The sequence below is a fragment of the Streptomyces sp. NPDC012825 genome (assembly GCF_042900925.1).
Lineage (GTDB): Bacteria > Actinomycetota > Actinomycetes > Streptomycetales > Streptomycetaceae > Streptomyces.
This window is the reverse complement of record NZ_JBIBBZ010000012.1, coordinates 54,800-169,040: the sequence shown is the minus strand read 5'-3', so window position 1 is coordinate 169,040 and position 114,241 is coordinate 54,800. Positions and strand designations below refer to the sequence as shown.

99 protein-coding genes, 2 pseudogenes and 1 riboswitch (2 of these 102 cut by a window edge) are annotated in these 114,241 nt (G+C 73.9%); of the genes and pseudogenes, 62 read left to right on the top strand and 39 right to left on the bottom strand.

All coding sequences use genetic code 11. From position 1 onward, the window contains the following. From ACFY7E_RS23780 to ACFY7E_RS23750, 7 genes are all read left to right on the top strand, one after another. On the top strand, nt 1-43 hold the end of the coding sequence (locus ACFY7E_RS23780; protein ID WP_015032176.1) for a small basic family protein. Its footprint begins 290 nt before the window's first position; the window shows 43 of its 333 coding nt (coding positions 291-333); the start codon falls outside the window, past its left edge; its stop codon occupies nt 41-43. 386 nt (nt 44-429) lie between these two features. Next, nucleotides 430-1,203 carry a DUF881 domain-containing protein gene (locus tag ACFY7E_RS23775; protein WP_389487914.1) on the top strand — a complete coding sequence of 258 codons (774 nt, stop codon included), beginning with the start codon at nt 430-432 and terminating at the stop codon, nt 1,201-1,203. A gap of 82 nt (nt 1,204-1,285) precedes the next feature. Further along, the gene (locus tag ACFY7E_RS23770) at nt 1,286-2,221 is read left to right on the top strand and encodes an FHA domain-containing protein (RefSeq protein WP_389487912.1); all 936 of its coding nucleotides are present in this window, start codon (nt 1,286-1,288) and stop codon (nt 2,219-2,221) included. Between the two features lie 31 nt (nt 2,222-2,252). Next, the gene (locus ACFY7E_RS23765; RefSeq protein ID WP_389487896.1) at nt 2,253-2,996 is read left to right on the top strand and encodes a MerR family transcriptional regulator; all 744 of its coding nucleotides are present in this window, start codon (nt 2,253-2,255) and stop codon (nt 2,994-2,996) included. A gap of 53 nt (nt 2,997-3,049) precedes the next feature. Further along, complete coding sequence (locus tag ACFY7E_RS23760; protein ID WP_017238433.1) at nt 3,050-3,523, top strand: bifunctional nuclease family protein; 474 nt, start codon at nt 3,050-3,052, stop codon at nt 3,521-3,523. Nucleotides 3,524-3,715: 192 nt separating this feature from the next. Then, the gene (locus ACFY7E_RS23755; RefSeq protein WP_389487893.1) at nt 3,716-4,333 is read left to right on the top strand and encodes a MerR family transcriptional regulator; all 618 of its coding nucleotides are present in this window, start codon (nt 3,716-3,718) and stop codon (nt 4,331-4,333) included. 106 nt (nt 4,334-4,439) lie between these two features. Beyond that, nucleotides 4,440-5,921 carry a DNA polymerase IV gene (locus ACFY7E_RS23750; protein ID WP_389487891.1) on the top strand — a complete coding sequence of 494 codons (1,482 nt, stop codon included), beginning with the start codon at nt 4,440-4,442 and terminating at the stop codon, nt 5,919-5,921. Nucleotides 5,922-6,103: 182 nt separating this feature from the next. Here the strand turns inward: ACFY7E_RS23750 and ACFY7E_RS23745 are convergent, their stop codons facing one another. Beyond that, nucleotides 6,104-6,478: a PRC-barrel domain-containing protein gene (locus tag ACFY7E_RS23745; protein WP_383448134.1), complete on the bottom strand. Its 375-nt coding sequence runs from the start codon at nt 6,476-6,478 to the stop codon at nt 6,104-6,106. Between the two features lie 112 nt (nt 6,479-6,590). Continuing rightward, nucleotides 6,591-6,690: riboswitch (glycine riboswitch) on the top strand. 178 nt (nt 6,691-6,868) lie between these two features. Here ACFY7E_RS23745 and gcvP point away from each other — a divergent pair. Continuing rightward, nucleotides 6,869-9,754 (top strand): aminomethyl-transferring glycine dehydrogenase, encoded by a 2,886-nt coding sequence (gene gcvP, locus ACFY7E_RS23740; protein ID WP_389487889.1) that lies wholly within the window; start codon nt 6,869-6,871, stop codon nt 9,752-9,754. Between the two features lie 77 nt (nt 9,755-9,831). Here the strand turns inward: gcvP and ACFY7E_RS23735 are convergent, their stop codons facing one another. Both ACFY7E_RS23735 and ACFY7E_RS23730 read right to left on the bottom strand, forming a co-directional pair. Continuing rightward, nucleotides 9,832-10,038, bottom strand: coding sequence for a DUF5999 family protein (locus ACFY7E_RS23735; RefSeq protein ID WP_053648929.1), 207 nt, complete (start codon nt 10,036-10,038; stop codon nt 9,832-9,834). A gap of 332 nt (nt 10,039-10,370) precedes the next feature. Then, nucleotides 10,371-10,961 carry a hypothetical protein gene (locus ACFY7E_RS23730; RefSeq protein WP_389487887.1) on the bottom strand — a complete coding sequence of 197 codons (591 nt, stop codon included), beginning with the start codon at nt 10,959-10,961 and terminating at the stop codon, nt 10,371-10,373. A 480-nt stretch (nt 10,962-11,441) separates the two neighbouring features. On the opposite strand from ACFY7E_RS23730, the gene ACFY7E_RS23725 reads away from it, so the two are divergent. Together ACFY7E_RS23725 and ACFY7E_RS23720 are read left to right on the top strand one after the other, a co-directional pair. Continuing rightward, nucleotides 11,442-12,941, top strand: a complete 1,500-nt coding sequence (locus tag ACFY7E_RS23725) for a glutamate--cysteine ligase (RefSeq protein WP_383444357.1) — start codon at nt 11,442-11,444, stop codon at nt 12,939-12,941. Between the two features lie 106 nt (nt 12,942-13,047). After that, the gene (locus ACFY7E_RS23720) at nt 13,048-13,830 is read left to right on the top strand and encodes a CPBP family intramembrane glutamic endopeptidase (RefSeq protein ID WP_389487885.1); all 783 of its coding nucleotides are present in this window, start codon (nt 13,048-13,050) and stop codon (nt 13,828-13,830) included. A gap of 110 nt (nt 13,831-13,940) precedes the next feature. On the opposite strand, the gene ACFY7E_RS23715 is transcribed toward ACFY7E_RS23720, so the two are convergent. The 3 genes from ACFY7E_RS23715 to ACFY7E_RS23705 all read right to left on the bottom strand — a co-directional run bounded on the left by ACFY7E_RS23715 (nt 13,941) and on the right by ACFY7E_RS23705 (nt 17,187). Then, on the bottom strand, nt 13,941-14,750 hold the full coding sequence (locus ACFY7E_RS23715; protein WP_389487883.1) for a PhzF family phenazine biosynthesis protein: 810 nt from the start codon (nt 14,748-14,750) through the stop codon (nt 13,941-13,943). A gap of 695 nt (nt 14,751-15,445) precedes the next feature. Further along, complete coding sequence (locus ACFY7E_RS23710; protein ID WP_389487881.1) at nt 15,446-16,513, bottom strand: HEAT repeat domain-containing protein; 1,068 nt, start codon at nt 16,511-16,513, stop codon at nt 15,446-15,448. Nucleotides 16,514-16,518: 5 nt separating this feature from the next. Next, on the bottom strand, nt 16,519-17,187 hold the full coding sequence (locus ACFY7E_RS23705) for a HEAT repeat domain-containing protein (protein ID WP_389487879.1): 669 nt from the start codon (nt 17,185-17,187) through the stop codon (nt 16,519-16,521). Between the two features lie 95 nt (nt 17,188-17,282). Here ACFY7E_RS23705 and ACFY7E_RS23700 point away from each other — a divergent pair, with 95 nt between their 5' ends. Next, nucleotides 17,283-17,717, top strand: a complete 435-nt coding sequence (locus tag ACFY7E_RS23700) for a VOC family protein (RefSeq protein ID WP_383444375.1) — start codon at nt 17,283-17,285, stop codon at nt 17,715-17,717. A gap of 178 nt (nt 17,718-17,895) precedes the next feature. Then, the gene (locus ACFY7E_RS23695; protein ID WP_389487876.1) at nt 17,896-18,519 is read left to right on the top strand and encodes a PadR family transcriptional regulator; all 624 of its coding nucleotides are present in this window, start codon (nt 17,896-17,898) and stop codon (nt 18,517-18,519) included. Nucleotides 18,520-18,587: 68 nt separating this feature from the next. On the opposite strand, the gene ACFY7E_RS23690 is transcribed toward ACFY7E_RS23695, so the two are convergent. Next, on the bottom strand, nt 18,588-18,812 hold the full coding sequence (locus ACFY7E_RS23690; protein ID WP_383439611.1) for a hypothetical protein: 225 nt from the start codon (nt 18,810-18,812) through the stop codon (nt 18,588-18,590). A 197-nt stretch (nt 18,813-19,009) separates the two neighbouring features. Here ACFY7E_RS23690 and ACFY7E_RS23685 point away from each other — a divergent pair, with 197 nt between their 5' ends. The 3 genes from ACFY7E_RS23685 (at nt 19,010) to ACFY7E_RS23675 (ending at nt 21,880) form a co-directional block, all read left to right on the top strand. After that, nucleotides 19,010-19,654, top strand: coding sequence for a Clp protease N-terminal domain-containing protein (locus ACFY7E_RS23685; RefSeq protein WP_389487874.1), 645 nt, complete (start codon nt 19,010-19,012; stop codon nt 19,652-19,654). 41 nt (nt 19,655-19,695) lie between these two features. Next, nucleotides 19,696-20,742, top strand: a complete 1,047-nt coding sequence (locus tag ACFY7E_RS23680; protein WP_389487872.1) for a DMT family transporter — start codon at nt 19,696-19,698, stop codon at nt 20,740-20,742. 175 nt (nt 20,743-20,917) lie between these two features. Next, complete coding sequence (locus ACFY7E_RS23675; RefSeq protein ID WP_389487870.1) at nt 20,918-21,880, top strand: DMT family transporter; 963 nt, start codon at nt 20,918-20,920, stop codon at nt 21,878-21,880. 25 nt (nt 21,881-21,905) lie between these two features. Here the strand turns inward: ACFY7E_RS23675 and ACFY7E_RS23670 are convergent. Together ACFY7E_RS23670 and ACFY7E_RS23665 are read right to left on the bottom strand one after the other, a co-directional pair. Further along, a pseudogene (locus ACFY7E_RS23670) lies at nt 21,906-22,549 on the bottom strand (FMN-binding negative transcriptional regulator). 25 nt (nt 22,550-22,574) lie between these two features. Further along, nucleotides 22,575-23,333, bottom strand: coding sequence for a pyridoxamine 5'-phosphate oxidase family protein (locus tag ACFY7E_RS23665; RefSeq protein WP_389487868.1), 759 nt, complete (start codon nt 23,331-23,333; stop codon nt 22,575-22,577). Between the two features lie 35 nt (nt 23,334-23,368). Between ACFY7E_RS23665 and ACFY7E_RS23660 the strand changes: the two genes are divergently transcribed. Continuing rightward, nucleotides 23,369-24,703, top strand: a complete 1,335-nt coding sequence (locus tag ACFY7E_RS23660) for an aminotransferase class I/II-fold pyridoxal phosphate-dependent enzyme (RefSeq protein WP_389487866.1) — start codon at nt 23,369-23,371, stop codon at nt 24,701-24,703. Nucleotides 24,704-24,765: 62 nt separating this feature from the next. On the opposite strand, the gene ACFY7E_RS23655 is transcribed toward ACFY7E_RS23660, so the two are convergent. Next, nucleotides 24,766-25,872: a DMT family transporter gene (locus ACFY7E_RS23655; protein WP_389487864.1), complete on the bottom strand. Its 1,107-nt coding sequence runs from the start codon at nt 25,870-25,872 to the stop codon at nt 24,766-24,768. A gap of 75 nt (nt 25,873-25,947) precedes the next feature. Here ACFY7E_RS23655 and ACFY7E_RS23650 point away from each other — a divergent pair, with 75 nt between their 5' ends. From ACFY7E_RS23650 to lepB, 3 genes are all read left to right on the top strand, one after another. Continuing rightward, nucleotides 25,948-26,850 (top strand): LysR family transcriptional regulator, encoded by a 903-nt coding sequence (locus ACFY7E_RS23650; RefSeq protein WP_356544896.1) that lies wholly within the window; start codon nt 25,948-25,950, stop codon nt 26,848-26,850. A gap of 175 nt (nt 26,851-27,025) precedes the next feature. Further along, nucleotides 27,026-28,117 carry an AraC family transcriptional regulator gene (locus ACFY7E_RS23645; RefSeq protein ID WP_389487861.1) on the top strand — a complete coding sequence of 364 codons (1,092 nt, stop codon included), beginning with the start codon at nt 27,026-27,028 and terminating at the stop codon, nt 28,115-28,117. 156 nt (nt 28,118-28,273) lie between these two features. After that, nucleotides 28,274-28,882: a signal peptidase I gene (lepB, locus tag ACFY7E_RS23640; protein ID WP_389487859.1), complete on the top strand. Its 609-nt coding sequence runs from the start codon at nt 28,274-28,276 to the stop codon at nt 28,880-28,882. 5 nt (nt 28,883-28,887) lie between these two features. Here lepB and ACFY7E_RS23635 read toward each other — a convergent pair whose 3' ends face one another. Then, on the bottom strand, nt 28,888-29,502 hold the full coding sequence (locus tag ACFY7E_RS23635; protein ID WP_389487857.1) for a TetR family transcriptional regulator: 615 nt from the start codon (nt 29,500-29,502) through the stop codon (nt 28,888-28,890). Between the two features lie 187 nt (nt 29,503-29,689). Between ACFY7E_RS23635 and ACFY7E_RS23630 the strand changes: the two genes are divergently transcribed. The 6 genes from ACFY7E_RS23630 (at nt 29,690) to ACFY7E_RS23605 (ending at nt 33,572) form a co-directional block, all read left to right on the top strand. Beyond that, complete coding sequence (locus tag ACFY7E_RS23630) at nt 29,690-30,370, top strand: cholesterol esterase (RefSeq protein ID WP_389487855.1); 681 nt, start codon at nt 29,690-29,692, stop codon at nt 30,368-30,370. Between the two features lie 149 nt (nt 30,371-30,519). After that, entirely contained in the window at nt 30,520-31,086 is a 567-nt protein-coding gene (locus tag ACFY7E_RS23625; protein ID WP_389487853.1) for a DUF6114 domain-containing protein, read from the top strand. Then, nucleotides 31,083-31,868 carry a DUF6230 family protein gene (locus tag ACFY7E_RS23620; RefSeq protein WP_389487851.1) on the top strand — a complete coding sequence of 262 codons (786 nt, stop codon included), beginning with the start codon at nt 31,083-31,085 and terminating at the stop codon, nt 31,866-31,868. Before ACFY7E_RS23625 ends, ACFY7E_RS23620 begins: the two co-directional genes overlap by 4 nt. Continuing rightward, nucleotides 31,862-32,248: a DUF6114 domain-containing protein gene (locus tag ACFY7E_RS23615; protein ID WP_389487849.1), complete on the top strand. Its 387-nt coding sequence runs from the start codon at nt 31,862-31,864 to the stop codon at nt 32,246-32,248. Before ACFY7E_RS23620 ends, ACFY7E_RS23615 begins: the two co-directional genes overlap by 7 nt. Continuing rightward, nucleotides 32,245-32,868, top strand: a complete 624-nt coding sequence (locus ACFY7E_RS23610; protein WP_389487847.1) for a hypothetical protein — start codon at nt 32,245-32,247, stop codon at nt 32,866-32,868. The genes ACFY7E_RS23615 and ACFY7E_RS23610 overlap by 4 nt, the downstream gene beginning before the upstream one ends. Beyond that, nucleotides 32,865-33,572 (top strand): DUF6230 family protein, encoded by a 708-nt coding sequence (locus tag ACFY7E_RS23605; RefSeq protein WP_389487845.1) that lies wholly within the window; start codon nt 32,865-32,867, stop codon nt 33,570-33,572. Before ACFY7E_RS23610 ends, ACFY7E_RS23605 begins: the two co-directional genes overlap by 4 nt. Nucleotides 33,573-33,691: 119 nt before the next feature. Here ACFY7E_RS23605 and ACFY7E_RS23600 read toward each other — a convergent pair whose 3' ends face one another. From ACFY7E_RS23600 to ACFY7E_RS23585, 4 genes are all read right to left on the bottom strand, one after another. Continuing rightward, nucleotides 33,692-34,453, bottom strand: a complete 762-nt coding sequence (locus tag ACFY7E_RS23600; RefSeq protein WP_389487843.1) for an anti-sigma factor domain-containing protein — start codon at nt 34,451-34,453, stop codon at nt 33,692-33,694. Beyond that, nucleotides 34,450-35,040 carry a sigma-70 family RNA polymerase sigma factor gene (locus ACFY7E_RS23595; protein WP_383439578.1) on the bottom strand — a complete coding sequence of 197 codons (591 nt, stop codon included), beginning with the start codon at nt 35,038-35,040 and terminating at the stop codon, nt 34,450-34,452. The genes ACFY7E_RS23600 and ACFY7E_RS23595 overlap by 4 nt, the downstream gene beginning before the upstream one ends. A gap of 83 nt (nt 35,041-35,123) precedes the next feature. Continuing rightward, entirely contained in the window at nt 35,124-37,280 is a 2,157-nt protein-coding gene (locus ACFY7E_RS23590) for an MMPL family transporter (protein WP_389487910.1), read from the bottom strand. A gap of 244 nt (nt 37,281-37,524) precedes the next feature. Beyond that, nucleotides 37,525-38,016 (bottom strand): MarR family winged helix-turn-helix transcriptional regulator, encoded by a 492-nt coding sequence (locus tag ACFY7E_RS23585; RefSeq protein WP_389487841.1) that lies wholly within the window; start codon nt 38,014-38,016, stop codon nt 37,525-37,527. Nucleotides 38,017-38,155: 139 nt separating this feature from the next. Between ACFY7E_RS23585 and ACFY7E_RS23580 the strand changes: the two genes are divergently transcribed. From ACFY7E_RS23580 to ACFY7E_RS23565, 4 genes are all read left to right on the top strand, one after another. Beyond that, complete coding sequence (locus ACFY7E_RS23580) at nt 38,156-39,895, top strand: SDR family oxidoreductase (protein WP_389487839.1); 1,740 nt, start codon at nt 38,156-38,158, stop codon at nt 39,893-39,895. Between the two features lie 385 nt (nt 39,896-40,280). Further along, nucleotides 40,281-41,654 (top strand): cryptochrome/photolyase family protein, encoded by a 1,374-nt coding sequence (locus ACFY7E_RS23575; RefSeq protein ID WP_389487837.1) that lies wholly within the window; start codon nt 40,281-40,283, stop codon nt 41,652-41,654. Nucleotides 41,655-41,976: 322 nt separating this feature from the next. Continuing rightward, nucleotides 41,977-42,651, top strand: a complete 675-nt coding sequence (locus tag ACFY7E_RS23570; protein ID WP_389487835.1) for a sigma-70 family RNA polymerase sigma factor — start codon at nt 41,977-41,979, stop codon at nt 42,649-42,651. Nucleotides 42,652-42,999: 348 nt separating this feature from the next. Continuing rightward, a complete protein-coding gene (locus ACFY7E_RS23565; RefSeq protein ID WP_383439613.1) occupies nt 43,000-43,647 on the top strand; it encodes an alpha/beta fold hydrolase in 648 nt (215 codons plus the stop codon). A gap of 24 nt (nt 43,648-43,671) precedes the next feature. Here the strand turns inward: ACFY7E_RS23565 and ACFY7E_RS23560 are convergent, their stop codons facing one another. Beyond that, complete coding sequence (locus tag ACFY7E_RS23560) at nt 43,672-44,832, bottom strand: MerR family transcriptional regulator (RefSeq protein WP_389487832.1); 1,161 nt, start codon at nt 44,830-44,832, stop codon at nt 43,672-43,674. Nucleotides 44,833-44,870: 38 nt separating this feature from the next. Continuing rightward, complete coding sequence (locus tag ACFY7E_RS23555) at nt 44,871-45,617, bottom strand: adenosylcobinamide amidohydrolase (protein WP_389487830.1); 747 nt, start codon at nt 45,615-45,617, stop codon at nt 44,871-44,873. A gap of 227 nt (nt 45,618-45,844) precedes the next feature. Here ACFY7E_RS23555 and ACFY7E_RS23550 point away from each other — a divergent pair, with 227 nt between their 5' ends. Continuing rightward, nucleotides 45,845-46,498 (top strand): fasciclin domain-containing protein, encoded by a 654-nt coding sequence (locus tag ACFY7E_RS23550; protein WP_389487828.1) that lies wholly within the window; start codon nt 45,845-45,847, stop codon nt 46,496-46,498. 292 nt (nt 46,499-46,790) lie between these two features. Continuing rightward, complete coding sequence (locus tag ACFY7E_RS23545) at nt 46,791-48,953, top strand: hypothetical protein (protein ID WP_389487826.1); 2,163 nt, start codon at nt 46,791-46,793, stop codon at nt 48,951-48,953. Nucleotides 48,954-48,973: 20 nt separating this feature from the next. Here the strand turns inward: ACFY7E_RS23545 and ACFY7E_RS23540 are convergent, their stop codons facing one another. Further along, nucleotides 48,974-49,564, bottom strand: a complete 591-nt coding sequence (locus ACFY7E_RS23540) for a helix-turn-helix domain-containing protein (RefSeq protein WP_389487824.1) — start codon at nt 49,562-49,564, stop codon at nt 48,974-48,976. Nucleotides 49,565-49,777: 213 nt separating this feature from the next. On the opposite strand from ACFY7E_RS23540, the gene ACFY7E_RS23535 reads away from it, so the two are divergent. From ACFY7E_RS23535 to ACFY7E_RS23490, 10 genes are all read left to right on the top strand, one after another. Next, nucleotides 49,778-50,902, top strand: a complete 1,125-nt coding sequence (locus ACFY7E_RS23535) for an aryl-sulfate sulfotransferase (RefSeq protein ID WP_389487822.1) — start codon at nt 49,778-49,780, stop codon at nt 50,900-50,902. After that, entirely contained in the window at nt 50,899-52,302 is a 1,404-nt protein-coding gene (locus tag ACFY7E_RS23530; protein WP_389487820.1) for a uracil-xanthine permease family protein, read from the top strand. Before ACFY7E_RS23535 ends, ACFY7E_RS23530 begins: the two co-directional genes overlap by 4 nt. Nucleotides 52,303-52,392: 90 nt before the next feature. Next, a complete protein-coding gene (locus ACFY7E_RS23525; protein WP_389487818.1) occupies nt 52,393-53,403 on the top strand; it encodes a LacI family DNA-binding transcriptional regulator in 1,011 nt (336 codons plus the stop codon). A gap of 378 nt (nt 53,404-53,781) precedes the next feature. Next, complete coding sequence (locus ACFY7E_RS23520) at nt 53,782-57,156, top strand: CARDB domain-containing protein (protein WP_389487816.1); 3,375 nt, start codon at nt 53,782-53,784, stop codon at nt 57,154-57,156. 328 nt (nt 57,157-57,484) lie between these two features. After that, nucleotides 57,485-61,744 (top strand): discoidin domain-containing protein, encoded by a 4,260-nt coding sequence (locus ACFY7E_RS23515; RefSeq protein WP_389487814.1) that lies wholly within the window; start codon nt 57,485-57,487, stop codon nt 61,742-61,744. Between the two features lie 317 nt (nt 61,745-62,061). Further along, nucleotides 62,062-63,480, top strand: a complete 1,419-nt coding sequence (locus tag ACFY7E_RS23510) for an extracellular solute-binding protein (RefSeq protein WP_389487812.1) — start codon at nt 62,062-62,064, stop codon at nt 63,478-63,480. A gap of 122 nt (nt 63,481-63,602) precedes the next feature. Next, nucleotides 63,603-64,562, top strand: coding sequence for a carbohydrate ABC transporter permease (locus tag ACFY7E_RS23505; RefSeq protein WP_389487810.1), 960 nt, complete (start codon nt 63,603-63,605; stop codon nt 64,560-64,562). Nucleotides 64,563-64,577: 15 nt separating this feature from the next. Next, the gene (locus ACFY7E_RS23500) at nt 64,578-65,453 is read left to right on the top strand and encodes a carbohydrate ABC transporter permease (RefSeq protein WP_389487808.1); all 876 of its coding nucleotides are present in this window, start codon (nt 64,578-64,580) and stop codon (nt 65,451-65,453) included. A 120-nt stretch (nt 65,454-65,573) separates the two neighbouring features. Further along, the gene (locus tag ACFY7E_RS23495; RefSeq protein WP_389487805.1) at nt 65,574-67,178 is read left to right on the top strand and encodes a glycoside hydrolase family 13 protein; all 1,605 of its coding nucleotides are present in this window, start codon (nt 65,574-65,576) and stop codon (nt 67,176-67,178) included. A gap of 132 nt (nt 67,179-67,310) precedes the next feature. Beyond that, on the top strand, nt 67,311-69,350 hold the full coding sequence (locus tag ACFY7E_RS23490; RefSeq protein ID WP_389487803.1) for a glycosyl hydrolase family 28-related protein: 2,040 nt from the start codon (nt 67,311-67,313) through the stop codon (nt 69,348-69,350). Nucleotides 69,351-69,431: 81 nt separating this feature from the next. Here ACFY7E_RS23490 and ACFY7E_RS23485 read toward each other — a convergent pair whose 3' ends face one another. Then, nucleotides 69,432-70,823: a sulfatase gene (locus tag ACFY7E_RS23485; RefSeq protein WP_389487801.1), complete on the bottom strand. Its 1,392-nt coding sequence runs from the start codon at nt 70,821-70,823 to the stop codon at nt 69,432-69,434. Between the two features lie 378 nt (nt 70,824-71,201). Here ACFY7E_RS23485 and ACFY7E_RS23480 point away from each other — a divergent pair, with 378 nt between their 5' ends. The 7 genes from ACFY7E_RS23480 to ACFY7E_RS23450 all read left to right on the top strand — a co-directional run bounded on the left by ACFY7E_RS23480 (nt 71,202) and on the right by ACFY7E_RS23450 (nt 77,228). Continuing rightward, entirely contained in the window at nt 71,202-72,071 is an 870-nt protein-coding gene (locus ACFY7E_RS23480) for a HipA family kinase (protein ID WP_389487799.1), read from the top strand. Next, a complete protein-coding gene (locus ACFY7E_RS23475) occupies nt 72,068-72,451 on the top strand; it encodes a DUF3037 domain-containing protein (protein WP_389487797.1) in 384 nt (127 codons plus the stop codon). Before ACFY7E_RS23480 ends, ACFY7E_RS23475 begins: the two co-directional genes overlap by 4 nt. Before the next feature lie 178 nt (nt 72,452-72,629). Beyond that, a complete protein-coding gene (fabG, locus tag ACFY7E_RS23470; protein WP_389487795.1) occupies nt 72,630-73,391 on the top strand; it encodes a 3-oxoacyl-ACP reductase FabG in 762 nt (253 codons plus the stop codon). A 24-nt stretch (nt 73,392-73,415) separates the two neighbouring features. Then, the gene (locus ACFY7E_RS23465; protein WP_389487793.1) at nt 73,416-74,183 is read left to right on the top strand and encodes an SDR family oxidoreductase; all 768 of its coding nucleotides are present in this window, start codon (nt 73,416-73,418) and stop codon (nt 74,181-74,183) included. Between the two features lie 148 nt (nt 74,184-74,331). After that, nucleotides 74,332-75,912: an ABC transporter substrate-binding protein gene (locus ACFY7E_RS23460; protein WP_389487791.1), complete on the top strand. Its 1,581-nt coding sequence runs from the start codon at nt 74,332-74,334 to the stop codon at nt 75,910-75,912. 89 nt (nt 75,913-76,001) lie between these two features. After that, on the top strand, nt 76,002-76,685 hold the full coding sequence (gene ung, locus ACFY7E_RS23455) for a uracil-DNA glycosylase (protein ID WP_125660780.1): 684 nt from the start codon (nt 76,002-76,004) through the stop codon (nt 76,683-76,685). 69 nt (nt 76,686-76,754) lie between these two features. Continuing rightward, nucleotides 76,755-77,228, top strand: a complete 474-nt coding sequence (locus ACFY7E_RS23450) for a hypothetical protein (RefSeq protein WP_389487789.1) — start codon at nt 76,755-76,757, stop codon at nt 77,226-77,228. Between the two features lie 49 nt (nt 77,229-77,277). Here ACFY7E_RS23450 and ACFY7E_RS23445 read toward each other — a convergent pair whose 3' ends face one another. The 3 genes from ACFY7E_RS23445 to ACFY7E_RS23435 form a co-directional block, all read right to left on the bottom strand. Continuing rightward, nucleotides 77,278-77,610: a hypothetical protein gene (locus ACFY7E_RS23445; protein ID WP_389487787.1), complete on the bottom strand. Its 333-nt coding sequence runs from the start codon at nt 77,608-77,610 to the stop codon at nt 77,278-77,280. A 193-nt stretch (nt 77,611-77,803) separates the two neighbouring features. Beyond that, complete coding sequence (locus ACFY7E_RS23440; RefSeq protein WP_389487785.1) at nt 77,804-78,340, bottom strand: DinB family protein; 537 nt, start codon at nt 78,338-78,340, stop codon at nt 77,804-77,806. A gap of 34 nt (nt 78,341-78,374) precedes the next feature. Next, entirely contained in the window at nt 78,375-78,989 is a 615-nt protein-coding gene (locus tag ACFY7E_RS23435) for a TetR/AcrR family transcriptional regulator (protein ID WP_389487783.1), read from the bottom strand. 118 nt (nt 78,990-79,107) lie between these two features. On the opposite strand from ACFY7E_RS23435, the gene ACFY7E_RS23430 reads away from it, so the two are divergent. Together ACFY7E_RS23430 and ACFY7E_RS23425 are read left to right on the top strand one after the other, a co-directional pair. Next, nucleotides 79,108-80,397, top strand: a complete 1,290-nt coding sequence (locus ACFY7E_RS23430) for an FAD-dependent monooxygenase (protein ID WP_389487781.1) — start codon at nt 79,108-79,110, stop codon at nt 80,395-80,397. Nucleotides 80,398-80,456: 59 nt separating this feature from the next. Next, nucleotides 80,457-81,362, top strand: coding sequence for a Gfo/Idh/MocA family protein (locus tag ACFY7E_RS23425; RefSeq protein ID WP_389487779.1), 906 nt, complete (start codon nt 80,457-80,459; stop codon nt 81,360-81,362). 43 nt (nt 81,363-81,405) lie between these two features. Here ACFY7E_RS23425 and ACFY7E_RS23420 read toward each other — a convergent pair whose 3' ends face one another. The 3 genes from ACFY7E_RS23420 to ACFY7E_RS23410 all read right to left on the bottom strand — a co-directional run bounded on the left by ACFY7E_RS23420 (nt 81,406) and on the right by ACFY7E_RS23410 (nt 83,465). Beyond that, nucleotides 81,406-81,579: a hypothetical protein gene (locus ACFY7E_RS23420; protein WP_389487777.1), complete on the bottom strand. Its 174-nt coding sequence runs from the start codon at nt 81,577-81,579 to the stop codon at nt 81,406-81,408. 118 nt (nt 81,580-81,697) lie between these two features. Beyond that, entirely contained in the window at nt 81,698-82,570 is an 873-nt protein-coding gene (locus ACFY7E_RS23415; protein WP_389487775.1) for an undecaprenyl-diphosphate phosphatase, read from the bottom strand. Between the two features lie 139 nt (nt 82,571-82,709). Then, entirely contained in the window at nt 82,710-83,465 is a 756-nt protein-coding gene (locus ACFY7E_RS23410) for a TVP38/TMEM64 family protein (protein ID WP_389487773.1), read from the bottom strand. A 199-nt stretch (nt 83,466-83,664) separates the two neighbouring features. On the opposite strand from ACFY7E_RS23410, the gene ACFY7E_RS23405 reads away from it, so the two are divergent. Continuing rightward, the gene (locus tag ACFY7E_RS23405; RefSeq protein ID WP_389487771.1) at nt 83,665-84,510 is read left to right on the top strand and encodes a spermidine synthase; all 846 of its coding nucleotides are present in this window, start codon (nt 83,665-83,667) and stop codon (nt 84,508-84,510) included. On the opposite strand, the gene ACFY7E_RS23400 is transcribed toward ACFY7E_RS23405, so the two are convergent. Beyond that, complete coding sequence (locus tag ACFY7E_RS23400; protein ID WP_389487769.1) at nt 84,472-85,806, bottom strand: MFS transporter; 1,335 nt, start codon at nt 85,804-85,806, stop codon at nt 84,472-84,474. The two genes, ACFY7E_RS23405 and ACFY7E_RS23400, sit on opposite strands and share 39 nt — an antisense overlap. 184 nt (nt 85,807-85,990) lie before the next feature. Further along, the gene (locus ACFY7E_RS23395) at nt 85,991-87,118 is read right to left on the bottom strand and encodes a hypothetical protein (RefSeq protein WP_389487767.1); all 1,128 of its coding nucleotides are present in this window, start codon (nt 87,116-87,118) and stop codon (nt 85,991-85,993) included. 122 nt (nt 87,119-87,240) lie between these two features. Here ACFY7E_RS23395 and ACFY7E_RS23390 point away from each other — a divergent pair, with 122 nt between their 5' ends. Together ACFY7E_RS23390 and ACFY7E_RS23385 are read left to right on the top strand one after the other, a co-directional pair. Continuing rightward, entirely contained in the window at nt 87,241-87,678 is a 438-nt protein-coding gene (locus ACFY7E_RS23390) for a DUF4442 domain-containing protein (RefSeq protein WP_030214413.1), read from the top strand. A 210-nt stretch (nt 87,679-87,888) separates the two neighbouring features. Next, the gene (locus tag ACFY7E_RS23385) at nt 87,889-88,548 is read left to right on the top strand and encodes a DedA family protein (protein ID WP_389487765.1); all 660 of its coding nucleotides are present in this window, start codon (nt 87,889-87,891) and stop codon (nt 88,546-88,548) included. 78 nt (nt 88,549-88,626) lie between these two features. Here the strand turns inward: ACFY7E_RS23385 and ACFY7E_RS23380 are convergent, their stop codons facing one another. Further along, the gene (locus ACFY7E_RS23380; RefSeq protein ID WP_389487763.1) at nt 88,627-89,154 is read right to left on the bottom strand and encodes a gamma carbonic anhydrase family protein; all 528 of its coding nucleotides are present in this window, start codon (nt 89,152-89,154) and stop codon (nt 88,627-88,629) included. 135 nt (nt 89,155-89,289) lie between these two features. On the opposite strand from ACFY7E_RS23380, the gene ACFY7E_RS23375 reads away from it, so the two are divergent. Next, entirely contained in the window at nt 89,290-90,048 is a 759-nt protein-coding gene (locus tag ACFY7E_RS23375) for an acyltransferase (RefSeq protein WP_383440111.1), read from the top strand. Nucleotides 90,049-90,169: 121 nt separating this feature from the next. Beyond that, entirely contained in the window at nt 90,170-90,733 is a 564-nt protein-coding gene (locus ACFY7E_RS23370; RefSeq protein ID WP_389487761.1) for a YbaK/EbsC family protein, read from the top strand. 10 nt (nt 90,734-90,743) lie between these two features. Here the strand turns inward: ACFY7E_RS23370 and ACFY7E_RS23365 are convergent, their stop codons facing one another. Next, nucleotides 90,744-91,184: a CoA-binding protein gene (locus ACFY7E_RS23365; protein WP_389487759.1), complete on the bottom strand. Its 441-nt coding sequence runs from the start codon at nt 91,182-91,184 to the stop codon at nt 90,744-90,746. 122 nt (nt 91,185-91,306) lie between these two features. On the opposite strand from ACFY7E_RS23365, the gene ACFY7E_RS23360 reads away from it, so the two are divergent. The 3 genes from ACFY7E_RS23360 to ACFY7E_RS23350 all read left to right on the top strand — a co-directional run bounded on the left by ACFY7E_RS23360 (nt 91,307) and on the right by ACFY7E_RS23350 (nt 96,291). Beyond that, entirely contained in the window at nt 91,307-91,933 is a 627-nt protein-coding gene (locus ACFY7E_RS23360; RefSeq protein ID WP_389487757.1) for a YigZ family protein, read from the top strand. A 138-nt stretch (nt 91,934-92,071) separates the two neighbouring features. Further along, nucleotides 92,072-93,250, top strand: coding sequence for an exonuclease SbcCD subunit D (locus ACFY7E_RS23355; RefSeq protein WP_389487755.1), 1,179 nt, complete (start codon nt 92,072-92,074; stop codon nt 93,248-93,250). Continuing rightward, on the top strand, nt 93,247-96,291 hold the full coding sequence (locus ACFY7E_RS23350; protein WP_389487753.1) for an AAA family ATPase: 3,045 nt from the start codon (nt 93,247-93,249) through the stop codon (nt 96,289-96,291). Before ACFY7E_RS23355 ends, ACFY7E_RS23350 begins: the two co-directional genes overlap by 4 nt. Here the strand turns inward: ACFY7E_RS23350 and ACFY7E_RS23345 are convergent. The 3 genes from ACFY7E_RS23345 to ACFY7E_RS23335 form a co-directional block, all read right to left on the bottom strand. Beyond that, nucleotides 96,281-96,730, bottom strand: coding sequence for an Lrp/AsnC family transcriptional regulator (locus ACFY7E_RS23345; protein ID WP_383440074.1), 450 nt, complete (start codon nt 96,728-96,730; stop codon nt 96,281-96,283). The two genes, ACFY7E_RS23350 and ACFY7E_RS23345, sit on opposite strands and share 11 nt — an antisense overlap. 151 nt (nt 96,731-96,881) lie before the next feature. Further along, nucleotides 96,882-98,585: a DUF885 domain-containing protein gene (locus tag ACFY7E_RS23340; protein WP_389487751.1), complete on the bottom strand. Its 1,704-nt coding sequence runs from the start codon at nt 98,583-98,585 to the stop codon at nt 96,882-96,884. A 49-nt stretch (nt 98,586-98,634) separates the two neighbouring features. Then, entirely contained in the window at nt 98,635-99,132 is a 498-nt protein-coding gene (locus tag ACFY7E_RS23335) for an Lrp/AsnC family transcriptional regulator (RefSeq protein ID WP_125666854.1), read from the bottom strand. A gap of 59 nt (nt 99,133-99,191) precedes the next feature. Here ACFY7E_RS23335 and ACFY7E_RS23330 point away from each other — a divergent pair, with 59 nt between their 5' ends. Next, entirely contained in the window at nt 99,192-100,406 is a 1,215-nt protein-coding gene (locus ACFY7E_RS23330) for a trans-sulfuration enzyme family protein (RefSeq protein ID WP_389487749.1), read from the top strand. Here ACFY7E_RS23330 and ACFY7E_RS23325 read toward each other — a convergent pair. The 5 genes from ACFY7E_RS23325 to ACFY7E_RS23305 all read right to left on the bottom strand — a co-directional run bounded on the left by ACFY7E_RS23325 (nt 100,330) and on the right by ACFY7E_RS23305 (nt 109,521). Then, nucleotides 100,330-101,772, bottom strand: coding sequence for a GNAT family N-acetyltransferase (locus ACFY7E_RS23325; protein ID WP_389487747.1), 1,443 nt, complete (start codon nt 101,770-101,772; stop codon nt 100,330-100,332). The genes ACFY7E_RS23330 and ACFY7E_RS23325 overlap by 77 nt on opposite strands. Nucleotides 101,773-101,860: 88 nt before the next feature. Next, nucleotides 101,861-104,566 carry a DUF6493 family protein gene (locus ACFY7E_RS23320; RefSeq protein WP_389487745.1) on the bottom strand — a complete coding sequence of 902 codons (2,706 nt, stop codon included), beginning with the start codon at nt 104,564-104,566 and terminating at the stop codon, nt 101,861-101,863. 98 nt (nt 104,567-104,664) lie between these two features. Further along, nucleotides 104,665-106,038: an SWIM zinc finger family protein gene (locus ACFY7E_RS23315; RefSeq protein WP_389487743.1), complete on the bottom strand. Its 1,374-nt coding sequence runs from the start codon at nt 106,036-106,038 to the stop codon at nt 104,665-104,667. Between the two features lie 149 nt (nt 106,039-106,187). Continuing rightward, entirely contained in the window at nt 106,188-107,831 is a 1,644-nt protein-coding gene (locus tag ACFY7E_RS23310) for an alkaline phosphatase D family protein (RefSeq protein WP_389487741.1), read from the bottom strand. A gap of 100 nt (nt 107,832-107,931) precedes the next feature. Then, nucleotides 107,932-109,521, bottom strand: coding sequence for a PLP-dependent aminotransferase family protein (locus ACFY7E_RS23305; RefSeq protein WP_389487739.1), 1,590 nt, complete (start codon nt 109,519-109,521; stop codon nt 107,932-107,934). 177 nt (nt 109,522-109,698) lie between these two features. Here ACFY7E_RS23305 and rpmF point away from each other — a divergent pair, with 177 nt between their 5' ends. Together rpmF and ACFY7E_RS23295 are read left to right on the top strand one after the other, a co-directional pair. Next, entirely contained in the window at nt 109,699-109,869 is a 171-nt protein-coding gene (rpmF, locus tag ACFY7E_RS23300; RefSeq protein WP_389487737.1) for a 50S ribosomal protein L32, read from the top strand. Nucleotides 109,870-109,874: 5 nt separating this feature from the next. Next, nucleotides 109,875-111,043 (top strand): annotated as a pseudogene (locus ACFY7E_RS23295) (CobW family GTP-binding protein). Between the two features lie 179 nt (nt 111,044-111,222). On the opposite strand, the gene ACFY7E_RS23290 reads toward ACFY7E_RS23295, so the two are convergent. Then, nucleotides 111,223-113,199, bottom strand: a complete 1,977-nt coding sequence (locus ACFY7E_RS23290; protein ID WP_389487735.1) for a heavy metal translocating P-type ATPase — start codon at nt 113,197-113,199, stop codon at nt 111,223-111,225. A gap of 93 nt (nt 113,200-113,292) precedes the next feature. Here ACFY7E_RS23290 and ACFY7E_RS23285 point away from each other — a divergent pair, with 93 nt between their 5' ends. Continuing rightward, on the top strand, nt 113,293-113,664 hold the full coding sequence (locus tag ACFY7E_RS23285; RefSeq protein WP_383443283.1) for an ArsR/SmtB family transcription factor: 372 nt from the start codon (nt 113,293-113,295) through the stop codon (nt 113,662-113,664). A gap of 12 nt (nt 113,665-113,676) precedes the next feature. Here the strand turns inward: ACFY7E_RS23285 and ACFY7E_RS23280 are convergent, their stop codons facing one another. Beyond that, nucleotides 113,677-114,241, bottom strand: partial view of an ABC transporter ATP-binding protein gene (locus ACFY7E_RS23280; protein WP_389487733.1) — the final stretch only. 1,226 nt of this gene lie beyond the right edge of the window; only the last 565 of its 1,791 coding nucleotides appear in the window; its start codon lies beyond the right edge, outside the window; the stop codon is at nt 113,677-113,679.

Sequence of the window (114,241 nt, the reverse complement as noted above, 5' to 3'; positions counted from 1 at the left end):
CTCCAACGCGGCCGCCATCCGGCGCCACGTGTTCCGGGCGTGAGGCCGATGAGCGAGAACCCGCAGAACCCCCAGAACCCTCAGAACCCGGAGGCTCCCCGGGGCCCTGAGGAGGCTCAGGCGCCTCAGTCACCTCAGGTCCCTCAAGCTCCCCAGGACCCGCGGATTCCCCGGGACTCCGAGATCCCTCGGGACCGGCAGAGTTCCGGGAAGCCCGAGGTTCCCGAAGGAACCGGGGCCCCCGAGAGGGCCGGGGTGTCCGACGTGCCCGAGGACGAGAACACCCGGGTCCTCCGGAAGGTGGAGGAGCGCCCGTCCGCCGCCCACCCGCACCAGCACCGGAAGCCGCCGGGCGCGCCCGTGCCCGGCGCGGTCCCCGGTGGTCCGTCGGCGCGGGAGGGCACGGACCGGGGCGTACGGCAGCCCGAAGTGCCGCCGGCCGCCGCCGAAACGCCGGTCGCCGACGCGTCCGTACGGGACGAACAGGGCGGACGGCGCAGGCTGATCTCCGCGCTGTGGCCGCCGAGGGTGACCAGGGCCCAACTCGTCGTCGCCCTGCTGCTGTTCGGCCTCGGGCTCGGCCTGGCCATCCAGGTCTCCTCGACCAGCGACAACAGCGCCCTCCGGGGCGCCCGCCAGGAGGACCTGGTGCGGATCCTCGACGAGCTCGACGACCGCACCCAGCGCCTGGAGGACGAGAAGACCCGCCTGGAGAAGCAGCGTTCCGAGCTGGAGTCCAGTTCGGACCAGGCCGAGGAGGCGCGCAAGCAGACCCAGGAGAAGGAGCGGCAGCTCGGCATCCTGGCCGGCACGGTCGCCGCCGAGGGCCCCGGCATCACCCTGTCCGTCGGGGACCCCACCGGATCCGTCGAGTCGGACATGCTGCTCGACGCCATCCAGGAGCTGCGCGCGGCGGGCGCCGAGGCGATCCAGGTCAACGGTGTGCGCGTGGTGGCGGACAGTTATTTCACCGGTAGCGGTGACGACATGCGGATCGATGGAACGAAGGTGGCCGCTCCGTACGTCTTCAAGGTCATCGGCAAGCCGGAGGATCTCGAGCCCGCGCTCAACATCCCCGGCGGTGTCGTGCAGACCCTCGAGAAGGAGCAGGCCACGGCCACGGTGGAGCGGGCGGCGAAGATCGTCGTCGACGCCTTGCGACCTGCGAAGCGGCCTGACTACGCTCAGTCGTCCTCGCAGTGAGGAGGCGTGAGAAGGGGGTCCCGCGACAAGGGCAGGGCCTTGCGGGGGGTCGGCGCATCACAACGGTGGTGCGTGGTGGAAACTGTCCGGAGGATACGGACGTTGTGAAGGTGTCCGGGTCGGCAGGTGTGATGGATCACGGTTCGTCCTGCCCCACGGGCGGGTCTGTTTCGGTCAAGGGGAATCGCCCGTGAAGTTGTTTGCGAAGTTGTTCGGCAAGAGCGCACGCGAGGACGGCGGCAACGCCCGGCACCGCGCGCCGCGCCACGCCCAGAGCGAGGAGCAGGGCGGCGAGCGCCCGCTCTTCCGTGACGAGGTCGGAGGCCGGGGCGGTGACATTCCCGGCGCACCGGGCGCGTCTTCTGTTGACCCCGCCGGGGCCGCCCGCATAGGTTTCGGAGAACCATCAAGTACGGGTGGAGGGTTTTCCTCCGACCCGTACGCGACACAGACCTCGGCGGGGCAGCCGCGGCAGGAGGATGCGTCCATGCCGGTGTGTACGAGGTGCGGCCACCGCAACGCGGCCGACAGCCGCTTCTGCTCCCACTGCGGCACGCCGCTGCGGGGCGGGATCGCCCCCGAGCGCGCGTCGGAGACGACGTCGACGATCTCCATCTCGGGTCTCGAGGCCTATGACGCGGAGGTCACCGGCCAGACCGTGCTGCCCTCGCTCTCCCCGGAGGCGCTGGCGGCCGTGGAGGCGCTGCCGCTGGGGTCCGCGCTCCTCGTGGTGCGCCGGGGGCCGAACTCCGGCAGCCGGTTCCTCCTCGACGGGGAGCTGACGACGGCCGGCCGTCACCCGCAGAGCGACATCTTCCTGGACGACGTCACGGTCTCCCGTCGCCACGTCGAGTTCCGGCGGGCGCAGGACGGCAGCTTCACCGTCTCCGACGTCGGCAGCCTCAACGGCACGTACGTCAACCGCGAGCCGATCGACTCCGTCGTTCTGTCCAACGGTGACGAGGTGCAGATCGGCAAGTACCGGCTGGTCTTCCATTCGAGCCAGCGGGGCGTGTGACGCCCCGGGGAATCCCCTTCAGGGAAGGTCCATGCTGCGAACACCGACGGGCGGTGCCGGATCCGGCACCGCCACCGCGGGCGACAGGCTGGTCAGCATCGGCACGGTGCTGAACCAGCTGCGCGACGAGTTTCCCGAAGTGACCATCTCCAAGATCCGGTTCCTGGAGGCCGAGGGGCTCGTCGAGCCCCGGCGGACGGCCTCCGGATACCGGAAGTTCAGCCCGCAGGACGTGGAGCGGCTCGCCCGGATCCTGCGGATGCAGCGGGACCACTACCTTCCGCTGAAGGTCATCCGCGAGCACCTCGACGCCCTCGCCCGGGGGGAGCGGGTCGAGCTCCCGGCCCCCGGGCGCCGGAAGGACCTCCTGGAAGGGCCCTGGGAGCAGGACCCGGAGCCGCCGGCCGCCGCGCGGCTCGGACGGGCCGAGCTGCTCGCCGCCGCCGAGGTCACCGAGACCGAGCTCGTCGAGTGGGAGGCGTACGGTCTGATCGCCGAGGCGGAGGGCGGGGGCTACGACGCCGAGACCGTCACCGCCGCCCGGCTCGTGGCGGATCTGGGGAGATTCGGTCTGGAGCCCCGTCATCTGCGGTCCGTGAAGGCGGCCGCCGACCGGGAGGCCGCGCTGATCGAACAGGTGGTCGCGCCACTGCGCCGGCACCGCAATCCGCAGACCAGAGCCCATGCGGAGGCCACCGCCCAGGAGCTGGCCGCGCAGTCGGTGCGGCTGCACGCGGCCCTGGTACAGATCGCCCTGGGCACCCGCTCGCAGTGACCGGGGAGGGGCCCGACTATCCAAACCGGTCGGGCACGTCCTAGGGTTGCTGTGTGAACGAGCTCGACGTTGTGGGTGTCCGAGTGGAAATGCCCTCCAATCAGCCGATCGTGCTCCTCCGTGAAGTGGGGGGCGATCGTTACCTCCCCATCTGGATCGGACCGGGGGAGGCGACCGCCATCGCCTTCGCGCAGCAGGGAATGGCCCCTCCGCGACCGCTGACGCACGACCTTTTCAAGGACGTGCTGGAGGCCGTGGGGCAGGAACTCACCGAAGTCCGCATCACGGATCTGCGTGACGGGGTCTTCTACGCCGAACTGGTCTTCGCCAGCGGCGTCGAGGTGAGCGCCCGGCCGTCCGACGCGATAGCGCTGGCCCTCCGGACCGGGACGCCGATCTTCGGCAGTGACGGCGTCCTGGACGACGCCGGCATCGCGATCCCGGACGAGCAGGAGGACGAGGTGGAGAAGTTCCGCGAATTCCTCGACCAGATCTCACCGGAGGATTTCGGGACCAACAGTCAGTGAGACCGGGCGGTGCGGCCACGGGCCGTTCGCGGGGTGCTGTCAGAGCATTCGAGTAGCCTTTCCCCGAAGAGAGACACGGGAAACCACTCTCAGGGTGATTATCACTCGGCGTGCCGAGTGTGGCGATCGTTGACGCACCCCGAGCGACTGCCTACCTTCGTGTGGGCAGGTCAAGGACGGAGGGTCGGCGTGATGAGCAGCGCGGACGGTACGGCGGGCAGCTCCCTCGGACGCGTGTCCGGGGAGAACGGTCCGTATCCGCTTCACGGCAGTGTGGGCGACTTCGCTACGGGCGCCGGTACGGGCGCGGCGGACGAGGTGATCGGCTACCGCGGCCCCACGGCGTGCGCGGCCGCCGGCATCACCTATCGCCAGTTGGACTACTGGGCACGCACCGGTCTCGTGGAACCGAGTGTGCGGCCCGCGTACGGGTCGGGGACGCAGCGGCTCTACAGCTTCCGCGACGTCGTCGTCCTGAAGATCGTCAAACGTTTCCTCGACACCGGGGTGGCCCTCCAGAACATCCGGGCCGCGGTGCAGCACCTGAGGGCCCGGGGCTTCCGGGACCTGGAGCGGATGACGCTCATGAGCGACGGGGCCACGGTCTACGAGTGCTCCTCGCCCGACGAGGTCGTCGACCTGCTCCAGGGCGGGCAAGGCGTCTTCGGCATCGCCGTCGGCGTGGTCTGGCGGGACGTGGAGGCCGCGCTCTCGCAGCTGCACGGGGAGCGGGTGGACACCGGCGAGACGCTCGTGGGGCACAACCCCGGCGACGAGCTGGCCCGCAGACGGCGGGACCGGGCGGTCTGAGCCGGCTTCCGGGACGGCTCCCGAGGCGTTTCCAGGGGCTGCTCCGTGGTGGGGCGGGCCGTGGGGCGATCGGGCGTTGTCAGTGGCGTGGGGGAGCATCGGGGTCGTGAGAGCCGCGCCGACGATCCTGCATCTCGACATGGACGCCTTCTTCGCCGCCGCCGAGCAGGCGTCGAAGCCCAGCCTGCGCGGAAAACCCGTGATCGTGGGCGGGCTCGGGCCACGGGGAGTGGTCGCCACCGCCTCGTACGAGGCGCGCCGCTTCGGGGTCCACTCGGCGATGCCGATGGGCCAGGCGCGGCGGCTCGCGCCGAACGCGGCCTACCTCGTGCCGCGCTTCGCCTTCTACCGGTCGATCAGCGAGCAGGTCATGCGGCTGCTCGGGAGCCTGTCCCCGCTGGTGGAGCCCCTCAGCCTCGACGAGGCCTTCGTGGACCTGGAGGCCGGGGGAGTCGCCGACGACACGGCGAGCGCGCGGGCCGCGGGGGAGCGGCTGCGGGCCGACATCCTCGCCATGACGGGCCTCAGCGGGTCGGTGGGGCTCGCGGGCTCCAAGATGCTCGCGAAGATCGCCTCCGAGCAGGCGAAGCCGGACGGGCTCGCACTCATACCGCCGGGCACCGAACGGGAGCTCCTGGGGCCGAAGTCCGTGCGGATCCTGCCCGGGGTCGGTCCGGCGACCGGGGAGCACCTGCGGCGGGCCGGGATGACGACCGTGTCCGACCTCGCGGAAGCGGGCGAGGACGAGCTCGTACGGCTCCTGGGGCGGGCGCACGGGGCCTCGCTGTACCGGATGGCCCTGGGGCACGACGACCGGCCCGTGGTGGCCGAGCGGGACGCCAAGTCCGTCTCGGTCGAGGACACCTTCGCGGTGGACCTGCACGACCGGGTGCGGATCCGGGCCGAGGTCGAGCGGCTCGCGGAGCGGTGCGTGGGGCGGCTGCGGGCGTCGGGGCACTCGGGGCGGACGATCGTCCTGAAGGTGCGGAGGTTCGACTTCTCGACGCTGACCCGGTCCGAGACGCTGCGGGGGCCCACGGACGCGCTGGGAGTGGTCCGGGAGGCCGCGGGGCGGCTGCTCGACTCGGTGGACACCACGGGGGGTGTGCGGCTGCTCGGGGTGGGGGTGAGCGGGCTCGCGGACTACACGCAGGAGGACTTGTTCGCCCAGTCCGCCCAGGCGGAGCCTGCGGGTGGGCGGAGCGGGGGCGGTACGGGTGCCGGTGCCGCTCCGGTGGTGGCCGAGGCCGTCGTGGCCGAGCCGGCCGGGCCCGCCGAGCGGTACTGGGCGCCCGGGCACGACGTGCGGCACGCGGTGCACGGGGCCGGGTGGGTGCAGGGGAGCGGGCTCGGGCGGGTCACGGTGCGGTTCGAGGAACCGGGGTCGGCACCGGGGCGGGTGCGGACGTTCGCCGTGGACGATCCGGAGCTGGAGGCGGGGGAGGCGTTGCCGCTGGTGCGGGATTCCGTGCCGGGGCGGGATCGGGGGCCGAGGTCGGTGCCGGCGCCTGTGCCGCCGACGGCTGCGGGTCGTGGGGGTGCGCCCGGCCTGCCGGCCGGGCCGGATTCCCACCCGCACCACCCGTGACGGTGGGTGGGCGGAGGTGCGGGTCTTCCCGTGGGGCGTACCGCGTCGTCGGCGGCTGCGGGTCGCGGGGTACCTTCGGCCGGGCCGAGGGCTCGTCCGGCCGTCGCCCGTGGGCCGGGGACCGCTTGCCCGTCGTCCCCGGCGACGGGCGGGTTTCTCGGTGGGCGGGGGCGGCTCCGGGTTCAGGCGCCCTCTTGGCCCGCCAGGCGGCCGAAGTCCTTGTCCGGGGTGTCCGTGGGGGGTGGGGGGAGGGTGAGGCTGTAGTGGCGGTAGAGCTGGAGTTCCTGTTCCGGGGAGAGGTGGCGGCCCACCCCGAAGTCCGGGGCGTCCTTGATGAGGGCGCGTTCGAACGGGACGTGGAGGCCGTCGTCGAGCAGGTCGCTCGGCTCCAGCGGGACGAACGCGTCTCTGCTGAACAGGCCGGTGCGGACCGCGGCCCATTCCGGGACGCCCGTCGCGTCGTCGAGGTACACCTCGTCGACGGTTCCGATCTTGTGTCCGTTCCGGTCGTACGCCTTGCGGCCGATCAGGCTGCGCGGATCGATGTCGGTCTGCACGGTCCCTCCAACTGGTCGCAACTCCTCTACCCCCTACCAAAGGGCACATCCGGGATGTCGGCCACTTGAGCGAAAGGAGCCGCAACCGCGCTGGTAGGCTGGGTGTGGCTGTCGACCCCGTGCGGGAGAGTCCCCCGGAGAAACCTTCCGGAGGACGCCGAAGGAGCAAATCCTCCCCGGAATCTCTCAGGCCCCCGTACCGCACGGACGAGGTCACTCTGGAAAGCAGAGCGGATGTCCGACGGCATGCGCTCTCACCGACGGTGAAAGCCGGCGTGCCGCGAGGCGTGCCGGTGAAGCTCTCAGGTTGAGATGACAGAGGGGGAGGCCGTCCGGGCACCCGCGCCGTGGTGCCCCTCGCAGGTCGTGACGACCAGGAGGCCTCCGTACATGACCGCCAACCGCATTCCGCTCTCCGAGCTCGAGCAGGGCATCCCGTTCGAGCAGCGGCACATCGGGCCCGACGCCGAGGCCCGGGCCAAGATGCTCGCCCAGGTCGGTTACGGCTCGCTCGACGAGCTCACGGCCGCCGCGGTGCCGGACGTGATCAAGAACGCCGAGGCGCTGGGCCTGCCGGCCGCGCGCACCGAGGCCGAGGTGCTCGCCGAGCTGCGCTCGCTCGCCGACCGCAACCAGGTCCTCGCCCCGATGATCGGCCTCGGCTACTACGGCACCTTCACCCCGCCGGTGATCCTCCGGAACGTGATGGAGAACCCCGCCTGGTACACGGCCTACACGCCGTACCAGCCGGAGATCTCCCAGGGCCGCCTGGAGGCCCTGCTGAACTTCCAGACGATGGTCGCCGACCTGACCGGCCTGCCCACCTCCGGCGCCTCCCTGCTCGACGAGGGCACCGCCGCCGCCGAGGCCATGGCGCTGTCCCGCCGCGTCGGCAAGGTCAAGAAGGGCGTCTTCCTCATCGACGCCGACGCCCTGCCGCAGACGATCGCCGTCATCGAGACCCGCGCCGAGCCGACCGGCGTCGAGGTCGTCGTCGCCGACCTGGCCGAGGGCATCCCCGCCGAGGTCGCCGAGCGCGGCGTCTTCGGCGTGCTGATCCAGTACCCCGGTGCCTCCGGTGCCGTACGCGACATCAAGCCGCTGATCGACGCGGCCCACGAGCTCGGTGCGATCGTCACCGTCGCGGCCGACCTGCTCGCCCTCACCCTGCTCACCTCGCCCGGCGAGCTCGGCGCCGACATCGCCGTCGGCACCACGCAGCGGTTCGGCGTCCCGATGGGCTTCGGCGGCCCGCACGCCGGTTACATGGCCGTCCAGGACAAGCACGCCCGCTCCCTGCCCGGCCGGCTCGTGGGCGTGTCCGTCGACGCCGACGGCAACCGCGCGTACCGCCTGGCCCTCCAGACCCGCGAGCAGCACATCCGTCGCGAGAAGGCCACCAGCAACATCTGTACGGCCCAGGTGCTGCTCGCGGTCATGGCCGGCATGTACGCCGTCTACCACGGCCCCGACGGCCTCAAGGGCATCGCGCTCCGCACCCACCGGTACGCCGCGATCCTCGCCGCGGGGCTGCGCGCCGGAGGCGTCGAGCTGACCGGGGACGTCTTCTTCGACACCCTCACCGCCCGCGTCCCCGGCAAGGCCGACAGGATCGCCGCCGCCGCCCGCGAGGCCGGTGTGAACCTGTACCGCGTCGACGCCGACCGCGTGTCGGTCTCCTGCGACGAGACCACCACGCGCGAGCAGCTCGCCGCCGTCTGGGACGCCTTCGGCGTCACCGCCGACGTCGAGGCCCTGGACGCCGCCACCGAGGACGCGCTGCCCGCCGGTCTGCTGCGCTCCGACGCGTACCTGACCCACCCGGTCTTCCACGCGCACCGCTCCGAGACCTCGATGCTGCGCTACCTGCGCCGCCTCGCGGACCGCGACTACGCGCTCGACCGCGGCATGATCCCGCTCGGTTCCTGCACGATGAAGCTGAACGCGACCACCGAGATGGAGCCGGTGACCTGGCCCGAGTTCGGCCAGATGCACCCCTTCGCCCCGGTCGGGCAGGCCGAGGGCTACGTCACGCTCATCACCGAGCTGGAGGAGCGCCTCGCCGAGGTCACCGGCTACGACAAGGTGTCGATCCAGCCCAACGCCGGTTCGCAGGGCGAGCTGGCCGGTCTCCTCGCCGTCCGCGCGTACCACCGGGCCAACGGCGACGAGCAGCGCACCGTCTGCCTCATCCCGTCCTCCGCGCACGGCACCAACGCCGCCTCCGCGGTGATGGCCGGCATGAAGGTCGTCGTCGTCAAGACCGCCGACGACGGCGAGGTCGACGTCGCGGACCTGCGGGCCAAGATCGCCCAGTACCGCGACGAGCTGTCCGTCCTCATGATCACCTACCCGTCCACGCACGGCGTGTTCGAGGAGCACGTCGCGGACATCTGCGCCGAGGTCCACGAGGCCGGTGGCCAGGTGTACGTCGACGGCGCCAACCTCAACGCCCTGGTCGGCCTGGCCAAGCCGGGTCACTTCGGCGGCGACGTCTCGCACCTGAACCTGCACAAGACCTTCTGCATCCCGCACGGCGGCGGCGGCCCCGGCGTCGGCCCGGTCGGCGTCCGCGCCCACCTCGCCCCGTACCTGCCGAACCACCCGCTCCAGCCCACCGCGGGCCCGGAGACCGGCGTCGGCCCCATCTCGGCCGCCCCGTGGGGCTCCGCCGGCATCCTGCCGATCTCCTGGTCGTACGTGCGCCTGATGGGCGGCGAGGGCCTCAAGCGCGCCACCCAGGTCGCGGTGCTCGCGGCGAACTACATCGCCAAGCGCCTGGAGCCGCACTTCCCGGTGCTCTACACCGGCCCGGCCGGTCTGGTCGCCCACGAGTGCATCGTGGACCTGCGCCCGCTGTCCAAGGCGACCGGCGTCACCGTCGACGACATCGCCAAGCGCCTGATCGACTACGGCTTCCACGCGCCGACCATGTCCTTCCCGGTGGCCGGCACGCTGATGATCGAGCCGACCGAGTCCGAGGACCTGACCGAGCTCGACCGCTTCTGCGACACGATGATCGCGATCCGGGCCGAGATCGAGAAGGTCGCCGCGGGCGAGTGGCCGGCGGAGGACAACCCGCTGCGCAACGCCCCGCACACCGCGGCCGCGCTCGGCGGCGAGTGGAACCACCCGTACACGCGGGACGAGGCGGTCTTCCCGGCCGGGGTCTCGGCCGCCGACAAGTACTGGCCGCCGGTGCGCCGCATCGACGGCGCCTTCGGCGACCGGAACCTGGTCTGCTCCTGCCCGCCGCTGGACGAGTACGACCACTGAGGGCGCGGGCCCCGACGACCCGAGGGCCGGTCCGGAGAGTTCTTCTCCGGACCGGCCCTCGGGCTTCGTGCGCCCCGTCAGGCGGCGGTCGTCACCCGGCCCGCCGTGAGCGGCCGGTGCGGGGCGATGATCTGCCCGTCCGGCAGGAGTTCACCGGTGTCCTCGAAGAGCAGGACGCCGTTGCACAGCAGGCTCCAGCCCTGCTCCGGGTGGTGTGCCGTCAGTCGGGCCGCCTCGCGGTCGGCGGAGTCGGCGGTGGGACAGGCGGGCTGGTGCTGGCACATGGGTGGATTCTTTCGCTGGGTCGTGGTGGATGTCCTGCGGCTCTGCGCGCTCATGGCCGCCCCCGTCGGTCGGTTCGGTTCCGGTCCAAGTCTTGCCCCCGGGACGGACTTCCGCAGGGATTTCGCGGCAGCTCGTCCTCTCCTGGGAGGACGCGTCACCCGCAGGGGCGGTTCGGCTCAACCACCCCGTCCCTTCGGATGGTTCGGGGTGGTCCGAGCGGGCTAGTCCGTAAGGGAGGGGTGTTCGAGAGGCGCGTTCGGGCGCGCGTTTCGGACAGCAGTGCGCCCCGTGACCCGGCCGGGTCACGGGGCGTGGACACGCGTGGGACGGATCAGGCGGGCGCCGCCGAGCCCAGGAGGGGCGGCGGCGCGAGGCGCGTACTGAGGACGGGCAGGAGGTCCGCGATCGGGAACGGGCGGTGGGACGCGATCCCCGGAGGCGCGGGGGCCAGCGGCACCAGCAGGTCGGTGGCGCCCGGGGTGACGGTGGTGCCGTCCGTCTCCGGGTCGGTGTGCAGCCAGAGGGTCATCATGTAGAGCTCCGGTACGGAGAGCAGCCGGGGCTGGTACACGTCCGGCAGGCCTTCGGCCTGGTGCAGGGCCCGTTCCGTGGCGGAGACGTACGGTCCCTCGAAGAAGTGCGAGAAGGACCAGCCGTCCGGGGTGAGCATGCTGTCCGCGGCGGCGATCGTCCGGTCCCCGTTCCGGATCAGGAAGCGCCATCCGGCGAGCCGGATGCGGGGCGGGTGCCCCGGTGCTCCGGTGACACCCAACACATGGACGGGCAGGTGGAGTTCGGGACTCAGTGGTCCCTGCGCCGCCCGCAGGGCGGGGGTGCGCGCCTCACGGACGGCGGTCGGTGAGCCGAGCGCCGCGAGGACGCTGCGGAGGGCCGGCGCAGGGGCCGGAGAGGGTCGGAGCATGATGGGTCGCCTCTCGCTCAGGAGACACGGTGACGCGTGGGCAGGTACGACGGCGCTGTCGGCGGCGGGGCCAGAGAGGGGCCATGGGGCCATGGCCGGGCGCCAACACTCTGCCTCGTCCGCGGAGTTTATACGACATGTGTTCACACAGTGTTTCCGCTAGACGTCGCCGATATTCCTGACAAGGCGTCATCAAGTCGTCATCGAGGGGCGTTGAAGCGGAATCAGGAGGACGATACCGCTCTCACCTGCGCACACCGCGAGGAGCCGGTCGGCTGAATTCCGACCCCGAATCCCGGGACAATATGACATTGGTATATGTCGTCCGTTGCGTGCCCGTGGAATGTGCCGTTGGAGTGCTGCATCCAGCCTATCCTCCGACAGGCCCGTCCCGCAGGCGTTGTGGATCAGAGAGGTGGGCATCATGGTCCGTGACGCGCGGCCGCCCTGACGGCCGCCCACCCGGGGAAGGACGCTTCGATGGGCGAGAAGGTCGTGGCCGACGGGTTCGGCCCGTCCGACCGGCAGCAGTACCGGAGGAAACTCCAGCAATGTCTGGCGGGGCTCGCGAGGCTCCTGGCGGAGAAGAGGTTCGACCGGCCGCGCAATCTCATGGGCGTGGAGATCGAGCTCAATCTGACCGGCGCCGACGGCCTGCCCCGCATGCTGAACGGGCCGGTTCTCGAAAAGATCGCGAGCCCCGATTTCCAGACGGAACTCGGAATGTTCAATCTCGAAGTGAACATCGCCCCCCACCAGTTGGAGGGGCGCGTATTCGACCGGCTGGCGGAGGAGATCGGAGCCGGAATCGGGTACGCCGACCGCAAGGCCGCGGAGCTCGACGCGGGCGTCGTCATGATCGGCGTGCTGCCCACCCTCGAACAGCACGACCTGGTCCCCGAGAACCTGTCGGACAACGACCGCTACGCCCTCCTCAACGACCAGATACTGGCCGCGCGGGGCGAGGACTTCATCCTCGACATCCACGGCGTCGAACACCTCCGGTGCACCTCGGAGTCGATCGTCCCCGAGGCCGCCTGCACCTCGGTCCAGCTCCACCTCCAGGTGACCCCGGCCCGGTTCGCCGCCGTCTGGAACGCGGCGCAGGCCGTCTCCGGGGTGCAGATCGCGCTCGGCGCCAACGCCCCCTTCGTCTTCGGCCGCGAACTGTGGCGGGAGTCCCGCCCGCCGCTCTTCCAGCAGGCCACCGACACCCGGCCGCCCGAGCTGCAGTCCCAGGGGGTGCGGCCGCGCACCTGGTTCGGGGAGCGCTGGATCGACTCGGCGTACGACCTCTTCGAGGAGAACCTGCGCTACTTCCCCGCCCTCCTCCCCCTCCAGGACGAGGAGGACCCGCTGCTCGTCCTCGACCGGGGCGGGGTGCCGCGTCTCCAGGAGCTAGTCCTGCACAACGGCACGGTCTACCGCTGGAACCGGCCGGTGTACGGCCTGGTCGACGGCGTCCCGCACCTGCGCGTCGAGAACCGGGTCCTGCCGGCGGGACCGACCGTGACGGACGTGATCGCGAACGCCGCCTTCTACTACGGCCTCGTGCGCGCGCTCGCCGACGAGACCCGGCCCGTGTGGAAGCGGATGACCTTCGAGGACGCCGAGGCCAACTTCGACGCGGCCTGCCGCCACGGCATCGAGGCGGAGCTGCGCTGGCCCCGGCCGGGGCGCGCGGGCGGCGTCGCCACCCTGCCGGCCGTACGGCTCGTCCTCGACGAACTGCTGCCGCTCGCCGCGGCCGGGCTCGACGCCTGGCACATCGAACCCGCCGACCGGGACTTCTACCTCGGGGTGATCGAGCAGCGCTGCCTGCGCCGGGTGAACGGCGCCTCCTGGCAGGTCGACACCTTCCACCGGGCCGTGGAGTCGGGCCTCGACCGGAAGACGGCGCTCGCGGCCACGACGCGCCGCTACCGGACGCTCATGCGGGAGGGGGAGCCGGTCCACACCTGGCCGGTGGGGATCCACTGACACGCCTCCCGGCCCCCGTCCCCTCCCCGGGCGGTTCATGGGCGATCATGTCCGGACGGTTCGGATCGTCGGGGAAGCGGGGTCGGGTGTGGTGTCGGAGCAGCGAGTGAGAGACGCCTCCCCGCCTTCCGGGGGCCTGCCGCGCGCGGTCCTGCGCTCCGAGACGCTCATCGTGCTCGCCCTCTCGCTCGGGGCGAGCGGGGTGTCGGCCCTCATCAGCTTCGTCGGCTCGCTGACCCGGTCCGGGGCGCTGAAGGAGCAGGCGGCGACGCTCAACGGCTCGTACGCCCCCGGGCGGCCCTGGCTCGACCTGACCTGGCAGCTCTTCGGCATCGCCACGGCGCTCGTGCCGGTCGTCCTCGTCGCCCACCTCCTGCTGCGCGAGGGCTCCGGACTGCGCGCCCTCGGCTTCGACCGCACCCGCCCGTGGCCCGACCTCGGGCGCGGGGCGCTGGTCGCGGCGGGCATCGGGAGCACCGGGCTCGCCTTCTACCTGGCGGCGCGGGCGTCCGGGTTCAACCTGACGGTGGTGCCCGAGTCGCTGCCGGACGTGTGGTGGAAGTACCCGGTCCTCATCCTGTCGGCGATCCAGAACTCCGTCCTGGAGGAGGTGATCGTCGTCGGCTACCTGCTGCGCAGACTGGGGCAGCTGGGGTGGTCGCCGACGGCCGCCCTGGTGGCGAGCTCGGTGCTGCGCGGCTCGTACCACCTCTACCAGGGCATCGGCGGCTTCATCGGCAACGTGGTCATGGGCGTGGTCTTCGTCCTGCTGTACCGCCGCTGGGGCCGGGTCGGGCCGCTGGTCGTGGCGCACGCGCTGCTCGACATCGTGGCCTTCGTCGGGTACGGGCTGCTCGCGGGGAAGGTGGGGTGGCTGCCGACCGCGTGACGGCCGGTCGCGGTGAGGGGGGCGGGTCGCGGTGAGAGGGGCGTACGGGATCCTTCGTACGCCCCTTCTCGCCGTCCTTCCGGCCGGTCCTTCGCCGTCTTTCCGACCGGTCAGGCGTGCAGGTCGCCCTCGATGACCGTGACCGCACGGCCGCCGAGGAGGGTCCGGTCGCCGCGCAGGCGGGTGCGGACGAGGCCGGTGCGGGCGCCGCCCTGGAGGCCGGTGAGGTCGTCGCGGCCGAACCGGGCCGACCAGTGGGGGGCGAGCGCGGTGTGGGCGCTGCCGGTCACCGGGTCCTCGTCGATGCCGACCGCCGGGAAGAAGCCGCGCGAGACGAAGTCGTAGCCCCTGTCCGGGTGTTCGGCGGCGGCGGTCACGATGGTCCCGCGCGAGGACATGGTCCTCAGGGTGGCGAGGTCGGGCGTGAGGGAGCGGACGGCGGCCTCGTCGCGCAGCTCGACGACGAGGTCTCCGATGTGGACCCCGGTGTCGTGGACGGCGACGATCTCGGCGCCGAGCGCCTTCTCCAGGCCGTCCGGGGCGGGGACGGGGGTGAGGGGGGAGGTCGGGAAGTCCATGGTGATCGTGCCGTCGGCCTCGGCGGTGGCGCCGAGGACGCCGCAGCGGGCCGCGAAGCGCACGGTGCCGGTCGCGGCGCCGGTGGTGTGCAGTACGTGGGCGGTGGCCAGGGTGGCGTGGCCGCACATGTCGACCTCGGTGGTCGGCGTGAACCAGCGCAGGGCCCAGTCCGCCTCGCCGCCGGCGGGCAGCGGGTGGGCGAAGGCCGTCTCGGAGAGGTTGACCTCCGCGGCGACCTTCCGGAGCCAGTCGTCCTCGGGGAAGGAGTCGAGGAGGAGGACCCCCGCCGGGTTGCCGGAGAAGGGCCGGTCGGTGAAGGCGTCGACGATTCGGATGCGCATGGCGCCGACGGTACCGGGGGCGGATTTCCGGCGGCCAAGGCCAATCGCGGAGAACTGGACCGGTCGTCCCGCGCGCCGTCGGAGACGGATGCGGCGGCGTCACGGTGCTGCCCCGGCTCCTCGGGTACGGAGTCACCCGCCCGGTCCGGGCCGTGCGGGCACGCCGGGGCGGGGGTGCTTCGGCGGGGTGGGCGCGGAACGGCGCTCCGGGCTCGGCGGCAGAGCTTCGCGACGATGTCGTCGAAGTCGGGGAACTCCCGGGCGGCCTGCTCGATCACGGTGGCCGCCGGGGCCCGGAGGCCGGGTGCGTACCGTTCCGCGACGGCGGTCGGTTCGGGGCGGGGACGCGGGGGCGGGACGGGGCCGTAGGGGTCGGTCGCCTCCCGGGGGCCGATGCCGTCGGCCGGGAGCCCACAGGAAGGAGCCCCGGTCGCGGGCGACGACGCCGGTCCCGCCCTCGGAGCCGAGGAAGACGACGGGCCGGCCTTCCAGTGCCGGGTCCGGGCGGACCCGCCGGAACGCGGCGTGTCCGCCGGTGCCGTCCTGCCGACCACGCGGAAGTCCTCTCGGGACTCCAGGACCGCGTGGGTCCAGTCCTCCGCCGCGGTCGGGCGGGACGCGAAGTCCGCCGGGTCGTTGAGCGGTGCGTACGGGTATTCGGCGATCACGGCCCCGGTGTCCGGGGCCGGCGCGCGTCAACGCCCGTCGCGCAGCCCGAGGACGTACGCCGCGGTGAGGGCGACGGCACGGTCCTCGTCGTGGGAGAGGCACGTGAGGGCGCGTGCGGCCGTGGGGCCCGGGACGTCCGCGAGGGCCTGGGTCAGCCGGCGGCGTGCGGGCGGGCCGGTGGCGGCGCGGGCGAGGCGGTCGGCGAGGCCGGTGGCGATCCGGTCCGCCAGGGCGGGGTCGTCCGCCAGGGCGCTCAGCGCGTCGGCCGCGTCGACGTCGTTCGTCCCCTTCATGTCCTTCCTCCCCCTGGTCTCCTTCGTCTCCTCTGATCTTCCCGTTCCCTCCGTCTCCCCGGCGACCATGTCGACGAGTACCGGGATCGCGTCGGCCACGCCCCGTGCCCCGAGCGCCACGGCCGCGTGTCCGCGGACCCCGGTGTCGGGGTGGGCGAGGGCGTCCCGCAGGAGCGCGGTCGCCTCCTGGCCCGGGAGCTCGGCGAGGGACCGGACGGCGCGTTCCCGTACCTCGGCGGCCGGGGAGCCGAGGCCCTCCGCCAGGAGCGCCGGACCGTTCCCGCCCGCTCGCGCCAGGGCCCAGCGCAGGGCTCCGGCGACGTTCGGGTCCGGCTCGTTCAGTACGGCCTCGACCAGGGCCTCCACCGGCAGGGGGGCCTCCTCGGACGCGGACAGGGCCGCGCGCTGGCGCGTGTCCGCGCTCTTCGCCCCCAGTGCCTGGAGGAGCGCGACGGTCCGGAGGACGTCCTCCCAGCCGGCGGGCTCCGCCGCGCCGATCCGGCGGAGCCGCGTGAGCAGCTCCGTCTCCGCCGCGATGCGTTCCCGCGTCCGGCGTACGAGGTCGTCGACGAGCTCCGCGGGCGCGAAACCGGGATCGCCGAGGGCGCGCCCGACCTCGCGCAGCGAGAGTCCCAGCGACCGCAGGCTCTCGATGTGGAGGATCCGCCGGACGTCCTCGTCGGAGTACTCCCGGTAGCCGGAGCCGGTGCGGCCCGTCGGGCGCACCAGGCCGAGCGTCTCGTAGTGCCTGAACATGCGGGCGCTGACCCCGGACCGCCGGGCCACGTCACCGATCAACACGCCCGTCACCCCTCCCGACCCGCCCCGCCGAGGGCCACGACGCGCTTCGCCTCCTCGACCGCGGACTCGAAACCGGCCTCCGGGTCGAGCCACAGCCGCTCCGTGGCGATGGCGTGCGCGCGCACCTCGGGGTCGGGGTCCGCCGCAGCGGCGGCGAGCACCGGCGGCGTCGCCTCCCCGAGCGCGATCAGCGCCCGGCTGAGGCTCAGCCGCGTCTCGCGGCCGCCGCGCCCGAGCTGCGTCGCCAACCCTACGGCCAGCCCGCGCTCCTCACCCCCGGGCACCAGGACGACCGCCGCCCGCCAGGCGCTCCGGGCCACCTCGTCGTCGGCGTCCGCCAGCAGCGCCGGGGTGATCACCGGCCACGCCCGCCGGTCCCCGATCTTCGACAGGGTGTGCAGCGCCTGGCTCCGGGCCCGCGCGCGCCCCGAGCGGACCTCGCGCAGGAGCTTCGGGACAGTCGCCGACGGCGGATGACGAGTGAGTGCCCAGGTGAGCATCTCGCGTACGGAGAAGTCGGGTTCGACCGCGCACCGTTCGACGAGCGCGTCCACGGACTCCCGGTCCGGGGCCGTGCCGACCGCCAGCGCCGCCCGCAGCCGTACCGACGGGTCGTCGCTCCCCAGCGCGCGGAGAGCCCGTACCGCCCCGTCCTCTTCCTTCGGCATGGTCATCGGGACCACCTCCTCGGCGCCAGTGAAGGCCTTGTCACGGTGTCAAGGTCAAATATGGGTTTCTCGTCGGTGGTGCGCGCCCCTAGGGTGTGCCGATGTCAAAGATCAGGAAGCTCCAGCTCACCTTCGACTGCGCGGATCCCGAGCGCCTCGCCCGGTTCTGGTGCGAGGTGCTGGGTTACGTCGTGCCGCCGGTGCCCGAGGGGTTCGACACCTGGGACGACTACCACCGCTCGCTGCCGCCCGGGCACGAAGTGGACTGGTTCGCCTGCGTGGATCCCTCGGGCGAGGGCCCGCGGCTGTTCTTCCAGCGCGTTCCGGAGGGCAAGGTCGCCAAGAACCGGGTGCACCTCGACGTACGGGCCGGCACCGGGCTCGTGGGCGAGGAGCGTCTGACCACGCTCCAGGCGGAGTGCGCACGGCTGGTCGAACTCGGCGCGGTGCACCTGTACACGCTGTTCGCCGACGAGGAGAACGAGTCCTGCATCACGATGCAGGACATCGAGGGCAACGAGTTCTGTCTGGACTGAGGTCCACGAGGCGCCCTCCCCGGCCGGGGAGGGCGCCTTTTTGTCTCCTCCTCACTTCGAACTGGCGTTCGCTCTCGGTGGGGCGCCTCTCGGGGCTGTTGCTTGTCGAACGCTTCCGATATATCGTTGAAGCATCGCGATGGTTCGTAGAAGAAATCCCGATGGAAGGAGCGTTGCGATGCGTTCACATGGACACGAGTACGGAAACGGACACGGAGCCGGGCGTGGAGGCCGTGGCCCCGGAGGCCGGGGAGACTTCGAGGAGCGGCGTGCCGCCTTCGGTCCCTTCGGGCCCGGGTTCGGCGGCGGACCGTTCGGCGGAGGCCCCTTCGGGGGGCGGGGCCGCGGCGGCGGCCGGGGACGGGCGCGGCGCGGTGACGTGCGGGCCTCGATACTGGCGCTCCTGAAGGACCGCCCGATGCACGGCTACGAGATGATCCGCGAGATCGGCGAGCGCAGCGACGGGGCCTGGAAGCCCAGTCCCGGCTCCGTCTACCCCACCCTCCAGCTCCTGGAGGACGAGGGGCTGATCATCAGCGCGAGCGAGGGCGGCAAGAAGCTGTTCACGCTCACCGACTCCGGGCGCGCCGAGGCCGAGAACGGGCCCGAGGCTCCCTGGGAGGAGGCCGGGCGCGGGGTCGACTGGGACGCCGTGAACGAGATCCGGCAGGCCGGCTTCGGTCTGATGGAGGCGTTCGGGCAGGTCTGGAAGACCGGCAGCCCCGAGCAGCGGGAGAAGGCGGTCGCCGTGATCAACGAGGCGCGCAAGAAGCTGTACCTGATCCTGGCCGATGAGCACTGAGGCGGGAGGGAAGGGGCCCGCGGCGATCGCCGCGGGCCCCTTCCCCTGTTTTCCCGTTTCCCCGGCCCTCAGGACCGGTGGACCGTCAGCTCCGCCGTGGCCGGGCCCGTCCCGTCGCCGATCCACCGGATCTCCGCCGCGTCGAAGCTGTCGGAGGCGCGCGGCGCCCCGTCCTCCTCGTGGCAGTGGAACGCGGCCCAGAACAGATCGGCCGGCAGCGCCTCCCGGGGCGCGTACACCCGGTACACGTACTGCCGCCCGTCGAGCGCGAGCAGACCCACCGTCCAGAACACGTCCGGAAGGACGAGCGGAGGAGGTCCGTGGTTGCAGAAGGGGCGCGAGGCAAGGCGGCGCGCGCCTTTTCGGGAGTGTCGTCCCCGATCTCCTCCGCAAGGAGGAGGAGCCGCGCACCCGTACCCGTCTCCGGTGGGACGCGGACATGCTTCTCCCCGGTGATGTTCCGGCCACCTCGGCCTGATGAGGTGGGAGCGTGCACAGTCCCGTCCCGCGTTCCCCGTCGTTCCGGCAGCCCGCCGCCGCCCCGCGCGCGGAACTCCTGCCCTTCCTGACACCGTCGCTCGCGGCGGCCGTCTCGGGCGCGCGCCGCAGGGCCCTGCGGGACGGGGACCGCCAGATCGACACCGCGCACCTGCTGCACTCCCTCGTCGAGTCCGACCCCGAGGCCGCCGCCGTGTTCGAGGGCCGCGAGCGGCTCGCCCGCGTCCTCGGCTACCTCGTCCAGCGGTCCATCGGCTACGGCCTGCGCTGGCAGCGCTCCGTCGAGGACGCGGGGGCCCGGCGCCTGCTGCCCGCGACGCGCGGGACCGAGCCCCGGGACGTCCGGGCCTCCGGCTGGTCGCCGGCCGCGGCCGGCGCCCTGGAGGGCGCCCTGCGGCGGGCCGCCGAGCGCGGCGAGCCGCAGGCCCGGGGCGTCGACCTGCTCGCCGCCCTCGCCGCCGACCCCGAGAGCCGGGCCGTCGAGGTGCTGCGCCGCGCCGGGGTCGACCCGGTCGCCCTGGCCGCCCGCGCCGACCTCGCCGGCGCCCCCTGCGAAGCCCTCGACCGCGCCGCTGATCCCGCCTGCGACAGCGCCTCCGGCGGCACCCGCCACGGCGGGCCGTCTCAACAGGTGTAACGGGGGTTACACCCCTGACGGCGTCCTGTCATGATGACCCCATGCACGCGTCTCAGGGGAGAAGCGCCGGCCTGGGACTCGCCCTGGCCTCGGCCTTCGCATTCGGTGGTTCGGGAGTGGCGGCCAAGCCGCTCATCGAGGCGGGGCTCGACCCGCTCCACGTCGTCTGGCTCCGGGTCGCCGGCGCCGCGCTCGTCATGCTCCCGGTGGCCTGGCGCCACCGGGACCTCCTGCGCCGCAAGCCCGCCCTCCTCCTGGGTTTCGGACTGCTCGCCGTCGCCGGCGTCCAGGCCTTCTACTTCGCCTCGATCTCCCGCATCCCCGTCGGCGTCGCCCTCCTCGTCGAGTACCTCGCCCCGGCCCTCGTCCTCGGCTGGGTCCGCTTCGTCCAGCGGCGGCCCGTCACCCGCGCCGCCGCCTTCGGCGTCGTCCTCGCCGTCGGCGGCCTCGCGTGCGTCGTCCAGATCTGGTCCGGACTGAGCTTCGACCTCCTCGGCCTCCTCCTCGCGCTCGCCGCCGCCTGCTGCCAGGTCGGCTACTTCGTCCTCTCCGGACAGGGCGCCGACGAGACCGAGCCGGCCGACCCGGTCGGTGTCATCGCGTACGGACTGCTCGTCGGCGCGCTCGTCCTCACCGTCGTGGCCCGGCCCTGGGGCATGGACTGGGCGGTCCTCGGCGGCCGCGCCACCATGGACGGGACCATCGTGCCCGCCTGGCTGCTGCTCGGCTGGATCGTGCTGATCGCCACCGTCCTCGCCTACGTCACCGGCGTCGTCTCGGTGCGCCGGCTCTCCCCGCAGGTGGCGGGCGTCGTGGCCTGCCTGGAGGCGGTCGTCGCGACCGTCCTGGCCTGGGTCCTGCTCGGCGAGCACCTGGGGGCGCCGCAGATCATCGGCGGCGCGGTGGTCCTCGTCGGCGCCTTCATCGCCCAGTCCTCGACGCCGAAGGCGCCGCCGTCCGGGCCCGTGGCCGGCGGGGCGGGCGACGTGAACGCGGCCGGAGCCGTCGCCGACGGCGGGACCGGTCCCGAGGCGGCCGACCGGGACGCCCGGGACGCCGGGTTGTCCGCCGGACGGACCGCCCCGTAGGGTGCCGATCATGCATGCGACCGTGCTTCCGCCTCCCGCCGCCTGACGCGCGCGGAGGACTCTCCCGACGAAGACCGGGCCCGGGTGGCGACTCCTCGCCGCCGGGTGGTTCGTCGCCGCCCGCGCGCGGAGCCGAGCGACCACCTTTCCCTCTTGTCCTCCACGGAGAAGTCACGTGTCGAACTCCTCGGGATCCGCCCTGTCCGTCGGGCGGAGCCTCTTCTATCTGATCGTCGCCGGGATCGCCTGGGGCACGGCCGGTGCCGCCGCCTCGCTGATCTTCCGCGTCAGCGACATGGGCCCCCTCGCCCTCTCCTTCTGGCGCTGCGCCGGCGGCCTGGCCCTGCTGCTCGGCGCCCTCGCCCTGCGGTCCCGCCGGGCGGTCGTCCCCGCCGCGAAGGAACCGCGCCGCCGGAAGGCGGTCCGCGTCCTCGGCACGGGCGTCGGCCTCACGGTCTTCCAGAGCGCGTACTTCGCCGCCGTCGAGGCCACCGGCCTGGCCGTCGGCACCGTCGTCACCCTGGGCGCCGGCCCCGTCCTCATCGCGCTCGGCGCCCGCCTCACCATGGGCGAGCGCCTGGGCCGCGGCGGGACCGCCGCCGTGATCGGCGCGCTCGCCGGGCTCGCCGTCCTCGTCCTGGGCGGTGGCGACGCCGAGGTGCGGCCCCTCGGTGTCGCCCTCGCGGTCGTCTCGGCGGCCGGGTACGCGGCGATCACCCTGCTCACGCGCCGGCTCGGCCGCGACGGCGGCGGCGCGGACGCCCTGGCGACGACCGCCTGGGCCTTCGCGATCGGGGCGGTCGGACTGCTGCCCGTGGCGCTCGCGGAGGGACTCGTCCCGCACACCGGCGCTCCGCTGGGCGTGTTGCTCCTCCTCGTGTACGTGGCGGCGGTGCCGACCGCGCTCGCCTACGCGCTGTACTTCGCCGGAGCGGCGGTCGTCCGGGCCGCCACCGTCTCCGTGATCATGCTCCTGGAGCCGGTGAGCGCCGCCCTGATCGCGGTCTCGCTCCTCGGCGAGCGGCTCACCGCCGCGATCGTGCTCGGCACGCTGCTGCTCCTCGCCGCCGTCACGGGCTTCGCCCTCGCGGAGAGGCGGACGGCGGTGGAGGGCGGGCGCGAGGCCGCGGTGGTGTAGGGCCGGCCGCCTCCCGGGGCGCGCGTCAGCCGGTCGCGAGGCGGCGCAGCCGGTGGGTCCGGGCCGCCCGGTCGCCGGGGCCGTCCCGTTCGGAGAGGTGGCGGGCGACGCGCTCGCGGACCTCTCGCGGCTTGTTGCCGGCGTACTTGAACTCGGCCCGTGCGCCGGTCACTTCCAGGTCGGGGACGCGGATGCCCGACAGGAGGCGGCCGAACGGGACCTCACCGGGGGCGACGGGCACGGTGCCGCCCTCCGGCTGGAAGTGGGCGACCTGGCGGTCGAGGAGTTCGGCCTTCTCCGCCGGGTCGTCCACCACGCGCGCGGTGCAGCGCAGCTGGACGGCGGCGTGGTACGAGGTCGGCGTGCCGTGCTCGGACGGCGCGCCCTCGGGGGCCGTCCAGTGGCCCGGTACGAGGACGTGGTCGTCCACGACGCTCAGGAGCACCGCCGGGCTCGCCTCCAGGGCCCGCCAGAGCGGGTTGGGCCGGGTCAGGTGGAGCAGGACGCGGCCGTGGGGGCCGGGCTCCGGTTCGTACAGGAAGTGCGTCGGCTGCACCCACGGCGGTCCGCCCGGGGGCCGTTGACGGCGAGCCGGCCGAAGTCGTGCCGGGAGAGCCACGTCCGCCACTCGTCCTCGTCGTGGGCCGCGTCCCAGGGGTGGATCAGCATGGTCCGTGCGTCCCTTCGCCCGCCGTCAGAGCGCGGCGAGGTAGCCGGGCAGGGCGACGGACGGGTCGAGGTCGTCCGCCGGGACCGGGACGCCGTAGCCGCCGCGCACGGGGACCACGCCGGTCCAGTGGGGGAGGGCCAGGTCCTCGGGGTCGTCGTTGGGACCACCGGTGCGGACCTTCGCGGACACCTCGTCGAGGTCGAGGCGGATCACGGCGGTGGCGGCGAGTTCCCTGGCGTTCGCGGGGCGCGAGTCGGCGGAGCGGCCGGGGACGACGTGGTCCACGAGGGCGTCGAGGGCGATCCGCAGCTCCTCGGGGTCGGTGACCCGGTGGGCGGTGCCGTGGACGACGACCGAGCGGTAGTTGAGGGAGTGGTGGAAGGCGGAGCGGGCGAGCACCAGGCCGTCGACGTGGGTCACGGTCAGACAGACCGGAAACCCGGGGTCCTTCGCGCCGTCGCCGGTCGCGCGCAGCGGCCGCGAGCCGGTGGAGCCGTGGACGTAGAGGCGCTCGCCGACCCGGCCGAAGAGGGTGGGGAGCACGACGGGCGCGCCGTCGCGGACGAAGCCGAGGTGGCAGACGTAGGCCTCGTCGAGGATCGAGTGGACCAGTTCCATGTCGTACGAGGCGCGGTTCCGGGAGCGGGTGGGCACGGTTCGTGCGGTCGGGGTGTAGGCGGGGTTCGGTATCGGGGTGGGGGTGTGCGCCCGCGCCGGTTCCGGGACGGGGGCGTCGGTCGGTTCCGGAGTGGCGGGCGGGAGGTCTTCGGCGGTGGCGCTCATTGCGTACTCCATTGCACTAGTGCATACTCTGGTTTGTGCTAGGAGAGTATCGGATCGAAGGCCGTCGCGCATCGGACATCGCCGCCAGCGTCGAGCGGGGGGTCGGCACCGGCGCGCTGGTGCCCGGCCGGCTCCTTCCGCCCATGCGGGAGCTGGCGGCCGCCCTGGGCGTGAACCCCAACACCGTCGCCGCCGCCTACCGCACCCTGCGCGAGCGCGGGGTCATCGAGACGGACGGGCGGCGCGGCAGCCGGGTGCGGCCCCGGCCCGCCACGACCGCGCGCGGCTCGATCCGGGTCGAGGCGCCCGCCGGGGTGCGGGACGTCGGTGAGGGCAGCCCCGACCCCGCCCTCCTCCCGCCCCTCGGCGACGCCTTCGCGGAGGTCGCGCGCCGGTACGCCGAGCAGCCCGGCATGTACGGGGAGGCCCCGGTCGACGAGGAGTTCGGGCGGCTCGCCCGCGCCGCCCTCGACGCGGACGGCGTGCCGGCCGGTCCCGTCGGCGTGGCCTCGGGCTCCCTCGACGCCGTCGAGCGGGTCCTCGCGGTCCACCTCAGGCCGGGCGACGCCGTCGCCGTCGAGGACCCGGGCTGGGGCAGCCTCCTCGACCTGGTGCCCGCGCTCGGACTGCGGCCGGTGCCGGTCGCCGTCGACGACGAGGGGCCGCTCCCGGGAGAGGTCGAGCGCGCGATCCTGCGGGACGGGGCGCGGGCGGTGATCGTCACCGACCGGGCGCAGAACCCGACCGGCGCCTGCGTCACCGGCGACCGGGCCCGGGAGCTGCGGCGGGTCCTCGCCGCGCACCCCGGCGTCCTGCTGGTCGAGGACGACCACGGGCACGGCATCGTCGCACAGCCGCTCCACCCCCTGGCCGGGGTCACCGACCGCTGGGTCTTCGTCCGCTCGGTCGCCAAGGCGTACGGCCCCGACCTGCGGATCGCCGCCTTCACCGGGGACGCCGAGACCGTCGACCGGGTCCTCGGAAGGCAGCGGCTCGGCCCCGGCTGGGTCAGCCGGCTGCTCCAGCGGACCGTCGCGCACCTCTGGACCTCGGAGGCGGTGGACCCGGCCGTCGTCGCGCGCTCGTACGGCGAGCGGCGCGACGGGCTCGTCCGCGCCCTCGCCCGGCGGGGCGTCGAGGCGCACGGGTGCTCGGGCATGAACGTGTGGGTGCCGGTCGCCGACGAGACGGGCGCGGTCGCGCGGCTCCTCGCGGCGGGCTGGGCGGTGGCCCCGGGCGCGCGGTTCCGGATGGAGACCGGTCCCGCCGTCCGGCTCACCGTCTCCGGCCTGACCGTCGCGGACGTCGAGTCCCTGGCCGACGCCGTCGCGGGGGCGGCGGGGCCCGCGCCGGCGCGGAGTTACGGATAGGGGTCCTCCGGAAGCGCCGCCCGGCCCGTACCCCCGGGTCGTCACCCCGGGGGTACGGGAACTCAGGCGCGGGCGGCGGGCTTCGGGACGACGGGCTTCGGGGCGGCGTGCGGCGTGTCGGCGGACCGCGTGTCGGTGCGCTCCTGGGGGGCGAGGCCCGGCTCCGGCGCTCCGGCAGGGGGAGTCGCCCGGCGCCGGGAGGCGCGGGTCTGGGTGAGGGCCGCGCCCGCCAGGACCACGACGGCGCCGACCGGGGTGTTCCAGGCGAGTTGCTCGCCCAGGAGCGTGACGCCCGCCGCCGTGGCGACGACCGGGATGAAGTACGTGACCATGGAGGCCGTCGTCGGGCCGACCTCCGCGACGATGCCGTACTGGAGCAGCATCGCGTACCCCGTGCCGAGCGCGCCGAGCGCGACCACGGCCAGCAGCGGCAGGAGTTCCACCGACTCCAGGACCGTGGTGAACAGCGGGGTTACCACGGCCAGTTGCAGCGTCGCCAGGCCCACCTGGGAACCGGCGAGCGAGAGGTTCGAGGCGCCGGTGCCGGCCAGCGTCCGGCGGACGTAGATCCAGCCCACCGCGTAGCTGAAGGAGGCGAGGAGGGCGAGCGCGGTGCCGGTCACGTCGAGGCCCGAGAAGCCCTGCCAGGCGCCGAGCACGGTGAGCACGCCGACGAAGCCGACGCCCAGGCCGGCCGCGCGGACCCGGGTCGGGCGGTCCTCGGAGAGCGCGACGAGGGAGAGCAGCATGCCCCACAGCGGGGTCGTCGCGTTGCAGATGCCGGCCAGGGTCGACGGGATCGTCAGCTCCGCGTACGCGAAGAGGGAGAACGGCAGCGCGTTGAGCAGGAAGGCCGCCACCGTCAGGTGGCCCCAGACGCGGGCGCCGCGCGGCAGCCGGTCCCGCTTCACGACCAGGGCGACGGCGAGTACCGCCGTACCGAACAGGAGCCGCCCGAAGGTGACCTGGAAGGGGGCGAAGCCCTCCGTGCCGACCTTAATGAAGAGGAAGCTGCAGCCCCAGACGAGGGCCAGCGCGCCCAACCGGACGCGCCAGTCCGACAGCGGACGGGAGCCGGGACGGGACGGTCCGGCGGCGGGGGCGGAGAAAGGGCCGGTAGAGGCGGAGGAAGGGCCGGCGGGGACGGAGGGAGGGGCTGCGGGGCTCATGACACTCAGGGTGAGGGGAGGCGAACGCTTAGGACAAGTGAGACTTCCTCAACCCCTTCCCTTAGCATCACTTACATGTTGAACCTGGAGCGCCTCCGCACCCTCGACGCCGTCGCCCGGCACGGCTCCGTCAGCGGCGCGGCCGACGGGCTGCACGTCACGACCTCTGCCGTCTCCCAGCAGTTGTCCAAGCTGGAGCGCGAGGTCGGGCAGCGGCTGCTCGCGAAGAACGGACGGGGCGTGCGCCTCACCGACGCCGGGATGCTGCTCGCCGAGCACGCCGCCCGGATCCTCTCCCAGGTCCAGATGGCCCAGGCCGACATCGAGGCCCAGCGGGGCCGGGTCGTGGGCGAGGTGCGGCTCGCCGGCTTCCCCACGGCGGCCCGGGGCCTCTTCCCGGGCGCGCTCGCCGCCCTGCGCGCCGGCCATCCCGAACTCCGGGTCCGTACGACGGAGCTGGAGCCGGAGCCGGGGGTGCGCGCGGTGCTGCGCGGCGACGCCGACCTCGCGATCGTCCTGGACTGGAGCAACAAGCGGGCGCCCGTGCCCGGTGGTCTGGAGCGCGCCCACCTCTTCGACGACACCGCCGACGTGGCCCTGCCCGCCGGGCATCCGCTGGCCGGACGCGAGGCGGTGGACCTGGTCGACTTCGCCGACGAGGAGTGGGTGTCCTGGCCGGAGGGCGAGTTCTGCCACGACTGGCTGATGTTCACCCTGCGGTCCCAGGGCATCGAGCCGCGCATCGGCCACTTCGCGGGCGAGCACCACACCCAGCTCGCGCTGGTCGCGGCCGGACTCGGCGTCTGCGTGACCCCCCGCCTCGGCCGTCCGGTGCCGGAGGGCGTCGCCTTCGTGCCCGTACGCCAGAAGATGCGGCGGCACATCTACGCCACCTGGCGCGCCGACGCGGGCCGCCGCCCCTCCGTGCGGGCGGTCGTCGGGGCGCTGCGGGCGGTGGCCGAACCGCTGGGGTGCTGAGGCGCGGCCCTTCCCGCGGGCGGAGCGTGTCCCGTTCCGTCGTTCCCCCATGTTCGGGGAGAACCCCAAGAGCCTTACAGTTCTCAGTAGAATGTCCAAGCCTGGACATCTCGCGGGGAAAGTGTCCAGCTCCGGGGAGTCCGGGGCCGGCGCGGCCGGAACGGAGGCGACGCACATGCCGACACGGTCGGTCAGCTCCCACCACGTGCGGGCCGCGCTGCTCGGCGCCGAGCGGCGCGGGGTGGCCGCCGGGCCGCTCCTCGCCAGGGCCGGACTGCCCCCGGCGGTCCTGGAGGAGCCCCAGGTCCGGGTCCCCGCCGAGCAGTTCGGCCGGCTCGTCAGGACGCTGTGGGACACCCTGGACGACGAGCTGATCGGCTTCGGCGGCGCGCCCAGCAAGGTCGGCACCTTCGGGATGATGGCCCATGTGGTGGTCCACGGCAGCCGGGACCTGCGCGAGGCCCTCCGGCGTGCCCAGACCTTCTACTCCCTCTTCCCGGCCGGGCCGCGCTTCCGCCTCGTGGAACCCGGGCCGGGCCGGGAGGCCTCCGGCGGGGAGGGGATCTCCGGCGGAGTCTCCGGCGGTGAGGAGGTCTCCGGAGGCGAGGAGGCCGACGAGGCCCGGATGGAGTTCGACGTCTCCGGGTACGACGACCCCCTCCACTTCGGCGCCGAGTCCACCGTCCTGGTCGCCCACCGCTTCGCCGGCTGGCTGATCCGGCGCAGGATCGGCCTGCGCCGGGTCGAGTTCGTCCACCCCGAGCCCCCGCACGCCCGGGAGTACGGCCTCCTGTTCGGCGCGCCCTGCGTCTTCGGCGCCGGACGGACCGCCGTCGTCTTCGACCGGGCGGACCTGGACGAACCCGTCCTCCGCGACGGCGCCGCGCTCAAGGTCTTCCTGCGCCGCGCCCCCGTCGACGTGCTCGTCTCCGCCGACTACGGCAGTACGGTCACCGGCCGGGTGCGGCACCTGATCGGGCGCGCCCTGCCCGCCGGGCCGGTGCCGACGCCCGAGGAGCTCGCCGTCCGCCTCTCCGTCAGTCCGCAGACTCTGCGCCGCCGGCTGGCCGCCGAGGGGACGACGTACCAGCGCCTGCGCGACCAGGTGCGGCGCGACCACGCCATCGCCGAACTGGCCGGCGGCCGCGTCTCCATCGAGCGGCTCTCCCGGCAGCTCGGGTTCTCCGAACCCAGCGCGTTCCACCGGGCGTTCCGGCGCTGGACGGGCGAGACGCCCCGCGCGTACCAGGGGAGGGGGCGGGCATGACCCCCGCGTGGGGTCCGCGCGGTCCGTGCGGTCCACGCGGTCAACAACCCTGAGCGGTACGGTCACGGCCCTCGTCCGCCGTCCGGCCTACCGTCCCGCCATGACCGAAATCGACCGGTCCGGTGGCGTACGGCTCCCGGACCCCACCCGGCGCCGGTGAACGCGCGCCGGGCGGCCGGCGCCGTCCTCGGGACCGGAGTCCTGCTCTGCCTCCTCGCCTGGGTGGCCGTCACCGCCCTCGGCATCCGGATCGACGGCACCAGTATGGCCCCCACCCTCCACCAGGGCGACCGCGTCCTCGCCGCCCCGGGCTCCGCCGGGGAGGCGCGCCGGTTCGACGTGGTGCTGCTGCGGGCCACGAACAAGGACACCCTCCTGGTCAAGCGGGTGATCGGACTCCCCGGCGACCGGGTCGCGATCGTCTCCACGCCGGACGAGCCCTTCCGCGTACTGCTCCAGAAGGGCGGCGAGGGGCCCCTCTACCGGGTGGCGGCGCCCCAGTGGGCCGCGCAGGCCCACCGTACGGGCGCCTGCTGCACCCCGGAGGGCAGCCGCTCGGCGCGGGCGGCGCTGCGGACCGTGCCCGAGGGCGCGTTCTTCTACCTGGGCGACAACCCCGACCTGTCGGACGACTCGCGGGTGTACGGCTGGGGCGAGATCGACCGGATCGAGGGGAGGGTCGGCGTGCGCGCCTTCCCCGTCTCCTCGTCCCCGGACCTCGGCAACCGGCCCGTCCTGGAGGAGTACCGGGGGACGGGCCCCTGAGACGGCTACTCCACCGGGCCCGGCGGGAGCCTCTCGCGGCCCGTGCTCAGGGCGACCCTGGCCACCGTGTCCGCGACGCGGCGGGCCGACTCCTCGGGGGAGGCGGTGGCCTGCACGATGTGACTCGCGGTCAGCCGCACCGCCGCGTCCACGGCCAGCTCGCGCGCCACCGGGTCCACGGTGGGCCAGGCCTCCGCGACGTACGCGTCGGCCATCGCGGTGGCCGTGGCGAACGCCGCCGCGGACCGGGTCGTCAGATAGGGGAGCAGCCCGTCCTCGCCGGTGCTCGTCAGCATGGCCCTGATCAGCGGGTTCCGGCCGGCCAGCGTGAGCGTGAAGCCGACGGCGGCCTCGACGGCCGCGCTCAGGTCGTCCCGGTGCGCGTCCAGACCCGCCTGGATGCCGACGAGGCAGCGCTCCAGCTCGCGCTGGAAGAGGGCCTCGCCGACCGCCTCCTTGGAGGGGAACTCCGAGTACAGCGTCTGCCGGCTGACGCCCACCGCGCCGGCCAGGTGCGCCATGCGCAGCTTGTCGAAGCCGCGGTCCGCGACCGCCTCGTACGCCGCGTCGAGCAGACGCTCGCGCAGCAGTGTCCGGACCGTCTCCCTGAACCGTGGCATCGGCCAAGCCTAGTCCAGAGGAATTCTTCCCAGGATTGTCCGAAGTGTTGACACTCCATAAGAGAGTGTCCAATTCTCGAACATGCAGCCGCAAAGTGTCATCCGTCTCCGACCATCCGGCCGAGGACGCACGGCTGTGTTCACATCCCACCCGCGCGGCACGCGCGGGACGACGGTTGGAGAGCACATGCAGGAAGAGACCCGAGGGGTCACCCGCTGGCGCAGATCGGTGTTCCTGGCCCTGCCGGCCACCGTGGCGGTCGGCGCCATGGCCACGGCGATGGTGCAGGGCGCCCTCGCCGCGAACCTCTCGCTGACGAGCGTCCCCTTCACCCTCAGCTCCAAGACGGTGGCCGCGCCGCAGGGCATCGGTGCGGTCATGCACACCGTCGACGCGGGCGGGCCGAAGGGCTCCGCCGAGGTCGGCCTCGCCAAGGCGGGCCTCGACGGCATCTGCGTCCACGCCGTCCAGTCCGTGAACCTCCCGGTGATCGGCAGCCTCGGCACCTGGTCGCTCAACATCTCCTCACCGGCCGCCGCGACCCCGCTCACCAGCGAGCAGCTCGTCGCCGGCGCCGGGCTCCAGGCGAACAAGCTGGTCCTCGACGCCCAGGCGCTCAAGGCGTCGACGGCCACCCTGCACGCCGCCGACGGCAGCCCGAACGTCATCGGCGCGGCCGCCGACAGCGCCGGGATCAAGAGCACCGGCATCACCGACGGCACCGCTGGCCAGTTCGGTCTGGACGCCACCGGCGGCCGGACGGACATCAAGAACCTCGACGCCGACGCCAACGCCGCCACGATCTCCGGCGCGATCACCCTGCCCGACCTGGCGATCGGCATCGCCCACGGCGACAAGGGCTGCTGAGCCGCACGGCCCCGGCACACCGCCGCCCCACCGGCGGGGCCCCGCGCCTTCCGGGCCTCCGGGCCCCGGAGGCGCGGGCCCCCGACCCCGTACACGCCCGACCCCGACCCCGCTCCCGTACCTCCCCGACCCACCGCTGCGAGGCCTCCATGAGCACCGATCCGCCGACCGACCCGTCCGAGCCGACCCGGCCGACCGAGGGGCCCGCGCCCGCCGAAGGAGCCGCGTTCACCGAAGGGCCCGCGTCCGCCGAGGGGTTCGCGCCGGCCGGGCGTCCGCGCGGTGCCCGCGCGGCGTTCCGCCACTGGCGCCGCACCCGGCCCTTCTGGGCGGCCGTCTGGACCGGGATCGGCGGCTTCGTCATCTTCTTCCTGCCGATGGCCCCCCTCGGCAAGATCCTCCAGGTCGGCGTCGGCGGGATCGCGGGCATGGCGGGCGGGGTCGTCCTCATGGCGATGGCCCTGCTCATCCTGCTGCTGCCGAGCCAGCGCCACACCGCCGGCGTCCTCGCGGTGATCGCGGGCGTCGCCTCCTTCCCGCTGTCGAACCTCGGCGGCCTCTTCGTCGGCATGGTCCTCTCGGTCCTCGGCGGCTCCATGGCCTTCGCCTGGCTCCCCGAGAGGCCCGCCGGACGGACCCGCGGCCTCCTCCGCCGCGACCGGACCACCGCCGAAACCCCCGTACCCCCCGTGCCCGTTGGGAGCGGAACCGCATGAACCACCTCTTCTCCGGCGCCCGTGAGCTGGGCAAGTCGCTCACCCGGATGCGCACGGCCGGCGCCCGCGCCGCCGCCGACTGGAACACCCGGATGCTGGCCGAGGCCGCCGACGACACCCGCCGCGGCACCCGCTGGGGGCGCGGCGCCCTCGCCTTCGTCCCCTCGGCCCTGGCCATCGGCGCCCTCGGCACGGCGCTCGCCCAGGGGGCGCTGGCCGCCAACTTCAGCGTCACCGGGGAGCCCTTCACCCTGACCTCCAACGGCGTCCAGGGCAGCGGCTTCGGCGCCATCGTCAACACCCCCGCCGTCGGACGCCCGGACGGCACCACGACCACCAACACGGCCATGGCACGCGTCGGTTTCGCCAGCGCCGGGCTCGCCGGACTGTGCGGCATCGTCCACCAGAAGATCGCCGGCGTCCCGTACTCGCTGCTCCTGACCGGCGGTCAGAAGGTGACGGCCACCCCGCCCGGCACCTTCACCACCGACATCGACGCCTCCAACCTCTACATCCAGGCCACCGAACTCCAGGCGTACGGCCCCACCACCCTCCAGAACGCGGTGCTCGGCCAGTCCGCCGACCAGGTCGCCGTCGCCGGCAAGCCCCTCACGGGCGCGCTGCCCGGCGGGTTCGGACTCGGCTCGGCCGGCGGCGAGGGCGGCAGCTCCATCAAGCTGCACGGCCTCAACGCCACCGCCTACGACGCGGAGATGGCGGGCGCGCTCGTCCTGCCCGACCTGAAGATCAAGGTCGTTCCCGGATCGGCCACGACGTGCTGAGCCGTGCGCGGGCCGCGTGGACGTGGTTCCGGGCCTTCCGCCGCACCCGCCCCTTCTGGGGCGGGGTGTGGCTGGTCGCCGGGGGCTGGACCGTCCTCAAGTTCTCCCTCAGCTCGCTCCAGTTGATCGTCAGCACGGGCTTCGGGGGGATCGCCGGCTACCTGGTCGGCGGCGGGATGATCCTGTGCGGCCTCATCCCGATGGCGCTGCCCGCCCAGCGGTACACCTTCGGGCTCATCGGCGCGGTCCTCGCCGTCGTCTCGCTCGTCGTCTCCAACCTGGGCGGCTTCCTGCTCGGCATGGCGCTCGGCGTCCTCGGCGGCTCCATGACGGTCGGCTGGGGAGCCAAGCGCCCGCGCCGCGGGACGGTGGCGGGGTGACGGCCCGGCCGGGCGGGACCCGGCAGCGGGCCCTCGCCGTGAGCACCGCCCTGGTGCTCGCCGTCGCCACCGCCGTCTGGTCGGGGCAGCCGGGCAGCGCCGCGGGGGCGCCCGCCGCGGTCCAGCCGCTCGGCGTCCCCTTCCTGCCCTCCCCGGACCCGCTGCGCGTCACCATCGACAGCATGGTCGCCGTCTCGCTGAGCGTCGACAAGGACGTCACCATCCGGCTCTCGGACGGCACGACCCGGACCACCAACAAGTACACCTTCACCAAGCTCAAGATCCGCTCGCACATGAACGTGGTCCAGCGGGCGAACGGCCACACCGTCACCATCGACGTCCCGGACGAGGGCTCGCTCGGCGGCTACGACAGCGCGGGGAAGCCCGAGACGACGACGATGTGGGGGAACATCACCAACGTCTGCGTCCGCGTCCTCCTCAAGATCTGCGGGGTGCAGGGCCTCCTCGACTTCTTCGGCTCCCTCATCCCGCTGACCGCCGGGGCCGAGGACTTCGCCGGGGACATCTACGCCATCCGGACCGTCGACGACCACGCGGCCCTCAACTCCACCGACAACCCCGTCCACCTCCCCGGAACCATCACGGTGACCTCCCCATGAGCCCCGAGAGCCGCAGCGTCCCCGAGGAGGGGCGCACCCACTGGCGCCGGTCCCTCGCCGTCGCCGTGCCCGCGCTGCTCGCCGCCGGCGGCCTCGGGGCCGCCATGGCGAGCGGCGCCCTCGCCGTCGGCCTCCGGATCCAGGACCGGCCCGTCGACTTCACCACCAGCAGCCTGTACGGGACGCAGTACGGCGCCGCCGTCGTCGACCAGGCCGTCGTGCGGCCCGACGGCTCGGCCGGGACCGTGCGGGTGCTCCGCATGGGCTTCGCGGACGGCATGATCAACGGCCTGTGCCTGAGCCAGAAGCAGCAGATCGGCGGAGCCACGTACACCCTGATGCTGACCCTCGGCGACGACAACCCCGGCTCCTGGGAGATCCGGACCAAGAACACCGTCCTCGACCTGAAGAACGCCACCGGCGTCCTCGACATGGACGGCGTCGTCGACCTCAACACCAACGGCGCCGACGTGAAGACCGTCAAGGACTCCTCCGGGGCCTACGTCGACAACCCGCTGAACAGTCCGCAGCACCGCTTCGGCATCCAGGCGCGCTACGCCAAGTTCGACCGGATCGTCGGCACCGCCCAGGACTTCCAGCTCCCCGGCCTCCTCACCACCCCGAAGCTGAAGCTGTCCGTGAAGCCGGGCTCGGTGGCCTGCCCCGCCCCGCCGGCGCCCACCGGGACGCCAGGGACGCCGTGAACGGGGCGGGGCTGCCGGGACGCCGTGAACGGGGCGGGGCTGCCGGGACGCCGTGAGCGGGGTGGGGCGGCCGCCCCCGGGCCGCGGCCGCCCCACCCCGCTCCGTCGCCCCGGACCCCTCAGACCGTCGGCATCGCCATCGTCGCCACCGGGTCCGAGGTCGGGCTGGACGAACCGCCCGCCGGCTCCACGGTGATGCCGATGCCGGCCGAGCGGTTCGCCGGGCCCTCCAGGAGGACCGCCGAGGTCGCCGCGCCCGGCGTCATCAGACCGGCGGGCCGCATCGTCCCGGAGTCGTCGTACCAGAGCTGGTAGACCTTCCCGGGCGGCGGCGCCGGCATCCCCGCCGCGGCGAACACCGCCCGGTCCAGGGACGGGGAGTGGACGAGGGTGCCCACCGCGCCGTCCGCGAGCCGGGCCGTGGAGACCCGGGCGTCGGGCGCGGCGAGGACGGCCGCGACGGCCTCCGCGCGCTCCTCCGCGACGGCCGCGCGCCGGTCGGCCTCCTCGGCCCGCTCGTACTGCCATCCGGCGACCCCGCCGAGCGCGACCAGACCGGCGACCGAGGCGGCGAGCGCCCAGCGGGGCAGTCGCCGCAGACCCCGGAGGCCGCCCGGTGAACGGCCCACGGGCCGGGTGGGCGGCGGGAGTTGGCGGACGTCCGTGATCCGGCGCAGGACCTCGGCGCGCAGGGCCGGGTCGATCGGCTCGGCGACCGCCAGACCGAGGCGCGCGGTGGTCTCGGAGAGCTCGCGCACCTCGTGCGCGCACGGGGCGCACTGGGCGAGGTGCCGTTCGAACGCCTCCCGCTCCTCGTCCGTCTCCAGGGCGTCGAGGACGTAGGCACCGGTCAGCGTGTGCAGCTCGTCGATGGTCGTCACGCCGTCACCCCCAGGCAGTCACGGAGACGGATGAGCCCGTCGCGCATCCGGGTCTTCACGGTCCCCAGCGGGAGCGAGAGCAGCTCCGCGACCTCACGGTAGGTCAGACCGCGGTAGTAGGCCAGGGTCACGGACTGACGCTGGCGCTCGGTGAGACCGCGCAGACAGCGCCGTACCCGCTCGCGGTCCAGCCGGCTCTCCACCTCCTCGGTCACCTCGTCGTACGCGGGACTGTGGTCGAGCAGCGCGACCCGCCGGGCGCGGTCCGACGCGGCCTGTTCGGAGCGCACCCGGTCCACGGCCCGGCGGTGGGCGAGGGTCAGCGCCCAGTTCAGGACGGAACCCCTGTCCGGCCGGTAGCGGGCGGCGGAGCGCCAGAGGTCGACCATCACCTCCTGCGCCACCTCCTCGGACTGCGCGGGATCGCGCAGCACCGAGCGGACCACGCCCAGGACGGGGCCGGACACCCGGTCGAAGACGCCGGCGAAGGCGTCCTGGTCCCCGCGGGCCACCCGGACCATCAGCTCGGGCAGCCCCTCGCTCCGGTCCGGGACCGGATCGCCTCCGACGCGTGCGTGCTCTCTCATCCGCCTGTGCCCTCCTGCGTGGCCTCGGGTCCACCGCTCCTACGGGGGTCTTCGGAGCGGCGGTCCCAGGGGATTGGTCCGGTCTACGAATGGTCCGGCGCGGTCGCCCCCTTCCCGTCCGCCCCGGTCGTCCCCTCCTTCGGGAGGCGGCTCAGCGCACCCGGCCACCACGCCCTCGGGCCGAGGTCGCGGACCAGGGCCGGGACGAGGAGCGACCGGACGACCAGGGTGTCGAGCAGGACGCCGAAGGCCACGATGAACGCGATCTGCACCAGGAACGCCAGCGGGATCACGCCGAGCGCGGCGAAGGTCGCCGCGAGCACCACGCCCGCCGAGGTGATCACGCCGCCGGTCGCGGTCAGGCCGATGCGGACGCCCTCGCGCACCCCGTGGCGCAGGGACTCCTCGCGCACCCGGGACATCAGGAAGATGTTGTAGTCGACCCCGAGCGCCACCAGGAACACGAAACCGTACAACGGCACGGAGGAGTCCGTGCCGGTGAAGCCGAGGACGTGCTCGAAGACGAGCGCCGAGACGCCCAGGGTGGCGGCGAAGTTGAGCGCCACCGTGGCGACCAGGAGCAGCGGCAGCACGAGGGAGCGCAGCAGCGCCACCAGGATCACCAGGATGATCGCCAGGACCACTGGAACGATGAGCGTGCGGTCCCGGGCGGCGGTGCGCTGGGTGTCGTACTGCTGCGCCGTCGAGCCGCCCACCAGGGCGTCGGCCCCGGGGACCGCGTGTACGGCGGTACGGAGCCGGGCGAGGGTCTCCCGCGCCGCGTCGCTGTCGGCGGCGTCGGAGAGGGTGGCGTCGATCCGGACCCGGCCGTCGACCACGAGCGGCCTCCCGGGGGCCGGACGGCCCGTCGCGTCCACCGGGAACGCCGAGTCGACGCCCTCGACGTCCCGCGCGGCGGCGGCCACGCGGGAGGCGGCCCCGGCGTCGGCGACGATCACGGCGGGGTTGCCCGCGCCGCCGGGGAAGTGACGGCCGAGGGTCTCCTGCGCGGCGACGGACGGCGCGTCGTTCACGAAGATCTCGTCGAAGGGGACGCCCCGGGAGTTCAGCGCGGGCGCGAAGGCGGCGCAGGCCAGGAGACCGGCGAGGGTGATCGCCCACACCTTGCGGGGCGAGCGGTCGACCACGGCGGCGATGCGGGTCCAGACGGCGTGGCCGCCCCGGGCGGCCCCGGCGTCCGCGCCCTCCGGGAGCGTCTTCGGGCGGGCCGGCCAGTACGCGGCGCGGCCCGTGAGGACCAGGGCCGCCGGCAGGAAGGTGAGCGCGCTGACCACCGCGCAGACGATGCCGATCGCGCCGACCGGGCCGAGCGCCCGGTTGTTGGACAGGTCGCTCGCGAGCAGGGCGATCAGCGCGAGGGCGACGGTGGCGGCGCTGGCGACGATCGGCTCGAAGGAGCGGCGCAGGGCCTTGCGCATGGCGGCGAACCGGTCCGCGTCGGGAGCGGTGAGCTCCTCCCGGTATCGGGCGGCGAGGAGCAGCGCGTAGTCGGTCGCGGCGCCGATCACCAGGATGGACAGGATGCCCTGCACCTGGCCGTCCACCCGGACCAGGTCGGCGTCGGCGAGCACGTACACGATCGCGCAGGCCAGACCGAGGGCGAACACCGCGCCCAGGATGATCATCAGGGGGAGCAGGACGCTGCGGTAGACGACGAGCAGGATCAGCAGCACCGCGACCAGGGCGACGCCGAGCAGCAGTCCGTCGATGCCGGAGAAGGCGCCGGAGAGGTCGGCCTGGGTGGCGGCGGGGCCCGCGAGCCACACGGTCGTCCCGGGCACCGGGGCCGCCGCCTTCCGCACCTCGTCGAGCGTGTCCGGCAGGGCGTCGCCGAGGTCGGGCCGGAGCGGGACCACGGCCCGCAGCGCCTTCCCGTCCTCGGAGGCCAGGGCGGGGGAGGGCGGCCCGGCGATCCCCGGACGGCCGGAGAGCGCGGCGAGGGCCCGGGTGGCGCCGGCGGCCGAGCCGGGCTCCAGGGTGCCGCCGTCCTTCGCCGTCCACACCACGATCGCGGGCACCGACTCCGAGGTGCGGAAGGCCTTCTGCGCCTCGATGACCTTGGTGGACTCGGCACTGCGGGGCAGGAAGGCCGCCTGGTCGTTGGTGGAGACCTCGCCGAGCCGGCCCGCGAAGGGGCCGAGGCCGCCGCCGACGGCGAGCCAGACGAGGAGGAGGACCAGGGGGACGAGGAAGCGGGTCCTGCGGGAGGCGCGGGGCATCGGGTCTCCGAACTGTGACTTGACCATTAACAATCTCAATGATTGAGAGAAGTGTGTACCACTCCGGGGAGGGCCGGACGCCCGGGTACCCGGAACGGACGATCGGATGCCACGGAACACCGCGTACGCGTGCTCTCGTCGCCCTTCCGCGGTGACGGGCCGTGCGGATGCACCCGTTCGGCGTAAGGGTCGGTGTTTCGCGACGCGTTCGTTCCGCGGGCGCCCGCTCCGCGCCGCGCCCGCCTCAGCGGCGCGGCACGCGCAGGGCGCCCAGCTCGTCGTTCAGGACGTTCAGGAAGCGCAGGGCCACCGCGAGCTCGTCGTCGTCGAACCGGTCCCGCGCGCGTGCCGTCGCCTCCGCGAGCGGCAGGAAGTACCGCCGGGCCGCCGCCCTCGCCCCGTCCTCGTAGCGCACGTACACCACGCGCCGGTCGGCGCTCTCCCGGGACCTGCGGATGTGCCCGGCCCGCTCCAGCCGGTCCAGACAGGCCGTCACCGCGCCGGAGGTGAGCCCGAGGTGCTCCCGGAGCCGCCCCGGCGTCAGCGGCTCGGGGCTGTCCAGGACGACGGCGAGCGCCTGCACGTCCGTGGGGTGCAGCCCCTGCGCCTGGGCGAAGCCGTGCACGAGGCGGTTGATCTCGCCCTGCGTCCGCCGCAGCGCGACGGCGAAACTGTGCAGGTCACCGACGGCGCCCGGCGGGGCGGCGGAAACGTCTCGGTCTTCTTCGCGGGCCACGCGTTCAGCCTATAGACCCTGCCCTCCCGCATCCGTCCGGGCCGCGGAGGAGGAAGACAAAGAGAAGAATCGACGCGGGACCCGCCTCGCGCGGGCCCCGCGCAAGCACGCCCCCGGGACGGAACGGAGCACCCCCGCCATGGCGACGCACCCCAGGGCCACGCCCGACCCGACGGGAGAGGACCCGACGGGAGAACACCCGGCGGCAGAAGACCCGACGCCGGACGGCCCGTCCGGGGCCGGCTCCGGATCCGGGGCCGGTTTCGAGCCCGAGGCCGGTTCCGGTCCCGAGGGCGGTTCCGGGCCCGGCTCCGGCCTCTGTCTGGTGACCGGCGCCGGCGGCTACATCGGCGGCCGGCTCGTCCCCGAGCTGCTCGACGCCGGCCGCCGCGTGCGCTGCCTGGCCCGTACCCCCGCCAACCTCCGCGACTACCCCTGGGCCGACCGGGTCGAGGTCGTCAAGGGCGACGTCACCGACGCGGCGACCCTGAAGCCCGCGTTCGAGGGCGTGGAGGTGGCCTACTACCTGGTGCACTCCCTCGGCTCCGGACACGACTTCGAGGAGACGGACCGGCGCGCGGCCCGGACCTTCGCCGAGGAGGCCCGCGCCGCCGGCGTCCGCCGCATCGTCTACCTGGGCGGCCTCACCCCGCAGGGCGTGCCCGAGCGCGAACTCTCCCCGCACCTGCGGTCCCGCGCCGAGGTCGGGCGCATCCTGCTCGACTCCGGCGTCCCCACGACCGTGCTGCGGGCCGCCGTCGTCATCGGCTCCGGCTCCGCCTCCTTCGAGATGCTCCGCTACCTCACCGAGCGGCTCCCCGTGATGCTGACGCCCAGCTGGGTCAGGACCCACGTCCAGCCCATCGCCGTGCGCGACGTGCTGCGCTACCTCGTCGGCAGCGCGGACATGCCCCCGGACGTCAGCCGGGCCTTCGACGTCGGCGGCCCGGACGTCCTCACGTACCGCGACATGATGATCGAGTACGCGGCGGTCGCCGGACTGCCCAAGCGCCTCATCGTGTCCGTGCCGATGCTCACCCCCGGCCTGTCCAGCCACTGGATCGGCCTGGTCACGCCCGTCCCCGCCGGTCTGGCCCGGCCGCTCGCGGAGTCGCTGCGGTACGAGGTGGTCTGCGCCGAGCACGACATCGCCGCGTACGTCCCCGATCCGCCCGGCGCCCCGATCCCCTTCGGCCGCGCCCTCACCCTCGCCCTCCAGCGGATCCAGGAGGCCAAGGTCACCACCCGGTGGTCCTCCGCCTCGCTGCCCGGCGCGCCCAGCGACCCGCTGCCCACCGACCCCGACTGGGCCGGCGGCAGCCTCTACACCGACGAACGCGAACGGACCGTCGACGCCCCGCCGGAGACCCTCTGGAAGGTCGTCGAGGGGATCGGCGGCGAGAACGGCTGGTACTCCTTCCCGGTGGCCTGGGCCGTGCGCGGCTGGCTCGACCGGCTCGTCGGCGGCGTGGGCCTGCGCCGGGGCCGCCGCGACGCCCAGCGGCTCCGGGTCGGCGACGCGCTCGACTTCTGGCGGGTCGAGGAGATCGAGCGGGGCGGCCTGCTCCGGCTGCGCGCCGAGATGCGGCTCCCCGGGCTCGCCTGGCTGGAGATGCGCTCCGAACGCGACGAGGAGGGGCGGACCCGCTACCGCCAGCGCGCCCTGTTCCACCCGCGCGGACTCGCCGGGCAGGTGTACTGGTGGAGCGTGGCGCCGTTCCACGCCGTCGTCTTCGGCGGCATGGCGCGGAACATCGCCCGCACGGCGGAGCGGGCGGCGGCGGCCGACAGGACCGCGTCGCCGGGGGGCACGTCCGCGCCGCCCGCCCGCGCCGACGACGTACCGGCCCACGCGGGGGAGGCACCGCCGCGCGCCTGAGGCCCGTGTCCCGGGGGCCCGCCGGTCTGCCGGGGTGCGCCGTCTCCGTGCGGACGGGCTTTCCCGGGCACGCCGGTCCGTCCCGGGCGCGCCGCCGCGGGCTCGTCGGGGCGCGTCGATTCCGCCGGTCCGCCCGGGGCGCGCCGTCTCCGGGGCCCGCCTCCGGCACGCCGTCCCCGCCACCGCTCCGCCGGAGCGGGCCGTTTCCGTCGCCTGCCCCCCGGGGCGCGACCGGTCCCGCGCGGAGCACCCCCGCATCCGTACGCCGGACGCAGGGAGAAAAGGGACGGCACGGCCACGACACGGCCGCACCACAGCCGCAGTCCACCGGGCGTCCTGCCCCCGCGGGCGCCGTCCCGGTGGCCGAACCCCAGGAACAGGCGCCATGACCGTCTCCGTCGTCCTCTTCACCTCCGACCTCCGGCTGTACGACCACCCGCCCCTGCGCGCCGCCGTGGAGGCGTCGGACGAGGTCGTCCCGCTGTTCGTCCGGGACCCCGCCGTCGACCGGGCCGGCTTCGCCGCCCCCAACCGGCTCGCCTTCCTCGCCGACTGCCTGGCCGACCTCGACGCCGGGCTGCGGCAGCGCGGCGGGCGGCTCGTCGTGCGCGCGGGCGACACCGTGGCCGAAGTGTGCGGCGTGGTGCGGCGGTCCGACGCCGACGAGGTCCACATGGCCGCCGACCACTCCTCCTTCGCCCGCGCCCGCGAGGCACGGCTGCGGGACGCCCTGGAGTCCGACGGGCGCCGCCTCTACGTGCACGACGCCGTGACCACCGTCGTGCCGCCCGGCGACGTCACCCCGCAGGGCTCCGACCACTTCGCGGTCTTCACCCCGTACTTCCGCCGCTGGTCGGGCGAACAGCTCCGGACGCCCCTGGCGGCCCCCCGGGCGGTACGGGTGCCGAGCGGCCTGCGCTCCGAAGGACCGCCCTCGCGCGCCTCCGTGGCGGGCGTGTCCGAGGGCCTCGCGAAGGGCGGCGAGACCACGGCCCGGCGCAGGCTCGGCGCCTGGCTGTCCCGGCACGCCGACGCCTACGGGACGGGCCACGACGACCTCGCCGGCGACACCACCTCGCGCCTCTCCCCGTACCTCCACTTCGGCGCGCTCTCGGCCACCGAGGCCGTCCACCGGGCCCGCGCCCGGGGCGGTCCGGGCGCCGAGGCCTTCGTACGGCAGCTGTGCTGGCGGGACTTCCACCGCCAGATGCTCTCCGCGCGCCCCGGAACCGCCGTCGAGGACTACCGGCCCCGGCACGACCGCTGGCGGCGGGGCGCGGAAGCCGAGGCGGACCTGCGGGCCTGGCAGGAGGGCCGCACCGGCTACCCCGTGGTGGACGCGGCCCTGCGCCAACTCGCCCACGAGGGCTGGATGCACAACAGGGGCCGGCTGCTCACCGCCTCCTTCCTCACCAAGACGCTCTACCTCGACTGGCGGGAGGGCGCCCGGCACTTCCTCCGCCTCCTCGTGGACGGCGACCTCGCCAACAACCAGCTCAACTGGCAGTGGGTGGCCGGGACCGGGGCCGACAGCCGGCCGAACAAGGTCCTCAACCCCGTCGCCCAGGGGAGGCGTTACGACCCCGACGGCGCCTACGTCCGCCGCTGGGTGCCCGAACTCGCCGCCCTGCCCGGCGCCTCGGTCCACGAGCCCTGGAAGCGGAAGGACCGGGACGGGGCCGCGCGCGACTACCCCGAGCCGCTCGTCGCCCTCGCCGACGGCGCCGCCCGCTTCCGGCACGGGCGGGGCCTGGACTAGGGCCTGTCCGGCGGATCATGGCCGGGGCCGCGGCATCCGGCACGGCACCTCGCCGCGTTGCCGAAACGTCCCGACAGCTCCGCTATCGGGCCGCTCCGGCGCCTTGCGATGCTTCCCCCAGGCCCTTGCGGGCCTGGGGAGACCCCATGCACCAGACGCCGCGTCCTACCCGACCCTGACCCACCGGACAGGCCCTGGGCCGGGAACGACGCGCCGGAAGCGGGAAGACGACGCACAAACGATGCGAGTTGTTCCACCTCGCCCCCCGGCCGGAGGCTGGGTGAGCCGGGGGCACGGAGCCCCAGCGAGGAGGAGCTTCGCCATGAACGCAGCCCGTACAGCCGTCCGCGACCCCGCCTCCGCGAACGAGCCGGCCGCCTCCGACCGTCCCGCGGACCCCCGCCCGGACGGCGGAGCGACCCTCCCCGCCGCGCTCACCGACGCGGAGGTCGGCCGGGGGCTCGTCCGGGGCGACGAACACTGCCTCGTCCTCGCCCACCACCGCTGGGCGCGCCTCGTGCACACCCTGGCCTCCCGCGCCCTGGGCGACCCGCGCGAGGCGGAGGACGTCACCCAGCAGGTCTTCCTCGCCGCCTGGCGCGGCCGCGCCGGATACCGCCCCGAGCGCGGCTCCGTACCCGCCTGGCTCGTCGGCATCACCCGGCGGAAGATCGCCGACGCCCTCACCGCCCGCACCCGCAGGCTCGACCTCGTCGTCGCCGCCGGAGCCGTCCTGCCCCCGTCCGACGGCACCGGGGAGGGGCCCGACCACGTCCTCGACCGGATCGTGGTCACCCGCGAACTCGCCCGCCTGCCGCGCGTCCAGCGCGACGTCCTGGCCCTCGCGTTCTTCGGGGACCTGACGCAGACGCAGATCGCCCACCGGACGGGCCTGCCCCTCGGCACCGTCAAGAGCCACGCGCGCCGGGGCCTCCAGCGGATGCGCCGCAGCCTCGCCGTCGCCGAGACGGCCACCGGCAGGATGGCCACGGCGTGAACGCGCTCCGGAGGACCTGACGTTCTATGCCCCGCCCCAACCCCGCCCCGTACGGAGGCCGCGGGCCGGGCCCGGCCCGCTCCGGACGGCCGCCCGTCCGGCGTCCGAAACGCCCCGGCGACCGCCCCTTCCGGTGGGGCCCGTACCTGACACCCCGTGGGACCTGGCAGACTGCGGGCCTCACGGTCGCCTTCCCCTCGTCACGAGCGGACCGCTCGTCCCGGGAAGCGGCAAGCGACTTCTGGAGGCCCCTATGGCGCAGCGCCCCGGACACGCGGCCCACAAGGCCCGCGCGAGCGGGTTCTCCCCCCGGCCCGCGCCCCACCGCGCGGACGGGACGGCCGCGCGGTGAACGTCTGCCGTACCCGGCGCGCCGAGACCGGCGCCCTCCTCGTCCGCAGCGCCCCCGCCGCGCCCACCGCGGCCGTCCTGCTCCTCCACGGCGGCCGCGCCGACGGGCCCGAACCGCCGCCCGCCCTCAACCTCCCCGCGCTGCGGATGCGCCCCTTCGCCGCCGCCGTGACCCGTGCCGTCCGGGGCCGGAGCGTCCTCGTCGCCGAGGTCCGCTACCGCCACCGGGGCTGGAACGGAGCGCGCGCCGACGCCGCACGGGACGCCGAGACCGCCCTGGACGCCCTCCGGGAGCGGATCGGGCCCGTGCCCGTCGTCCTCCTCGGCCACTCCATGGGCGGCCGCGCCGCCCTCCGCGCCGCCGGCGACCCGGCCGTGCGCGGGGTCGTGGCCCTCGCGCCCTGGTGCCCGTCCGGCGAGCCCGTCGAGCACCTCGGCGGCCGGCGCCTCTACCTGCTCCACGACGAGACCGACCGCGTCACCTCCGCCCGCGAGTCCTGGGACTTCGTCCGCAGGGCCAGGGCGGCGGGAGCCGACGCGGTGGGCATCCCGATGCGGATCGGCGGCCACGCCATGCTCCGGGGCGCGGACCTCTGGCACCGCAGGGCGGCCGAACTCACGGCGGCGCTGCTGTCGCACGGCTGAGGGCCACGAGGTCTCCGGGCCCCGTCACACCGGGGGAGCGGCCCGTACCCCCGCGTGCTGGGAGAGCGCGTCGAGTGCCTCCCGCAGGCCGCCCGGGCGCAGCATCCCCTGCCCCGGGCCCCGGCCCGCCCAGCCGGGGCCGGCCAGGAGGAGGAGCGGACGCGTCCGCGCCCCCTTCACGCCGAACGAGCTCCCGGCGACGTGCCGGGCGAGGGCGTGGTTCGCGGTGGAGCGTGCCTGCGACCAGAGCACGACCGCGGCCGGGCCCATGCGCCGCACGGCGGCGTCGAGCGCCTCGGCGGGGACGGCCGCGCCGAACATCCGGGTCGGCAGACCGCGCTCGGAGAGCCCCGCCGCCAGCGCCTCCAGCGGCAGGGTGTGCTGCTCGCCGGGCACACAGGCCAGGAGCACCGGCGGCACGTCGGCCACGGAGCCGTGTCCGGCGGGCGCGACCTGCCGGAGCGCGGTCGACACGTGCCAGGACAGCAGGTGCTCCACCTCGACGTAACGGTCCCCGGACGACTCCCACTTGCGCCCCACCGCGTGCAGGGTCGGGGCCATCACCTCCTCCCAGGCGGTGACGAGCCCGTGGTCCGCGACGGCGTCCCGGAGCAGGACGTCCAGGGCGGGGCCGTCGAGCCGCACGGCGGCCCGCGCGAGCCCCCGGCACTCCCGCCGCACGTCCCCGAGCGGAAGCCCGTTGCCGGACCCGGGCTGCCGGGCCGGCCCCGGCGCTTCGGGCCGGTCCCGGTGCGGCTCCTCGGAGTGGTCACGGTGCCGCTCCTCGGGACGGCTCCGGCGCGGTCCTTCGGGGCGGTTCCCGTGCGCTCCTTCGCGGCCGCCGGGGTACGGCCCTTCCGGACGGTCGGGGTACGGCTCCGGCTCCGTGGACCGGGCCCGCGTCCCCGGAGCCCCGCCGGGAGCCGCGCCGGGGTCCTCCGCCCCGGTCCTGGCGGCCCGCGCGATCCGCGCCGCCTCGGCCGGAGGGGCGCCCGAGGCCGTCAGCCGGCACATCTCCTCCAGCATCGAGACGTCCTCCGGGGCCCAGCGCCGGTGCCGTCCGTCCTGGCGGGCGGCGGGGCCCATCCCGTACCGCCGGTCCCACGAGCGCAGGGTGGTCGGGGACACCCCGAGGCGCCGCGCCACCGTTCCGGTGGTGAGGCCGTACGTCGCCGATTCGGTCATGGGACCAGGTTACGACGCACAACCGATGCGAGTACGGCTCAGGCGACGGATCCGGTGCGTTCGGCGGCCAGCAGTCCCGCGCAGGCCTCCCGGGTCGCCCGGTGCACGGCGCGGGCGAGCCGCGCGCCCCAGAGCGAGCGGGGCCCGGCGAACGGCTCGGCGAACGGCTCGGCGAACGGCTCCGTCGGTCCGGCGAACGGTTCCGCCCCCTCCCCGCCGGGGAAGGGCGCGGCCACGCAGACGGCGTCCGTCGGTGTGCCGGAGGCGTCGGCGCCCAGCTCGACCAGGGCCTGCGTCTTCGCCTCGGTGGCGGTGGCCACGGCGTTCACGAGGGCCGCGTCCGTCAGGGGCACCGGCAGCGACACGACGATGTTGATCGTCCCGGGACGCGGGACCGCGACCCCGCCGACGCCCGGGGCGGCGGCCCAGCCCCGTACCCCGATCCCGGCCGTGACCACGGCGTGCGCGCCGCCGTCCACCGCGTGGCGCCGGTCCGCGACCGAGGCCGCCGTCATGAGGCCCACGCCCGGACCGGACAGCCCGGCGCCCGAGGCGAGTTCACGGAGGTGGGCGACGGGGTCGAGCCGGTCGTAACCGGGCGGCACCTGGGCGTTGACCACCCACTCCCGCGCGCCGATGCCCCCGCCGAGCACCGCGCTCGACACCATCCGCACGCCCGGCCCCGGGACCCAGACGAGGAGCGGCCACTCCCGCCCCTGTTCCGTGTGGGCGAGGAGGGCGGCGTCGGCGAGGGACGGGCGGGCGGGGAGGGTCCGGGGAAGCACCCCACACCCTAACGCGCGGCCCTTTTCTCACTCGAACGGGTGAAAGCTTTTTTGGGACCCATCCGATCGGCGGCCGGCGCCGAATGACTCGTGACAGCAGGGCCGGAAGCGAACGATTCGCCGCGGACGGCCCGGACGGACCACCGCCCTCCTCACCGGGAGGCAGTGCCATCTCCCCATATACGTGCGCAGTTGTCTACGCATCCGGACCAAAGAGGTTTTCTCCCATGACCACTTCCCGTATCCGCCGCACCGCCGTCGCCGTCGCCGCCGCGGCCGTCCTGCCCTTCTCCCTGGCGGCCTGCTCGGACTCCGGCAAGGACGAGGCGTCCGGCGCCGGGGCCCCGGCCTCCAGCTCCGCCGCCGCGGAGAACTCCTCGGCCCCCGCCGACTCGGAGATGACCCCCGACGGTCCGTTCGGTCCGGCCTGTGCCGGCGTGCCCAAGGAGGGCGCCGGTTCGTTCGACGGCATGGCGAAGGACCCCGTGGCCACGGCCGCCTCGAACAACCCGGCCCTGTCCACCCTGGTGACCGCCGTCAAGAAGGCCGGCCTGGTCGACACCCTCAACAACGCCCAGAACATCACCGTGTTCGCGCCCACCAACGACGCCTTCGCGAAGATCCCGAAGGCCGACCTGGACAAGGTCCTGGCCGACAAGGACATGCTCACCAAGGTCCTCACGTACCACGTGGTGGGGGAGAAGCTGGCCCCGAAGCAGCTGGAGAACGGCTCCTTCGAGACCCTCCAGAAGGGCATGATCACCACGAAGGGCTCGGGCGAGGAGTACACGGTCAACGACTCCTCGAAGGTCGTCTGCGGCAACGTCCCCACGGCCAACGCCACGGTCTACATCGTCGACACCGTCCTCATGCCCAAGTAGGCGACGGGCGCGGGTCCCGCGGCGGGAGCGGCCGCGGGACGGACGGGACGGGACCGGCTCGAACGGCTCCGGTCCGCACGGGACCGGTCCGCACGAATCCGGTCCGCACGGCTCCGGTCCGCACGGGACCGGGTCCCGCGTGCCGCACACCCGAAGGGCACCCCTGCGCGGGGCCACCGGAATTAGGGGGCCGGTGGCCCCGTTCCCGTGCCCCGCTCCCGGACCCGTGCCGGAGGCGTGGACCCGCCACGCGGACGGAGTGACGCCGGCCCGCCGGACTCGTTTGCCGGGCATGCCCTCACGTCACGCCGTCCCCGGCGCCGCCATATCCGGATCCGCCCACCGCCCCGCCCGCGAGGCCGCCGAGGCCGCGCTCGTCGAGCACTACCCCGCGCTCGTACGGCTCGCCTACCTCGTCCTGCCGCCCTCGCTCGGCAGACACCGCCGCGTCCTCACCGCCCACGCCCTCGTCCAGAACTCCCTGGCGGAGGCGACCGGCCGAGCAGGGCCCGAGAAGCTCCGGCCGGAGAAGCCCCGGTCCGAGAGGTCTCGCCCGGAAAAGCCCCGGATCGGAACTCCTCGCCCCGGAGCCCCCCGGACCGGAACCCTCCGGCCCGAGACACCACCCGCCGGGTCCCCCCTGCCCGGCCAACGCGCCGGCGAGCGCCCCGCGCACGCGTGGCTGCGGGCGACCGTCGTCCGCGCCGCACTCCGCCCGCCGCGCCGCCTCACACGCCGCTTCCCGGTCCGGCTGCCCCTCGTCCTCGGTCTGCGGCTCTTCCCCCGGGCCGGGGGAACCGACGAACTCGCCCTCGACCGCGCCCTGGCCGAAGCCGCCCCCGAGACACGGGCCGCGCTCGCCCTGCGGACCCTCGAAGGCCTCCCCGCCGACGCGACCGCCCGGCTCCTCGCCTCGGCGGACGTCACGGACCCCGCCGCCGCCCTCCGCGCCGCCGAACGGATCGGCTCGGCGTCCGGCACCGACGTCGAGACGCTCCTCCGCAGCGCCGAGTTCGACCCGTGCACCGTCCACACCCGCCCCACCGACCTCCTGCGCCGCCGTCGGCACACCCGGCTCGCCGCCCTCACCGGTGCGGTGCTGCTCGTCACGGCGGGCGTCGCCGTCACCGCCGGGATCCGCGCCGGGACGGAACCGGAACCGGTCGCCTCCCCGTCCGCCCCCGCCCGGGCCTTCGACCCCGCCGCGCTCCCGCGCACGCCCGCCGACCGCTGGGCCGACACCTCGCGCGTCGACCTCACCGCCTGGCCCGCGCGCGGCGCCGGGACCGGGGACACGGCCCTGCTCCGGCGGGCCCTGGACACCTGGACCCGGGGCGCCGCGCGCGGAGTCCGGCCGACCACCACACCGGGCACGTCCACCGCACCGCCCGCCGAACCGCCCCGGCTCCTCTACGCGGGCACGGTCGACGGCACGGCGGTCGTGCTCCTGCACGACGGACGCCGACTCGCCCGGTACGCCGAACCCCGCGACGGACGCGGGCCCGCCGCCCTCGACCTCGCGCGGGCCGACGACGCCGACGTCACCACCGGCGCCGCCGTGGCCCTCACCCGCACCGCCGGACGGGCGCGGTACCTCCTCGCGCCCTGGATCGCCGAGGCCGGGGTACGGGACCTCGGCGCGCCCGGCACCCCCGCCCGCCCCCTGGACGTCGCTCCGGACGGCGTGACCGGACCCGTCCCGTACGACGCCTCGTACGTCCCGGCGGCGGCGGGCCCGCCGGGGCGCGCGCCCGGCGCGTGCGCGGGCGTGACCGCGCTCCAGCTCCGCTCCTCGCCCCGGATCGTCGAGGACCACGCCTTCCTCCTCGTGGACCTCGGGGAGCCCACCCCCGCGCACCTCACGTGGACGCCTCCGCCGGGCGCGGACGCCCCGGCCCGCGCGCCGCGCGAGGCGACCGGCGCGCGCGGGCTCGCGGCCTGGGAGCGTTCGGCCTGCTCCCTGGCGGCGCTGCGCGGCACCGGGGTCCGGTCGGTCAACCGCTGGGAGTACGCCGAACAGCCCCTGCCCGAGCGGGCGGGCCGGGCCCTGTGGGTCTGCTCCCGCGCGGACACCTGGGAGGGGAGCGGCCGGGCGACCGTCTCCTTCGAGGCGCCCGGCGGCCCCGCGCCCCGGACCGTGGCGGGGCTTCGGGACACGGCGGCGTGCAGCCGCTTCGGCCAGGACGTCCTCGCGGGCACGTACTGGACGGCCCGCTCGGGCACCCGGTACCTGCTCGCGGCCGGCAGCCGCCGGCTGACCGGCGTCACCGCCGGGGGAGCCGTCACCGCCACCGCGCGCGGCCCGCTCCTGGCGGCCAGGGCCACCACCGAAGGGCCGGTACGACTCACGGGCCGGCTGACCGACGGCTCGGAGCTCCCGGGGCTCACCGGCTCTCCGGGACCCACCGGCTCTCCGGGGCTCACCGGCTCTCCAGGACCCACCGGCTCTCCGTGAGCTCCCGGTCGCCGGCCGCGTCAGGGTTCCAGGACCTCCACGTGGTCGGCGACCGCCACCACCAGGACGCGCGCGCCGGGCCCGACGGTCCGCCAGCGGTGGCGCACCCCGCCGGACATCAGCAGGGTGTCCCCGCGTCCGAGGCGGTGGACCCGGCCCTCCGCCTCGACCTCCACCGCGCCGTCCGCGACGTACAGCAGCTCGTCGTTGCGGTGCAGGAACTCGCGGTCCGCGTCGTGCTCGCCGGTGAACTCCAGGGCGTGCACCTGGTGGCGGCCCCGGACCACCGGCCGCACCCGCGCGCCGTCCCGCAGACCGCTGTCGTCGTCGGCGCGGACGACGTCCACCGTGCGGGACTCGTCCGAGGCGGCCAGCAGCTGCACGGCGGTCGTGTCGAGCGCGTCGGCGATCCGCTGGAGCGACCGCATGCTCGGGCGGGCCCGGTCGTTCTCGATCTGGCTGAGGAAGGGCGAGGAGAGCCCGCTGCGCTCCGCCACCCCGGCCAGGGTGAGGTCGAGGGACCGCCGCCGACGGCGCACGGCCGCGCCCACCCGGGGCGCGCCCCCCTCTCCGTCCCGCTTCTCTCCTCCGCGCGGCGCGCTCGCCCCCATCGTCGTCCCCGTCCCTCTCCGCCCGGTGGTGTCCGCCGCGATCCTCGCCGCTCCCGGCACCCTACGCGGCCGCCGTGACGGGACCCGGGCACGGTTTAGCACTCCCGACACACGCCCGTCACATGACGCCTCTAGTTTCAAAGGCAGTTGCTCCAGTCAAAGAAAGTTTGACGAAGGAGCCCCGCAGCCGATCCGGAACGCAGGAGCGCCGCCATGCCCACGATCGACCAGAACTCCCGCCGCCGACGGCCGACCGGTCTCCTCGCCCTGGACGAGACCGCCGCCTACGACGGCCACACCCTCTACGCCCCGCTCACCGGCAGCGGCGAGGTGTACCTCGTCGACCTGCGCGGCGAGACCGTCCACCGGTGGGACCTGCCGTACCGCCCCGGCCGCCACGCCCGTCTCCTCACCGACGGCACCCTCGCCTACAACGGCGTCCTGCCCGGCGAGGACGCCCTGTTCCCGATGTGGCACAAGTACCGGGGCGGCGTCATGCTCCACGCGGCCCCCGACGGCACGGTGCTGCGCGAGCACCGCGACCCCCTCCAGCACCACGACGCCCATCACCTCGACGACGGCCGGATCCTCTACACCGGCCTCGAACCGCTCCGGGGCGCCGACGCCGAGGCCGTACGCGGCGGGGTGCCCGGCTCCGAGGCCGACGGCGGCACCGTCTGGGCCGACACCATCCGGGAGATCGGCCCCGACGGCGAACTCCTCTGGTCCTGGAACGCGTCCGAGCACCTCGACCGCGACGCGTACCCGCTGCACGAGGCGTACGCCCGCGAGCACTGGCCCCTGATCAACAGCGTCACCCCGCTCCGCGACGGCAACGTCCTCGCCAGCCTGCGCAGCGTCTCGGCCGTCGTCGTCATCAGCCGCGAGACCGGCGAGATCCTGTGGCGCAGCGCCCCCGGCACCACCAGCCAGCAGCACGCCCCGACCGAGCTCGACGACGGCCGGTTCCTCGTCTTCGACAACGGCGTCTTCCGGCCGCACCACGACGTCCCGTACTCCCGCGTCGTCGAGATCGACCGGGAGAGCGGCGAGATCGCGTGGGAGTACCACGACCCGGCCCGCGAGTTCTTCTTCGCCCCGTTCATGGGCTCCGCGCAGCGGCTCCCCAACGGCAACACCCTCGTCACCGACTCCCCGTCCGGCCGGCTCTTCGAGGTGACGAAGGACGGCTACCTGTGCTGGGAGTACGTCGTCCCGCACTTCGCCGGATACCGGGAGGACGAGGTCCGCGGCCTCTTCCCGTCCGAGCCCAACGCCGTCTTCCGCGCCTACCGCTACGCGGCCGCCGACATCCCGTGGCTGGGGGCCGGCTCGTGACCCCGACCGCCGCTCCCGCGCAGCCCGCCGCGTCCGACGTCGCCCCGGTCGACGTCCGCGTCCCGGCGCGCCGGCTCCTGCCGCTCGCCGCGCAGCACGTCCTGGCGATGATCGCCGCGCCCGTCTCCACCGTCTTCCTCACCGCCGGCACCCTGCGCCTCGCGCCCGGCGCGACGGCCTCGCTGCTCAGCGCCGTCCTGGTGCTGTGCGGGGCGGGCGCCCTGCTCCAGTCCCTCGGCGTGTGGCGGATCGGTGCCCGGCTGCCGTTCGTCATGCTGCCCGGCGGTGCCGCCACCGCCCTCTTCCTCCAGATCGCCCAGGACCACGGCACGCCCACCGCCGCCGGCTCCGTCCTCCTCGCGGCGGCGCTGCTCATCGCCGTACTCCCGCTCTACGCGCGCGTGGTCCGGCTCTTCCCGCCGCTCGTCATGGGCGTCACCGTCCTGCTCATCGGCATCGCGATGATCCGGGTCGCCGCCCGGCTCGTCACCGGACCCGACGGCGCGGGCGAACCCCGCGCCGTCCTCCTGGCGGGCCTCACCGTCGCCGCCACCGTCGGCGCGTACGTCCTGCTGCGCGGGGTCTGGCGGCAGACCGCGATCCTCACCGGCATGGCGAGCGGCGTCCTGCTCGCCGTCGTCACCGGCCTCGGCAGCTTCACGCCCGCGCCCGGCAGCGGCTTCTCGCTGCCCGCCCTCCTGCCGTACGGCACACCGCGGTTCGACGTCCTCGCCGCCCTCCCGCTGCTCGTCTTCAGCCTCACCACCCTGGCCGAGATCACCGGCCAGACCGTGCTGAACAGCGAGACCGTCGGCCGGGTCCCCGACCCCGGCAAGGACGTCCCCCGCGTCGCCCGCGCCGACGCCCTCGTCTCCCTCGTGGGCGGCCTGTTCGGCACGTCCCTGATGGTGACCAGCGCCGAGAACATCGGCATCGGCCGGCTCACCGGGGTCCGCAGCCGCTTCGTCACCGCCGCGGCCGGGGCGCTCCTCGTCGGCATCGGCCTGGCGACCCCCGTCTCCCGCGCCCTCGCCGGCATCCCGGAGGCGGTCGTCGGCGGCTCCTCGCTCGTCGTCTACGCGGTGATCGCCGTGATGGGCGTCGAGATGCTCCGCCGCGCCGACCTCTCCGGCGCCGGTACGAGCTCCATGACCGCCGCCCTGGCCCTCGCGGCCGGTCTGCTCCCGCTCCTTACCCCGGGCCTGTACGACGGCTTCCCCGGCTGGGCCCGCACGATCCTGGGCAGCGGCGTCGTCGCCGGCACCCTGACCGCCGTCCTCCTGACCGCCCTCCTCGGCCGGTTCGAGGGCCGGCGCGAGAGCGGCTCCGAGGGGCGGGACGGGCCGTCGCGACCGGTTCGCGCGAAGACGGGGGAGCCGGAACCCCGTGCCCCCGAATGACGGAACCCGTCTCGGAGGAGTGCATGTCGCGCTGCAATCATGGCAAGAAACATGTAACTTCCTGACTCTCTTTGCGCTAGAGTTGCGTTCGTGACGCGACGACTTGCTCTGGTGGCGAAAAAAGTGGGAGTCAGCGAGGCCACGGTCAGCCGAGTCCTCAACGGCAAGCCGGGGGTCTCGGAGGCCACCCGCCAGTCCGTGCTCAGCGCACTGGACGTCCTCGGCTACGAGCGCCCCACGCAGCTGCGCGGAGAGCGGGCCCGGCTGGTGGGCCTGGTCCTGCCGGAGCTGCAGAACCCCATCTTCCCGGCCTTCGCCGAGGTCATCGGCGGTTCCCTCGCGCAGCAGGGCCTCACGCCGGTGCTCTGCACGCAGACCAAGGGCGGGGTCTCCGAGGCCGATTACGTCGACCTCCTCCTCCAGCAGCAGGTCTCCGGGGTGATCTTCGCCGGAGGTCTCTTCGCGCAGGCCGACGCGCCGCACGAGCACTACCGGCAGTTGGCGGAGCGCAACATCCCCGTCGTCCTCGTCAACGCGCCCATCGAGGAGCTCGACTTCCCGTGCGTCTCCTGTGACGACATCGCCGCCGTGGAGCAGGCCTGGCGCCACCTCTCCTCGCTGGGACACGAACGCATCGGCCTGGTCCTCGGCCCCGAGGACCACATCCCCTCGCGCCGGAAGCTGACCGCGGCGCGGACGGCCGCCACGGCGGCCGGGACGGAGCTGGCGGAGGAGTTCGTGGAGCGCTCGATGTTCTCGCTCGAAGGGGGACAGGCGGCCGCGGGCCGGCTGTGGGACCGGGGGGTGACCGGGGTCATCTGCGCGAGCGACCCGCTGGCCCTGGGTGCCATCAGGGCCGCCCGCAGGCGCGGACTCACCGTTCCCACCGACGTGTCCGTGCTCGGCTTCGACGACTCGGCCTTTATGAACTGCACCGAGCCGCCGCTGTCGACGGTGCGGCAGCCGATCGAGGCCATGGGGCGCGCCGCCGTCGACCTCCTGTGCGCCCAGATCCAGGGGACGCAGGCGCACCCCGGCGAGCTGCTCTTCGAGCCGGAGCTCGTGGTGCGGGGCTCGACCGCGCCGCCGTCCGGCACCTGATCCGCCCCCGCCCGAGGGCCAGACCTGATGGTCTGGCCCTTTTTCGCGCGCCCGGACACGGGGAGGCCCCGCCGCCCCCCCGTCCGCCCCCGTGGCCGCCGAGCCCTCCCACCGGCCAGTTGTGTCGGTGCCGTTGACAAAGCGGTGACCTGACGGAAACCTGTCACCCGGTCATCGCAAAAGATTGACTGAGCAGCTCAAAAAGTCTCGCCCACACTCGAATGTTCCCTCGTCGGACATGGAAGGTGCTGTGCGAGGGCCCTGTCGACGTTCGCCCGGTGCATGCGCTTCCGGCCCGTCGTCCCTCCCCGGTGCTGTTCGGGCCGTCGGCGGGGCGCGTCGCGGCCGGTCGCCCGGGTGAGGAATCAAGAGGACTTCATGCGACTGAGAAACCACGGGCGGCGAGTGATCGTCGGCTCGGTGATGGCGGGGCTGATAGGCGTGGGGACGCTCCCCGCCCCCGCCCACGCCGCCGAGGGCCCCAACCTCGCCCTGGGAAAGCCCGCGACCGCGGGCGGCACGAACGGCGGCTACGCCGCCGGCAACGTCACGGACGGAAGCCAGGCGTCCTACTGGGAGGGCCCCAACGGCTCGTTCCCGCAGTGGGTGCAGGTCGACCTGGGGGCCAGTGCCGAGGTCGACCGGGTCGCGCTGAAGCTGCCCGCCTCCTGGGGCTCGCGCGTCCAGACCCTGAGCGTGCTCGGCAGCACGAACGGCACCTCCTTCACCGCGCTCTCCGGATCGGGGGCCCGCACCTTCGACCCGGCCGCCGCCAACACGGTCAGCATCCCCGTCACCGCGACCACGGCCCGCTACGTCCGCGTGCAGGTGGCCGCCAACACCGGCTGGAACGCCGCCCAGCTGTCCGAGCTGGAGGTCTTCGGCGAGGACGACGGCGGCGGTCCGGTCGACCCGCCGCCCAACGGCACCAACCTGGCGCGCGGCAAGCCGATCGAGGCCTCGTCGGTCACCCAGTCGTACGTGGCGGCCAACGCCAACGACGGGAACACCGGCACCTACTGGGAGTCGGCCGGCTTCCCCGCGACCCTGACCGCCAGGCTCGGTGCCAATGCCGACGTCGAGGCGGTCCGGATCAAGCTCAACCCCGACCCGGCGTGGGGCCCGCGCACCCAGGCCGTCGAGGTGCTCGGCCGCGAGCAGTCCGCGTCCGGCTTCACCACCCTCAAGGCCCGTGCCGACTACCGGTTCAGCCCGTCCTCCGGCGACAACACGATCACCGTCCCGGTGACCGGCCGCTACGCCGACGTACAGCTCAGGTTCTTCGCCAACAGCGGTGCTCCCGGCGCGCAGGTCGCCGAGTTCGAGGTGGTGGGCGCCGCCGCCCCGAACCCGGACCTCACCGTCACCGACCTCGCGTGGACCCCCTCCTCCCCCTCGGAGACGGACCCCGTCGAGGTCAGCGCCACCGTCCGCAACGCCGGGACCGCCGCCTCGCCGGCCACCTCCGTCGACGTGAGCCTCGAAGGCGCCGTGGCGGGCAGCGCGCAGGTCGGCGCGCTCGCGGCGGGTGCCTCCACGACCGTCAGGATCCCCGTCGGCAGGAAGGCGATGGGCAGCTACACCGTGTCCGCCGTCGTCGACCCGGCGAACGGCGTCGTGGAGCAGGACGACACCAACAACAGCCGGACCGGTGCCACCAGACTGGTCGTCGGCCAGGCGCCCGGACCCGACCTGACGGTCACCGCGATCACGCCGAACCCGTCCTCCCCGGCGGTCGGCGCGCAGGTCTCCTTCACGGCCACGGTCCAGAACCGGGGCACCGCCGGCGTCGCCGCCGGCAGCGTCACCCGCCTCACCGCGGGAACCAGCACCCTGAACGGCTCCACCCCGGCGGTCGCCGCCGGACAGTCGGTCACCGTGCCGCTCTCCGGCACCTGGACCGCCGCGAGCGGAGGCGTCACCCTCACCGCGACGGCCGACGCCACCGCGGTCGTGGCCGAGACCAACGAGAACAACAACGTCTTCAGCCGCTCCCTGGTCGTCGGCCGCGGTGCCGCCGTGCCCTACACGGAGTACGAGGCGGAGGACGCCCGCTACCAGGGCACCCTGCTCACCGCCGACGCCACGCGCACCTTCGGCCACACCAACTTCGCCACCGAGTCCTCCGGCCGCAAGTCGGTCCGGCTCAACTCCACCGGTGAGTACGTGGAGTTCACCTCCACCAACGCCGCCAACTCCCTCGTCGTGCGCAACTCGATCCCGGACGCAGCCGCCGGCGGCGGGCGGGAGGCCACGCTGAGCCTGTACGCCGACGGCCAGTTCGTACGGAAGCTGACGCTCTCCTCCAAGCACAGCTGGCTCTACGGCACCACCGACGACCCGGAGGGGCTCAGCAACACCCCGGGCACCGACGCCCGCCGCCTGTTCGACGAGTCCAACGCCCTGCTGGCCCAGTCCTACCCGGCCGGCACCAAGTTCCGGCTCCAGCGGGACGCGGGCGACACCGCCTCCTTCTACATCATCGACCTGATCGACCTGGAGCAGGTCGCGCCCCCGGCCTCCCAGCCGGCCGGCTGCGTCTCGATCACCAACTACGGCGCGGTGCCCAACGACGGCCTCGACGACACCGACGCGATCCAGCGCGCGGTGACCGCCGACCAGAACGGCCAGATCTCCTGCGTGTGGATCCCGGCGGGCCAGTGGCGCCAGGAGCAGAAGATCCTGACCGACGACCCGCTGAACCGCGGGATCTACAACACCGTCGGCATCCGCGACGTGACCATCCGCGGCGCCGGCATGTGGCACTCCCAGCTCTACACCCTCACCCCGCCGCACCTGGCGGGCGGCATCAACCACCCGCACGAGGGCAACTTCGGCTTCGACATCGACCACAACACGCAGATCTCCGACATCGCGATCTTCGGCTCCGGCACCATCCGCGGCAACAACGCCAACGAGGAGGGCGGCGTCGGCCTCAACGGCCGCTTCGGCAAGAACACGAAGATCAACAACGTCTGGATCGAGCACGCCAACGTCGGCGTCTGGGCCGGCCGCGACTACACCAACATCCCCGAGCTGTGGGGGCCCGGTGACGGCGTCGAGTTCTCGGGCATGCGGATCCGCAACACCTACGCCGACGGCATCAACTTCGCCAACGGCACCCGCAACTCCACCGTCTTCAACTCCTCCTTCCGCAACAACGGCGACGACGCGCTGGCCGTCTGGGCCAGCAAGTACGTCAAGGACACCTCGGTGGACATCGGCTCCAACAACCACTTCCGCAACAACACGATCCAACTGCCCTGGCGGGCCAACGGCATCGCGGTCTACGGCGGGTTCGGCAACACCATCGAGAACAACATCATCGCCGACACCATGAACTACCCCGGCATCATGCTGGCGACCGACCACGACCCGCTGCCCTTCTCCGGGCAGACCCTCATCTCCAACAACGCCCTGTACCGCACGGGCGGCGCGTTCTGGAACGAGGACCAGGAGTTCGGCGCCATCACCCTGTTCGCGCAGGGCCAGCCCATCCCGGGCGTCACCATCAAGGACACGGACATCGTCGACTCCACCTACGACGGCATCCAGTTCAAGACCGGTGGCGGCGAGATGCCGAACGTGAAGATCACCAACGTCCGCATCGACAAGTCGAACAACGGCTCCGGCATCCTCGCGATGAGCGGCGCCCGCGGCAGCGCCACCCTGTCGAACGTGACGATCACCAACTCGGCCCAGGGCAACGTCCTGGTCGAGCCCGGATCCCAGTTCGTCATCAACAACCCGTAACACCGCCGGCGGCGCCCGAGGCGCCGTGACGAGGGGGTCCGGCCACGGCGGCGGCCGGACCCCCGCCCCTCCCGTGCTTCCCGTCGACCCCGCAGCCCCTTGTGCGCGGGGCCTTCGGCATGCCCTCGTACGGCCACGACGGGACGGAGGAAGCACGTCTCCGCCGGATGTAGACGCCTTGGCAATTGTCTGCAACTCTCTCACCGCTCGCAGCAAACAGGCGACATCTGCGAGCCAGAGTCCAACCCGACGAGCCGCGCCACGCAGCCATCGCATGCGGGGCCGAGATCGAGGACAGATGAAACTCCACAGCTGGAGATCACGGGGCATGAGCGCCGTGATCGCGACGAGCCTCCTTGCGCTGGGAGGTCCCCTCATGACCGCCCGGGCCGCCGGGGGCCCCAACATCGCCCTGGGCGATCCCGCGGCGGCCGGCAGCGCGCTGCCGGAGTACGGCGCCGCGAACGTCACCGACGGCAACCAGGGCACGTACTGGCAGAGCTCCGGATCGAGCCTGCCGCAGTGGGTGCAGACCGACCTCGGCACGAGCACCCGCGTCGACGAGGTCGTCCTGAAGCTCCCGGCGGGCTGGGAGGGCCGCAACCAGACGCTGTCCGTCCAGGGCAGCGCCGACGGGACCAGCTTCTCCACCCTGAAGAGCTCGGCCACCTACACCTTCAGCCCGGGCGCCGGGAACACCGTCACGGTGGGCTTCCCGGCCGCCCAGGCCCGCTTCGTACGCGTCGACATCACCGCCAACACCGGCTGGCAGGCGGCCCAGCTCTCCGAGCTCGAAGTGCACGCCGCCGACGGCACCTCCGCCAACCTCGCCGCGGGCAGGACCCTGACCGCGAGCAGCCACACCGAGGTGTACGCGGCGGGCAACGCCAACGACGGCAACAAGGCCACCTACTGGGAGAGCCGCAACAACGAGCTGCCCCAGTGGCTGCGGGCCGACCTCGGCTCCTCCGTCCGCGTCGACCGGGTCGTGCTGCGGCTGCCCGACGGCTGGGGCGCGCGCAGCCAGACCCTGAAGGTCCAGAGCAGCGCGAACGGCACGGACTTCACCGACCTCACGACCTCGAAGGCGTACGAGTTCGCCCCCTCCGGCCAGAACTCCGTGACGATCCCGTTCGGCGAGACGACGGCGCGTTACGTCCGGGTCCTGGTCACGGCGAACACCGTGCAGCCGGCGGCCCAGCTCTCCGAGCTGGAGGTCTACGGACCGGCCACCGGGGACACGCAGGCGCCCACGGCCCCGGCGAACCTGGCCTTCACCGAGCCCGCGACCGGCCAGGTGCGGCTCACCTGGACCGCCGCCACGGACAACACCGCCGTCACCGGCTACGACGTCTACGCCAACGGCACCCTGCTCAGCAGCGTCGCCGGGAACGTCACCACCTTCACCGACAACCGTCCGGCCGGCCAGACGGTCACGTACTACGTCCGGGCCAAGGACGCGGCCGGCAACCAGTCCGCCAACAGCAACGCCGTCACCCGGCAGGGCGACACCGGCGACACCCAGGCCCCGACGGCCCCGGCGAACCTGGCGTTCACCGAGGCGACCTCCGGCCAGGTGAGGCTGACCTGGGGCGCCTCGGCCGACAACACCGGCGTGACCGGCTACGACGTCTACGCCAACAACGCGCTCCTGACGAGCGTGGCGGGCAACGTCACCACGTACACGGACAGCCGTCCGGTCAACCAGACCGTCACCTACCACGTCCGGGCCAAGGACGCGGCCGGCAACCAGTCCGCCAACAGCAACACCGTCACCCGCAACGGCAGCGGCGCCACGGGCTCCAACCTGGCCGTCGGCAAGCCGATCAGCGCCTCCTCCACGGTCCACAGCTTCGTCGCGGCGAACGCCAACGACAACAGCACCAGCACCTACTGGGAGGGCGCGGGCGGCAGCTACCCGAACACCCTCACCGTCAGGCTCGGCTCCAACGCCGACCTCGACCGGCTCGTCCTGAAGCTCGACCCGGCCACCGCCTGGGCCGCGCGCAGCCAGACCGTCGAGGTCCTCGGACGCGAGCAGAGCGCCTCGGGCCTCACGAGCCTGGTCGCCGCCAAGAGCTACACCTTCGACCCGGCCGCCGGGAACACCGTGACCGTCCCGGTCACCGCCCGCGTCGCCGACGTCCAGCTCAAGTTCACCGCGAACACCGGCTCCTCGGCGGGCCAGCTCGCCGAGTTCCAGGTCGTGGGCGTGCCCGCGCCCAACCCGGACCTGGAGGTGACCGGCCTGACCACGACGCCGGCCGCCCCGGTCGAGTCGGACCAGATCACGGTCGCCGCCACCGTCCGCAACAGCGGCCCGGCCGCCGCCCCGGCCAGCACCGTCGCACTGCGCCTGGGCGGCACCAAGGTCGCCACCGTCCAGGTCGGCGCCCTGGCCGCCGGGGCCCAGACCACCGTCAGCGCCTCCATCGGCGCGCGGGAGGCCGGCTCGTACGAGCTGAGCGCGGTCGCCGACGAGGCGAACGCGGTCATCGAGCAGAACGAGTCCAACAACACCCACACCAGCCCCACCCCGCTCGTGGTCAAGCCCGTCGCCAGCCCCGACGTGGTCACCACCGCGGTCACGACCACCCCGTCCAGCCCGTCCGCCGGTGACACCGTCTCCTTCCGGGCGACGGTGCGGAACCAGGGCAACCAGGCCACCTCGGCGGGCGCGCACGGCGTCACCCTGAACCTGCTCGACAAGCAGGGCGCCACGGTCAAGACCCTGACCGGCTCGTACAGCGGCAGCCTCGCCGCCGGCGCCTCGACCGTGGTGACCCTCGGCCCGTGGACCGCCGCCAACGGCTCGTACACGGTGCGGACGGTCCTCGCCGACGACGCCGGCGAACTCCCGGTCAAGCGCGCCAACAACACCGCCGCCCAGCCGCTCTTCGTCGGACGCGGCGCCAACATGCCGTACACCACGTACGAGGCGGAGGACGGCACCACGGGCGGCGGCGCCACCGTCGTCGGGCCCAACCGCACCGTCGGCGACCTCGCGGGCGAGGCCTCCGGCCGCAAGGCCGTCGACCTGGACGCGACGGGGGAGTACGTCGAGTTCACCGCCCGCGCCGCCACCAACACCCTGGTCACCCGCTTCTCCATCCCGGACTCCGCGGGCGGCGGCGGCCTCGACTCCACGATCAACGTCTACGTCGACGGCGTCTTCAAGAAGGCGCTTCCGCTGACCTCGAAGTACGCCTGGCTGTACGGCTCCGAGACCGCGCCCGGCAACTCCCCGGGCTCCGGCGCCCCGCGCCACATCTACGACGAGGCGCACCTGCTCCTCGGCGAGACGGTCCAGGCCGGCAGCAGGATCCGGCTCCAGAAGGACGCCGCCAACACCGCCGCCCACTACGCGATCGACTTCGTCGACCTGGAGCAGGTCGCCCCGGTCGCGAACCCGGACCCGGCCGCGTACACCGTCCCGGCCGGCTTCACCCACCAGGACGTGCAGAACGCCCTCGACCGGGTCCGCATGGACACCACCGGCAAGCTCACCGGCGTCTACCTGCCGCCCGGCGACTACCAGACGTCCAGCAAGTTCCAGGTGTACGGCAAGGCCGTGCAGGTCGTCGGCGCCGGGCCCTGGTACACGAGGTTCCACGCGCCCTCGACCCAGGACAACACCGACGTCGGCTTCCGCGCCGAGGCGGCGGCGAAGGGCTCGCTGTTCAAGGGCTTCGCCTACTTCGGCAACTACACCTCGCGCATCGACGGCCCCGGCAAGGTCTTCGACTTCGCGAACGTCACCGACATCGTGATCGACGACATCTGGAACGAGCACATGGTGTGCCTCTACTGGGGCGCCAACGCGGACCGGATCACCATCAAGAACTCCCGGATCCGCAACATGTTCGCCGACGGCGTCAACATGACCAACGGCTCCACGGACAACCACGTCGTCAACAACGACGCCCGGGCCACCGGCGACGACAGCTTCGCGCTGTTCTCCGCGATCGACGCCGGCGGCGCCGACATGAAGAACAACGTCTACGAGAACCTCACCAGCACGCTCACCTGGCGCGCCGCGGGCCTCGCCGTCTACGGCGGCTACGCCAACACCTTCCGCAACATCCACATCGCCGACACCCTGGTCTACTCCGGTGTGACCGTCTCCTCGCTGGACTTCGGCTACGCCATGAACGGCTTCGGCACCGAGCCGACGACCCTGGAGAACATCTCGATCGTCCGGGCGGGCGGCCACTTCTGGGGCAACCAGACCTTCCCCGGGATATGGCTCTTCTCCGCCTCCAAGGTCTTCCAGGGCATCCGGGTGAACAGCGTCGACATCGTCGACCCCACCTACAGCGGCATCATGTTCCAGACGAACTACGTGGGCGGACAGCCGCAGTTCCCGATCAAGGACACCGTCCTCACGGACATCTCCGTCACCGGGGCCCGCAAGAGCGGCGACGCCTGGGACGCCAAGTCCGGTTTCGGCGTGTGGGCCAACGAGATGCCGGAGTCGGGGCAGGGCCCCGCTGTCGGCGAGGTGACCTTCAACGGGCTGCGGATGAACGGCAACGCCGTCGACATCCGCAACAACACCACCACCTTCAAGATCAACGTCAACCCGTGATCCCGCCGCCTCCCGCCGTCTCCCGCGCGTGACGGAGGCCGGCCCGGGCCCCGGAGGGGACCCGGGCCGGCCGCGACGCCGCGGGACACTCCGGCGCGCCTTCGCGCGCCCTTGATCACCTCCGTTTCCTGTCGACCAGGTACGCGCCGGTCACGTTTCGATTACGCCTTACTGTCGTGCAATTGCGAAATCAGCGCGAGATATTGCGTTCACTTGTTGGTGGTGGTTGAGTGTGCCGCACCCCGCCAAGCCATCGGCGGCGGGGACCTCCACCTCACGCGCCGCTCCTCCTCGTTCATGCCCGAAGGGGTCCACTCATGAGAACTGCCCGGTTCCGTCGCAGCCGTCGTGCCGCCGCGATCACCCTCGTCTCCACCCTGTCGCTGACCGCGCTCGCCGCCTGCGGCACGAGCAGCAGCAACGACGACAACAGCGACGGATCCCAGCAGAACGGTTCGTCCGACCCGACGGCGCCGCTGGACCCGAAGACCAAGGTGACGCTCACGATCGACTGCATGCCGCCCAAGGCGAAGGCGGCCGAGCTGAAGGAGTGGAAGGAGGACGTCGCCGAGTTCAACAAGACGTACCCGAACGTCACCATCGAGGGCCGCTCCACCCCCGGCCAGTGCCTGGAGCCCCCGCGCTTCACCGCGATGCTCAAGGCCAAGTCGCAGCCGGACGTGTTCTACACGTACTTCACCGACCTGCCGCAGGTCCTCGACAACGACGGCGCCGCCGACATCACGGCCTACGTCGACGACAAGTCCGTCCCGGCCCTGAAGGACATCGACCCGAACGTCCTCGGCTCGCTCAAGCAGGACGGCAAGCTCTACGGCCTGCCCACCAGCAACTACACCATGGGCCTGCTGATCAACCGCAAGCTCTTCAAGGACGCCGGCCTGGACCCCGACGCCCCGCCGCGCACCTGGGACGAGGTCCGCACCGCCGCCAAGAAGATCGCCGGCCTGGGCAACGGTGTCGCCGGATTCGGCGAGTACAGCGCGGGCAACACCGGCGGCTGGCACTTCACCGCCCAGATGTACAGCCTCGGCGGCGACGTCGTGGACGCGAGCGGCAAGAAGGCCGCGTTCAACACCGACCTGGGCCGCCAAGTGGTGAAGAACCTCCACGCCATGCGCTGGGAGGACGACTCCATGGGCAAGACCCAGCTGCTCAAGTGGGGCGACCTCCAGAAGCAGATCGCCACCGACAAGCTCGGCATGTTCCTCGCCGCTCCCGACGACATCGCCTACATGGTCCAGCAACTCGGCGCCAAGTACGAGAACTTCGGCATGGGCCCGATCCCCGGCGGCAAGAACACGCTCGCCGGCGGCAACAACTACATGATCAAGAAGGGCGTATCCGGCGACAAGATCAAGGCCGCGATCGCCTGGCTCAACTTCAAGAACCTCACCGTCGGCAAGGGCCAGTTCGACTGGGCCCGCACCAAGGCCGACGGCCTCCCGGTGGGCATCCCGCAGCCCAACTTCTGGCTGAACGAGTCCAAGACCAAGGACGACGCCGCCCGCGCGGAGCACGCCACCATGCCGGTCGCCAACTTCAAGACCTTCATGGACAACCCGGTCGCCGGCAAGAACGAGCCGCCGAAGGCGCAGGAGGTCTACAAGGTCCTCGACAACGTCATGTCCGCCGTCCTCACCAACGAGGACGCCGATGTCGACAAGCTCCTCTCCACCGCCGAGGCGCAGGTCGACCAGGTCCTCGCCAACCAGTGAGCGGGTCCGGGCGGGGCGGGCGGGTGCCCGCCCCGCCCACGGGCCGGTCCCCGTCGACCGGCCCGCCCGTACGCCCGGCGCCCCCGGGCCCCGAAACCGGCAGACAGCACCGAGGAGAGACGATGTCGGCCCCCAGCCTGACCCCGAGCAAGGCGGACACCCCCCGCCCCTCCCCGCCACGAGAGGCGGCCCCCGCACCGGCCGGCGGCCGGTTCGCCCGGGGCCTCCGGCGCAATCTGACCGCCCACGGCTTCCTCATCGGCGCGGTGCTGTGCTTCGGCGTCTTCTCCTGGTACCCGATGGTGCGGGAGTTCTTCCTCGCCTTCCAGAAGACCGAGGACGGCCGCACCACCTGGGTCGGCCTCGACAACCTGAACACGGTCCTCAACGACCCGGCCTTCTGGCAGGCGTGGGGGAACACCGCCCTGTTCACCGTGCTCGCGCTGGTCCTCGGCTTCGCGGTGCCCTTCCTCGTCGCGGTGGTCGTCAACGAGTTCCACCACGGCCAGGGCTACCTCCGGCTCCTCGTCTACCTGCCCGTCATGCTCCCGCCGGTCGCCTCGGTCCTCCTCTTCAAGTACCTCTACGACCCCGGCTACGGGCTCCTCAACGAACTGTTCACCTCGGTCGGGCTGCCCGAACAGCAGTGGCTCCAGGACCCGGACCTCTCGATGTTCGCCGTCGTCATCGCCTCCACCTGGATGAACATGGGCGGCGCGACCCTGATCTACCTCGCCGCGCTCCAGTCCATCCCCGGCGAACTGTACGAGGCCGCCGAACTCGACGGCGCCGGCCTGCTGCGCAAGATCTGGCACGTCACCATCCCGCAGACCCGCCTCATCCTGTCGCTGATGGCGCTCATGCAGGTCATCGCCACGATGCAGGTCTTCGTGGAGCCGTTCCTGCTCACCGGCGGCGCGGGCCCCGAGGGATCGACCACGACCGTCGTCTACCTCATCTACCAGTACGCCTTCAACTTCAACAACTACGGTGCCGCGGCGGCGCTCGGCCTGCTCCTGCTCGTACTGCTCGCCGGTTTCTCGGCGGTGTACGTCAGGCTCAGCCGCGCCGAGGACGAATAGGACCGGAGACCAGCCATGTCCACACGCACGCTCATCTCGCCGGCCGTCCTCGCCAGGCCCCGCGGCAGGGTCCTCTACTGGACCGTCCTCACCGCCGTCGTCCTCCTCTTCACCCTGGTCTTCCTCGGCCCCCTCTACTGGCTCGTGTCCAGCGGCTTCAAGGACGCCCAGGAGGTCATCCAGACCCCGCCCACCCTGGTCCCGGGCACCTTCGAGCCCGGGAACTACTCACGGGCCTGGGAGGTCATGGACCTCGCCACCCTCCTCTTCAACACCCTCTACTACGCCTTCGGCGCCCTCGCCTTCCAGCTCGTCCTCGACGTCGCCGCCGCCTACTCCCTCTCCAAGCTGCGGCCCGTGTTCGGCAAGGCGATCCTCGGCATGATGCTCGCCACCCTGATGATCCCGGCGACCGTCCTCGTCGTCCCCCAGTACCTCACCGTGCTCGACGTGCCCGTCGTCGAACGCAACCTGCTCAACACGCCCTGGGCCATCTGGCTGCCGGCCGTCACCAACGCCTTCAACATCTTCCTGCTGAAGCGGTTCTTCGACTCCATCCCCAAGGAACTGCTCGACGCCGCCTCGATGGACGGGGCCTCGCCCCTGCGGGTCCTGTGGTCGATCGTCCTGCCGATCTCCCGCCCCATCCTCGGCGTCGTGTCGATCTTCGCGGTCGTGGGGGTGTGGAAGGACTTCCTCTGGCCCATGCTCACCCTGCCCGACCCGTCCAAGCAGACGCTCAACGTCGGCATCTACTCGCTCTCCAACGGAGTCCCGGTGAACGTGCTGATCGCCGCGCTCACCATCGCCTCCGTCCCCACGCTGCTGATCTTCCTGGTCTTCCAGCGGAACATCATGAGCGGCCTCACCGCCGGCGGCCTCAAGGGCTGAACAGGCCCGAGCCCCGCCCCGTCACGAGCCCGCACCCCATAAGCCTTCGCCGCCGGCCCCTCCGCCGCCCCGCTGTCCGGGCCGGCGGCGAAGAACCGCCCTGCCCGAAAGGACCGTCCCGTGGCAGCCCCTCATCCGCCCCGCACCGACGACTGGTGGCGCGACGCCGTCATCTACCAGGTCTACCCGCGCAGCTTCGCCGACGGTGACGGCGACGGCACCGGGGACCTCGCGGGCGTCCGGGCGAGACTGCCCTACCTCGCCGAACTCGGCGTCGACGCCGTCTGGTTCACCCCCTGGTACGCCTCCCCGATGGTGGACGGCGGCTACGACGTCGCCGACTACCGGGCCATCGACCCGGCCTTCGGCACCCTCGACGAGGCCGAGAAGCTCATCGCCGAGGCCGCCGAACTGGGCCTGCGCGTCATCGTCGACATCGTTCCCAACCACGTCTCCGACCAGCACGCCTGGTTCCGCGCCGCCCTCGCCGCCGGCCCCGGCAGCCCCGAACGGGAACGCTTCCACTTCCGCCCCGGCCGCGGCGAGAACGGCGAACTCCCGCCCAACGACTGGCCCTCGCAGTTCTCCGGCAACACCTGGACCAGGGTCCCCGACGGCGAGTGGTACCTCCACCTCTTCACCCCGGAACAGCCCGACCTCAACTGGGCCCACCCCGAGGTCCGCCGCGAACACGAGGACATCCTGCGCTTCTGGTTCGCGCGCGGCGTCGCCGGCGTCCGCATCGACTCCGCCGCCCTCCTCACCAAAGACCCCGGCCTCCGCGACTTCACCGAGGGCGTCGACCCCCACCCGTACATCGACCTCGACGAGATCCACGACGTCTACCGCTCCTGGCGGGCCGTCGCGGACGAGTACGGCGGCGTCTTCGTCGGCGAGGTCTGGCTGCCCGACGCCGAGCGCTTCGCCCGCTACCTGCGCCCCGACGAACTGCACACCGCCTTCAACTTCAACTTCCTGTCCTGCCCCTGGGACCCCGACCGGCTGCGCCGCACCATCGACGACACCCTCGCCGAACACGCCCCCGTCCACGCACCCGCCACCTGGGTGCTCTGCAACCACGACGTCACCCGCACCGTCACCCGCTACGGCCGCGAGGACACCGGCTTCGACTTCGCCAAGAAGCGCTTCGGCACCCCCACCGACCCGGACCTCGGCACCCGCCGGGCCCGCGCGGCCGCCCTGCTCACCCTCGCCCTGCCCGGCTCGGTCTACCTCTACCAGGGCGAGGAGCTGGGCCTGCCGGAGGCCGACATCCCCCTGGACCGCATCCAGGACCCCATGCACTTCCGCTCCGGCGGCACCGACCCCGGCCGCGACGGCTGCCGCGTCCCCCTTCCCTGGGAGGCCGACGCCCCCTCGTACGGATTCGGCGCCGGTACGGACCCGTGGCTGCCGCAGCCGGCCGAGTGGGGCCGCCACGCCGTCGACCGGCAGACCGCCGACCCGGACTCGATGCTCGCCCTCTACCGCACGGCGCTGGAGCTGCGCAGGGCCGAAGCCGCGCTCGGGGACGGAACCATGAGGTGGCTGCCGTCGCCCGAGGGGGTCCTGGCCTTCGCCCGCGCGGAGGACCTCCAGTGCGTGGTCAACCTCTCCGGCACGCCCGTCGACCTCCCGCCGCACACCGGCGTCCTGCTGGCCAGCGGACCGCTGCCGGCGGACGGCTCCCTCCCCACGGACACCGCCGTCTGGCTGCGCACCTGACCGCGCCGCCCACGGCGGGACGCCCGGTGCGCGCCCCCGGCCACGGGGACGCGCACCGGACCCGCAGCCCCCACGGCCCGGGCCCCGCACCCGGGCGACGTCCGCGTCACCTCCGACAGAAGTGAGCCCGACATGAGTCCGAGCCGATCAGGACGCGGCGCGCGCGGCGGCCGAAGAGCCGCCCTGACGATCGCCGCCCTCGCACTGAGCACGAGCGTGCTCCTCGACGGCGTGGCCGCGGCGGGCACCGGGGACCGGGAACCGCCCGCCCGGGGCCCCGTGGTCACCCGCGCCGCCCTCGCCACCGAGCTCGTCGAGGGCCGCGGCGCCACCGTGGCGTTCGACGAACAGGAGGCGGAGAACGCCGCCACCACCGGCACGGTCGTCGGACCGGACCGCACCCCGTACACCCTCCCCTCCGAGGCGTCGGGGCGCTCCGCCGTGCGGCTGACCGCCGGGCAGTACGTCGAGTTCGTCCTGCCCCGGAACGCCAACGCCCTCACCGTCCGCTACAGCGTCCCCGACGCGCCCGGAGGCGGCGGCATCACCGCCCCGCTCGACGTCACCGTCGACGGACGCCACCGCGCGACGATGACGCTGACCTCCCAGTACTCCTGGCTCTACAACCAGTACCCCTTCACCAACGACCCGCGCGCCGACCTCCTCCACCCGGACTGGTGGATCACCGAGTGCGCCTGCGTCCCGGCGGCCACCACACCGGCGCCGGAGATCGCCAAGCCCTTCCGGCCCACCCACTTCTACGACGAGCAGCGCCTCCTCCTCGGCCGTACGCACCGGGCCGGCGACCGGGTCCGCCTCACCGTCCCGGCCGGCAGCCCCGCCGCCTGGACCGTCGTCGACCTCCTCGACACCGAACTGGTCGCCCCGCCGCACGTGGAGCGCGGGGGAGTGAACGTCCTGGCCTTCGGCGCCGACCCCACCGGCCGCCGGGACGCGGCCCCCGCCGTCGAGCGCGCCATCGCCTTCGCCCGCCGCGTCGACCGGCCCGTGTACCTCCCACCGGGCACCTTCCGGGTCGACCGGCACATCGTCGTCGACGACGTCACGATCGTCGGCGCCGGCAACTGGCACACGATCCTCAAGGGCCGCCGGGTCACCCTGGCCGAACCCGCGCCCGACGGCTCCCGCCACACCGGCGTCGGCCTCTACGGCAGGAGCGCCGCCGAGGGCGGCAGCCGCGACGTGCACCTGCGCGGCTTCGCGATCGAGGGCGACGTCCGCGAGCGGATCGACACCGACCAGGTCAACGCCATCGGCGGCGCCATGACCGACTCCACCGTCGACGGTCTCCACCTGCACCACACCAAGGTCGGTCTGTGGTTCGACGGCCCGATGTCGAACGTGAGGGTCACGAACAACGTGATCACCGACCAGATCGCCGACGCCCTCAACCTCCACACCGGCGTCACCGACTCGCTCGTCCACAACAACTTCGTCCGCAACACCGGCGACGACGGCCTGGCCATGTGGTCGGACACGACCGCCGACGCCCGCAACACCTTCTCCCGCAACACCGTGCAGTCCCCGACCCTCGCCAACGGCATCGCGATCTACGGCGGCGAGGACAACACCGTCCGCGGCAACCTCGTGGCCGACCCCGTACGGGAGGGCAGCGGCCTGCACGCCGGCTCCCGCTTCGGCGCCGAACCCTTCACCGGCGCCCTCCGCTTCACCGACAACACCACGGTCCGCGCCGGCACCCTCGACCTCAACTGGAAGATCGGCCTCGGCGCCATCTGGTTCTACGCCCTCGACAAGAGCATCGACGCCGACGTCCGGGTCACCGGCGACCACTACCTCGACTCCACCCACAACGCGATCATGCTCGTCAGCGAGTACGGGGTGAAGGACCGGGTCGACGTCCCGGCCGTCCACTTCAAGGACGTCCGCGTCGACGGCACCGGCAACTCCGTGCTCAGCGCCCGGGTGAAGGGCTCCGCCACCTTCGAGAACGTCGACGCCCGCAACGTCGGGGCCGTCGGCGTCAACAACTGCGGCTCCTTCGGCTTCCCCGCCACGGGATCGGAGTTCACCCTCACCGACCTCGGCGGCAACGACGGCGGCTGGCTCGCCCCGTGGCTCCTGCCCAACACCCTCACCTGCGACGACCGCCCGCCGGTCGTCGCGCCCCCGGCGCCGTCCCGCTGGTGACGCGGACGCGGAGGGCGCGCGGTCGGGGACCCCGGCCGCGCGCCCGGTGCCCGGCGGCGGCGACTCGTCCCGCCGCCCCCCTCAGGACACCCGGTCCGCGGCCAGCGCGACCGCGAGGCCCGGGATGCCGAGCGCCTTCTCCTGCTCGGGCGTGGCCAGGTGGAGGCTGTTGCTCAGCTGGTAGGGGTCCGCGTCCAGGTCGTAGTACTCACGGAACGTGACCCGGCCCGTCCCGCCGACGTTGCCGGCGGCGTCCGTGTGGAGCTCGTAGTACTCCGTGTACTGGCGGTCCTTGGCGACGTACGAGGACCAGGTGTTCTGCCCCTCCGTGCCCGTGCCCTGCCTCCACCACTCGATCAGCAGGTGGTCGCGGGAGTACCCGCCGAGCAGCGAACGCCCGTCGTGGGGCGTGTCCGGCGTGATCCCGGCCGCGTCGAGCACGGTCGGGGCGATGTCGATGTTCGCCACGATCCGGTTGTCGGTCGTGCCGCCGCCGAGGCCGCCGGCGGGCCAGGAGAGGTAGAACGGCACCTCGTGGGCGGGCCGGTAGGGCACGCCCTTGCCCCCGAGCCCGTGGTCGGCCCAGTTGAAGCCGTTGTCGCCGATGTAGATCACCAGCGTGTTGTCCAACTGCCCCAGGGCCGCCAGCTTGTCGCGGAACGCCCCCACCGCGTCGTCCACCGAACGCAGCGTCCGCAGCTGCTTCGCCCGCGTCAGCCGGCCGTCCGCGAGCGTCTGCGTCGCGTTGCGGACGTACGCGGGCTTGTCGCCGCGGTCGGCCTCGGGCACGGACGGACGCCCGTCCCAGGCGGGCACGTCGGTGCCGGCGTACTTGGGCTCGGGGGTGTTGGGCCCGTGCGAGGCGTACGGGGTGACGTACGCGAACCAGGGCCGCTCGTCCGTGCGGGACTTGTCGATGAAGGCCAGCGTGCGGTTCTTCACCACGGTCGTCGTGTAGCCGGGCACGGTCCGCACCGTTCCGTCCACGTTGAACGTCCCGTCCACGTACGACGGCCTGAGCAGCGCGAACTCCTCGAAGTGCGGCGGAGCCTCGGCCAGGTCCCAGGAGTTGAGGTACTTCCCGAACAGCCCCGTCCGGTACCCCGCCTGCTTCAGGTACCGCTGCAGCGTCGTGTGCTGGTCCAGCGAACGCGACGCCCCGTTGTTCCGCACCCCGTGGTTGTGCGCGTACCGCCCGGAGAACACCGACGAGCGCGACGGCGCGCACAGCGGCGTGGTGGCGTGCCCGTTCGTGAACCGCACTCCCCGCCCCGCCAGCCAGGCGACGGTCTTCGGCGTCGCCCACTCGGTCTGCCTGGGCTGGTCGTCGGTGACGATCAGCAGCACGTTGGGCCGCGCGGCGGCCCGGGCGGGCGCGGCGGCGAAAGCGGGAACGGTGGCACCGGCGGCGACGGCCGCGGCACCGGCCAGCACCCCCCGACGACTGGGACCGGACGATTTAGGCGTGTCCATGACAGTAACCCTCTCGGCTGTGTGCGGAACGACGAAGGCGGCGAACCCGACGCTACGACCGCGCCCACCCACGATCCATGCACGCGAAACCAAGAGTTCGTTGCGGCACTGTTGCCGCGCCGCTTCGTCCCGCCCCGCACCCGGAAGAAGCCGGAGGTCCCGCCGTGATCCCGGTTCGACGGTCCGGCCGCTCCACGGCTTCCTCCATGGTGCGCAGCGTCCGGGCGATCTCGCCCGGAGCCCGGAGCGAGGGCCGTTCGCGGGCCGGACCGTCGCAGTGGCTCGGGAACTCATCCCCTGCGATCACCCTCAGTTACTATGCTCACTTCATGCCGGAGGCCGGCGATGGCAGGCGAGAGAGATGGGTGGCCAGGGAAAGTGTTGGAAGAGGTCGTAGCGACCCGCTACGTCACGCCCCTGCGTGAAGGCGGCTCGCTCCCCGGGATCGTCGAGGCCGACGATCTCGGCACGTACGTCATGAAGTTCACCGGTGCGGGACAGGGGCGCAAGACCCTGGTCGCCGAGGTGATCTGCGGGCAGCTCGCCCGCCGGCTCGGGCTGCGGGTGCCCGAGCTCGTCACCATCCAGCTCGACCCGGTCATCGGGCTCTCCGAACCCGACCAGGAGGTGCAGGAGCTGCTCAAGGCGAGCGGCGGGCTCAACCTGGGCATGGACTTCCTGCCGGGGTCGCTGGGCTTCGACCCGCTGGCGTACGAGGTGGACCCGGCCGAGGCGGGAAGGGTCGTCTGGTTCGACGCGGTGATCAACAACGTCGACCGGTCCTGGCGCAACCCGAACATGCTCGTCTGGCACGGCGACCTGTGGCTCATCGACCACGGCGCCACCATGATCTGGCACCACAACTGGCCGGGGGCGCGGGCGTCCGCCGCCAAGCCGTACGACGCCTCCGACCACGCGCTCGCCCCCTTCGCACCCGACGTCGCCGCCGCGGCCGCCGAGCTCGCGCCGCTCGTCACCCGCGAGCTCCTGGAGGGGGTCGCCGCCGACGTGCCCGACGAGTGGCTCGTCGACGAGCCCGGCTTCACGGGCCCGGACGAGGTGCGCGCCGCCTACGTCGAGGCGCTGCTGCCCCGCGCCGCCACCATCCACGAGCGGATCACGCTCGGACCGCGCACCGAGGACCGGCCCCAGCGGCCGCCCGGCTGGCTCGCCGACCGCCTCGCGCCCCGGCCGCGCCCCACCGGGAAGGCCACCGAGAAGCCCACCGAGAAGGACAGCACCACGTGAGCGACCGTGACGTCTTCGAGTACGCGCTGCTGCGCGTGGTGCCGCGGATCGAGCGCGGCGAGTGCTTCAACGCGGGCGTGGTCGTCTACTGCCGCGCCCGCTCCTTCGTGGCCGCCCGCACGCACCTGGACGAGGCCAAGCTGACGGTGCTCGACCCGGCGGCCGACGTGGCCGGCGTCCGGGCGGCCCTCCGTGCCGTCGAAGGGGTCTGCCTCGGCGGGGACGCGGCCGGGCAGGCCGCGCGCGACGACGCGGGGCGTCGTTTCCGCTGGCTGATCGCGCCGCGCTCCACGGTCGTGCAGCCGGGGCCCGTGCACACGGGCCTCACCGCCGATCCCGAGGCCGAGGTGGAACGCCTGCTCGATCTCCTCGTGCGCTGAGCGTCCGTCCCCGGACGGAGGGTGACCAGGTGCACCCGGTGGGCCGTTGACACCGGGTGCCAGGGCTTCTAGCGTCTCGTCTGCGGACGATACTAAGCGGTCGCTCATGTGCGGGACGCAGGAGCGGACGCCGGTCCGGCCGCCACCAGGGACGATCCAAGGGCGAGGAGAACCAAGCATGTCCACCACCGAGCAGCGCGTAGCCGTCGTCACGGGCGCCGCGCGGGGCATCGGCGCGGCCACCGCGCTCCGCCTCGCGGCCGAGGGCCGCGCCGTCGCCGTACTCGACCTCGACGAGGCGGCCTGCAAGGACACCGTCGAGAAGATCACCGCCGCGGGCGGCACCGCCCTCGCGGTCGGCTGCGACGTCTCCGACGGCGCCCAGGTGGAGGCCGCCGTCGCGCGCGTCGCCGCCGAGCTCGGAGCGCCGACGATCCTCGTCAACAACGCGGGCGTGCTCCGCGACAACCTGCTCTTCAAGATGTCCGAGTCGGACTGGGACCTCGTCATGAACGTGCACCTCAAGGGCGCGTTCCTGATGGCGAAGGCCTGTCAGAAGCACATGGTGGACGCGGGCTTCGGCCGCATCGTCTCCCTCTCCTCCTCCTCGGCGCTCGGCAACCGCGGCCAGGCCAACTACTCGGCCGTCAAGGCCGGTCTCCAGGGCCTCACCAAGACCCTCGCCAAGGAGCTCGGCAAGTTCGGCGTCACCGCCAACGCCGTCGCCCCGGGTTTCATCGTCACCGAGATGACCGCGCAGACCGCCGAGCGCGTCGGCATGGGCTTCGAGGAGTTCCAGGCCGCCGCCGCCTCCGTGATCCCGGTGCAGCGGGTCGGCCGCCCCGAGGACGTCGCCCACGCGATCGCGTTCTTCACGGGCGACGACGCGGGCTTCGTCTCCGGTCAGGTCATGTACGTGGCCGGCGGCCCGCTCAACTGACGACCGGGACACGAGGAGACGCACATGAGCACGCAGGAACAGCCGGAGCCGTCCGGCAAGGTCGCCCTGGTCACCGGCGCGAGCCGCGGCATCGGCTACGGCATCGCCGAGGCGCTGGTCGCCCGCGGCGACCGGGTCGTCATCACCGGACGCGGCGAGGAGGCCCTCAAGGAGGCCGTGGAGCGCCTCGGCGCGGACCGGGCGATCGGCGTCCCCGGCAAGGCCCACGACGAGGCCCACCAGGCCGCCGCCGTCGAGGCGGCGATGGACGGCTTCGGCCGGGTGGACTTCCTGATCAACAACGCCGGCACGAATCCGGTCTTCGGCCCCATCGCGGACCTGGACCTCAATGTGGCCCGCAAGGTCTTCGAGACGAACGTGATCTCCGCGCTCGGCTTCGCCCAGCGGACCTGGCACGCCTGGCAGAAGCAGAACGGCGGCGCGATCGTGAACATCGCCTCGATCGCCGGCGTGTCCGCCTCGCCCTTCATCGGGGCGTACGGAATGAGCAAGGCCGCGATGGTCAATCTGACCCTTCAGCTCGCGCACGAATTCGCGCCGGTCGCGCGGGTCAACGCCATCGCCCCGGCCGTCGTCAAGACGAAATTCGCGCAGGCGCTCTACGAGGGCCGCGAGGCGGAGGCCGCCGCCTCCTATCCGCTCGGCCGGCTCGGCGAGCCGGCCGACATCGGCGGCGCGGCGGCCTTCCTCACCTCCTCCCAGTCGGAGTGGATCACCGGCCAGACACTCGTCGTCGACGGCGGGATTTTCCTGAACGCCGGAGTCGGGTGACCGATAACCGGACACTTTCCGGAATTCGTGTCCGGATTGCGCCCGGTTCTGCAATGAATGCCTCAAGTGCCCCGTCGGTCTCGAACATTGACCTGACGGGGTGCTGCGGTATCGTCGGCCGACCCATGGCTGAACGAGGAGCGTGCACGTGTTCAACCGGACCAGTCTGCAGGCGGCTGCAGCCCTTGTGTCCATATCCCTGGTGACCGGATGCGGTGTCTTTTCGGACAGTGAATCCGCCGGGGATCAGAGGCTCGTGGTCGGTACGACGAGTTCTCCCTCCACGCTTGATCCAGCCGCGTCCTGGGACAATGCCTGGGAACTCTTCCGGAACGTCTTCCAGACCCTGGTGAGTTTCCCGACGGGCAGCACGACGCCGCAGTCGGACGCCGCCGACTGCAAGTTCACGGACACCGCGAGCCGGGTCTTCGAATGCAAGCTCGTCGACGGCCTCACGTTCTCCAACGGGCACAAGCTGGACGCCAAGGCCGTGCAGTACTCGATCGAGCGCATCCGCACGATCAACCACAAGGGCGGCCCCAATGGCATGCTGGGCTCCCTCGACAAGATCGAGACCGTCGGCGACCGCACGGTCGTCTTCCGCCTCAACAAGTCGGACGCCACCTTCCCGTTCATCCTCGCCACCCCCGCCATGTCCATCGTGGACCCGGCCGAGTACCCGGCCGACCAGCTCCGCTCCAAGGACGGCAAGGTCGCCGGCTCGGGACCGTACGTCCTCGACTCCTACACCGAGGGCGGATCGGCGGAGCTGACGAAGAACCCCACGTACAAGGGCTTCGCGCACCTCAAGAACGGGGGGGTGACCATCAAGTACTTCAAGGAGTCCGAGGCGATGGTCGCGGCGCTCAGGAAGAAGGAGATCGACGCCACCTACCGCGGCCTCACCGCCGAGGAGGTCGTCTCCCTCCAGGACGACAAGCCCGAGAACCAGGGCCTCCAGCTCGTCGAGTCGACCGGCGCCGACATCCGCTACCTCGTCTTCAACACCCAGGACCCCTCGGTCGCCAAGCTCCCCGTCCGCAAGGCCATCGCCCAGCTCGTCGACCGCGACGAACTGGTCAACCGGGTCTACCAGGGCACCGCCGAACCCCTGTACTCCATGGTGCCCAAGGGCATCGCGGCCCACACCACCAAGTTCTTCGACCGCTACGGCACGCCGAGCGCCGAGAAGGCCACCGAGATCCTGCGCGACGCCGGCATCGACAAGCCGGTCAAGCTGACCTTCTGGTACACCACGGACCGCTACGGCTCCTCGACGGCCGCCGAGTTCAAGGAGCTCAAGCGGCAGCTGGAGGAGTCCGGGCTCTTCGAGGTCACCGTGCAGGGCAAGCCCTGGACGGAGTACCAGGCGGCCTACCAGAAGGGCGAGTACCCGGTCTTCGGCCGCGGCTGGTTCCCCGACTTCCCGGACCCGGACAACTTCGTCGCGCCCTTCGTCGGCAAGGAGAACGTCCTCGGCACGCCCTACCTGAGCTCCCGGATCACCGACGAGCTCCTCCCGAAGTCCCGCCGCCAGAGCGACCGCGGGACCGTCACGGACGAGTTCGTGGAGGCCCAGGAGATCATGGTCAAGGACGTCCGGCTGCTGCCCCTGTGGCAGGGCAAGCTCTACATCGCGGCCCGCGAGGACATCGGCGGCGGCGAGCGCGCCCTCGACCCGCAGACGGTCATGCAGATGTGGGAGCTGCACCGCCGGGCCAGCTGGTAGCGGACACGGAAGACCTGCGGGGGCCGCTGTCAGTGGCCCCCGGTAGGTTCTGGGACGTAGACAGGAACGTCCACCGGAGGTTGTTGACCGTGACCGACACCAGCATGCTGCCCGAGTCCTGGCGGGGTGTTCTCGGCGAGGAGCTGCAGAAGCCGTACTTCGAGCAGCTCACCGAGTTCGTCGAGGAGGAGCGCGCCAAGGGTCCGGTCTTCCCCCCGAAGGACGAGGTGTTCGCCGCCCTCGACGCCACCCCGTACGACAAGGTGAAGGTCCTGATCCTCGGTCAGGACCCCTACCACGGCGAGGGCCAGGGCCACGGCCTCTGCTTCTCGGTCCGCCCCGGCGTGAAGACCCCGCCCTCCCTGCGGAACATCTACAAGGAGATGAACGCCGAGCTCGGCCTCCCGATCCCGGACAACGGCTATCTGATGCCGTGGGCCGAGCAGGGCGTCCTCCTGCTCAACGCCGTGCTGACCGTCCGCGCCGGCGAGGCGAACTCGCACAAGGGCAAGGGCTGGGAGAAGTTCACGGACGCGGTGATCACCGCGGTCGCCTCCCGTCCCGACCCGGCCGTCTTCGTCCTGTGGGGCAACTACGCGCAGAAGAAGCTGCCGCTCATCGACGAGGAGCGGCACGTGGTGGTGAAGGGCGCCCACCCCTCGCCCCTGTCGGCGAAGAAGTTCTTCGGGTCGCACCCCTTCACGCAGATCGACGAGGCCGTGGCGGCCCAGGGCCACGAGCCGATCGACTGGCGCATCCCCGACCTCGGCTGAGCCTCGGTCCGATCCGGGCCGGGGACGGCTAGCGTCGGCCCTCCCAGTGGTGATCTTGTGGAGGTCGCGGTGACCGAGCAGCAGCAGGTGTCGGACGACGGGGTCATGACCAGGATCGGGCAGGCCCTGATGCTGCTCCACGGCGGCGACCGCGAGGAGGCCCGCAACCGCTTCGGGGTGCTGTGGCAGCAGATCGGCCCGGACGGGGACCCCCTGCACCGCTGCACCCTCGCCCACTACATGGCGGACACCCAGGACGACCCCGAGACCGAGCTGGCCTGGGACCTGCGGGCGCTGGGCGCGGCCGAGGACCTCACGGACGACCGGCTCGCCGCGCACGACGCGTCGGCCGCCGTCCGGGCGCTCTATCCCTCGCTCCACCTCAACCTGGCCGCCGACTACGTCAGGCTCCACCGGTCCGATGCCGCGCGCGCCCATCTGGACCTGGCCCGCGCGGCGTCGGCCCACCTCGACGACGACGGCTACGGGAACGGCGTACGGGCCGCGATCGAGCGCCTGGAACTGCGGCTGCGGGGGGAGTGACGGACCGCCGGCCGCCCGTGGGCGGCCCCCTCGGGCCCGTACCCCCGGCTCACCGGCCGTACGGGGCGGCGGAGGCGGCCGGTCCGGACGGGTCCGGCCGGGCCGACGCGCGCGGACGTTCCCGCTGCTGCGGTACGACGCCGGGGCGCGGCGCCTCCGGGAGCGACGGGGCCGCCGCCCGCCGGTCCCGCCCGCTCGCGCGGGGCGCGGTGGACGGCGGGGGAGCGGGGAGCGCCGCTTCAAGGGCCTCGCGGGCCGGACCGTCGGCGATCTGCGGTGCGACGTCCTTCCCGGGCCGTACGGGCTTCGCCGCGGGGGCGGGGGCCGGGGCGGGTGCCGCCGGCGGCGCGTCGACCGAGACGCAGCCGGTCAGGGCGGCCATCGCCGCCCCTAACAGGATCTTCGCTGTGGTTCGGATTCCATGCACCCGCGCCACTCTGCTGCTCCGGCGGCGATCTTCGCGCCCCTACCGGCGGGGAATGCCCCGCACGGGTGAGGCGACGCGTGCCCGCTCTTGACCCCGCCGGGCGGCCGGACGGCCGAGCGGTTCGGCCGCTCGATCCGCTCGCGTCGCCTCAGTCGCCGGTCGCGCCGTCGATCCGCTCCCGGAGCAGGTCCGCGTGGCCGTTGTGACGGGCGTACTCCTCGATCATGTGGAGGTAGATCCAGCGGAGGTTGAACTCCTCCCCGCCGCTGCGCTTGCCGACGCCCAGGTCGTCGAGGCCGCGGGTCGCCGCCAGGGCGCGGGCATGGGTGATCTCGGCCTGCCAGGTGGCGTGGGCCTCCTCGTAGGTGTCCCCCTCCCCGGCGTGGATGTCCCGGTCCTGGTCCTCCTCCGTGGCGTAGATCCACGGGGCCTCCTCGCCGGCCAGGGTGTGGCGGAACCAGCCGCGCTCGACCTCGGCCATGTGCCGGACGAGACCGAGCAGGTTGAGGTCCGACGGCGGGGCGGAGGGGGTGCGCAGCTGGGCGTCGTCCAGCCCCTCGCACTTCCTCGCGAGGGTCGCGCGGTGGAAGTCGAGCCACTGTTCCAGCGCTTCGCGCTCGCCCGAGGTGGTGGACGGGTGGACGCGCGGGGCGGTGCCGCTCTGTTCGATGCTCATGACCGGCATCGTTCCCCATGATCGGTGGGCGGCGCCAGTGGATTCACGCAGGTCCGGGCCGGAATGGGCCCCCGAGCATGCCGCGCAGCAACTCGTCCACTCCGGTGCGCAGTTCCGCGAGGCTCGGCACCGCCGCGTGGAAGGAGCCCGCCGCGCAGGAGAACATCAGCCCTTCGGACCAGGCGATCAGGGACAGGGCGTGCCGTTCGGGGGAGGCCGAGCCGGCCGCCGTCATCATCGCGGTCAGCGGACCGTGGAACACCGCACCCGCCCGGTCGAAGAAGCTCCGCAGCTCGGGGCGGCGGGTGGCCTCCAGGGCCAGTTCGTAACGGGAGACGAGCAGTGGCCGGTGGTCGGTGAGGTAGCGGTGCAGGGCGAGGGCGAGCGCGTCCACGAGCGCGTCCCCGCCGCTGTCCGGACCCGGCATCTCGTGCGGGGTGAGGACCCGGGACTCCAGCTCGACCTGGCGCCGCACGGCCGTCTCCAGGAGGGCCTGGCGGGTGCGGGCGTGGTTGGACGTCGACCCCTGCGGCAGCCCGGCCCGCTCGTCCACGGCCCGGTGCGTCAGGCCCCGCATCCCCCGTTCGACGAGCAGGTCGAGGGCGGCGTCGCCGATCCGGTCGGCACGCGAGGCGGGGGAGTCCGGTGCTGCGGTCATGGAGGACAACCTACTACCGCCCCCTCCCTGTGGCACTACACCTGTAGTACGGTCGTGGTGCCGGGCTCACTACATCTGTAGTTACCGGTTCGACGGTCACTCGCCCCGAGGAGCAGCCATGGAACAGGACCGTGCCGACGTGAACCGGGCCGGTGGGAGCCGCGCCGACGCGAACGGCCCCGACGTGATCGGCCCCGGCGCGGACGGCTCCGGCGCCCACCGCGCCGTCGTCGTGGGAGCCGGCATCGGAGGGCTCACCGCCGCCGTCGCCCTGCACCGGCGGGGCTGGCGGGTCACCGTCCTGGAACGGGCCGCCGACCTCACCCCCGTCGGCGCCGGCATCGGCCTCGCGCCCAACGCCCAGCGGGCCCTGGACGTCGTCGGCCTCGGCGACCGGGTCCGCGCCCTCTCCGCCTGGCAGGGGGACGGCGGCATGCGGACCCCCGGCGGCCGCTGGCTGGTCCGTACCGACGCGGAGGCCGCCGCCGCACGCTTCGGCGGCCCCCTCGTCCTCCTCCACCGCGCCACCCTCGTGGGGATCCTCACCTCCGCCCTCCCGGACGGAACCGTCAGGACCGGTACGACCGCCACGGTGACGGACCCGGGGGACGACCGGCGTCCGGCCCGCGTCACGGCCGTGACCCCCGGAGGGGAGACGGAGTGGGAGGCCGAGCTCGTCCTCGCCGCAGACGGCATCCACTCCGCGACCCGGCGGGCGCTCTTCCCCGCCCACCCCGGCCCCCGTTACTCCGGCCGCACCAGCTGGCGCATGGTCGTGCCGGCCCCCGGACGGCCCTTCGCGCCGCACGAGACCTGGGGCGCCGGACGGCTGTGGGGCACCCAGCCGCTCAAGGACGGCCGGGTCTACGCGTACGCCATGGCCACCGCCCCCGAAGGCGCCCGCGCGCCCGACGACGAGAGGGCCGAACTCCTGCGCCTCTTCGGGGGCTGGCACCACCCGGTGCCCGAGATCCTCGCCGCCGTCGGGCCCGACCGGGTCCTGCGGCACGACGTGCACCACCTGATCACCCCGCTGCCCGCCCACCACCGGGGCAGGGTGGCCCTTCTCGGGGACGCCGCGCACGCGATGATGCCGTCCCTCGGCCAGGGCGGGAACCAGGCAGTCGAGGACGCCGTCGTCCTCGCCCACCACGCGGGCTCCGGGGACGCGTTCACGCCGAGCCGCGCGCTCGCCGCCTACACCGCGGACCGGCTGCCGCGCACCACCGCCGTCGTGCGCAAGGCCGCCCGCACCGGGGCGCTCACGATGCTCTCCGCCCGCCCGGCCGTCGCCCTGCGCTCCGCCCTCGTCGTCGCCGTCTCCCGCCTCGGGCCCGGGTTCCTCCTGCGGGGCTTCGACGGCATCGCCGACTGGCGGCCGCCCGGCGAACCGGCCCGCCCCGCGTAAGCTGACCGGCGCGAACGGCCCGTACGAGGTGGCCGGCGAACGACGACAAGGGAGACCCCGTGAAGGTTGGCTGCATCGGACTCGGCGACATCGCGCAGAAGGCCTACCTCCCCGTCCTCGCCACCCTCCCCGGGATCGAACTGCACCTGCAGACCCGCACCCCCGCCACCCTGGAGCGGGTCGCCGACACCCTGCACCTGCCCGCCGGCCGCCGCCACACCACCCTCGACGGACTGCTCTCCGCCGGGCTCGACGCGGCCTTCGTGCACGCGTCGACCGCCGCGCACGCGGAGATCGCCGAGCGGCTCGTCGAGGCCGGAGTCCCCACGTACGTCGACAAGCCCCTCGCCTACGAGTACGCCGACTCCGAGCGGATCGTGGAGCTCGCGGAGAAGCGCGGGGTCGGCCTCGCCGTAGGCTTCAACCGGCGCCTCGCCCCGAGCTACGCCCAGTGCCTCGACCACCCGCGCGACCTGATCCTGCTCCAGAAGAACCGGATCGGCCTGCCCGAGGACCCCCGCACGATGGTGCTCGACGACTTCATCCACGTCGTCGACACCCTGCGCTTCCTGCTGCCCGGCGAGGTCGAGCACGTCGACGTGCGGGCCCGGGTCCGCGACGGGCTCATGCACCACGTGGTGCTCCAGCTCTCCGGCGACGGGTTCACCGCCCTCGGCACGATGAACCGGATGAACGGCTCCACCGAGGAGGTCCTGGAGGTCTCGGGCCGGGACACCAAGCGTCAGGTCCTCAACCTCTCCGACGTCGTCGACCACAAGGGACAGCCGACCGTCCGCCGGCGCGGCGACTGGGTGCCCGTGGCCCGCCAGCGCGGCATCGAGCAGGCGGTGCTCGCCTTCCTCGACGCGGTGCGCGAGGGCCGGGTGCTCAGCGCCCGGGACGCCCTGCTGACCCACGAACTGTGCGAGCGGGTCGTCCGGGAGTCCCTGGCCCAGGCCTCCTGACGCGCGAGGGCCACGGAGCCGTACGGGCGCCGCGCCGGGGAGCCTACGCGGCGAGCTCCTGCGCGGCGCGCACCGCGGCCTCCCACTCGAGCAGCAGCCGGCCGTACTCCTCGCGGTCCGCCCCGGTGAGCTCGCCACGGCCGAGCAGGGCGCGGATCCGGCAGTTGATGACGGCGGGATCGACGGCCTGGACGGTGGGCTCAGTGGTCTCGGACATGAGAACAAGCCTACGGGGCGGGACTGACAGAACCGGCCGCGAACGGCGTGACTCGTGTCTCCACCCGCCCCCGCCCGGCCCCTCGCCGCGCGGGGGACGGGAGAGGAGCGGAAGACGGTCAGCCCGCCGACTCGCCCGCGTGCGGGCTCAGGACGTCCGTACCGACCAGAACGAACAACAGGATGCCGAGCAGGATCCGGTAGATCACGAAGGGCATGAAGCTCTTCGTGGTGATGAACTTCATGAACCAGGCGATGACCGCGTATCCGACGGCGAAGGCGATGATCGTCGCGAAGATCGTCGGGCCCCAGGAGACGTGCCCCTCGCCCGCGTCCTTCAGCTCGTACGCGCCCGAGGCGAGGACCGCCGGGATCGCGAGGAGGAAGGAGTAGCGGGCCGCCGCCTCGCGGGTGTACCCCATGAGCAGACCGCCGGAGATCGTCGCGCCCGAGCGGGAGACGCCGGGGATCAGGGCCATCGCCTGGCAGACGCCGTAGATCAGGCCGTCCCGCACGCCGAGGTCCTTGAGCGTCTTGCGCTCGCGGATCGCCCGGTGGCGGCCGCCGATCTCGTCCCGGGCGGCCAGCCGGTCCGCGACGCCGAGGACGACGCCCATGACGATCAGGGTGGTGGCGATGAGCCGCAGGTCCCGGAAGGGGCCCTCGATCTGGTCCTTGAGCGTGACGCCGAGGACGCCGATCGGGATCGAGCCGATGATCACCAGCCAGCCCATCTGGGCGTCGTGGTCGGACCGCATCGACTTGTCGGTGAGGGAACGGAACCAGGCCGAGACGATCCGGGCGATGTCCTTGCGGAAGTAGATCAGGACCGCGGTCTCCGTACCGATCTGGGTGATCGCGGTGAACGCCGCCCCCGGGTCGTGCCAGCCGGCGAACGCCGCCGTGAGGCGCAGGTGCGCGCTGGAGGAGATGGGGAGGAACTCCGTCAGCCCCTGGACGAGTCCCAGGATGAACGATTCGAACCAACTCATGGGGCCAGGGCCGTCCCGTTATGTACGTATGTGGTCAGAAGGTCGTGCGCAGCGTACCGCTCCGAGGTGAAGGATCCCCTGACGGAGCATGTACGCGAGGTAGCGCCGGACGTATCTCCCGGGAGGCCTCCGGCAAACCTCAGCGGGCGCTGCCCACCAGTTCCGGTTCCGGCCTGTCGTCCCGCGCGGGAGCCGGTGACCGCAGGCCGTGGCGCTTGCGCCAGGCCACCACCGCGGCGCCGAGTCCCGACAGGACGATGAAGCCCGCGGAGAAGAGGAAGGCCGGCGAACCGGGCGAACCGGCCTGCGAGCCCGCCACCACGTACGCCGCCGTGTTCGGGACCGAACCGATCCCCGTCGCCAGGAGGAACGGCACGTACTTCATCCGGGAGACCGCCGCGCAGTAGTTGGCCGCCGCGAACGGCACCCCGGGGAACAGCCGGATCGCCAGCATCGAACGGAACCCGTGCCGGCTCAGCTGCCCGTCCGCCGCCGTCAGCCAGCGGCCCCGCACCAGCGGCCGCAGCGCGTCCTGCCCCAGGTACCGGCCGAGGGTGAACGAGATCCCGGCGCCGAGCACCGTCCCCGCCACCGCCCCCGTCAGACCGGCGGCCGAGCCGAAGAGCGCGCCCGCCGCCAGGTTCAGGACCGGGCGCGGCACGAAGGCCGCCGTGCACACCCCGTACGCCAGGGCGAAGAGCAGCACCGCGTCCGCGCCGCTCGTCCGCGGCGGCCAGCCCGAGGCCAGCAGGCGCTGTGGCTCGTAGAGCACCACGAGGGCGGCCGCCGTGAGCAGCAGCAGGGCGAGCAGCGAGAGCCGTGAACGGGGGGCGAGGAGGGCCCGGGAGCAGCGGGCGGCGAGGGAGCCCGTCGGCCGGGGCACGGGAGCGAGCATTCGGGGAGAGTAACGGACGCGCGCGTAGGGGCGCCGTAATGTACGTCATGTCCGTCCGGGCCGGATTCCGGAACGCGCCGCGACCGAGAGGCCCCTCATGCCGACCGGTCCCGCGACCGGCAGGCGCCCGGCCCGGCCCGTACCGCCCCGTCACACAGGCACCCGGCCCCGCCCCGTACCGCCCCGTCACAATGGAGGCGTGAACGAGCACATCCCCGTCGTCCGCGAGGTCGACCAGGGCACCGCGCGCCTGATGCCCGACGTGGACCGGGAGCGGGCCTGGCTCCTGACGGTCGACGGCGCACCCCAGTCGTACGTCGACCTCGACGACCCGGCGTACCTGGAGTTCGAGTACGCGCGCCGGCTCGCCCACGTCGTCGACGGCGCGGCCGGCGAGGGCGAGCCGCTGGACGTCCTGCACCTGGGCGGCGGGGCGCTCTCCCTGCCCCGGTACGTCGCCGCCACCCGGCCCGGCTCGCGCCAGGACGTCGTCGAGGCGGACCGCGGCCTGCTCGCCCTGGTCGCCGAGCACCTGCCGCTTCCCGAGGACTCGGGGATCACGGTGCACGGCGCGGACGCCCGGCGCTGGCTGGAGGCGGCGCCCGCCGCCTCGGCCGACCTGGTCGTCGGCGACGTCTTCGGCGGCTCGCGCGTGCCCGCCCACCTCACCTCCGTCGAGTACGCGCGCGAGGTCGGACGCGTCCTGCGGCCCGGCGGCGTCTACGCCGCCAACCTGGCCGACGGCGCCCCCTTCGCCTTCCTCCGCTCCCAGCTCGCCACCTTCGCCGCCCTCCTTCCCGAGCTCGCGCTCGTCGCCGAACCGGGAGTCCTGCGCGGCCGCCGCTTCGGCAACGCCGTCCTGGTCGCCTCCACGCGCGCGCTCGACACCGCCCGCCTCGCGCGCCGGGCCGCGGCGGACGCGTTCCCCGCGCGCGTGGAGCACGGGGACGCGCTCGCCCGGTTCACCGGGGACGCGGAACCGGTCGCGGACGCCGGGGCCGTACCGTCACCCGTTCCCCCGGACGGCGCTTTCGGCATCGGCTGAGCGGGGCCCCGGCACGGCCGGGAGCTCCTTCCCGGTGGGTCCGGCGGGCGGTTGCGCGGGCGCGTGCGGACGCCGGGTCAGGTTCCGTACGTCCGGCACCAGCAGGACGAGGGCGGTGACGAGCACCATCAGCGCCGCCGCGCCCCACAGCGCCCCGCTCCGGCCGAACGCGCCCTCCGCCGGGCCCGCGAGCGCCGTGGTCAGCGGCAGCAGCGCCGTCGAGCCGAACCAGTCGTAGGCGGAGACCCGGGACAGCTTCTCCTCGGGGATCTCCTGGTGCATCGCCGTCATCCACGAGACGCCGAAGACCTCGATCGCCACCCCGCTCACGAACATCGCGGCCGTCAGGCCGATCGCGGGCAGCGGCACCGCGAGCGCCGCCGAGGGCAGTGCGATCGGGAAGACGCCCAGCGTCCCGACGAACAGCATCCGGTGCGGCTTCCAGCGGGTCATCAGGACCGCGCCGGCGACCGTCCCCACTCCGTACGCGGCGAGCGCGAAGCCCCAGGGGCGCGCGCCGCCCAGCTCCTCCCGGGCGACCAGCGGTCCGTACACCGCCTCGACCGCCCCGATCAGGCCCACCACCACGGAGAACTGGGCGACGATCGACCACAGCCAGGGGCGGCCGACGAACTCCTGCCAGCCCTCCTTCAGGTCGGAGAAGAGCCCTCCGCCGGGGGCGCGCTCGGGGACGCCCTTCACGTCGAGGAAGGCGCGCAGCCCGCCCGCGACGGCGAAGGCGACGGCGTCGACCACGAGGACCCAGCCGGGCCCGACGAAGGCGACGAGGGCGCCGCCGAGCGCGGCGCCGCCGATGGAGGCGCCGTGCATCGCCATCCGGAAGACGGCGAACGCCCGGCTCGCGTGCTCCCCGCTGACGGTGGCCAGGAGCATGCCTTCCGCCGCCGGGTTGAAGAAGGCCTGGCCGGTGCCGCAGAGCGCGGTGAGCACCATCATCTGCCAGATGCGGGCCTCGCCGGAGAGGACGAGGGCGGCGAAGACGGCCTGCGACACGCAGTTGAGGGCGTTGGCCGCGACCATCACCCGGTGCCGGGGCAGCCGGTCGGCCACGGCGCCGCCGACGAGCAGGAAGAGGACGAGCGGCAGGAAGCGCGCCATCGCCACGAGACCGACGTCGCCCGCGTCGCCGCCGGAGTCGAAGACCGCCCAGGTGGTGGCGATCAGGGCGCCGTGCGTGCCGAGGTTGGTCACGACCGTGGCGGCGGTCAGCAGGAGGTAGTTGCGGCCGGCCCACTCGGGCCGGCGGGAGCCGGGCGGAGCGGGCGCGGGGGACACGGGCGGAGTGGGGGGAGCGGGGGAGCCGGCGGGTGATGTCACTCCGGGACTATCCCCGCCGCCCGCCCGAACCGCCAAACCGGTATCCGGCCGGACCGTGACCTCCGGGGCGGCGGGCCGTCGCCCCGGAAGTCACGGATCCTCGGCCGTCACAGGTCATCGACGGTTACGAGTCCCCGGCCGTTCACGAGTCCTCGGCGAGCCGGACCGTGGAGAGGATCTGCCGGATCGTGGCGTCCGGCAGTTCGTCGGCGACGCCGTCGGCCGCGTTGAGGACCCAGGTCGAGAAGTCGTTCTTCGCGTTCTTGAAGGTGAAGGCGATCGCCTTGCCGTCCGACTCGCACTTGTTGCGCTTCTTGACGCCCGGCGCCGTGGCCGTCGACAGACTGCCGACGAGGCCGGACTTCGTCGTGTACGGCACGGCCTTGGTGATCTTGACGGTCTTCTGCGGCATGTGCTGCGCGTAGCCGCCCCACACCCACGTGCCGGCCTCGTTGTACGCGGCCTCCGCGGTGCTCTTGGCGCCCTGGCCGCCCTTGGTGCCGGCGGACGCCAGGCTCCAGGACTCCGGGCTGCCGTCCTTGTTGGTGTCGTAGGTGCACCACTTGCCCTTGAGGTGCGTGGGCCCGGACATCGTGACGAGCGGGCTGCCGTCGCCCTTCTTCTCGTCCTCCAGGAAGCTGATCGTCCCGGGCTTCGCCACCTCCCACTCCGGCGGCACGTCGAAGAGGGTGCCGTACTTCGGGTTGTGGACGACCTTCCAGCCGGGGATCGTCGGCTGCCGCGCGGCGTCGTCGCGAGGGTTGTCGAGCTCGGACGACTCGCTCGGGTCGGGGTCCGTGGACGGGTCCACCGAGGCGGTGGCCGTCGCGGACTGCTTCGGGTCGGCGACGGCGGGCTTCTCGTCGTCCTCGCCGAGCACCAGGAAGGCGGTGACACCGGCCGCGACGACCACGGCGGTCGCGGCGACGATCGCCACGACGGTCGTCCTCTTCTTCCCGCCGGGACCGCCGGAACCGCCCGGACCGCCGGACTGCCCCGGACCCGGGACCGCGTACTGCTGCGGCACGGTCGGCTGCTGGTACGGGTTCACCTGTCCCGGCTGCCGGCCGTATCCCTGCTGCGGGTACCCCGGCGGGGGCGGCGGCTGCCGGCCGTACCCCGGCTGCGTCGGCGGCTGCTGCGGGTATCCGGGCTGGGCCGGCGGCTGCTGGTACGGGTTCGGCTGCTGGTACCCCGGCTGCTGGTAGGGGTTCTGACTCTGGTCCTGCGGGTTCTGCTCGCCCCCGGGCGGCTGCTGTCCTGGCCACATGGCCAGTAACCATAGAGGTGCGGGGGCCTCCCGACCACGCCCGCCCCCCGGCCCCGGCGGGCACGGGGGATGGCCAAGAGTTCTACCCGCGAGTAACATCACGGTCCATGAGCGCAGACCAGATGACCGTCGGCGAGATGCTCGCCGCGACGGTCCCCATGGCCGGGACCCTGAACCTGGAGTTCCTGGAGACCACCGCCGAGCGCGCCGTCGTGCGCCTGCCGGACCAGCCCGCCTACCACAACCACGTCGGCGGCCCGCACGCCGGAGCGATGTTCACGCTCGCCGAGTCCGCCAGCGGCGCCATCGTGCTGGCCGCCTTCGGCGACCAGCTGAGCCGCGCGGTCCCGCTCGCCGTCAAGGCCGAGATCGGCTACAAGAAGCTGGCCATGGGCGTCGTCACGGCCACCGCCACCCTGGGCCGCCCCGCCGCCGAGGTCGTCGCCGAACTCGACGCCGGACAGCGCCCGGAGTTCCCGGTGCGGATCGACATCACCCGCGAGGACGGCGCCGTGACCGGCGAGATGACCGTCGTGTGGACCCTGCGCCCGAACGCCTGACCCGGCCCGGACGCCGCTCCTCCGCCCCCGCGCCCCTCCGGCGCGGGGGCGGACGCGTGCCCGCCGCCCGCTCCGGCCCTCGGCGTCGGGGCCCGTCCGCCCCGACCGGGTAGGCTTCCCCGGCGTGCCCGCCGCGGTGCACGCCGGCGCCACGTCCCCCGACCACGGACGGGGCGCGCACAGGGGAAGTCCACACGGGAGGAAGCCGCGTTGCACGTCCAGGAGTGGCTGGAGACCATCCCCCCGATCGCCGTCTACGTCCTCGTCGGAGTGGTGATCGGGCTCGAGAGCCTGGGCATCCCGCTGCCCGGCGAGATCGTCCTCGTCAGCTCGGCGCTGCTCGCCTCGCAGCACGGCGACATCGATCCGTACGTGCTCGGCGCCTGCGCCACCGCTGGCGCGATCATCGGGGACTCGATCGGCTACGCCATCGGCCGCAAGGGCGGCAGACCCCTGCTCGCCTGGCTGGGGAGGAAGTTCCCCAAGCACTTCAGCGAGGCCAACATCGGACTCGCGGAGAGCTCCTTCCAGAAGTGGGGCATGTGGGCGGTCTTCTTCGGCCGCTTCATCGCCCTCCTGCGCATCTTCGCCGGGCCGCTCGCGGGCGTGCTGCACATGCCGTACTGGAAGTTCCTCGTCGCCAACGTCTTCGGCGGCATCCTGTGGGCCGGCGGCACCACGGCCGTCATCTACTCGGTCGGCGTCGTCGCCGAGGCGTGGCTGAAGCGCTTCTCCTGGCTCGGTCTCGTCCTGGCCGTCCTGATCGGCCTCACCTCGATGCTGATCATCAAGAACCGCGCCAAGAAGGCGGCCGCCGAGCGGGCCGCCGCGTCCGCCGCGGAGCCGGAGCCGGTCCCGGCCGCGGACTGAGCGTCTTCCGTACGGCACGGAGGGCGGCACCCAGGTCGGGGTGCCGCCCTCCTCCGCGTACGCGCGCGCACGGCGCGCTCAGTCCTCGAAGGCCTCCGCGTGACTCCTGGCGAGGTGCAGGTACATCTCGGCGTTGAGCCGGATGCCCGCCCGCTCCTCCTCGGTCAGCGGGCGGCGCACCTTCGCCGGGACGCCCGCGACCAGCGAGCCCGGCGGGACCTCCATGCCCTGCGGGACGAGCGCCTGGGCGGCGACGAGCGACCCGGCGCCGATCCGGGCCCCGTTGAGGACCGTGGCGCCCATGCCGACGAGCACGTCGTCCTCGATGACGCAGCCGTGCACGGTCGCGTTGTGCCCGACGGTCACCCGGGCGCCGATCGAGACGGGGAAGCCGGGGTCGACGTGGACCGTGCAGTTGTCCTGGACGTTGGAGTCCTCGCCGATCTCGATCGGGCCGCAGTCCGCCCGCAGCACCGTGTGGTACCAGATGTTCGCGCGGGCGCCGAGGACGACCTCGCCGAGGACCACCGAGGTGGGGGCGGTGAAGGCCGTCGGGTCGATCCGCGGCTCCTTGCCGCCCACGCCCTTGATCAACGTCTCTGTCATGGTTCTTCGCTCCTGGTCGTCAGCCGTCGTGTCGCGCCCGGGGATGCCCCCGGGCCGCAGCCTATGCCGTGCTCATGACCGACATCACAGCGCACGGCGGTGATGGGGTGCGGGGGCGCCGACTACCGTGGCCGGGTGCCCAGGAACAGAAACACGTTCTCATCCCTCGCCGCCTGGCGGCGCCGGGTCGTCGCGCACGCCCTCCAGGGCGGCTGGCGCTGGGCGCAGCGGGCCGGCGCCGTCACCGCCGAGCACCAGGGGCGGCTGCGCTTCCGCCGGCTCGGCGAGGGCACCCGGCTCGCCTTCCCGCAGGGCACGGTCTTCGGCGAGCGGTGGATCGAGATCGGCGCGTGCTGCATCATCGCCGAGCAGGTCACGCTGACCGCCGGGATGCTGCCGGACCTCGACCTCGGGACGGAGACGGTCCTGGCCCTCGGCGACGGGGTCGTCCTCGGCCGGGGCAGCCACGTCATCGCCGACGCGAAGGTGACGATCGGCTCGGACACGTACTGCGGCCCGTACGTCTACATCACCTCGACGAACCACAGCTACGACGACCCGGACGAGCCGGTCGGCCGCCAGTGGCCCCGCTCGGCACCGGTCTCCATAGGCCCCGGCTGCTGGCTCGGCACGGGCGCGGTGATCCTCCCCGGCGCCCGCCTCGGCCGGAACGTGGTCGTCGCGGCGGGCGCGGTCGTGCGCGGCGAGGTCCCCGACCACGCGGTCGTGGCCGGCGCCCCGGCGAAGGTGGTCCGCAGCTGGGACCCGGAGAACGGCTGGCAGCCCCCGCTCCGCACCCCCGCCCCGGTCCCGATCCCGGAGCACGTCACCCCCGAACAGCTCGCGGCGCTCGCGGCGTGGGAGGTCGAACAGGCCGGTACGGCGGCGTCCTGACGGACCCGTTCGTGCGTGCCTCCGGCCAGGACGGCGTCCTGACGGGCCCGCTCGCGCACCCCCCGCCCGTACTCCGAGACGGCGCCCCGCCCGCCCGGTGCCGGTTGTTAGCGTGGCGGGCATGCGCGCACCCATCGGAGACTTCACCGACGCCCGGCCCGCCCCGGACTGCCTCGACCTCCTGACCGGACCCGTCGCCGCCGCCGTCCGCGCCTGGACGGGCCCCGTCCCCGCCGACCAGGTGCTCTACGTCGACACCGACCCGGCCGTCGCCGACACCGCCGTCTTCGTCGAGCACCACGGCGCCGACCTCCTCGACACCTCCGCGAACTGCGTGGTCGTGGCGGCCAAACGGGGCGGCGGGACGACCCTCGCCGCCTGCGTCGTCGGCTCCGCCACCCGCGTCGACGTCAACGGGGTGGTGCGCCGTCACCTCGGCGCCCGCAAGGCCTCGTTCGCCCCGATGGACACGGCCATCGGCGAGAGCGGCATGGAGTACGGCGGCATCACCCCCGTCGGCCTTCCCGCCGGCTGGCCGCTCCTCGTGGACGCCACCGTCGTCGACACGTCCTGGGTCCTCGTCGGCAGCGGCCGCCGCCGGGGCAAGCTCATCCTCCCCGGCAAGGCCCTCGGTCGACTCCCCGGCGCGGTCGTCCTGGAGGGTCTCGGCGTGCCCGCCGCCTGACCTTCTCCGATCAGCCCAGGCGCGGGATCTCGATCGCGGGGCAGCGGTCCATCACCATGTCCAGGCCCGCCTCGCGCGTACGGGCGAAGGCGGCCTCGTCGATCACGTCCAGCTGGAACCAGACCGCCCGGGCGCCGATCGCCACGGCCTCGTCGGCGACCCCGCCCGCCAGGTCGCCGTTGACGAAGACGTCGACGACGTCGACCGGGAACGGGATGTCGGCGAGGGAGGCGTAGCCCCGCTCGCCGTGGACCGTCTCCGCCTTCGGGTGGACCGGGACGACCCGCTTCCCGAAGCGCTGGAGGACGGCGGCGACCCCGTAGGCCGCCCGCGCCCGGTTGTTCGAGAGGCCCACCACCGCCCAGGTGTCGCCCGTGGACGTCAGGATCCGCCGTACCGCCTCCGACGCGGAGTACTCGGCGGGACCGGTGGTCGTGCTGTCGGCGCTCATCGTCTCTGCTGCCTCTCCTCGGCGCGGTCCGTCTCCCGGGGAACGAACCGCGCCGGTCCTTGATTCCCCCGCCCCCGCCGGCCGCCGGGGAGCGCCGGGCCGGTGGAACGTAGGCTGGCCGGATGCAGGAGCAGTACCGCACCCCGGCCCGCGAGGGCGTGCACGAGACCGAGATCAACCGCTCGCGCTTCCTCTGCGCGCTCGCGCCCGTCGCCGACGAGCGGGAGGCGCAGGAGTTCGTCGCGCGCGTCCGCGCGGAGCACCCGACGGCCACCCACAACTGCTTCGCGTACGTCCTCGGCGCCGACGCCTCCGTGCAGCGGGCCAGTGACGACGGCGAACCGAGCGGCACGGCCGGCGTCCCCATGCTCCAGATGCTGCTGCGCCGCGAGACGCGGTACGTCGCCGCCGTCGTCACCCGCTACTACGGCGGCGTGAAGCTCGGCGCGGGCGGTCTGATCCGGGCGTACGGGGGAGTGGTCGGCGAGGCCCTCGACGCGCTCGGCACCGTGACCCGGCAGCGCTTCCGGCTCGCCACCGTCACCGTCGACCACCAGCGGGCGGGCAAGCTGGAGAACGACCTGCGGACGACGGGCCGCGCCGTCCGCGACGTGCGGTACGCCGACGCCGTCACGATCGAGATCGGCCTCCCCGACGCCGACGTCGAGGCCTTCCGCGCCTGGCTCGCCGACGCCACGGCGGGCGCGGCCGCGTTCGAACTCGGCGGCGAGGCGTACGGCGACGCGTGACGCACGACCCCGGTGCTCCTTCACCGGGACGGCCGCCCCCACACCCCCGCTCGGGATAGCGTGGTGGGCGCACACGAACGGCGACCGGCGCGGGGCCGGCGGGGGAGGGGCGGCACACATGCGGGGCGGGACGGCGACGTGAGGCTTCTGCACACCTCGGACTGGCACCTCGGCCGGTCCTTCCACCGCGTCGGACTCCTCGGCGCCCAGGCCGCCTTCCTCGACCACCTCGTGGCCACCGTCCACGAGCACCGGATCGACGCCGTCCTCGTCGCCGGCGACGTCTACGACCGGGCCGTGCCGCCGCTGCCCGCCGTCGAGCTCTTCGACACCGCCCTCCACCGGCTCGCCGAGGCCGGGGTCCCCACCCTCATGATCTCCGGCAACCACGACTCGGCCCGCCGCCTCGGCGTCGGCGCCGGACTCATCGAACGGGCCGGCATCCACCTCCGCACCGACCCCGACGGCATCGGCACCCCCGTCGTCCTTACCGACGCCCACGGCGACGTCGCCCTCTACGGCCTGCCCTACCTCGAACCCGTCCTCGTCCGCGAGCGGCTCGGCGCCGGGAAGGCCGGCCACGAGGCCGTGCTCACCGCCGCCATGGACCGGGTCCGCGCCGACCTCGCGACCCGGCCCGCCGCCACCCGCTCCGTCGTCGTCGCCCACGCCTTCGTCGCCGGCGGCGCGCCCAGCGACAGCGAGCGGGACATCACCGTCGGCGGCGTCGCCGCCGTCCCCGCCGGGATCTTCGACGGCGTCGACTACGTCGCCCTCGGCCACCTGCACGGCAGCCAGACCCTCACCCCCCGCGTGCGCTACTCCGGCTCCCCCCTCGCGTACTCCTTCTCCGAGGCCGACCACCGCAAGACCATGTGGCTCGTCGACCTCGGCCCGGCGGGCCCCGACGGCGCGGACCTCGACGCCGAACGCCTCGACTGCCCCGTCCCGCGCCCCCTCGCCCGGCTCCGGGGCCGGCTCGACGACCTCCTCGCCGACCCCGCGCACGCCCGCCACGAAGACTCCTGGGTCGAGGCCACCCTCACCGACCCCGTACGGCCCGCCGACCCCATGAACCGGCTCGCCGAACGCTTCCCGCACACCCTCAACCTGGTCTTCGACCCCGAGCGGACCGGGGGCGACACCGGCGCCTCCTACGCCCGGCGGCTCCGGGACCGCAGCGACCGGCAGATCGCGGAGGACTTCGTGGCCCACGTGCGCGGCGGCGCGGCGCTCGACGCACCCGAACGGGCCGTCCTGTACGGCGCCTTCGACGACGTACGGGTCGACACGGCCGAGCGGGAGGCGGGCCGGTGAGGCTGCACCGTCTGGAGATCACCGCGTTCGGCCCCTTCGGAGCCACGCAGACCGTCGACTTCGACACCCTGTCCTCCGCCGGGCTCTTCCTGCTCCACGGGCCGACCGGAGCGGGCAAGACCTCCGTCCTCGACGCCGTCTGCTTCGCCCTGTACGGAAGCGTGCCCGGCGTCCGCCAGAACCCCGGCGCCTCCCTGCGCAGCGACCACGCCCCCGTCGGCACGTACACCGAGGTCCTCCTCGAACTGACCGTGGGCGAAAGGCGGTTGGAGATCACCCGCCGCCCGGCCCAGCAGCGGCCCAAGCGGCGCGGCACCGGCTTCACCACCGAGAAGGCCCAGACCTGGCTGCGCGAGTACGACCCGGCCACCGGCGCCTGGAACGGCCTCAGCCGCTCCCACCAGGAGATCGGCGAGGAGATCACCCAGCTCCTCGGCATGAGCCGCGAGCAGTTCTGCCAGGTCGTCCTCCTCCCGCAGGGCGACTTCGCCCGCTTCCTGCGCGCCGACGCCGAGGCCCGGGGCAGGCTCCTCGGCCGCCTCTTCGACACCCGCCGCTTCGCCGCCGTCGAGGAACGCCTGGCCGACCTGCGGCGCGTGGCCGAACAGCGGGTGCGGGAGGGGGACGAGCGGCTGCTCGCCCTCGCCCACCGCATGGCCCAGGCCGCCGGAGGACTCGACGCGGCCCGCACCCCGGTCGACGGCCGGCCCGGCGAACCCGGACTCGCCGCGTCCGTCCTCACCTGGGCCGCCGTCGCCCGCACCGAGGCGTACGAGACCCTGGACGTCGCGGAGGCGCGGCTCGCCGCCGCCGAACGCCGGCGGACCGGAGCACGCGCCGCCCTCGACGCCGAGCGCGACCTCGCCGCCCGCCAGGACCGCCACGCCGACGCCCTCCGGCGCCGCGAGCGGATCGCCGAGCGGGCCCCCGAGCGCGACCGCCTCCGCGTCGCCCTGGACCGGAGCCTCAAGGCCGACCGGGTCGCCCCCGCCCTGGCCCTGCGCCGGGACGCCGAGCGCGAGCACGCCACCGCCCTCTCCGGCCTCGCCCGCTCCCGCGACCGGCTGCCGTCCGACCTCGCCGACGCCGGGACCGAGCAGCTCTCCGCCCTGGAGAACCGGCTGCGCGAGGAGCTCGGCGGCCTCGAGGCGGCCCGCCGCGCCGAGCACCGCGCCGCCGCCGTCGCCGAGGAACGGACCGTACTGGCACGGGAGGCGCGCGCCGACGAGGACGTCCTGCGCGACGCGGCCGACTGGCTCGCCGGATGGGAGCCGCGCCGCGCCCGGCTCACCGAGCGCGTCGAGGCCGCCCGGGACGCCGTCGCCCGCGCCGAACATTTCGCGGGCCGCCTGGAGCCCGCCCGCCGCCGTCTCGCCGCCGCCCGCCGCCGCGACGCCCTCGCCCGGGGCGCCGAGGCGGCCGGGAGCCGCCTCGCGGAGGCCCGCGAACGGCGCAACGACGCCCACGAGACCTGGCTCGACGTCAAGTCCCGCCGCCTGGAGGGCATCGCCGCCGAACTCGCGGCCGGCCTCGTCCCCGGCGACCCCTGTCAGGTCTGCGGCTCCACCGCCCACCCGGCTCCCGCCCGCACCACCGCCGACCACGTCGACCGCGCCACCGAGGAGGCCGCCTACGCGGCCTACACCGCCGCCGAGGAGACCCGCACGGCCGTCGAGCGCGAACTGGCCGTCACCCGCGAGTCCTGGACCGCGGCCCGCGCGGAGGCGAGGACCGGAGCGGACGCCGATCCGGCCGCCGCCGATCCCACTGTCGAGGAACTCGCCGCCGAGGTGGAGGAGTTGGCCCGGCTCCACGCCGAGGCCCACGCGCTCGCCGGGCAGGCGCACGCCGCGCGCGAGGCGCTCGCGCGGGCCGAGCGGGAGCACGGGGAACGGCTGGCGGCACAGCGGGAGGCCGAGCGGCGGGCCGCCGCCCGGACCTCGCGCCGCGAGACGCTGGACCGGCTGCTGGCCGAACTCGACGAGGAGATCGCCCGGGGACGCGGCGCGTTCGTCACCGTGGCCGAACACGCCGCCCGCCTGGAGCGGCGGATCGGCCTCCTCGCCGACGCCGCCGGCACCGTACGCGCCGCCGAACTCGCCGACCGGCGCCTCAAGGAGGCCGACGACCGGCTCGCCGACGCCGCCTACAAGGAGGGCTTCACCACCCCCGACGAGGCCGCCGCCGCGCTCCTGGACGAGGGCGAACGCCGCGAACTCCAACAGCGCCTGGGCGCCTGGCAGGCCGAGGAGGCCGTCGTCGCGGACCGGCTCGCCGAACCGGGCACCGCGGCCGCCGCCGCGCTCCCGCCCGCCGACCCCGCCGCCGCCGGGGCCGTCCACACGGCGGCCGAACGAGCCCTGCGCGAGGCCGACTCCGCCCTCGCCGCCGCCCGCGAACGGGCCGCCGGCCTCGCCGAACTCTCCCGGCAGGCCGCCGCCGAGGTCCGCCGCCTGGGACCGCTCCGCGAGGAGTACGAGCGGGTGGCCCGCCTCGCCGCCCTCACCGCCGGCACCTCAGCCGAGAACGAACGCCGGATGCGCCTGGAGTCGTACGTCCTGGCCGCCCGGCTCGAACAGGTCGCGGCCGCCGCGACCGCCCGCCTCCGGCGCATGTCCTCGGGCCGCTACACTCTCGTCCACTCCGACGCCCGCTCCGGCTCCAAGCGGGCCGGCCTCGGGCTGCACGTCGTCGACGCCTGGACCGGCAACGAGCGCGACACGGCCACCCTCTCCGGCGGCGAGACCTTCTTCGCCTCCCTCGCCCTCGCCCTCGGCCTCGCCGACGTGGTCACGGACGAGGCGGGCGGCGTCAGGCTCGACACCCTCTTCATCGACGAGGGCTTCGGCAGCCTCGACGAGCAGACCCTCGACGAGGTCCTCGACGTCCTCGACTCGCTGCGCGAGCGGGACCGCAGCGTCGGCATCGTCAGCCACGTCGGCGACCTGCGCCGCCGGATCCCGGCCCAGTTGGAGGTCGTCAAGGCGCGGCACGGCTCGGCGGTGCGGCTGCGCACCGGCGGGGACGCGCTCAGCGGCTGAGGGAACGCCGGGGCAGCGGCGAGGAGTAGACGACGCTGGTCGTCACCGGACCGAGCCCGGAGATCTTCCCGGTGATCGTCTCCAGGTCCTTCATGGAGCGCGCCGCGACCTTCAGGACGAAGCAGTCGTCACCGGTGACGTGGTGCGCCTCCAGGACCTCCGGCGTGGTGTCGAGCAGGTCGTGGAACGGCTTGTAGTTGCCGTGCGGATAGCGCAGCCGCACGAAGGCCAGGATGGGCAGCCCCAGCCGGTCCTGGTCGACGAGGGCCGTGTACCCGGTGATCACCCCGGCCTCCTCCAGGCGCCGCACCCGGTCGGTCACCGCGGACGGTGACATCGACACGGCGCGCGCGAGTTCGGCGAAGCTGGCGCGGCCCTCGGACTGGAGGGCCGCGAGGATGCGCCAGTCGGTGGCGTCCGGCGTGTAGGCGGTGGTCATGGGGGAGGAATAGCAGGGAAGTCCGCCGTCGGGCAAGGGGAATCCCGGCTGTCCGGAGGGATCACCGGCCGTTCGAGGGGGGATCCCCGCCGCTCGCGGCGGATCCCCGGCCGATCGGGTGGAGGGCCGGGGATCGTCCCCGTGCCGGTCCTCAGAGCCGGGAGATCTCGTCCACCAGGTCGTCCAGGCCGAGGGGCCCCTGCGAGAGGGCCGCCATGTGCCAGGCCTTCGCGTCGAACGTCTCGCCGTGCGCCGCCCGGGCGTTGGCGCGGCCGAGCAGCCAGGCGCGTTCGCCCAGCTTGTAGCCGATCGCCTGGCCCGGCACCGAGAGGTAGCGGGTCATCTCGCTCTCCACGAAGGCCGGCGGGCGGCTGCTGTGCCGCTGGAAGAACTCCTGGGCCAGCTCCGGGGTCCACCGCTCGCCGGGACGGAAGGGGGAGTCCGCCGGGATCTCCAGGCCCAGGTGCATGCCGATGTCCACGACGACCCGGCAGGCGCGCATCATCTGGGCGTCGAGGTAGCCGAGCCGCCGCTCCGCGTCGGGCAGGAAGCCGAGCTCGTCCATCAGGCGCTCCGCGTACAGCGCCCAGCCCTCCATGTTGGCGCTGACCTTGCCGATGGTCGCCTGGTAGCGGGAGAGCCGGTCGGCGACGTGCACCCACTGCGCGCTCTGGAGGTGGTGGCCCGGCACGCCCTCGTGGTACCAGGTCGACACCAGGTCGTACACCGGGAAGCGGGTCGTGCCGTCCACGGGCAGCCAGGTGCGGCCGGGGCGCGAGAAGTCCTCGGACGGGCCGGTGTAGTACGGCGCGGCGGCGCCGCCCGGCGGGGCGATGCGGGACTCCACCCGCCGCACCCGTTCGGCGAGTTCGAAGTGGGTGCCGTCGAGCGCCTCGACGGCCTCGTCCATGAGCCGCTGGAGCCAGGCGCGCACCTCGTCGACGCCCTCGATGTGGGTGCCGTGCTCGTCCAGGTGGGCGAGCGCCTCCCAGGGGTCGGCGCCGGGCAGGATCCGCTCGGCCTCGGTCCGCATCTCGCCGAGGAGCCGGTGGTACTCGGACCAGCCGTACGCGTAGGCCTGGTCGAGGTCCAGATCGGTGCCGTTGAAGAAGCGGGACCAGCGCCGGTAGCGCTCGCGGCCCACCGTGTCCGGGGCGCCGGCGACGGCCGGGGCGTACACGTCCCGCATCCAGTCCCGCAGCGCCCCGACGGCCGCGGTGGCGTCCTTCCCCGCCACCGCGAGGTCGGCGCGGAGCCCCGCGGGGAGCGCGTCGGTCCCGGTGGCGGCGAACTCCTCGAACCAGCCCGGCCGCTCGCCTTCCCCGCCCGCCCACTCGGTGAGCTGTCCGACGAAGGTGGCGGTGGCGCGGGGGCCTCCGAACAGCTCGCGCTCCAGGCCGAGGGCGAGCGAGGAGCGGTAGCCCTCCAGGGCGGCCGGCACCGCGCGCAGCCGGGACGCCACCGCCGCCCAGTCCTCCTCGGTCTCCGTCGGCATCACGGTGAAGGCGATGCGGACGCTGTGCGCGGGCGAGCGCATGTTGCTGACGGTACGGAGGCCCTCACCGGCCTCGTGCACGGCCAGTTCGGCCGTCAGCCGCTCCCGCAACAGCCGGGCGCACCGCCGCTCGGCGTCGCCGTCCGCGCCCGGTGCCCGCTCGGCCTCGTCGAGCCGGCCGAGCGTGCGGCGGGCGAGATCGGCCACGGCCCGCCGGCCGGCGGGCGAGAAGTCGGGCAGCAGTCCGGCGCTCTCCCTGACTCCCAGGTACGTGCCGGTGATCGGGTCGAGGGCGATGAGGGCGTCGACATGGTCGTCGGCGACCCGGCGGGGCAGCGGGCTGCTGGAGATCTCTGGCATGGGGGCCATCCTGGCCTCTCCGGCGGGCCCGCGTCACCCTCGTCGGGCTTCAGACGGCTGACAAGGAGGGGCCCGCGGAGGGCGGCAGGAGCGGCCCGCACTCCCACTGCTGGAAGATCAGCCGGGTCTCGACCCGGGCCACCTCGCGGCGGGAGGTGAACTCGTCCAGGACGAGTCGCTGCAGGTCGGTGGGGTCCGCCACGGCCACGTGCACCAGGTAGTCGTCGGGCCCGGTGAGGTGGAACAGCGCCCGGGACTCCGGCAGGGCCCGGATCCGTTCGACGAACGGACCGATCAGTTCCCGCCGGTGCGGACGGACCTGGACGAGGAGGAGCGCTTCGAGCCCCCGGCCGAGTTTGGCCGGATCCAGACGTAGTTGGTGACCGAGGATCACCCCCGTGCGCCGCAGCCGGGCCACCCGGTCCAGACAGGTGGAGGGAGCGACGCCGACTTCGGCGGCGAGCTCGCGGTAGGTGGTCCGGGCGTCGTTCTGCAGGAGGCGAAGAATGTGCAGATCGACCGGGTCCAGTACGACGGAATCGGCCATCGCCCGAACGTAGCACGGCGATCCGGTACTACTTGCCGGTATCCGTTCACAGTGCCGCCATGGACGCCATGGATCTCGGCCCCTCGGCCACCCCGAGGGCCCTTGCCACCGAAGCCGTGCACGCGGGTCGCGAGGATCTCGCCGACCTCGGACTGCACGCCCCGCCGATCGACCTGTCCACCACCTACCCCTCGTACGACGCCCGGGGCGAGGCCGCCCGGATCGACGAGTTCGCCACCACCGGCGCCCGGCTCGACGGCCCGCCCGTCTACGCCCGGCTCGACAACCCGACCGTCGCCCGCTTCGAGGAGGCCCTCGCCCGTCTGGAGGGCACCGAGTCGGCCGTCGCCTTCGCCAGCGGCATGGCGGCCCTGACCGCCGTCGTGCTCGCCCGGGCGAGCCAGGGGCTGCGGCACGTCGTCGCGGTCCGCCCGCTGTACGGCTGCAGCGACCACCTCCTGGACGCCGGGCTGCTCGGCACCGAGGTCACCTGGACCGACCCGGCCGGCATCGCGGAGGCGATCCGGCCCGACACCGGCCTGGTCATGGTCGAGTCGCCGGCCAACCCCACCCTGGCCGAGGCCGACATCCGGGCCCTCGCCCACTCCTGCGGCTCCGTGCCGCTCCTGGTCGACAACACCTTCGCCACCCCCGTCCTCCAGCGGCCGGTCGAGCAGGGCGCCCGGATCGTGCTGCACAGCGCGACCAAGTACCTGGGCGGCCACGGCGACGTCATGGGCGGGGTCGTCGCCTGCGACGAGGAGTTCGCCCGCACCCTCCGGCAGGTCCGCTTCGCCACCGGCGGGGTGCTCCACCCGCTCGCCGGATACCTGCTGCTGCGCGGTCTGTCCACCCTGCCGGTACGGGTGCGGGCGGCGTCCACGACGGCCGCCGAGCTGGTCCGGCGGCTCGCCACCGACCCCCGGATCGCCCGCGTCCACTACCCGCGGATCGGCGGCGCGATGATCGCCTTCGAGGTGTACGGGGAGCCGCACGACGTGATCGCCGGAGTACGGCTCATCACCCCGGCGGTCAGTCTCGGCAGCGTCGACACCCTCATCCAGCACCCGGCCTCCATCAGCCACCGGATCGTGGCCGAGGGCGACCGGCGCTCGGCGGGCGTCAGCGACCGGCTGCTGCGCATGTCGGTCGGCCTGGAGGACGTCGAGGACCTCTGGCGGGACCTGACGCAGGCGCTCAGCGCTCCGCCGGCCGGGTCCCTCCGTGCCGTGTCCGGGCGCCTGGACGCCGTGCCGGGGCCAGCCGGGCGGTGATCACCAGGGTGCCCTCCTCGATCTGGTAGTCGAGGGGCAGGTTCAGCGCCCGCATCGCGGCCACCATCCCCGTATTGGACGACTGGGTCACGGCGTACACGCTGTCGCAGCCGGCCTCCTCGGCCATCGCCACGAGCCGGCCGAGGAGTTCGGACCCGATGCCGCGCCGCTGCCAGTCGTCCTCGACCATCAGCGCGACCTCCGTCTCGTCCCCGTCCCACAGCAGGTGCCCCAGGGCGACGAGACGGCCGGAGGCGGTCCGCACGGCGAGGGTGCGCCCGAAGCGGGGGCTGAGCAGGTGGTCGAGGTAGCGGTCGGCGTCGCCGACCGGACCGTGGTAGCGCAGGCCCAGGGTGCGGGCCGAGCAGCGGTCGTGCATGGCCCGCGCGGCGGCCAGGTCGCGCTGGTCGGCGCGGCGGACGGTGATCTCGTTGCCCTCGGGCAGGGTCAGCACGTCCCGGCCGCGCGGCAGGCGCGGGCCCAGCCGGGCGTCCAGCTCGACCAGGGCGCGCGCCCGGGCGAACTCGGTCGGGGTGAAGGGGAGATGGGGGCGCTCGACGACGAGCGTGCCGCCGTGGGGGTCGCGCAGCCGCATCACGGTCTCCTCCAGGACCCCTTCGACCGGGGCCTGTTCGCCGGTGGGGCGCCCGGTGAGGGAGACGGCCGGCACGGAGTGGAGGGTGCAGCGGCCGAGGAGCTGGCGCAGCGCGAGCGGGAGTTCGGCCGCGTCGAGCGCCGTACGGGTGGCGAGCCCGAGGACCCGGGTCGGCGTGTCCACCAGGTCGTGGGCGTCGGCCCGCTCGGTCCAGGTGTCCCGGCCGCCGGCCGCCGCGACCTCGTGCGCCAGGGCCCGGGCGGAGAGGTCGGCGGGGGCGCGCAGCAGGAACTCGTCGACCGTGCCGTCCGCCAGCGGGTGGGTCTGGAGGGTGAGGATGTCCACGTCCAGGCGGGCGAGGACCGTGCACAGGGCGGCGAGGCTGCCCGGGGTGTCCGCGACGGTGGTGCGCATCCGCCACAGCGCGGTCCCGGTGACCCGGCCGGACTCCCCGTCCGCGGACTCCTCCTCCGCCGCGGGCTCCGGCCGCGCGGCCGGGACGACGGCCACGCCCCGTCCGCCGGGATCACCGGTGGGCGGGGCATGGCCGGCATGACTGTGCCTCCGCGCCCACCAGGTGTGGAAGGCGACGGTGGCGACCAGCGCGATCGCCGAGAACACCAGCAGGTAGGGGCCCTCCGGGCCCTTGGCGATGGTCTTGGCGATCGTGTCGGCCACCACCACGGCGGTGAACAGCGCGGCCAGCTCGATCAGGTCGTGCCGCCAGTGGTGCGGACGGCGGGCGCTCTTCGAAGACGTCACATCGGTCATGACCTCACTGTGGCCCAGTGGTGTTGCGTGATCACGAACGCTTTGTGACTGACGGGTTAAGCGCCCCTCTGGCGGCTTAACGACCGATTCAGGCCGTTTCTGCCAGAGGCTGATCGGCCCCTTGACGGAGTGCGTTCAGGAGCCGCTTGGCCTGGACCACCGACTGCGAGGAACCCCGCGCCGAGGCCGCTCCTTCGAGCCCCGCGAGCTCGCCCCGGGCCCCGCACCGCTCCACGCAGTCGGCCGCCACCGCGAGCACCTCGCCGAGCCCCCGCACCGGCTTCTCCGCGCCGAGCAGCTCCGGCAGCATCGCCTCCAGGACCGCCCAGACCGTCCCGTACGCCCCGGTGGCGGCCGCCGTGCGGACCGCGTCCGTCAGCCGGTTCGGCTTGAGCGACCCCTCCGCCACCAGCCACGCCAGCTCCGACCCGAGCGCCCGGGCGTTCAGCTCGCCCCGCGACGCCAGGACGAGCAGCGCGTCCACCGCGCGCAGCCGGTCGTCGGAGTCGACACAGCCGAGACCGAACGCCAGGGCCAGGTGCACCGCGCGGCCGACCGGCCCTCCGGCCTCGACCAGCGCGGTCAGCGGCTCGGTCGTCCCGCGCTGGTCCCCGTCGACGCAGTGCGCCATGGCCGGAAGCAGACAGGCCGCCAGGACCTCGCGGTCGGCCGGGAGCACCGACGCCCACTGCGCCCGGTCCCCGACCCAGTGGTAACAGCGGCGGGGCGTCACCCGCACGGCGCCGCCCAGCCAGTGGAAGGCGGGCGGGAACTCCTCCCGCACCACGGCGCGCTCGCCGAACTCGACCACGGTCCGGTCGATCAGCCACCACTTCCCCGAGGACTGCTCGCTCCCCCGGGGGAAGAACCGCACGGTCGCCCCCAGCGCGTCCTCGTCCCGCAGCCAGGCGGCGAGCCGCAGACCGGCCGGAGTGCCGAGCGCCGCCGCCTCCCCGGCCGCCCGCCCCGCCGACGGGTCGGCCCGCAGGACCCGGACCAGGGCCTGGGCGAGATCCACCGGGGCGGGCTCCGCGCCCGCGTCCCGGTAGGCCCGCAGCCGCTCCACGAGGACCGGCGGGTCGATCCCGCCGGTGTGCAGGGTCGGCGTGGCGAGCAGGAACGGCAGCCCGTCCGTGCCGACCAGGGCGGCGGCCTCCCACAGCCGCGCTTCGAGGACGCCCGAAAGCCCCTCGTGGGCACAGGAGTCCCGGTCGGGCACCTCCGCCCGGTGGAGGTCGATCACCGACCGCTTCACGAACCCGAGCAGCGCCGCGAGGACCACATGGATGCCGTGGGGGTGGTGGGTGAAGTGGTGGGGCGTCTCCCAGGTCCCCCTGGGGAACGCCTCCCGCACCGCGTCCCGCACCGCCGCCCGGTCCCGGTGCGCGTGCCGCACCAGACCGTCGAGCGCCCGCTCGAACGCCACGGGGTCCTCCATGAGCCCCTTCGCCACCAGCTCCTCGACCAGCGCCCCGACCGTGGCCGCCGCGGGCGCCACCGGCTCCGGCCCCGGCACCGGCGGCAGGATCTCCTCGTACGGCCCGGAGTCGGGCTCCGCCAGGGCGTCCCCGAACAGCTCCACGGCCGCCCGCCGGTGCGCCGGGCCGAGCAGCCCGGCCGCCTCGGCCAGCTCCGCCCGCACCTCCGCGTCCACGGCGGACAGATGCCTGCCCACCAGCTTGAGCGCCCGCTCCTGGACGCCGGTGTCCTCGTGACCGAAGGCCTCCGCGACGGCGGGCAGCAGCTCGCCGGCCGCGCCCCGCTCCCGCGCGAGCACCTTGCCGACCAGGGTCAGCTGGGCCCGCACCAGCTTCTTCTCGGTGCGGAAGAGCACCGCGCCCGTCATCTCGGCCAGCGCCCCGGCCGGCAGCGCCCCCTCCACGGCCAGCCCCGCCAGGACCTCCTGCGCGTACCCGGCGACCGGCGACGGCGCGTCGGCCGCCATCCCGATCCAGTCCGGGACCCGCTCCCGCAGCTCCTCCCGGGTCGGCGCGAGGAGCCGCAGCACCTCCAGCGGGAACCGCAGGTCCCGCACCCGCCCCCCGCGCAGCAGCCGGGACGCGCACAGGTCCACCACCTCGGCCCGGTCGAGCACCCCCTCCGCGACGAGCGTCGTGATCGCCGTGGGCCAGTGCGTCGGCGCCTCCGGACCGACCGACCAGGTCATCCGGTCGGGGGTCTCGCCCATCGCGAGCGCGTGCGCCACCAGGACCGGGGTCTGCGGGTCCGCGCGCAGCCGCTCCGGGAGCCGCTTGTCGGTCACCTTCCGCGTCCAGCCCAGGACGTAGCCGTCGGTCGCCGGGACCGGACAGCCGGAGCGCACCACGAGCCCGCGGATCAGTTCGTAGACGGTCTCCGCGACGTTCCGCCGCTTGGCGAGCCGTCCCGCCACGTCCGCCAGCCAGGCCGGATCCCGGCCGGCGAGCACCGCCAGGACCGGGGTCGCGTCCTTGAGCTCCCAGCCCAACATGTCGCTGCCGGAGAGCCAGGTCGCGGTCGCCGCCGCCCCCGTGTGGCACCCGGCCCCCGCCACGTACAGGCCGCGCCGGATCCGGGCCGCCTCCTGCCCCCGCTTCCAGTCCCAGGAGCGGACCTCGGCGCGCAGCGCCTTCAGCCTCCCGAGGGCTTCCTTGCGCGCGGCGGCGTCCAGCGGTTCCAGAAGCTTCGGCACCCGCTGGGCCTGCCCGGAGCGCACCGCGTCGAGCAGCCGCTCGACCGCCGCGCCTCCTCCGGTCGCACCCCGCGCACCGTCCTCCACCGACACCGCCGCACCGCTCTCCGCACCGATTCCCATGCCTGCCCCCATTGTCTTCCGTCCCGCCCCTTCGATCCGCTCCCCGATGCCGGTCACCGCTCGGGCCGCCCGCTCCCCGATGCCGGCCGCCGGGCCCGTCACGGCGCGGCCCCGGCCGCGACCACCGCGCCCCGCCGGACCATCCGCACCGCGAGCGCGTGCTTGCACGGCCCCCGGCGCCCCCGGTGGTCCGCCCACCACCGGCAGGTGCAGCTCAGGACCCCGCCCGACTCCCGCACCCGGTAGCGCCGGTCGCCCGAGGCCACCGCCGCCGACTCCCCGTCGAGCTCCACGGCCCCCTCCGCGACCAGCCGGCGCGCGCTCACCAGACGCGGGTTGTGGCGCTCTGCGCGGTCCGCGTCGTACGGCAGCTCCCGGTGGAAGTAGGCCGCGTCCGCCACGTCGTACCCCACCCGCCCGGCCGTGCCGAGCCGGATCAGCGCCGCCCGCACCCGGTCGGCCGACAGGCCCGCCTGCGCCGCGAGGTCGGCCGGGTCGACGCGCGGCTCCCAGGCGAGCAGCACCGCGATCAGCTCGGCGTCCTGCTCCGCCTCCTCCGTGGCGAGCGCCTCCAGGACCCCGCCCTCGCCGGAGAAGCCCCGCGCCGGGTCGGGCGACAGCGTGAGCGTCAGCCGCATGCCCGGCAGGGTCACCTCCCAGGCGCTCGCCGAGGCCGCGCCGTCCGGCACCGGCCCGTACACCCGCAGCCCCGTCGCGTACCGCAGCACCCGCTCCAGGGCGACCAGCCGGTCCGGCCCCGGCAGGCAGACCGCGCCCGACCCCGGCCGGGTCGTCGGCCGCAGGGTCCGGCCCGACCCCACGACCCACAGCGGACCGCGCCCCCGGGACTGCGTGCGCGGCAGGGACCGGAGGAACCGCACGGCCTCCGCCCCCGTCAGCTCCGCCCGCAGGTCGAACCGCGCCGAGGCGACCTGGGCCTCGGCGAACCCCCGCAGCCAGCGGTCCGGCAGCGGCACCTTCTTCTCCACGACCGCGCCCGCGAGGGTGCTCACCGCCATCTCGTCGGGGCCGACCCTCAGGTGCAGCGGATCGTCCCCCGTCATCCGCGACAGCGCCTCGCGCAGCGGGTCGTTGACGTCGACGTTGGTGGTGCCGTGCCCCGTCTCCGCACCGCCCAGGCCCTCGTCGAGCACGTCCAGGCGCGCGTACACCCCGCCGCAGCCGGAGAAGGACTCGAACCGCAGCCGGTCCCCGTTCCCCGTCACCACCGGATCCAGCGAACCCGGGCGCGTCCGCTGGTGGTAGCGGGCCGTGGCCACGTCGGCGACCGCCAGCAGGCCGCGGGCGGCGACCTGCGGCGAGGCCAGGAAGCCGGAGAAGAAGCGGGGATGGGCCTCGGCCCCGCGGGGCGTGAGGCCCCCCGCCGTCTCCAGGCCGAGCAGCCGGCCGGAGCCCGTGGACTCCAGCGCGGACGGGCGTGCGTAGGCGAGCGCCTGTACGGATCGCGTCATGGAAAAACCGTAGGACCCGCCACTGACAACGCCGCCGGCCAGGGGTTTTCGGGCCGGGGGTCACCCCTCCCCGGGGGCCGTGCCGTCCCGGGCCCGGGACATTCCCGAGCCGGGATCGCTCCCGGTCCCGCCCCACCCCCGGACCCGTGTCACTGACCGACCCGCCCCGGCCGCAGCACCTTGCTGAACAGGACCTTCCCGCCCTCCGCCCGCAGCCGCACGGTCAGGTCCCCGCTGTGGCCGTCGATGTCGACCTCGCCGAAGTACGACGGGCTCTCCATCGGCGACAGGTTCCCCCGCTCCGGAGCCCGCACGAACACCCGCTCGGGCCCGAAGGTCCCGTCCAGCGCGCTCGCCGGGAACGCGCCCGCCGCCAGCGGCCCGGTCACGAACTCCCAGAAGGGGGCGAAGTCCTGGAAGGCCGCCCGCTCCGGCGCGTAGTGCTGCGCCGAGGTGTGGTGCACGTCCGCCGTCAGCCACAGCGTGCCGGTGATCCGCCGGTGCTCGACGAACCGCAGCAGCTCCGCGATCTGGAGCTCCCGGCCCAGCGGCGCACCCGGGTCGCCCTGCGCGATCGCCTCGAAGTCCGCCGCCCCGTCCGGCACCACCAGGCCGATCGGCATGTCGGCCGCCAGCACCTTCCACACGGCCGTCGACGCGGCCAGCTCCCGCTTCAGCCAGGCCAGTTGCTCCGCGCCCAGGATGCCGGTGGTGTCGTCGGCCTGCCGGTTCGGCGAGTTGGGGTTCCGGTACGAGCGCATGTCGAGCACGAAGACGTCGAGCAGCGGCCCGTACCGCACCACCCGGTGCACCCGCCGCCCCTGTCCGCCGTGGCCGCCGTGTCCTCCGGGCACGTGGAGGGTGGAGACCGGCGTGTACTCGCCGAAGGCGCGCGCCGCCCGGGCGGCCAGGACGTCCACGTCCTTCTCCGCGTACCGGGGGTCGTCCAGGATCTGCCCCGGGTACCAGTTGTTCCGCACCTCGTGGTCGTCCCACTGCACGATCGACGGCACCCGCGCGTTGAACGCCCGGACGTTGTGGTCGAGGAGGTTGTACCGGAAGTTGCCCCGGTACTCGTCGAGGGTCTCGGCGACCTTCGACTTCTCCGGCGTCGTGACGTTCCGCCAGATCCGCCCGTCCGGCAGGGTCACGCTCGGCTCGATCACCCCGTCCGCGTAGATCGCGTCACCGCTGCACAGGAAGAAGTCCGGGTCGAGCCGGCGCATCTCGTCGTACGCGCGGAAGCCGCCGACGTCCGGGTTGATGCCCCAGCCCTGCCCCGCGACGTCCCCGGACCACAGGAAGCGGACGCCGTCGCGGCGCCGGTCCGGGGCCGTGCGGAACGTGCCGGTGACCGGCTCGCCCGTACGGCGCGGGTCGTCCGGGTCCGCCAGGGTGACCCGGTAGTGGATCTGCTCGCCCGCCGGCAGACCCCGCAGGGCCGTGGTGCCGGTGAAGTCCGTGCCCGCCCCGAGCAGCGGCCCGCGGTGGCGGCGCGCCCGCCGGAAGGACTCGGTCGCGGAGGTCTCGACGATCATGCGCGCCGGACGGTCGGAGCGCACCCACACCAGACCGGAGGAGGCCGTGACGTCGCCCGTCTGCACGCCCCACGCGGCCCGGGGCCGGCCGGAGAGGGCGAACGCGGGGGCGGCGAGGCCGGCGCCGCCGAGGGCGAGCGCGGCCGACGCGGCGAGCGAGCCGCGCAGCAGGCCGCGGCGGGCGGGGGCGGCTGAGGGGACGGACTCGGGGACGTACTCGGGGACGGGGGAGGAGCCGGGCACGGGGCGGGACATGGAGGGGCCTCCGGGAGGTGGTCGATTCCGGTCGTGGGCGGTACGCCGCCCCATGCCTAACGGCCGGGAACGGCGCCCGCGCGAACCCCGCGTGAACAGATCATCCCGCCGGCCCCGCCCCGCCGCCCACCGCCTCCGCCAGCAGCCCCACCCCCTCCGCGATCGCCGACGGCGTCAGGTGCGCGTAGCCGATGACGAGCCGTACGTCCCCGTCCGCCGGCCGGGCCGTGCCGTACTCCTCCAGGGACCGCAGCGCCACCCCCGCCCCCGCCGCCCGCGCCAGGAACCGTTCCGGCGGCCCGAAGCGCGCCGGTACGCGCGCGATGACGTGCAGTCCGGCCGCGATGCCGCTCACCCCGGTGCCGGGAAGGTGCTCGGCGAGGGCGGCGAGCAGCGCGTCCCGCCGCTCCCGGTAGGCGCGCTGGCAGCGGCGCAGCTGCCGGTCGTACCCGCCCCGCGTCACGAACTCCGCGAGGACGGCCTGGTCGAGGACCGGATTGCCCAGGTCCATCGTCCGCTTCCGCTCGACGACCTCGCCGAGCAGCTCCTCCGGGACGAGCGTCCAGCCGAGCCGCAGCCCCGGCGCCAGCGACTTGCTGACCGATCCCGCGTAGACGACCCGTTCCGGATCGAGGCCCTGGAGCGCGCCGACCGGCGCCCGGTCGTACCGGAAGTCCCCGTCGTAGTCGTCCTCCAGGACGTAGCCGTCGACCGTCCGCGCCCAGTCGAGGAGCGCGGCGCGGCGCCCGGCCGACCAGCCGATCCCGGACGGGAACTGGTGCGAGGGCGTCACGACCACGGCCCGTACCCCCGAGGCGGCGAGCGGTCCCGGGCGCAGGCCCTCCCCGTCCAGCGGCAGCCACACGGTCTCCATGCCGGTGGAGGCGAAGAGGCGTCCGTGCTCCGGGCTGCCGGGATCCTCGACGCCGACCGTGCGCAGCCCCCGCGCCCGCAGCACGAACCCCAGGAGCGTCGACGCCTGCGCCACGCCCGAACAGACCACGAGCCGTTCCGGATCGGCCACCACGCCCCGGCGCCGCGCCAGCATCCCGGCCAGCGCCTCGCGCAGTTCGGGGAGTCCGCGCGGGTCCGGATAGCCGAGCGCCCGGTGGGGGAGCCGCGCCAGGACGGACCGCTGCGCCGCCGCCCATGCGCTCCTCGGGAACAGCGACAGGTCCGGGGTCCCCGGACGGAAGTCCACCCGGACACCCGGCATTCCGGAAGCCTCTCCCGCTCCGGCCCCTCCCGTCCCGGTCCCTCCCGCTCCGGCCTCTCCTCTCCCGGTCCCTTCCTTCCCGACCTCTCCCGTCCCGTTCGTGCCACGGGCGCCGCCCGCCCCGGTCCTGTCGCCCGTTCTCGCCGTGCCGCTCACCCAGGTCCCCGCGCCCCGTTCGCCGCGCAGGTACCCCTCGGCGGTCAGCTGCTCGTACGCCTCGGTGACGAGGCCGCGCGAGACGCCGAGGTCGGCCGCGAGCTCACGGGTGGACGGCAGCCGCGTCCCGGCCGCGAGCCGCCCCGAGCGGACCGCCTCGCGCAGCGCCTCCTGGAGCGCCCGGCCCCGGCGCCGCGCCGGCGCCCCGACGGCCGGGAGCAGCAGCTCCCACGCGGGCCGTCCTGCGGGCACGCGCTCGGAACGTCCCTCTCCGCCGTGCCGGGCCCGGTCTCCCGGGTCCGTCTCACCTGACGTCATCGCACTTCTGTCCCACGGTCTCGTCCCCCTGTGGCACGCCGTGGACGAGTATGCCGTCTTGACGGCACGGCACGGCACGGCACGGTGGCGGGTCACGGCGCTCGACCGACCTACTTTGTAATGGAAGTCGTTTTCATATAGCGTTCCGGTCGTTCCTTTCGTCACCGGAGGTTGGTCATGGCTGTCCCGAAGCGGAAGATGTCCCGCAGCAACACGCGTCACCGCCGCGCCCAGTGGAAGGCCGTGACGCCCCAGCTGGTGCCGGTCACGGTGGACGGCGTCGTCCACCGGGTGCCGCGGCGGCTGGTGAAGGCGTACGAGCGCGGCCTGCTGCGCCCCGAAGGCTGAGTGCGGTGGGCGACACCGACCGGCGGCTGCCGGTGACCGTGCTCTCGGGCTTCCTCGGCGCCGGCAAGACCACACTGCTCAACCATGTGCTCACCAACCGCGGCGGCCCGCGGGTCGCGGTGATCGTCAACGCCATGAGCGAGGTCGACATCGACGCGGCGCTGGTGCGCGGCGGCGAGGCCGCCCTGTCGCGGACCGAGGAGCGGCTGGTCGAGATGACCGACGGGTGCATCTGCTGCACCCTGCGCGACGACCTGCTGGAGGAGGTCGACCGGCCGGCGCGCGAGGGCCGCTTCGACTACCTGCTCATCGAGTCCAGCGGCGTCTCCGAACCCCTGCCGGCCGCCGCCACCTTCGCCTTCCCCCGGGACGACGGCGCGACCCTGGGCGACCTGGCCCGTCTGGACACCATGGTCACCGTGGTGGACGCGGCGAACTTCCTGTCCGAACTCGCGGGTGGCGACGGTCTGGTGGAGCGTGGCCTCGACCAGTACGAGGAGGACGGACGGTCAGCGACCTCCTGATGGACCAGATCGAGTTCGCCGACGTCCTCGTGCTCAACAAGCTCGACCTCGTCGGGGCGGCCGACGCCCTTCGGCTGCGCGCCGCCCTGACCCGGCTGAATCCGGCCGCCCGGGTGGTGACCGCCGTCCGCGGGCAGGTGCCGCTGGGGCAGGTCCTGGGAACCGGCCCGTTCGACCTGGAGCGCGCCCAGGAGGCCCCGGGCTGGGTCATGGAACTCAACGGCGACCACGTGCCGGAGACCGATGAGTACGGGATCTCCAGCCTCGTCTTCCGCTCCGGGAGGCCCTTCCGTCCGGGCCGGCTGTTCGCCTTCGTGACCGAGGGACTCGACAGCGGCGCCTTCGGGGACGTCCTGCGCTGCAAGGGCTTCTTCCGGCTCGCCGGCCGGCCCCGGATCACCGGGCTGTGGTCGCAGGCCGGCTCCGTGGCCCGGTTCGAGCCCTCCGGCGTCCGCGACGACGCCCAGGGCCAGGAGCTGGTGTCCATCGGCACAGGCCTGCGGGCCGAAGCCCTCGAAGCGGCGCTGGAGGGCTGCCTGATGGCCGAGGGCGAACCCCTTCCGCCGGTCGACCCGTTCCCCGCGTGGGACTCCCACGGGATCGACGACGCCTGCGAGCACGAGGGCCCCGCGCTCACGCGGTCGGCGTGACGAGCTCCGGGTCGGGCGGTGGTCGCAGCCACGGCACCGCCCGACCCGGCTTCTTCCTCGTTCCTCGCCGCCCGCCCGGTGGGGCCGGCGTCCAGGACTCCTGCGGCGTGCCGAGCGAGGCCCGGGGCCCGCGCGCGTCGATCTGCGCACGGGCCCGGCCGTTCTCGTACGGGTGGGGCTCAGGGCGCGTCCGAGGGGCGGGCGCGCTGCCAGGCGCCGTCCGCCAGCAGGCGCAGGCCGTTGAGGCCGACGAGCACGGTGGAGCCTTCGTGCCCGGCGACGCCGAGGGGCAGCGGCAGGGTGCCGACCAGGTCCCAGACGGCCAGGACGGCGATGAAGGCCCCCGCGACGACGAGGTTCTGGACCACGAGCCTCCGGGCCCTGCGCGAGAGGTTCACCACGGTGGGGACGGCGGTCAGTTCGTCGCGCACGACGACGGCGTCGGCGGTCTCCAGGGCGAGGTCGGAGCCGGCGCGCCCCATGGCCATGCCGGTGTGGGCGGCGGCCAGGGCCGGGGCGTCGTTGACGCCGTCCCCGACGACCAGGACCCTGGCGCCGGCATCCTGGAGTTCGTGGACCGCGGCCACCTTGTGCTGCGGCAGCAGGCCCGCGCGGACGTCGGTGATGCCCACGTCGGCGGCGAGACGGGCCGCGGCGCGCGGATTGTCCCCGGTGAGCAGGACCGGTGTCCGGCCGGTGAGGTCGCGCAGGGCGCGGGTGGCGGCGACGGCCTCGGGCCGCAGGCGGTCGGCGATCCCGAGGACGCCGGCCGGCCGCCCGTCGAGAGTGACCAGCACGGCCGTGCTCCCGTCCTCCTCCATCTCCGCGGCCAGGACGGCGGCCGGGTGGGCGGGGTCGTCGAGGAGCGCGGCGGGACTGCCGACGGCGACGGCGCGGCCGTCGACCGTGGCGGTCACCCCGGTGCCGGGGGTGGAGGTGAAGTCCCGGGCGACGGGCAGGGCGATCCCGCGCTCCCCGGCGGCGTCCACCACGGCGCGGGCGAGGGGGTGTTCGCTGGGGTGCTCGGCCGCCGCCGCGAGGCGCAGCAGGGCGTTCCCGTCGAGGCCGCGTCCGTCGTCGAGCGGGCGCAGCGCGGTCAGGCGCGGAGTGCCCTGGGTGAGGGTGCCCGTCTTGTCGAGGGCGACCGCGTCGACCTGGCCGAGGCGTTCCATGACGACGGCGGACTTGACCAGTACGCCGTGGCGGCCGGCGTTCGCCATGGCGGACAGCAGGGGCGGCATCGTGGCGAGCACCACGGCGCACGGTGAGGCGACGATCATGAAGGTCATCGCGCGCAGCAGTGTGGACCGGAGGTCCGACCCCAGGAGCAGGGGGATCGTGAAGATCAGAAGGGTGGCGGCGACCATGCCGAGGCTGTAGCGCCGCTCGACCTTCTCGATGAAGAGCTGGGTGGGCGCCTTGGTCTTCGCGGCTTCCTCGACCATGGCGACGATCCGGGCGACGACCGACTCCGACGGGTCGCGTCCGACCTCCACCCACAGGGCGCCGGAGCCGTTGAGGGTGCCCGCGAAGACCTCGTCGCCGGACCGCTTGGCCACGGGCAGCGGCTCGCCGGTGATGGTGGCCTGGTCGACGTCGCTCGTGCCGCCGGTCACGCGGCCGTCCGCCCCGATCCGCTCCCCGGGGCGTACGAGGACGGTGTCGCCCACCGCCAGGTCGGCGGCCGGGACGGTCTCCTCCGTGCCGTCGTCCGCGAGTCGGCAGGCGGTCTCCGGCGCCAGGTCGAGCAGGCCGCGCACGGAGTCGGCGGTGCGGGCCGTGGCGACGGCCTCCAGGGCTCCGGAGGTGGCGAAGATGACGATCAGCAGCGCGCCGTCGAGGACCTGTCCGATCGCGGCGGCGCCGAGGGCCGCCACCACCATCAGCAGGTCCACGTCCAGTGTCCTGTCCCCGAGGGCCTTGAGCCCTTCCCGGGCCGGCTCCCAGCCGCCGGAGACGTACGTGGCGGCGAACAGCGGTCCCCACAGCCAGGCCGGCGCGTCCAGCAGGTGGAGCGGGAGGGCGAGCAGGAACAGGACGAGGGCGGCGAGGGCCCACCGGGCCTCGGGCAGGGCCAGGAGCCGGGTGCGCCGTCGGGGCGCGGCCGGAGCCGCTCCGGTGGTGGCCGGCGGAGGTGATTCCACGACAGGGGGCATGGCGAGGCGACCCTTCACGGGCGGACGGGGTGACACCTCCACCATACAAGAACATATGAAGAGCCTTTCAGGTTTCTTCCGTATCATGACCCCATGGGCCATGGAATGAACACCACCGGCAGCGCCACCACCCGCGAGCGCCTCGACGCGGTCGGCGCCGCCGACGTGGCCGCGACCCTCCAGGCCCTCGCCACCCCGTCACGGCTGTACATCCTGGCCCGGCTCCGGGAGGGGCCGTCCTCGGTCGGCGACCTCGCCACCGCGGTCGACATGGAGCCCTCGGCCTGCTCCCACCAGCTCCGCCTGCTGCGCAACCTCGGGCTCGTCACCGGCGAACGCCACGGCCGGTCGATCGTCTACGCCCTCCACGACGACCACGTCGCCGAACTGCTCGACCAGGCGCTCCACCACGTGGAGCACCTGCGCATCGGCGCCCGCGACCTCTCCTCCGAGCCCGTCGGCTGAGCGCCGCCGTCCTCACGAGGGCAGGTGGGCGAGGCTGCGGTTGAGGGCGCTGTCGGGACGGGCGGTGAGTTCCTCCCAGGTGCCCTCCTCCGCGACGCGCCCGGCCTCCAGGACGGCGATGCGGTCGGCCCTGCGGATGGTGGCGCGACGATGGGCGATGACGACGGTGGTACGCCCTTCCGCCCGGATCAGGGAGGCGAGACGGGCCTCGCTCGCGTTGTCCAGATGGGCCGTGGACTCGTCCAGGACCAGGACGCGCGGCCGGACCAGGAGCGCCCGGGCGAGGGCGACACGGGCCCGCTGGCCTCCGGAGAGGGTGGCGCCGCGCTCGCCGACCGGGGTGTCCATCGGGGCGATCCGGTCGACGCCGCACAGACGGGCCGTCTCGGCGAGGAGGCCCTCGTCGGCCCCGGGGGCGGCGAGCCGCAGGTTCTCGGCGAGGGTGCCGTGGAAGAGGGGCGTCTCCTGGCCCACCAGCGCGACGGCGCGCCTGAGTTCGGCATCGGCCAGTTCCCGTACGTCGATCGCGTCCCCCTCGGCCGGCAGCAGCTGCACCGCCCCTCCGGACGGGTCCCAG

Bases quoted from the DNA above. Each gene is read 5' to 3' on its own strand.
- ACFY7E_RS23515 (WP_389487814.1), top strand. From the start codon at position 57,485: ATGAGCGCCGTGATCGCGACGAGCCTCCTTGCGCTGGGAGGTCCCCTC.
- ACFY7E_RS23575 (WP_389487837.1), top strand. From the start codon at position 40,281: ATGACCGTCTCCGTCGTCCTCTTCACCTCCGACCTCCGGCTGTACGAC.
- ACFY7E_RS23630 (WP_389487855.1), top strand. From the start codon at position 29,690: ATGCAGGAAGAGACCCGAGGGGTCACCCGCTGGCGCAGATCGGTGTTC.
- ACFY7E_RS23625 (WP_389487853.1), top strand. From the start codon at position 30,520: ATGAGCACCGATCCGCCGACCGACCCGTCCGAGCCGACCCGGCCGACC.
- ACFY7E_RS23345 (WP_383440074.1), bottom strand. From the start codon at position 96,730: ATGACCACCGCCTACACGCCGGACGCCACCGACTGGCGCATCCTCGCG.
- ACFY7E_RS23335 (WP_125666854.1), bottom strand. From the start codon at position 99,132: ATGGCCGATTCCGTCGTACTGGACCCGGTCGATCTGCACATTCTTCGC.
- ACFY7E_RS23605 (WP_389487845.1), top strand. From the start codon at position 32,865: ATGAGCCCCGAGAGCCGCAGCGTCCCCGAGGAGGGGCGCACCCACTGG.
- ACFY7E_RS23700 (WP_383444375.1), top strand. From the start codon at position 17,283: ATGTCAAAGATCAGGAAGCTCCAGCTCACCTTCGACTGCGCGGATCCC.
- ACFY7E_RS23545 (WP_389487826.1), top strand. From the start codon at position 46,791: ATGCCCTCACGTCACGCCGTCCCCGGCGCCGCCATATCCGGATCCGCC.
- ACFY7E_RS23410 (WP_389487773.1), bottom strand. From the start codon at position 83,465: ATGCTCGCTCCCGTGCCCCGGCCGACGGGCTCCCTCGCCGCCCGCTGC.
- ACFY7E_RS23465 (WP_389487793.1), top strand. From the start codon at position 73,416: ATGAGCACGCAGGAACAGCCGGAGCCGTCCGGCAAGGTCGCCCTGGTC.
- ACFY7E_RS23520 (WP_389487816.1), top strand. From the start codon at position 53,782: ATGCGACTGAGAAACCACGGGCGGCGAGTGATCGTCGGCTCGGTGATG.
- ACFY7E_RS23650 (WP_356544896.1), top strand. From the start codon at position 25,948: ATGTTGAACCTGGAGCGCCTCCGCACCCTCGACGCCGTCGCCCGGCAC.
- ACFY7E_RS23765 (WP_389487896.1), top strand. From the start codon at position 2,253: ATGCTGCGAACACCGACGGGCGGTGCCGGATCCGGCACCGCCACCGCG.
- ACFY7E_RS23730 (WP_389487887.1), bottom strand. From the start codon at position 10,961: ATGCTCCGACCCTCTCCGGCCCCTGCGCCGGCCCTCCGCAGCGTCCTC.
- ACFY7E_RS23540 (WP_389487824.1), bottom strand. From the start codon at position 49,564: ATGGGGGCGAGCGCGCCGCGCGGAGGAGAGAAGCGGGACGGAGAGGGG.
- gcvP (WP_389487889.1), top strand. From the start codon at position 6,869: ATGACCGCCAACCGCATTCCGCTCTCCGAGCTCGAGCAGGGCATCCCG.
- ACFY7E_RS23645 (WP_389487861.1), top strand. From the start codon at position 27,026: ATGCCGACACGGTCGGTCAGCTCCCACCACGTGCGGGCCGCGCTGCTC.
- ACFY7E_RS23510 (WP_389487812.1), top strand. From the start codon at position 62,062: ATGAGAACTGCCCGGTTCCGTCGCAGCCGTCGTGCCGCCGCGATCACC.
- ACFY7E_RS23590 (WP_389487910.1), bottom strand. From the start codon at position 37,280: ATGCCCCGCGCCTCCCGCAGGACCCGCTTCCTCGTCCCCCTGGTCCTC.
- ACFY7E_RS23395 (WP_389487767.1), bottom strand. From the start codon at position 87,118: ATGTGGCCAGGACAGCAGCCGCCCGGGGGCGAGCAGAACCCGCAGGAC.
- ACFY7E_RS23325 (WP_389487747.1), bottom strand. From the start codon at position 101,772: ATGACCGATGTGACGTCTTCGAAGAGCGCCCGCCGTCCGCACCACTGG.
- ACFY7E_RS23595 (WP_383439578.1), bottom strand. From the start codon at position 35,040: ATGAGAGAGCACGCACGCGTCGGAGGCGATCCGGTCCCGGACCGGAGC.
- ACFY7E_RS23635 (WP_389487857.1), bottom strand. From the start codon at position 29,502: ATGCCACGGTTCAGGGAGACGGTCCGGACACTGCTGCGCGAGCGTCTG.
- ACFY7E_RS23285 (WP_383443283.1), top strand. From the start codon at position 113,293: ATGGGCCATGGAATGAACACCACCGGCAGCGCCACCACCCGCGAGCGC.
- ACFY7E_RS23560 (WP_389487832.1), bottom strand. From the start codon at position 44,832: ATGACCGAATCGGCGACGTACGGCCTCACCACCGGAACGGTGGCGCGG.
- ACFY7E_RS23445 (WP_389487787.1), bottom strand. From the start codon at position 77,610: ATGGCCGCCCTGACCGGCTGCGTCTCGGTCGACGCGCCGCCGGCGGCA.
- ACFY7E_RS23360 (WP_389487757.1), top strand. From the start codon at position 91,307: ATGCAGGAGCAGTACCGCACCCCGGCCCGCGAGGGCGTGCACGAGACC.
- ACFY7E_RS23505 (WP_389487810.1), top strand. From the start codon at position 63,603: ATGTCGGCCCCCAGCCTGACCCCGAGCAAGGCGGACACCCCCCGCCCC.
- ACFY7E_RS23435 (WP_389487783.1), bottom strand. From the start codon at position 78,989: ATGACCGCAGCACCGGACTCCCCCGCCTCGCGTGCCGACCGGATCGGC.
- ACFY7E_RS23500 (WP_389487808.1), top strand. From the start codon at position 64,578: ATGTCCACACGCACGCTCATCTCGCCGGCCGTCCTCGCCAGGCCCCGC.
- ACFY7E_RS23430 (WP_389487781.1), top strand. From the start codon at position 79,108: ATGGAACAGGACCGTGCCGACGTGAACCGGGCCGGTGGGAGCCGCGCC.
- ACFY7E_RS23570 (WP_389487835.1), top strand. From the start codon at position 41,977: ATGAACGCAGCCCGTACAGCCGTCCGCGACCCCGCCTCCGCGAACGAG.
- ACFY7E_RS23735 (WP_053648929.1), bottom strand. From the start codon at position 10,038: ATGTGCCAGCACCAGCCCGCCTGTCCCACCGCCGACTCCGCCGACCGC.
- ACFY7E_RS23550 (WP_389487828.1), top strand. From the start codon at position 45,845: ATGACCACTTCCCGTATCCGCCGCACCGCCGTCGCCGTCGCCGCCGCG.
- ACFY7E_RS23655 (WP_389487864.1), bottom strand. From the start codon at position 25,872: ATGAGCCCCGCAGCCCCTCCCTCCGTCCCCGCCGGCCCTTCCTCCGCC.
- ACFY7E_RS23440 (WP_389487785.1), bottom strand. From the start codon at position 78,340: ATGCCGGTCATGAGCATCGAACAGAGCGGCACCGCCCCGCGCGTCCAC.
- ACFY7E_RS23365 (WP_389487759.1), bottom strand. From the start codon at position 91,184: ATGAGCGCCGACAGCACGACCACCGGTCCCGCCGAGTACTCCGCGTCG.
- ACFY7E_RS23315 (WP_389487743.1), bottom strand. From the start codon at position 106,038: ATGACGCGATCCGTACAGGCGCTCGCCTACGCACGCCCGTCCGCGCTG.
- ACFY7E_RS23705 (WP_389487879.1), bottom strand. From the start codon at position 17,187: ATGACCATGCCGAAGGAAGAGGACGGGGCGGTACGGGCTCTCCGCGCG.
- ACFY7E_RS23620 (WP_389487851.1), top strand. From the start codon at position 31,083: ATGAACCACCTCTTCTCCGGCGCCCGTGAGCTGGGCAAGTCGCTCACC.
- ACFY7E_RS23305 (WP_389487739.1), bottom strand. From the start codon at position 109,521: ATGACGTCAGGTGAGACGGACCCGGGAGACCGGGCCCGGCACGGCGGA.
- ACFY7E_RS23665 (WP_389487868.1), bottom strand. From the start codon at position 23,333: ATGAGCGCCACCGCCGAAGACCTCCCGCCCGCCACTCCGGAACCGACC.
- ACFY7E_RS23725 (WP_383444357.1), top strand. From the start codon at position 11,442: ATGGGCGAGAAGGTCGTGGCCGACGGGTTCGGCCCGTCCGACCGGCAG.
- ACFY7E_RS23380 (WP_389487763.1), bottom strand. From the start codon at position 89,154: ATGACAGAGACGTTGATCAAGGGCGTGGGCGGCAAGGAGCCGCGGATC.
- ACFY7E_RS23680 (WP_389487872.1), top strand. From the start codon at position 19,696: ATGCACGCGTCTCAGGGGAGAAGCGCCGGCCTGGGACTCGCCCTGGCC.
- ACFY7E_RS23715 (WP_389487883.1), bottom strand. From the start codon at position 14,750: ATGCGCATCCGAATCGTCGACGCCTTCACCGACCGGCCCTTCTCCGGC.
- ACFY7E_RS23490 (WP_389487803.1), top strand. From the start codon at position 67,311: ATGAGTCCGAGCCGATCAGGACGCGGCGCGCGCGGCGGCCGAAGAGCC.
- ACFY7E_RS23330 (WP_389487749.1), top strand. From the start codon at position 99,192: ATGGACGCCATGGATCTCGGCCCCTCGGCCACCCCGAGGGCCCTTGCC.
- rpmF (WP_389487737.1), top strand. From the start codon at position 109,699: ATGGCTGTCCCGAAGCGGAAGATGTCCCGCAGCAACACGCGTCACCGC.
- fabG (WP_389487795.1), top strand. From the start codon at position 72,630: ATGTCCACCACCGAGCAGCGCGTAGCCGTCGTCACGGGCGCCGCGCGG.
- ACFY7E_RS23340 (WP_389487751.1), bottom strand. From the start codon at position 98,585: ATGCCAGAGATCTCCAGCAGCCCGCTGCCCCGCCGGGTCGCCGACGAC.
- ACFY7E_RS23370 (WP_389487761.1), top strand. From the start codon at position 90,170: ATGCGCGCACCCATCGGAGACTTCACCGACGCCCGGCCCGCCCCGGAC.
- ACFY7E_RS23535 (WP_389487822.1), top strand. From the start codon at position 49,778: ATGCCCACGATCGACCAGAACTCCCGCCGCCGACGGCCGACCGGTCTC.
- ACFY7E_RS23580 (WP_389487839.1), top strand. From the start codon at position 38,156: ATGGCGACGCACCCCAGGGCCACGCCCGACCCGACGGGAGAGGACCCG.
- ACFY7E_RS23290 (WP_389487735.1), bottom strand. From the start codon at position 113,199: ATGCCCCCTGTCGTGGAATCACCTCCGCCGGCCACCACCGGAGCGGCT.
- ACFY7E_RS23695 (WP_389487876.1), top strand. From the start codon at position 17,896: ATGCGTTCACATGGACACGAGTACGGAAACGGACACGGAGCCGGGCGT.
- ACFY7E_RS23310 (WP_389487741.1), bottom strand. From the start codon at position 107,831: ATGTCCCGCCCCGTGCCCGGCTCCTCCCCCGTCCCCGAGTACGTCCCC.
- ACFY7E_RS23390 (WP_030214413.1), top strand. From the start codon at position 87,241: ATGACCGTCGGCGAGATGCTCGCCGCGACGGTCCCCATGGCCGGGACC.
- ACFY7E_RS23420 (WP_389487777.1), bottom strand. From the start codon at position 81,579: ATGTCCGAGACCACTGAGCCCACCGTCCAGGCCGTCGATCCCGCCGTC.
- ACFY7E_RS23320 (WP_389487745.1), bottom strand. From the start codon at position 104,566: ATGGGAATCGGTGCGGAGAGCGGTGCGGCGGTGTCGGTGGAGGACGGT.
- ACFY7E_RS23415 (WP_389487775.1), bottom strand. From the start codon at position 82,570: ATGAGTTGGTTCGAATCGTTCATCCTGGGACTCGTCCAGGGGCTGACG.
- ACFY7E_RS23755 (WP_389487893.1), top strand. From the start codon at position 3,716: ATGAGCAGCGCGGACGGTACGGCGGGCAGCTCCCTCGGACGCGTGTCC.
- ACFY7E_RS23485 (WP_389487801.1), bottom strand. From the start codon at position 70,823: ATGGACACGCCTAAATCGTCCGGTCCCAGTCGTCGGGGGGTGCTGGCC.